This window comes from Rhodococcus sp. 14-2470-1a, from assembly GCF_002259425.1.
Lineage (GTDB): Bacteria > Actinomycetota > Actinomycetes > Mycobacteriales > Mycobacteriaceae > Rhodococcoides > Rhodococcoides fascians_E.
Window position 1 is genome coordinate 114622 of the sequence record NZ_NPFZ01000010.1, and the last position, 115343, is coordinate 229964.

Consider the following 115343-nt stretch of genomic DNA (forward strand, 5'->3'; position numbering starts at 1 on the left):
GACGGTTCCGGCGCCACCGCGTCGGAGATCTCGGACACGGTGACCGTGACGTTGCTCGGGAGCGCTGGGGTGGGCGCCGTGCTGCTGATCGTCGCGGCACTCGGTTTGAGCCTCGCGGCATCCGGAAGGTCGCGATCCCATGGGGCACTGAGCGGGCTCCGCTCCCTGTCAGGCGTCGTACTGCTCGTGGCAGGGTTGGCTGCGACGGGCGCGTTCGTGCTGTTCTGGTCCTTCATGTCCGACGCCGGGTCGGTGGCGGCGGGCGCGCTTCAGTCGGCCGCACTTCGGTGGGCTCCGCTCGTCGGGGCGGGGTGTGCGGGCATCGCCGCGGTGGCGGCGGGGAGTGGCCTCTCCGGGAAGTGATCTTCGCCGCCCGATTGTTGTATACATGTTTAGGCTTGCTTTACTTGCCAGGTGAAAACACCACTCCTCCGCGCTTCCGCCGCACTCGCGCTGATCGTGCTGGCCGCCTCGTGTAGTTCCACCGACGAGTCGGCGACATCCGCGTCCGACACCCACGACGTCGTCACCGAATTCGGCACCGTCGCCGTTCCGAACACGATCGAGTCCGTCGTCGTCATCGACGGCAGGCGTGACCTCGACATCGCGATCGCGTTCGATCTGCCGGTGATCGGCATGCCCGTCGAGACCGAGGCGCCGCCGGAAATCCCCGGCCCGCTCACCGAACCGATGAAGAGCCTGCGCGACGCCGGGGTGCCCGAACTGTTCCCGCGCAACATCATCGACGTGGAGGCCATCGCACGGGTCGACCCCGACCTCATCATCGGCCGCAACGAAGTGATCGAGGAGATCTACGACCAGCTCAGCGCCGTCGCGCCGGTGCTGCCCGTCGGCTCGAACGGCACCGGCATCACCTGGCAGCAGGACGTCGACGCCATCGGCGACGCCTTGAACATGCAGGACCGCGCGGCCGAGATCGTCGACGAGTACGAAGCCCGCGTCGAGCAGATCAAGACCGACCACGCCGACGCCATCGCCAACACCGAGGTTCTGCCGATCACCACATCCGACGGCAGCGGAATCTCGATCGGTCGTGAGCGCGTGTCGGCCGCCGCCCTGATCGACGTCGGCGCCAACTTCAGCAGCGCGTGGGACCGGGCGACGCCCGAGCTGGATCTCGGACCGGAGAACCTGTCGGAGATCTCCGACGCGCAGGCGCTCGTCGCTGCGATCACCTCGGAGGAGGAGTTGCGTGCACTGAACGCCAATCCGCTGTGGACCGGCCTGCCTGCGGTGCAGTCGAACCGAGTCGTGCGGACCGACAAGTTCACCAACGACGGCGGGCCGATCACCGCGCTGTGGAGCCTCGATCTGGCCGAACAGCTGTACACGCCTACGTCGTAGCCGCGATACCCTCCGCACTACGAGCGGCGACTCCGCACGCCCGCGCGGTGAACTGGTCGAGAAGCGGATGGTCGGCCAGTCTGCGCCACTTCTGGGCGGCGGCGCGCGCACGGTCGTAGCGTTCCGCCTGCCCGGAATCCGGATCGAGGCCGAGCCGCACCCAGGAGTCGATGCCGAATCCACCTATGAGCCTCTGCAATTCGGCGAGTTCGGCCTCCGGGAGCGTGGGCGTCGTTCCGCGCATCTTGCCCAGCAACCGCAGCTCCTGGAAACCGTGGACGTCGGCGAGCATTCGCCCGGCTTCGGCACGGAACTGTGCAGACTCGGCAATGGGCCGAGCCTCCAGCGTCCGCTGCAACGTCACCAACGCCGAATGCAGTTTCAGCTGATCCGCGCGCTGGCCGAACTGAACGTCGATGACGGATCTGAGCTCGTCGAGCCCACTGCGTTCGACGAGTTCCGCTGCCAGCGTGGGCGAATCCCGCACACCGAGCTTGACGAGCGTGACGGCCATGCGGATTCCGAAGAGGCCGAACCGGTCGACGATCGACGCACGCAGGTCCGCGTCGACCGGCAACAGCCCGGGCCGTGAGAACCTGTCGGCGGACAACATCGCCAACTGCAGGTCCTCGTCGGGCACCTGGGCGAGGACCTCGAAGGCGGCGAACTCCGCCTGCCGCAACGTTTCCGCGGCCAACGCGAGCAAGCCGGCGACGGGCACGACGGCCTGGCACAGTCCGGTCGCCTCCAGTTCCGAGGCGAACCTGGCCGCCACTTCCTTGGCCGACATCATCGCGTCCATCCGGCCCGCACCGACCTCGTCGGCACGCGACACGACACCGACGACACCGAGAGGCCCCGATTCGCCGCCGACGTGGGCGCCGATCTGACCGAGAAACGACACGTCCGTCGCGTTGAGCGTCCGCAGCAGATACACGACGGCGTCCGCCCCGGACGACGCGTTCTCCGGCGTCAGCATCGACAGCGTCCGCGCCGACACGTCCCGAGACAAGGACGAGGTACCGGGGGTATCGATGATGGTGGTGTGCGTCAACGCCCGCGCGGGCCATTCGACGTCGAGTCGGTCGACCTGAGTCGCCGTCAGGTCACCCAGATCGAACGTCAGACGCCCACTGCGACGCTGTACCGGAACGTGAGCGGATCGGTCGCCGTCGTACCAGGCCGTGACGCTCGGGGTCGCACCGCTGCGGTACCACGTCACGACCTTGGTGCACTCGGTCGCGTCGGTCGGCGCGATGTCCTGGCCGACAAGCGAATTGAGCAGAGTGGATTTACCCGCCTTCAGTGACCCCGCCAGCGCCACCCGCAGCGGCTGATCCAACCGCTCCAAGCATGCGGTCAACGTCGCCGCACCGTAGGTGTCGATGGAGTACGCGCTTCGAGCCGCGGTGATCAGAGCACGAGCATCGGCCAGCGTCGTCACAGCGACTTCTCGCTCGGAACCAACGCAGCCGCCCGCTCGCTCAACTCGGCGACCACTTTCATCTCGCGATCCAACTGTGCTGTGCGCGTGCCGCGTTCTGCCTGTTCGACGTTGGCGGCTTCCTGCGCTGCCCGCAACGAATCGTTCAGTGACCGCAGCGTCTGCTCCGCGATCGACGTGAAGTGATCGCGCAGAACCCGTTGGATCTGCCGAAGGCGATCCTTCGATTCCTTGCCCACCTGGAAGCTCACGTCGTCGGTGAATCGCCTGATCGCCATCTTGGCCTCGGAGCGCCTGGTCCGAACGCGGTTCTCCTTGTCCTCCTTGTACGCCTTGGTTCCGAGGAGGACACCCGCGCCGATCGAGATGGGGTTGAGCAGACTCAGGCCGACGAAGGTGGTGATCAGGCCGAACATCAGCACACCGCCGTAGGAACCGCGCATCCCGACGAGCACCTTCTGCGTGATGCCGATCTTGCCCGTCTCCAGATCTGCCAGCGACGCAACGGGATCGAGCACGTCGTCGAGATCACCGAGATCGAGATCGGGGAGCGCCACCGCCCCTGCGGCAGCGAAGTGCTCGGCAACGAGCTCGGCCAACCACAGCGCGCGCTCGTGCGCCCACACGAAATTGTCGCCGACCGACGCCGCGATCTGCTCCTCCAGCCAATCCCCCAGCTCGGCCCAGTCGGAGCCGGGATCGCCCTCGTCCACGGTCTCCTCCGCTTCGCGGGTCACCCTGCGCAGCCGATCCCGAAGATCATGATCGATGTCCGACGCCAGGTCGGCGATGCCGTCGGCGAGGGTCTGTTGCCATTGGGAGGTCTTCTTGTGCAGGTCCTCGGCGGCGGCTTTGGCTCGTTGCAGACCGGCCACCGCTGCAGCGGCTCGTTCCGGGTCACGAAGAGCGGCGAGTTCGCTTCCCATGGCGAGTGTCAGGTGTTCTGCGACGGAACGGATGTCGAGCGATACCGCCGTTCGGGTGGTGGCGTCGGCGCGCGCGACCACGTTGTCCCGCAGGAACGCGTAGAGGTCGGGGAACCCGGATTCGACGTTCAGTTCCTCGTCGCTGAGTCGCAGTGCGTGCGAGCGGAGCAGCGAGGACAGCGAGATCATCGGCACGTCCAGGCCTTCGCGCTGCAGGTGTGCACGGTTGGCGTCCACGATCGAACGCCAGTGGGGGTACAGGTCGGTCTTGGTGATCAGCACTGCGACCGACGGGCACAGGCCGAGAACCTGACGGAGGAAGGCAATTTCGGGTTCGGTGAACTCGCGGCTGGCATCGGACACGACGAGCACTGCGTCCGCGGACGGTACGAGGCCGAGAGTTCCTGCTGCATGCGGGTTTCCGTGACCGCCGACGCCGGGGGTGTCCACCAGCACCAATCCGTCGGCGAGCAGGGGACTCGGAACGTTCACTTCGAGCCTGAGCACTTCGCGTCCCTCGGCTCGCGGGCTGGCCGGGGTGATGTTCTGCAGCTCGTCCAGCGGAACCTCGACGCGCACGGCGTCGTTACCGGGATCGGCAAGCACCAGTTCGGCATAGGAACGCTCGGAGTTCTGCACGACGGTCGGAATGGCCGTCGTCTCGTCGTCGCCGACGGAACAGACGTTCAGGTTCAGCAGCGAGTTGACGAATTGGCTTTTTCCCTGTTTCAACGGGCCGACGACGACGATGCGTCTCCTGGGGTCGAGTACCCGTTCCTTCGCGAGTTCCATCCTCGACACCAGATCGGAGCGACCGACCGTCTGCGCCACTGCCGCAGTTCGATCGAGCAACTCGGCCAGCTGTTTCGCTTGCCCGTCCATGGCCTTCTTTCGGTGCTCGTGCATTCGTCCGACCTGACTCTAACGAGAGAAAAGGCCCCGGGCGGAAGAACCGCCCGGGGCCGTGCTTCTCCCTCGTGGAACGTTACGGGTTGATCAGGTCCGTGTGGTGATCGACCGACGCGATGTCGGCCACCGAGTCCGCGGTGCTGTCGGCGGCGCCGTGCAGGCTGCCCTCCGAGTGGAGCGAGGAGTCCAGCGAGGACTGCGCCGAACCGAACACGTTCGAGTCCACCGAAGACCAGCTGCTGGAGTCGAACTGCGAGTCGTACTGCGAGTCGAACGAGCCGGATGCGCTGCCCGCGGCGTCGGTGACGCTGTCGAAGCCGCCGGACAGTCCGCCTGCCGCGCCGCCGAGAACGTCTGCTCCCGTGGCCACTCCGCCCTGCAGTCCGCCGGCCACGTCACCTGCGACGTCGGCTCCTGCCGACGCACCGCCGGCGAGGCCGCCGGCAACGTCACCTGCGATGTCGGTTCCGGCTGCTGCGCCGCTCGCCAATCCGCCTGCAATCCCTGCACCTGCCGACGCACCCGCGTCGAGTCCGGCCCCGAGGCCTGCACCGAGACCCGCACCCAGTCCGGCGCCTGCCTGTGCAGCAGCGTCCACGCCCGCGCCGACGGTTCCGTCGACGCCGCCTGCGACCGAGCCGCCGAGTCCGGCTGCACCTTGGGCCGCGCCGTCGACCGTTCCTGCCAGTCCGCCACCGAGACCGGCACCTGCCTGAGCAGCACCGTCCACCGCGCCGCCGACTGCACCGGTCAGGCCGCCGCCCAATCCGCCTGCCAGGCCTCCGCCGAGGGAGCCGAGGCCGGACAGTCCGCCACCGAGTCCGCCGGCCAGGCCTGCACCTGCGTTTCCGACGGCGGCGAGTCCGCCGCCGAGTCCTGCGGTCACGCCGCCGACTGCGCCTGCGCCGAGGTCACCGGCTGCGCCGCCGGTCAGACCGCCCGTGGCACCGCCTGCAGCGCCGAGGGCTGCGTCGACTGCTCCGGTCAACGCTCCGCCCAGTTCTGCGCCGCCGCCGAGCGCTGCGCCGAGATCGAGTGCTCCGCTGGTGTCGAGGACCGTGTCCAGTGCGGCGCCGAGGTCGGCTCCTGCCTGTCCACCCACGCCGAAGGCTGCTCCGAGAACACCTTCGAGGTTCGTTGCTGCGTCGAGGTCGACCCCGGCGGACGCGTCGATCGCGGATCCGAGAGCCGCCGTCAGGCTGCCGATTGCGCTGGTGTCGAGATCGAGCGCGGTTCCGACGGCTCCGCCGACGAGTGCGCCCAGGTCGCCGGTTGCGACGCCCGCCAGGTCGAGGTCCGCGAGTGCACCGGCGTCGAGCACGGCGCCGAGAGAGGATCCGATGGTCGACGCCAGGCCGCCGTCGGCCTCGAAGAGTCCTTCCAGACCGGTAGCGAGGTCCAGGCCGCCTGCTGCGTCGGCGACTGCGTCCAACGCTCCGTCGAGGGCGCCGCTGAGAGCTCCGCCTGCACCGAGAGCCGCACCCAGATCCAGCCCGGCGCCGAGTCCTGCAATGCCGTCGAGTGCGGCGCCGAGGCCTGCGCCTGCTTCTCCGCCGATTCCGAATGCCGCGCCGAGGATGCCTTCGAGGTTGGCGGCACCGCCCAGGCCCGCTCCCAGCGCGCCGTCGATGGCGGTTCCGAGGGACGTGGTCAGATCTCCGACGACGCCTGCGTCGAGGTCCAGTGCGGTTCCGAGGGTACCTGCCACGATGCCGCCGAGGTCCAGTCCGGCGAGGCCACCGAGATCGAGGTCTGCCAGCGCGCCGGCGTCGAGCACGGCGCCGAGGGAGGATCCGAGAGCCGCGGCGAGACCACTCTGCAGGGCGAACACGCCTTCCAGCCCTGCGCCCAGTCCGCCGCCCAATCCGCCGCCGAGGCCCGCGCCTGCGCCGATCGCTGCGTCGAGTGCCGATCCGAGTCCGGCTGCGACACCTCCGCCGAGGCCGAGGCCTGCGGTCAGTGCGGTTCCGAGGCCACCTGCCAGGCCGCCAACGAGGTCGATCTGGCCCGCGTCGACGACGGCGCCGACGACGTTTCCAAGTGCTGCGCCGAGGTTGGCGCCGATCTCTCCGCCGATGCCGAATGCGGCACCGAGTGCTCCGCTGAGGGCCCCTTCGACGCCGGCGATGGCGCCCAGGTCGATTCCGCCGACGGCGCCGAGCGCTGCGTCGAGGGCCGTGTTCAGGCCTGCCGTGACGCCTGCACCGAGCTCCGCGCCGATCCCGGCGCCCAAGCCGAGGCCGCCGCCGATGAGACCGGTCAGAGCGCCGCCGAGGTCGAGGCCGCCACCGAGACCGAGGCCACCGTCCAGATCGAGGCCACCGCCGATCGCTGCGCCTGCGCCGAGGAAGGCTTCGAGTGCCGCGCCGAACGCTGCTCCCAGCTCGACACCGATCTGCCCGCCTGCCGCCAGTGCTGCGGTGAGGGCGGCGCCGATCTGGGCTGCGATGTCGCCGGCGAAGTCGATGTCGCCGCCGAGTCCACCGCCCAGTCCACCACCGATGACACCGCCGCCGGCGAGTCCGCCGCCCACGACGGCTCCGGCAGTGAGGCCGAGTCCGGTCGACAGCCCGCCTCCGATGGCAGCGCCACCGGCGAGGGAACCGTCGAGGCTGCCTGCCGCACCGGCGCCTGCGCCGAGGATCGCGGAGAGCTGCGAACCTGCTCCGGCGAACAAGCCGGACTCGGCGACGAGCGGGGCGACGGCGACGATGTCCGCGTGGCAGACGTCGCCGAGGCCGGCGGCCGCGAGGGCTGCTTCGGGGTTGGCGCAGTACGCGGCTGCGGCTTCGTCGTCTCGAAGCAGGCTGAGGATGAAGTCGAGTACTGCGTTGGTGGCCATCTGAGGCTCCTTGGATGTTCGGAAGCGGGGTTCCGGGGGGTCGTTCGTGGTTGATCACAAAGCTATGGCCCGGGGGCGGTTCGCCCAACGGGGACGAACCCCCTACTCCATCGGCGCCACCCAGGGTTCCGGCATTAGGGGATTCCGGGCCATTAGGGGATTTGCCCGCGATCGGCCCGTCACCAGCTGTGAGACGTAACGAAAGATGCGATGCTGTCGACATCACCAGCAGCGTCGACGGGTGTCGCTGCCCATTACGAAGTCGGAGATGATGATGAGCGCAGGGATCGGTATTCGGATCGGAACGGTCACCTCGGTGGCCACCCTCGACGCGTCTCACGACCCGTACGCACCGCGTGATTTCGCCACCGACGAGGCCATGCCGACCGTCGAGCGTCGGACCGCCCTCGATCTTCGTCCCGACTCCTCCCCCGATCTGGCGGCCCTCGCCGACCGGCAGCAGCGACACCTCGTCACCGGGTTCGCTGACCGGGTGGGAGACCCCGTCCCCCTGATCGACGAAGAGGGCAATTCCTACGCCGCCGAGGACCTGTTCGCGACGGCCACCCACGTACTCGTCTCCGAGCTTGCTCACGCGGGTGGTTCCGATGCGACGATCGTCGTCGCTCACCCGGACCGGTGGACCGGCTACACCTCGGATGTGCTGCGTGAAGCGCTCGATCGTGTCGGCCTCCCCGACACCACCCTTGTCCCCGAGTCCTTCGCCGCGATGCGCTGGCTCGAAGGCTCACGCGGGCAGCAGGGCGAGGGCCTGACCGTCATCTACGACCTCGGCGCCACCTCGCTCGGTATCACGCTCATGCGTACCGGGCTCGACGCAGGTGTCATCGGGACCGGCGTCCACTCGCAGGACTTCGGCGGCTCGCAGTTCGACCACATCGTCACCCAGTACGTCCTCGGCACCGTCTCCAGTAGTCGCGATTTCGAGTTCGACGCGTTCGATCCGGACACCGTCGGGGCTCTCGTCGAACTGCGCGCACGCTGCAGCGAAGCGAAGGAGCGACTGTCCTACGAGACCGCGACCACGCTGACCGTCGACCTCCCCGGCCTGCGCAGCGAAACACGGCTTGTCCGAGACGAACTCGAAGATCTGATCCGACGGCCCATCCTCGATTCCGTCGAGCTGATCCGCGAGACCCTGCACACCACCGGCCTCGACGTCGGCGACGTCACCCAGGTCCTCCTGACCGGCGGAAGCTCCAGCATTCCCCTTGTCGCCGAGCTGATCTCGTCGGAACTGCGCGTCCCGGTCGTCACCGGTCCGCACCCCGGCCGCATCCCCGCCATCGGCGGCGCGATCATCGCAGCCGAGATCTCCGCAGCCGTCGTCGCCGACGCACCGCCCGCGCCCCCTGCATCGATGCTCGCCGACGCCACCCGCCCCGCCCCACGCCCGGCCCCGACGTCGGCTCCGGCATCGGCCTCGGCGGAGCCCGCCGGGATGTCCGGCCGGAAGAAGGCAGGCATCGTCGTCGCCGCTGTCGCCGCTCTCGTCGTCATCGCCGGCGGCGGCCTGTCCGTCGGCACGGCATTGACGTCCGACGACAAGCCGGCCGAGACCGTCTCGGAGAACACCGCGGGAACGACGAGTACGACTGCCCCCGGCACGACGGCCGCCGTCGTCGCCGACACCGGCCAGGGCACCGACCCGGCCGCAACCACCCAGAACGGCCTTCCCGCACCGACCGTCGCAGCCGACGGAACCCTCGTTCCCGCACCGGGCACGATCATCGCACCCGACGGCACCGTCGTCGCCGACCCGAACGCCGCGCAGAACCCCGCCGCACCCGTCGCCGGGGGTACCGTCCCTCCGGCCGGCACAGCACCCACCGCACCGGTCGTGACGGTTCCCGACGTGACCGCGCCGAGCGTGAATGTCCCGAGCCCGCAACTCCCGTCGCGCCCCACCTACAACGGCCCCACTCTCGGTGACGTGGGCAACGGAGTCGGCGGGGCTGTCAGCGACCTCGGCAACGGTGTCGGCGGCGTAGTCGGTGGGACCGTCGACGGTCTCGGCGGCGTTCTCGGTGGCCTGACCGGACAAAACTGATTCCGTGCACACTGCGCTGACGAAGTCCGACGTCGCGGCGCTGGCCGCGTCGAGGGGCCGTCCGGTGTCCGCGGTGCTGGCCGCCGCGATCACGACGCTCACCGGCGGTTGCCCGAGGTCGGTCGACGTGGCACTCGACGCCGCCACCCGGGCCGAGGCCGATGTTGCGGTCACCCGGGCAGTGTCCGACGCCGTGTTCGAGGACCGGGTCGAGGCCCTGCGCTCCCTGTCGGAGTCCGCGCAGACGGTTGTTCTGTTGGCGCACTTAGGCGGTGGGTCGGATCCGGAGGTCGTGACCGAGCTGGTCGGCACCGGAGCCGATACCGGGTCAGCGACGGAGGACGCCGTCGCCGCTGGTTTGTTGTCGTCGACGCTGGAATCGCTGCCGGAGGTGGATCGCGCGCTGCAGACCGTCGTCGGGACGCGACGGATGCAGTCGACGGCGACCGAATTGCTCGAATACCGCTGCAAGACCGACACTCTCGATCTCGATACCGCAGTGACTCTGTCACACAGCGGGATCCGACACCCCGAGCTCGCAACATACCTGACAGCTGCTGCCTCGGCGGCCGCTCCGGAACACGCGGTGCGTCTGTACGAGCGTGCCGTGACCGCGGGAGCAGATCCTGTGAGCGTCGCACCGGCGCAGGCCGAGAACTGCTTCCTGCTCGGCGATCTGGACACGGCCGAGGAGCTGGCCGACGCGGCACTCGGGCAACACGATTCGATCGACGTCGCAGCCCTCCGTGTCGCCGTGCGGGTGTCGGCGGCCGTCGCGGCCGAGCGCGGAATGCTGACCCGCGCCGCCCAGCTCTACACCTGGCTCGGGCCGCAGAGGACGGGCGTCGACGCGGATCTGGCGATCGCAGCTGCCCTCGTCGCCGGTAATTCAGCGGCCGCCGAGTCGCTCGCAGCGTCCGACGCCGCCGGTCCGCCGACTGCGGCCGGGGCTCGGGCGACACTCCTCGCCGAAGGCATCCGGCAGTCCATCCGAGCGACGTCGACGCCCGAAGTATCGCTCGTGACAAGCACACTCCTGCAGGCGACCGCCATGTTTTCGGGCACGACTCGTCGCGCGAGTCCCGATTCCGCGGCTGCCGTCGCCGTACTCTTCGCGCTCCACACCGGTGATCTCGCGCGCGCCGACGCCACCGCCCGCCGGGCCGTCGACGCCTATCCTGCGGCGCATCCACACCGAGCGAGGCTCGTTCTGCTGCGCGCGTGGACGTCGATGCTCGCGGGCGACACCGCAGACGCGCAGGCGCACCTCGACTTGGTTCGAATCCCGCTGTCTCATAACCGAAACCGACTCTTCGAAGCAGGTCTTCGCGTCGGCCTGGCCAGGCGATCCGGTGACACCGGAGCACTGCTGACCGCATGGGACGAGGCCTTGGACGTCGTCGCGTCGTACTCGGTGGATCTTCTGTCGTTTCTCCCCGTCGGGGAGCTGCTTCTGGCGGCCGTCCGCGTGGGACAGCCGGAACGCGTCGCGCATCTGACCGCGCAGGCCGACGCGGTGATCGCCGACCTGCACGAGCCCCACGCGTGGTCGTCGTCGCTGCACTGGTACGGCGTCCAGGCCGCGATCCTGGCCGAGCATCCCGCCGATCTCGTCCCGCACGCCCGCGCACTCGCCCAGGCCGCCGAGTCCAACCGGTACGCCGCCGCGCTGGCCGGGGCCGGACGCGCGTGGCTCGGGGTACTACAGGGAAACCCGAACGTCGCCGACGTGGAAGCCTCCGCGCAGTCGCTGACCCGGTTCGGACTGTCGTGGGACGGTGCCCGACTCGCCAGCGAGGCAGCGTTGCGCGTGGCGGACACCCGCGTCGCGACGTCGCTGCTCCAGACCGCTCGCTCCCTCAGGTTGCCCACCGCAGCACCCACGACGGACGAGACCGCGGAGCCCAAAGGTTCGCTCAGCGCGCGGGAAGCCGAAGTGGCCGAACTCCTGGTCCTGGGCGTCACCTACCGCGAGGCGGGTGCGCGCCTCTACATATCGGCGAAAACCGTCGAGCATCACGTGGCACGTATCCGGCGTCGGCTGGGCGCCGGATCCCGGTCCGAGTTGTTGTCCATGCTGCGCGCGCTCGGGTACGGCGCCGGATCACCCGATCTGTAACTTCGGGACCCCCGAATGCGACATCCAGGTCAGTGAGCCGGTGCGTCGTGCGCCTGCTCGGAGCAGACCAGGAAAGCGCAGGCGATGGTGAACCGGCACGTGGCAGACGGTGACAAGCCGGCCGACGGTGGAATTCCGGACGTCGGGCTGTACGTCGACGATCAGCGGTCGATCGCTGCCGTCTCGCACCCCTACAGCGCAAGCCCGTCGCTGCACATCGCGTCCCTGCACAACACTGTCCTCTACATCCACGCCGACGGTTCCGCATCGCTAGGCGGCACCGACGATCCCAATGCTGCAGAATTCACCGCGTTCGTCGCAGACGAGGTCCCATCGGGTTTCGAGCCCGGCGACCTCGTGGCGATGACCTTTCGCTGCCTGCTCGCCGAGGTAGCGCAGTCCATCGGCACCGAGATGACGTCGATCGCCGCCGCGGCAACCTTCCCTGCGACCTGGACTGCCGAGCGCGTGTCATCGGTCCGGATGGCGATGAACCGTTTCGACCTGGGACACGTCGCGCTTGTCGCCGAGTCCGAAGCACAGACCGCCTGGGCGGAGTCGAGCCAGTCCACCTGGGGCGGGACGGACCCGGGCATCGCCGCGGCTCGCGGCGCTGCAGCACTGGCGTCGGAATATCCGGTCGATGCGGTGACGGAGCGGATCGTCGTCGCGCGGAGGACCCCACCGTTGTGGATGCGAACGCCGGTCCTCGCTGCTGCCACCTTCGCGGCTGTACTTGCCCTGGGCGGCGCAGTCACCGCCCTGGTGTTGCAGGATTCGTCGGCCCCGGCCCTGCCGGAGATCGAGAGCGCACCGGTAGCGGCCTCCCCGACGACCACATCGGCACCCGGCGCGACCCTGCCTTTCCCGACGGTCGTTCCCATCGTCGACGAGCTCCCTCCGGCACCGATGCCGGAACTGCCCGCGCCCGCGCCCTCGCCCTCGGCCGAGCCAACTCCGATCGAGCCACCCCGCACCGTTCCCGCCGCGCAGGAGCCCGTCCAGGAAACCACCACCGCCACGCCGACGCCAGATCCGACCGACGATTCCGCAAGCCCTGAACCATCCGACGACACCACTCCCTCCGACGAGGATGAGGACGAGAAAGTCTCCACGGGGGAAGAACCGGGGACCGACGAACCCTCGGATGGACCAGAGACCAGCCCACAGACCGGCATGCCGTAGTGGGATTCCTCGCCGTTGCCGTCGACGAGGCGACTGCCGTAGCCGTACATCGCCCTACCCTGTCCACTCCACCCGAGATCCTGGAAACTCCGGCACGGCTGTCCGTCGGACCCGACGGCACGGCTCGGATCGGGCAGCTCGACGGTGTGTCGGTCGCGCGGACCATCGCATCGCTGTCGGCTCACGTCACTTCCGTGCACGGAGGAGTTGTTCCCATCGTCGGATTCGCACTCCCTCCTGGCTGGGGTCCCGCCGAAATCGATGTCATGCGTGACGCTTTGGCCCGCACGGGTATGCCCGACGTCAGACTGATCTCCGCCAATCGCGCGCGCTTCGAGTTCGAATCCGTCGATTCGTCCGGACAGACACCGCTCTCCGACACCGCGTCCCGTGCCATCGGCGCACTGGCCGTTCTCGAATCGCCGCAAGACGAATCCGACCCGGACACCGATGCGATCCCGGTGATCGTCGCTCCGGCAGCACTCGCCTTCTCCGAATCACCTCTCGATCAGAACGCAGCACCGATCCCACCGTCGACGGAACCGAATCGACGACGTCCGCTCGTTGTCGTCACAGCCGCTGCAGTCGCCGTCATCGCGGGATCGGTCGGCATCGCCGCTGCGCTCGGAACCTTCGACGGCGGCGCGGAGGTCACCCCGCCCGCTATCACCGATGCGCAGACCCCGGAGACGTCCTCGCCCCTGGCGCCCGCCGCACCGACGTCGGCGATACCGTTCCCGACGACGGAGCCGCCGGCGCAGGAATCGCCGGCGCAGGAACCCATGCGAGGCTCCGTCGCCGTGCCGCCGCCGGTGGTGACGACGCCGGCTCGGCCGCAGCCGCCTGCTCTCGATGAACTGCCTCCGCCCGAGGAAGAACAGCCTTCGAGCCCGACTGGCCGGCCGAGGCTGACGTACCCGACAATTCCGGACTTCACGTATCCGACGATTCCGGACTTCGGCTCGCGCTAGACTGCGCCCGCCGTTCGATGGGCTAGCCCGCTGAACTGCGGCTTCACCAGATCTACGCGACCATGCCCTATGGTGGGTCGCTGATGCTCAGCACCCGATGAAGGGATTTCATGCGTAACACGGGGGCACTGCGCGCCGCAGTGCTTTGTTCGACGGCGTTTCTCTCCATCGGTCTTTTCTCGGTCCCTGCCTCGGCGGATCCTGTGGCCGATGTAGTCCAGAGCCCGGTGGATCAGCTTCCCCGCGAACTGGCCGACGCTGTGGTGCGTGATCTGAAGATCTCTCCGCAGGAGTACCTGGACCGCGCGGCGCGCGCGCAGGAGTTGTCGACATATGCGTCCGACTTCCGTGCATCTCGTCCGTCCGATTTCGCGGGTGCCTGGATCGGTCCCGACGGCAATGCCGTCGTCGCCGTGACATCCGACGCCGCCGCTCAGGCCGTGGCGAAGGACGGGTACGACACTGCGAAGGCTCCGGTGTCCGCGGACGGCCTCGAGAAGTCGTTGTCCGACTTGAATGCGTGGATCGGGTCGCTGCCTCGTGAGGTCGCCAGCCAGGTCAACGGAACGTCGATCGACATTCTCGACAACCAGATCGTCATCGACGTGGTCAACAGCCCGATCGGCAATGCGCTCAATCTGCCGACGCTGCTTGCCAATCTGAAGGTCATTCTGTCCCCCGGCGCTCCGAAGCCCGTCGACCCGTCGCCGATGGGCGGCGACACGTACGTCACCACCACGTCCGACATCAAGAGCACGTCGCCGACGGACATCAGCGTCTGCTCGTTCGGCTTCAACGCCACCGACGGCTCGGGCAATCCGGTCAATCTCAGTGCCGGACACTGCAATCCCAACGCTGACACCGGGGCCGGGGGTGCGCCGGTCTATCTGCCGAACCCGGCGAACGTCAACGACAGCACCCAAATCGGTAGCTTCGACCGTTCCAGCCTCGGATCGGCCAGCGGTCTCGACTGGTCCGTCATCGACCTGAACGACAAGGGCGTCGCCTCCGGGCTGGATCGCCCCACCGTCCGCGGCGCCAACGGCAGCACCGTCACCATCACCGGCACCGCATCTCCCGTGGTGGGCGCACCGGTGTGCAAGTCGGGGCAGTCGTCGTCGTTCACCTGCGGCATCGTGGCGGCGGATCGTGTCGAGACTCAGCTGTACATGGAAGACGGCAGCAGCCGAGCTGTCCGCGGATTCGCCAGCACGGCATGCACTCTCGCGGGCGACAGCGGCGGCGCCATCGTCACCGGCACCCTTGCACTCGGTATCACCAGCGGCTCCAACAGCGGTGGCGCACCGGACTGCACCGAAGCCAACCTGGCTCTCGCGCAGTACGGCGGCACAGCAAGCCTCGGCATCCCCATCGACCAGGTCGCCTCGGAAACCGGAACAACCGTGCGCACCTCGCCGGTCACGTAGTCTCTGCACACGTGTCGCCGCATCTCCTACGAGGTGCGGCGACATTTTTGTCCGCAGAACAAACTTAAGGTTCTATCGAGGGCTTTTCTTCGAACCGAAGGTATGCTTCCTCAGTCAACGTCTACGTAGCAGGGGGAGCGGAAAGTGTCTGCATTCAACGGAATTTGGCTGGATCTCGCGCAGTATCTCGTGACGCTGTGGCAAACCGCCATCGATTTCCTGCCGGCGCCGCCGCGCTGATCATCGATCTTGGGCCCGCTCGGCCGCTCTGTGCAGCGCCGAGCGGGTTCGGGCCAGAATCGAAGGAAGGTTGCGTAACGCCGACTTCATGCACCCAGAGAGCCACCAGGCCCTCGGAACCGCCGTCACCCGCAATACGTCGTACCCCCGCGTTGGCCCACACGCTCTTGATCTTGTTGACGCCGACGCCCTGATCCAGTTCCACGACTCCGAGCCTGTCGTGCGTGTCGGCAAACCATTCGATCAACTGATGTCCGGGTTGGAGTTTGCCGATCGACGGATCGTAGTGGGTGAGCCACCCCTCCATCCGACGATGCGTGCGAACGCCGATCTCGTGCGCTACCCATCGCCCGTCGACGACCAACCCGGCAATGCACAACCGGCCGGCCCGAGCTTCGCTCCGAAGAAAGTCACGCGCGAACTCCCCGTGCGGCGCCACGAGGTAGTTGACCTTGTCGGTCCCTTCGACGGAATCGGCGGCGAGCGAGACGATGTCGTTCCAGCGCGCGTCGAGATGGGCGACATCTCTGATCTGCTCGACCCGATACTCGGATTGCCGCTCGATCTTCGATCGATACTGACGGAGCCGCTTCAACGACTTGGCACTGCGGATACTCGACGCCGTGTCGCCGGGCCGCAGCACGACGACCGGGACCCTCTCGCGCACGAGTGCGTCCGCGTCCCATGCGCCGTGCCGCCCCAGTCGCACCACCGTCGGGTCGTTCGCGATCATCGAGTCACCCGTGAGCATCCACCCCTGGTCGGCGACGCCACCGAGGAGGACGTCCGAGGCTTCCTCGTCGTCACTCAGAAATTCGAGGGGAACCCCCAACGTGCTGCCGACGACCTTCGCCAGGACGAACGGTCCCCGCCTGACCGTATCGAGGGGAGCCAGAGCAACCACACGGCAACCGCGACGCACGACGACGAACCTGACGTTCAGCCGCAGCGCGCCGGCGACGTTGAGCACGAAACTCGGTCGGGACGAGAACACTGTGCCAGCCCGGGACGCCAGATCCTCCCAGTCGTCGAGAATCGACTCGGCACTCGACAAGACTTCTACCGTAACCGTCGCGATGCCCGTTTCCACCGCTCCAAAGTACCAAGAGTTCGTAAAGAGAGCTACAAACTACATCCGTTCGCATGACACGGATCGGCGCCTCCGACGCGGCCGTCGGCACCTCTCGCGGAGCGACTTCGCATCGTATGATCGACCCGGAAATTCGGTACACCAGTACCGATAGACGTTCACCCCTTCAACGAAAGGCCCAAAAGATGTCGCCACTTCTGCAGGTCGGATTCGACCTCCTGGGCTACGCCGCAACCATCGTTGTCGAAGGGATACGCCTGCTCAGCCCAGGTATCCGCTACGGCTAGAGCAAACAAAAGCGGGCCCACGTCCTCGAAGAGGTCGTGGGCCCGCTTTCGTGATTTAACTACTTCGTGCTGTCAGCAAACTTGCTCGTGCCCGGAGCTGCCAGGAGAGTGTTAGCCAGATCGATGCCCGCGATAATCAGAGTGGGCCCGCCGACGATGATCGTCCCGATTACGCCACCAATCGCTGCACCGGCGGGGACCGTCGCGAATACCAGCGGTCCGATGGTGACACCCAGCAAACCGAGACCCGCGCCGACCACGGTTCCCGTGAATCCGCCGATTGCAGTAGCAAGACCGAGCTGCGACGCGAATGTCTGCTGCGCCTTCAAGTTCTCATCCGTCGAAGCTACCTTCGTGGCGCCGACTGATGCTGAGTTGGCCGACGCCTTGGTCAGGTCCAACTGCGGGACGAGACGCAGGGTCTTGCCGTCGTTGTCGACGTTCTGCTCGTACGGGAAGTTCAGACCACCGAGATTGAACGACAGCGGCAGGGTGACGACGACCTTGTCGGTCGAGTCGAGAACGTCGACGGTCTTGCCGTCGTCGGCGACCTTGAAGACTCCGGCGTCGATCGTCGTGACGATCGTGCGGTCCTCGAGGTTGGATTCGAAGCCGATGTTCTCGCCTGCGGTGCCCTCTTCCGAGGGTGCGGGGGCATCGGTTGCCGGCTGTGCATAGGCAGTGCCGCTGGCAAGACCCATTGCGGAAGCGACGAACGCTGCCGTAACGACCAGTTTGCTGAGTTTCATGTGGAGATTGTTCCGTTTCTATGCAATCGAGCCTGGCAGTACCGAACAGAGGTAGCCCGTCAGACGCAGATACACCCCAGACTGAATCCGCGAGTAAGTCGGTGCGCGCTGCAGCATATCTCACAACTCCGACCGAACGTTATCCTCTTGGCGCCTATGCGAGTCCCATTGGTTATCACCCGTCACAAGATGTCGACCCGAAATCGGTGAGACCAGTGAAAACAGGGCAAATCAGCCAATTCGAATCTTCGTGCCCCCAATTTTCGGGGCACCTCGACAGGGCACTTAGGGCTGCCTTCTCTGCGGACCCTTGCTTCGCTAGGCATAACGTGACCTACAGAACACACCCTACTGACCGGTTCAGCCCGTCGGCCGGTAGGCGAAAACCCGCGGTCACCAGCAGCCGCATCTAAGCCGCCCCTAAGTTACCAGCCGGTAACAACAAACTTGTTACCGACGGGTAGCGCCGCTACTCTTAGGCTGATCGGGCTGACCCGAGGTAGCACAGCCCCGCTACCACCGAACGAAAGGCCGCTTCATGAACGCCCTGACGATCACGTTGGGCACGGTCGGTTTCCTCCTCAGCCTTGTCTGTTGGGCCTACTTCTTCCGAGGGATCTGGAAGATGGTTGCCGCCATCGCACAAGGCCAGCCGGACAAAACCCGCTTGCGCCCGTTCATCCCGCGCTTCAAGCAGATGATGATCGAGTTCATCGCGCACACGCGCATGACGAAGTTCAGAACGGTCGGATGGGCTCACTGGCTCGTCATGGTCGGCTTCCTCGGTGGCTTCCTGCTCTGGTTCGAGGCGTACGGCCAGACGTTCAACCCCGAGTTCCAGTGGCCCCTCTTCGGCAACACGTTCGCCTGGCATCTGTGGGACGAACTGCTCGGCATCGGAACCGTCGTCGGCATCGTCACCCTCATCGTGATCCGTCAGCTCAACCATCCGCGCAAGCCCGAGCGTCAGTCACGCTTCAGCGGCTCGCGCATGAAGGTCGCGTACGTCATCGAGGGCATCGTTCTGCTCGAGGGTCTCGGCATGATCCTCGTCAAGGCCGGCAAGATCGCCACCTACGGTCACGCCAACGCCTACTCGGACTTCTTCACGATGCAGGTCGCCAAGCTGCTGCCCGCAAGTCCCGAAATGGTCTCCGTGTTCGCCTTCGTCAAGTTGATGACCGGCATGATCTGGCTCCTGATCGTCGGCCGCAACATCAACTGGGGCGTCGCGTGGCACCGCTTCACCGCATTCCCCAACATCTACTTCAAGCGTGAGGCCGACGGCGGCGTTGCACTCGGTGCCGCCAAGCCCATGATGTCCGGCGGCAAGGTCCTCGTGATGGAGGACGCCGACCCCGACGTCGACGCATTCGGTGCGGGCAAGATCGAGGACTTCACGTGGAAGGGCTGGCTCGACTTCACCACGTGCACCGAGTGCGGCCGCTGCCAGTCGCAGTGCCCCGCCTGGAACACCGGCAAGCCGTTGTCGCCGAAACTGCTCATCATGTCGCTCCGCGATCACGGAAACGAGAAGGCTCCCTACCTCCTCGCCGGCGGCAAGAAGGACATGGCCGGTGACGAGGTCGGTCTCGTCGACGCCGACGGCAACCCCGATCAGGCGAAGTTGGACAAGATCCCCCAGTCTGCCCGCGACGAGGCGGATCGCAAGCTCGTCGCCGACGCCGTCGAGGGCGGCATCATCGATCCCGAGGTTCTGTGGAGCTGCACCACCTGTGGTGCCTGCGTCGAACAGTGCCCCGTGGACATCGAGCACGTCGACCACATCATCGACATGCGTCGCTACCAGGTGCTGATCGAGTCGGAGTTCCCGTCCGAGCTGGCAGGCCTGTTCAAGAACCTCGAGAACAAGGGCAACCCTTGGGGCCAGAACTCCAAGGACCGTCTCAACTGGATCAACGAGATGGACTTCGACATCCCGGTCTTCGGCCAGGATGCAGATTCCTTCCGTGACTACGAGTACCTCTTCTGGGTCGGCTGCGCAGGTGCCTACGAGGACCGCGCGAAGAAGACCACCAAGGCCGTAGCGGAACTGCTGGCGACGGCGGGCGTGAAGTTCATGGTGCTCGGAGCGGACGAGACCTGCACCGGCGACTCCGCTCGTCGCGCAGGCAACGAGTTCCTGTTCCAGCAGCTCGCGATGCAGAACATCGAGACGCTCAACAGTGTGTTCGAGGGCGTCGAGCAGAAGAAGCGCAAGATCGTCGTCACCTGTGCGCACTGCTTCAACGCGCTCGGCAACGAGTACCCGCAGGTCGGCGGTGACTACGAGGTGGTGCACCACACCCAGCTCCTCAACCGTCTCGTGCGGCAGAAGAAGCTCATCCCGGTGGCGTCCGTCAGCCAGGACATCACGTACCACGACCCGTGCTACCTGGGTCGCCACAACAAGGTCTACGACGCTCCCCGCGAGCTCATGGCCGCGTCGGGCTCCAACCTGAAGGAAATGCCGCGTCACGGTGAGCGGTCCATGTGCTGTGGTGCCGGTGGTGCTCGCATGTGGATGGAAGAGAACATCGGCAAGCGCATCAACATCGACCGGGTCGACGAAGCGCTGGAGACCTTGGGCGGGAGCGGGGCACCAGCACAGAAGATCGCCACCGGTTGCCCGTTCTGCCGCGTCATGCTCACCGACGGTGTCACCGCGCGTCAGGAGGGCGGCGCTCACGAGGGTGTCGAGGTCGTCGACGTCGCGCAGCTGATGCTCGAGTCGATCACTCGCGTCGAGTCGTCCGTTCTCAGCGAGAACATCAAGGTCATCCCGCGTGAGCTCACTCCAGAGGAGAAGCTGGAGTCCGAGGACGCCGCCGAGGTCGAGGAAGCCGAGCGGATCGAACCCGTCGAAGAGCCTGCAGAGGCCAAGTCCGCCCCTGCTGCTCCGGCTCCCAAGGCCGGCGGCTTGAAGATGAAGGGTCTCGCGAAGGCTCCGGGAGCGAAAGCACCAGGAAGCGCGAAGCCCGACGCCACCGAGGCAGCTCAGTCGAGCGCCGATGCTCCGGCCAAGCCCAAGGGGCTCGGTATTGCCGGAGGCGCAAAGCCGGGTGGCAAGGGCCTCGCGATCAAGGGCAAAGCACCGGGATCGAAGGCAGCAGCACCGGCACCGGCAGACACGGACGACAATGCAGCGGCACCTGCCGAAGCATCCGAGTCGACGCCGACGGTCAAGCCCAAGGGTCTCGCGGTCAAGTCCGGCTTCAAGAAGCCGGGCGCAAAGGCACCGGGCAAGCCCGCCGAGGCAGCAGAGCCCCAAAGCGCAGCGGAGCCCCAAAGCGCAGCGGAGCCTGAAGCTTCGGACACGACGGCCGAAGCCGCAACGGAAACAGCGGAGTCCAAGCCGACCGTCCAGCCCAAGGGTCTCGCCGTGAAGTCGGGGTTCAAGAAGCCCGGCGCCAAGGCACCCGGCAAGCCTGCTACACCGTCCGAGGCGACAGCACCGTCCGAGCAGGCAGCACCGTCCGAGCCGGCAGCGGAAGCTACCGAATCGGCTGCGTCCGAGTCGGCGGCACCTGTTGCGTCGTCGGAGTCGTTGCCGACGGTCAAGCCCAAGGGTCTGGCCGTGAAATCGGGCTTCAAGAAGCCAGGCGCGAAAACGCCGGGCAAGACTGCTGCAGCCCCGGACACCGCGACCGAAACGCCCGCGGAACCGCAAGCACCTGCGTCGGAGACGTCGGCACCGGAGCCTCAGGGCACGGATGTCGACAGTTCCGCACCGGTCGAGGAGTCCAAGCCGACGGTCGCACCCAAGGGTCTGGCCGTGAAGTCCGGCTTCAAGAAGCCAGGCGCACGGACACCGGGCAAGGCTGCGACTCCTGCACCAGCCGAATCGCCTGCAGAGGCCCCGGCAGAACCCGAGGACAGCGAACCTCAGGAACCTGCCGAGACGTCGACCAGCGACACGCAGTCCAACGGTGCAGCAGATTCCAACGGTGCAGCAGATTCCAACGGCGCAGCGGAATCCAACGGGGAGACCAGGACTCCGCCTCCGGCCAAGCCGGGTGGACTCGGGTTCCGTCCGGGCACCAAGGTTCCGGGACGCAAGAAGTAACCTGACACCCTTTTTACCGACTCCGCACGCCTGTTCACTTCAGAGCAGGCGTGCGGAGTCGTCAGTAGGGGTGCCAGGTCCCTATAGCACGCTCCGCCCTCGACACTCCGCGAATGTGCACGCGTAAGCCCGAGTTATCCACAGCCCCAGGCGTTGTCCACATTTCTGAAACCGCTCTTGTTCCGTGCCGGAGCGGTTGCCACGATTCGGTCATGACGAGAATCGTTTCCAGATCCGATGCCTTGACTCGCGGGGTGTCCGACGCTGAGTTGCAGCGTTTCTGCCGCACGAAGGCCTGGCGACGACTTCGGCCTGGAAGGTTCGTCAGCAGAAGCGACTTCGATGCGCTCACCCCCGCCGAGAAGCACCGCGTCGTCGCCGAGGCGGTGCTCGACGCCGCTACTGCCGACGACGCGATACTCAGCCACTCGACGGCTGCGGTCTTCCACGGTCTCGATGTGAACGCGTCGGATCTTCGGTACGTGCACATCACGCGGAACAGGAGCGGCGGTGGCCGGCGCAACGGTTATCGCATCGTGCACGGGGCGACGTACTCCACTTCGGACGTGGCCGTCGTCGACGGGGTTCGGGTGACCGCACTACCTCGGACCGTTGCCGATGTGGCGCGATCGCTGACGTTCGCGGACGCCGTCTGTATCGCCGATCTCGCTGCACGAACGAAGAATCTGACTCCCGAGCAGGTTGCTGCGGCGCTCGACGCGTGCGCCCACCATCCGAACAATCGACAGGCTCGTCGGGTGGCGGAGTTCATGAACGGGAAGTCCGAGAGCGTCGGCGAATCTCGTTGCCGGGTGGTGCTGCACCAGCTCGGCTACACCCCGAGGCTTCAGGTTCGAGTGTCCGACGGCAACGGTGTCTTCGCCCGCGTCGACTTCTACCTGGACGGCATTTTCACCGTGATCGAGTTCGACGGGTTCGTCAAGTACGGTCGGCTGGTCCCCACGGGAGAAACACCGGCTGATGTCGCGTGGAAGGAGAAGGTCCGCGAGGATCGGATCCGTTCAGGCGGAGCGCAGGTGGTCCGGCTGACCTGGGCCGATCTCGACCGGCCGGAGCACATCGACCGGTTGATCAATGCGGCTGCCGATCGTGCCGGGAATTCCCCGCGCCCCACTCTGCTGTTCGCCTGAGCTAGCACCTTTTTTGCCGACCTGACACGCCGAATCAGGTCCGAGCACGTGTGCGGACCCCACAAAAAGGGTGCTGGCTCCCGAACCGACCAGCACCGCTCACGGTCGCCACAGCTCCAGTTCAGGAATGCCGGGAGGCGTGAAGCCCAGCACCTGACCGTAGAAGGACAGTTCGGACTCTCGTGCGTTCACCTGTGTCTCGAGTTTGCGGAACCCGTGCGATTCGCCCTCGTACGCCAGGTAGGCGTGAGGAATTCCCTTCTTCACCAGAGCATCCCGGAATCGTTCGGCTTGCGACGGTGGAACGATCGGGTCCGCCAGGCCCTGCAACAACAGAACCGGGCACGACAAGCCGTCGACGTTGTTGACCGGTGCGCGCGTGCGGTACAGGTCCAGCGCCTCCGGGAGCGGTCCGATCAGCCCGTCGATGTAGCGGGACTCGAAATCGTGAGTCTCGGCGACGAACATCTCCAGCTCGGCGACGCCGTAATACGATGCACCACAGGCGAAGACATCCGACGACGTCAGCGCCGCCAAGACGGTCCAGCCGCCGGCCGAGCCACCCTCGATGGCCAGACGCGCCGGATCGGCCAGGCCCGCGTCGGCGAGGCCTCGGACAGCGGCGACGGTGTCCTCGACGTCGACGATTCCCCACTGGCCCCGCAGCCTGTTCCGGTATGCACGGCCGTATCCGCTCGAACCGCCGTAGTTGACGTCGACGACGCCGATGCCCCGGCTGGTGAAGTACGCGAACACCGGGTTCAGTGCAGGTGCCACGTGCGCTGTCGGGCCACCGTGAACGAATGCCACGTACGGCGGCAGTTCGCCGTCCAGCCCGGTGTACTCCGGATTGCGAGGTGCGTAGGCGATAGCGTGGACTTCGCGTTCGGGCCCCTGGAACGTGACGGGCTCACCGTGCGGGAGGTAGTCGGCGTCGGGCACGGTTTCGAGTCCGGAACGCACCAGCGTGGTGTCGCCGGATTCGAGGTCCAGCAGTCGCAATCCGCTCGGGCTTTGGGCACCACCGGCTTTGAGCAGGACCGATGTTCCGTTGCGCGCGCCGAGTGTCACCGATGTGAGTCCCGGCAGATCGATGTCCTGCAAGGTGCCCGTCTCCGGGTCCAGTACGGCGAGGGTGTCGGTCCCGAAGGTGCGGACGGTCAGCAGCTTTCCGTCGTCCAGCACCGAGTACCACCGCGCCCCGAGCTGCCACAGCGGCGCTCCGAAATCGGCTTCGGCCTCGTGCAGTGCGGTTGCGTTGCCGGACAGGTCGGTTCGGTAGATGTTCCACCACCCGGTCCGGTCGCTGATGACGTAGAGCGTGTCCTCGTCGATCCACTCGGGCTGCAGAACGGATTCCTCGTCGCCGCCGAGAACCACAGTGATCTCACCGGTGGACAGATCCGCGACTCGTAATTCCGTTCCGTCCCAGGGCATCCGAGGGTGATCCCACGCGATCCAGGCCAGCTTGCTGCGGTCGGGAGACAAGCGAGGGAACGCGAGGAAGTGAGATCCGGACACCAGCGATCGGACACCTGTCCCGTCGAGCCGAATCGCACAGATGTCGCGAGCGACCGCCGTACCGTCGTGCACCTCACGGACCGCGACGACCTCGTCGCCGACGACCGTCAATTCGCCGAAACGCACCGACGACGGAGTCTCCGGCTCCGGCGTCAGCGGAACCGGAGTATCGCCGGGCCTGGTGACGTAGACGCGCTGATCGGAGAACTCGGAGAACACGATTCGCCCGTCGGACACGGTGGTCCAGGCTCCGCCCCCGTATTCGTGAACACGGGTGCGGGCGTTGTACGGCTCCGGTATCACGGTCTCGACGTGCCCGTCTCGATGGCGGCACACCGTCGTCCTGCCGCCCTCTGTCGGCCGCATCTCGGCCCACCGGATCTCGTCGCCGACGAATCGCCCACCCTCCACCGGATGGCCGCTCGCGGACAGATCCGCAGCGGAAATCGGGGACGGCCAGGAACCGAAGGGCAACGAGGTCGCAGTCATGCCGACCAGCGTAGGCAACCGGACAAGCCAGGTACGAGCTGCGGTCGTTACGCGCCGTTCATCCCCCGGACAAATGTGCTGGACAGAATGGAGTCTCGACCCAAGGGGGAACCGTGCGCAACACGACATCGAACAGCGTCGACGACGCAATCCTGGCATTCGGCCGATCCTGGTACGGATACGGCGGAGGCAGCGACGAGGACATCTACGTCCACTTCGGCCTGCCCGCGCGGTCCTACTTCACCCGTCTCAGCGCCATGCTCGACGGACCGGCAGGCAAGACCCTCGACGACGAGACCCGCGAGAGCATGCGAGCCGTCTGCGTGCGGCGGCTTCGTTAAGCGACCGGATCCAGCAGTTCGGGGCTGTTGTTGCGCACACTGTTGACGGCGGTCCCCACCTCGTAGGGAAGCAGGCGAGGCTCGGGAACGGTGGCCAGCATCTCCTGCACCGATTCCAGTTTCGTGATGGACGGGCTGAGCCAGTCGTCGCGAAGGCCGTCCGGGATGACCACCGGCGAACGGTCGTGGATGTGCCCCAGCGCATCGGCTGCAGGCGCCGTCAGCACGGTGACGGACCAGACCCAGCGATCCTCGTCGTCGTCGGACTTCGTGGGATCACGCCACAGCTCGTACAGCCCCGCCATGGCCAGGACACCTTCTGCGTGCAGGAAGTACGGAACCTTCGCCCCGTCGCGCTTCTCCCACTCGTAGTAACCGTCGGCGGGGACGATGCACCGACGCTTCGATGCAGCCTTCTTGAACGACGGCTTCTCGGTGATGGTCTCCGATCGCGCGTTGATCATCCGGCTGCCGATCTTGGCGTCCTTGGACCACGACGGAATCAGGCCCCACCTCACCGACCGGAGCTGACGCACGGCGTCGGACTCCGGCTCGTCCTTGGGTGTGCGTTCCAGCACCGTACGTACGGTCTGCGTCGGCGCGATGTTGTAGGACGGGGGAAGCTCGTCCCCCACCGATTCTGCGATGTCGAACACCGCGCGGAGATCACTGTCGCTCTGGGTGCTGGCATAGCGTCCACACATGCCGTCGATTGTCGCACCGATTACCGACAAGTAATCCGCTCGCGGTGAGAGAACTTCACCTGGCACGATAAGGGCGTGAGCAATCCGCAGACGATCCACCAGACGCGCCATCGCACACTGCAACAGTCCACGAAGCTGCAGAACGTGCTGTACGAGATCCGTGGGCCGGTACACGCCCACGCGGCGCGGCTGGAAGCGGAGGGGCACCGCATCCTCAAGCTGAACATCGGCAACCCCGCGCCGTTCGGTTTCGAGGCGCCCGACGTGATCGTTCGCGACATGATCGCCGCTCTCCCCTACGCCCAGGGTTACTCGGAATCGAAGGGCATCCTGTCCGCTCGCCGTGCCATCGTCACCCGGTACGAGCTCGAGCCGGGCTTCCCCGAGGTCGACGTCGACGACATCTATCTGGGCAACGGTGTGTCCGAGCTCATCACCATGACGATGCAGGCTTTGCTCGACGACGGCGACGAGGTGCTGATCCCGGCGCCGGACTACCCACTGTGGACGGCGATGACCACGCTGTCGGGCGGCAAGGCCGTGCACTATCTGTGCGACGAGGAGAACGGATGGAACCCCGACCTCGCGGACATCGAATCGAAGATCACCCCGAAGACCGTCGCACTGCTGGTGATCAACCCCAACAATCCGACGGGTGCGGTCTACTCGCGAGAAGTTCTGCAGGGCATCGTCGACCTCGCCCGTAAGTACCAGCTGCTGCTGCTGGCCGACGAGATCTACGACCGGATCCTGTACGACGATGCCGAGCACATCTCGTTGGCGAGCCTCGCTCCCGACCTGCTCTGCCTGACCTACAACGGCTTGTCGAAGGCGTATCGCGTCGCGGGCTACCGCTCCGGTTGGCTCGCGATCACCGGGCCGAAGGAACACGCAGCCGGCTTCATCGAGGGCATCGACCTGCTGGCGTCGACTCGCCTCTGCCCGAATGTGCCTGCACAGCACGCGATTCAGGTGGCACTGGGTGGACACCAGAGCATCGAGGACCTGATCCTGCCCGGTGGCCGCCTCCTCGAGCAGCGCGATGTCGCGTGGGAGAAACTCAACGCCATCGACGGCGTCTCGTGTGTGAAGCCCCGCGGCGCACTGTATGCGTTCCCGCGTCTCGACCCCGAGGTGCACGAGATCCACGACGACGAGAAGCTCGTACAGGATCTGTTGCTGCAGGAGAAGATCCTCGTCGTCCAGGGCACCGGCTTCAACTGGCCGGGGCACGACCACCTCCGCATCGTGACGCTGCCGTGGGCTCGCGACTTGTCCGTTGCCATCGAGAGGTTCGGAAACTTCCTGGCGTCGTACAAGCAGTAGGTCGGTTGTTTCGCTTTTCCCTTCGACCCGCCGCGTCAACTGACGGGAAAGTAGGGAAAGTGATTGAAAAGTGACACAAAAAACATCCCCGCTGCCCTACACACGGACCCAAGTTTCTGTAGATTGGCGGTCGGCACCTTGTGTGCCCGAGCACTGGTCGTACCCCACCCCCCCGGGGCGATCAGGAAGGTGGCGGGGGACGCCCCCCCTGCTCCCCGCCACCGAGCTCCCAAACCTCCCGACCCCCGCGTCGCGCTGGGTCCGACGCGTCGTCACCCACTAGCCTTGCACCGTGGATTCACACGGGCATGGACACGGTCACGGTCACAGCAACGAGCCGGCTCCACTCGGACCCGTCGCCGCCCGGATCGTGATCGGCCTACTGCTGGCCATCGGTCTCGCTGTCGTTGCCGGAGCCGTGCTGCTCTGGCCGAGCAAACAGAGCGTCGAGATCCCGCTTCCATTCCAGACCTCGGGCGGCGGGGCCGTGAACACCGAAGCCGGGACGGTCGTGTCCCAGGACATCGGCGCCTGCGGCAGCGGTTCCGCCGGACGCGTCTTCACCGGTAATCCGACGCCACCGATCGGCGCCGGATACGAATGCCAGCGCAGCATCGTGACCATCGATTCCGGGCCGAACGCGGGGACACGAACTCTCATCGAGATCGTGCCCGGTCCAGGCCAACCCGACATCCGTACCGGTGAGAGCGTGCGACTGGTCCGGCAGACCGATCCGAACGGAACGACGCAGTATTCGTTCAACGATTTCGCTCGCGGATTGCCGCTGTCGATCATCGTCGCCGTCTTCGCGGTCGTCATCTGCGTCGTGGCCAGGTGGCGCGGCTTCCGTGCGTTGATCGGTTTGATCATCGCCTTCGCCGTTCTCGTCGGCTTCATGTTGCCTGCGTTGCTCGACGGCGCCCCGGCGATACCCGTTGCGTTGGTGGCGGGGTCGATCATCCTGTACGCGGTGCTGTATCTGGCGCACGGAGTGAACCTACGCACGAGCTCCGCCTTGCTCGGGACATTGACCTCGATGGCGCTCGCTGCGGTGTTGTCCTACGTCGCGATCCGAATGACTCATCTGACGGGTCTGTCGGAAGAACAGAACACCGACGTCCAGGCCTACATCCAGCAGGTGAGCATCACCGGGCTGCTGCTCGCCGGCTTCATCATCGGATCGCTCGGTGTGCTGAACGACGTCACCATCACGCAGGCCTCGGCTGCGTTCGAGATCGCGTCCGCCGACGCCACCGCCACCCGACGGCAGATCTTCTCGTCGGCGATGCGCGTCGGCCGCGACCACATCGCGAGCACGGTGTACACCCTCGTGCTCGCGTACGCGGGTGGAGCGCTGCCGTTGCTGTTGTTGTTCAGCGTGGCGGGCAGGTCCATCCAGGACGTGCTGACGGGTGACGCCGTGGCGATCGAGATCGTGCGATCGTCGGTCGGTGGCGTCGCCCTTGCTCTGTCCGTTCCGTTGACGACGGGCATCGCCGCACTGCTCGCTCGACCGGGCGGAGTTGCCGGGCCGAAGCGGGCGGCACCGAAGAAGTCCGGTCGCCATTCACGCTGAGTGTCAGGCGAACGCCGCGGCGACGGTCTCGGACAGCAGTTCGCCTGCGTGCGTGCTCAGCCCGGCCTTCAATCCGGAGTCCTGGGCGACTGCGGCTTCCCATCCCCTGTCCGCCAGTGAGATCACGTACGGCAGAGTCGCGTTCGTCAACGCGTAGGTGGAGGTGCGCGGCACGGCGCCCGGCATGTTCGCGACGCAGTAGAACACCGATTCGTGAACGCGGTACGTCGGATCGGCATGCGTCGTGGGACGCGAGTCCGCGAAGCAGCCGCCCTGATCGATTGCGATGTCGACGAGAACCGAGCCCGGCTTCATGCGCTGAACCAGACTGTTGGAGACGAGCTTCGGAGCCTTCGCGCCGGGAACCAGCACTGCGCCGATCACCATGTCCGCATCGAGAACTGCGTGTTCGAGCTCGAGCGCGTTGGACACCACCGTCTTGACGGCGCCCTTGTACTGGTCGTCGATTGCCCTGAGCGCCTTGACGTTCAGGTCCAGCACAGTGACGTCGGCGTGCATGCCGTGAGCGATGGCCACCGCGTTACGGCCGGACACACCGGCTCCGATCACGACAACGTTGGCGGGGCGCACTCCGGGGACTCCGCCCATCAGAACTCCGCGCCCACCTCCGCTGGCCATCATGTGGTAGGCCCCGGCCTGCGGCGCGAGTCGACCGGCGACCTCGCTCATCGGCGCAAGCAAGGGCAGCGTGCCGTCCGGAGCGGTGACGGTCTCGTAGGCGATCGACGTGGTTCCCGACGCCAGCAGTGCGTCCGTGCACTCTTTCGATGCCGCGAGGTGAAGGTACGTGAACAGCACCTGGCCCGAGCGCAGTCGGTGATACTCCTCGGCAATCGGCTCCTTGACCTTCAGGAGTAGATCCGCAGCTTCCCAGACCGCATCCGCGGAGGTGAAGATCTGAGCGCCCGCCGCTTTGAAGTCGGTGTCGCGCAGCGACGATCCGGTACCTGCTTCGGTTTCGATGATGACTTCGTGTCCGCGCGAGACCAATTCGTGAACACCGGCCGGGGTGATGGCAACCCGGTACTCGTGGTTCTTGATCTCGCGTGGAATTCCGATTTTCATGACGTGCTCCTAAGCCGAATCGATTGAGCTGGTACGCCAACTCTGAATTATCAGCGGTCAAGCCACAACTGATGTGAACATAATTCTGTACAGTCGCATCATGTCTCCGGAAAATTCATCGGGACGCCCCTCGAAGGGTCGCCCGTCGAACGATGTTCGGCACGTTCGGCTCGACGACATCGACCACATCCTGATCGACGAACTTCGCCGCGACGCGCGTATCCCCAACAACGCTCTGGCTGCGGCCGCAGGAATCGCCCCGTCGACAGCACTCAGCCGAGTCAGGTCACTCGTCGAACGCGGGGTCATCCGCGGGTTTCACGCCGAGATCGACCCCGAGGCACTGGGGCAGGGCATCCAGGCGATGATCTCGGTGCGCCTCCAGGCCGATGCGCGCAAGCGAATCAGCGAGTTCGGAAGCCAGATCGCGGCGTTGGAAGAGGTGCTCAACATCTACTTCATCGCAGGCGCCGACGACTTCCTCGTTCAGATCGCCACCGTGGACACCGCCGCGCTACGCGACTTCGTCGTCGACAATCTCAGCGCACACCCGGCCGTCGCCGCGACGGAGACGATTCTGATCTTCGAGCACGTCAGACCGCGAAACAGTCCGTCCCGTTGAGCTAGGGCGCAGGCGGGAACAGCGGCGGAATCGTCGGCAACGTGAAGTCCGGCAACCCTGGAATCAGCGGCGGCGGCGCGGGCGCAGGTTCGGGAACCTCCTGCGTCGGTGCAGGCGGTGGCGCTTGCTGAGTTTCCGTCACCTGAGTTTCCACGCTCTGCGGCTGCGGAGCGACGGTGGCCTCGGTCGGCGCGGGCGCTTCCGTGGTGGTCGTGACCGGCGCCGGTGGGGCGACCGGCGCGACGGGCGTGCTCGGAACCGTCGAGGGTGGTGTAGTCGCAGCAACACTGGGCGCAGGCGCCTGGGTCACTGCAGTGTCGACCACTGCCGGCTCGCTGCTCGGCCGGGTCAGCAGAAACCCGGATACCGCGATCACCGCGGCCGCGGCGACCCCGACGACGGACCAGGAGCGGACTCGACGACGAGTCCGCTCGGACTCGTCCTCACCGTCGTCGTCCTCGTAAGCGGCATCGAGCCAGTAGACGTTCTTCAACGCGAAATGGGACACCGGCATCTCGGACCCCGGCGACTCGGACCCCGGACGCGACGGCTCTTCCGGTGCCGGTCCCGTAGGCGGTGCAGGTTCGGTGGGAGGTACCGGCGGAGGAGTGAACGGCGGAAGCGCGGACAGCGGAGGCGTGGACAGCGGAGGCGTCGCACGACTGGGAGCCGCGGCAGCGGAGAGAGCCGATGCGCTCACCAGAGGCGGCAGGTCGGCGGGAAGGTCGTCACGTGAGATCGAGATCGTCGGTGTCGCATCGGTCGGGCGCGGCGCGACGGGTGCCGCGAACGCTGCAGGACGCGCGGGCACCGGGCGACCGTTCGGGGCGCTGGAGCGTGCCGGGGCCGTGCCCTGCGCCACTGCACCACCCTCCGCAGGCCTGGCCGAGAGCGCCGCGCCGCGGGCGGCGACCGATTCCGGCTCGTTGGGGGTCAACGCCGGAAGGTCGAGCGACGGCCCTACCCTCTTCCGGACGAGCGGGATGCGCGAGCCGCCGCCGACGAGAACCACGGCGTCGATGGGTACGTGCGCGGCGATGAGCACGTCGCGTGCGAACTCGATGGACCGGTCGACCTCGTCGGTGATCAAGGTCTCGTAACTGTCCCGGGAGAGCAGGATCATTCCGCTCTCGTCCGGAAGGCACACGGCGTCGTTGCCGGACAGTCGTTCCTTGGCGACGCGGCAGCGTCGGGTGAACAGATCGATGTCCGGTGCGTCGAGGGGCTTGTGGAGCCGCTGCAGTTGATTGTCGCGCAGGATCTCGTCGAAGCGGTCGCCGCTGAACTCGGTGGTGCGACGGGTCGTGATGACACGGCGAGCGTCGAGATCGACGACGCTGACGTTCAATCCCGAGCTTCCGAGGTCGTAGAGCGCGACGGTGGAGTACCCGGCCGCCTCACCGCTGGCGACCAGATACTCGACGACGGCTTCCACCTCGTGCACCAGGCGGTAGTTGTGCAGGTGCTGGTTGTCGAGAGCCCGCACCAGCGTGTCGGCCTGGTGCTCGTCGCGGTAGGCGACGCCGGTGGACATCGACGGCTCGGACTCGGCTGCGACAGCGCTGATGGACTCGGCGGCGAGGTACTCGACGTCGTCGTCGACGGTGTCGATCACCTGGTTACGGAAGAAGAGTTGCTGCGGAGCTTCGAGAACGCGGGGCGGCAGGAGAGCTGTGCCGTTCCGTGGCAGGGCCATACGGACGGCATGGGCGCCCATGGACACCCCCAACAACACGGTCATCGACTGCCTCGTTTCGAAATGCACGGTCGGACGAGAAGGGATCGTCCTCGAAGCGCCACGCTACCGGGTGCATGGAGCCGATGCGGCTCTGGCCCGAGGAGCCGAGCGGTCAGTTTCCGACGTCGAGTCCGGTACCGGAGCCGAAACCGACTTCGGCATACTGCTCCTGCCCCGACTCCGGGTCAGCGGTTTCGTTCTGGTCGACGATCCCCGTGTCGCCCGGGAGAGCGCCGGGCAGTTCGGGATCGGGCACCCCGGGTTCGGGCAACTCAGGATCGGGAGCAACCACGGTCGGAATTCCTTCGGCGACGGAGACCTGGCTCGTCGGGCTGTCGACGGGATCGATTCCGATTCCCGGCGGCGGGGGCGTGTCTCCACGAACGAAGACGACTGCCCACACCAGCACCACGACCGCCGCGACGGCCGCCATCCCGGCCGCGTCTCGAACGGACCACCGCAGACGCCGACGGGGTTTCGGGGCGGCGGCCTGCGTCGAGGATTCGTCGGTGTCGGCCGTCGTGCCGTGTCCAGGGCGAGAGGCGTCTTCTCGCTCGCGGACAGGCGCTGCCGGGCCGGGCGCGACGATACGAAGAGGCGTCGTGGCTGCTTCCGTGTCGTCGAGTGTCCGGACTTCCAGTACATCCGTGCCGTCGTCGTTCCGGTCGTCGTCGTTCCGGTCGTCGTCGTTCCGATCGTCGTCGTTCCGGTCGTCGTCGTTCCGGTCACTGTCGGATTCCTCGAACAGCCCGGGGTACTGCTCTTCGAGAACGTCGTCGAGACCCACTTCCGGCGCGATCGGGAGAGCTTCGAGCGCAGCTCCCTCGACGAACACCGATGCGGGCGACGCCGGGACGACGAGCGGGCAATCCCACTCCTGCTCGACGAGGGCTCCGACCAGAGGAATCTGTGCCTGGCCGCCGACGAGCAGGATCGCGTCGGGATCTTCGGGCGACGCCCACGCGAGAGTCTGGAGAAGCGAGGACGTGATTGCTTCCTCGAACTCCTCGCGGGTGAGGAGCATGGGGCCGTTCCCGGGCGCGCGCACACCGGCCGACGCGGTGATCAGTTCCTTGAGCTCACGGAAGAACGCGCGGTATTCCTGTTCGGCGTCCGCTCCGTGGGCAGGCGGCAGGATGCCCTTCGCCATGACGAGACGTTCGACGACGTCGTCGAGTCCCTCGCCGGAGAACGCGGCACGTCGCGAAGTCCGAGTGACTCGACCTGCGGCGACGTCGAGCGTGAACGCCGAGGTGCCGTAACGACCCAGATCGAGAACCAGGAGCGCACGCGCGTTCGCGAGCTGATCGACGGACCGTGCGTAGGCGAGCAGGGCTGCGGACTCGTCGACCATCCGGATCGTCGAGGTGTTCCCCGCGTCGATGGAGGCCAACAGCGTTTCGACTGCATCCGAGTCACGACCGGTGAGAACGACGTCGTCGAATGGTCCGCAGTCGGCCAGTTTGCCGTTCAGGAGCCACTTGGCTCCCTCGGCATCTATCGAGTCCTCGATGCGTTGTCCGTCTCGGAAATAAGAGATGCGGACGGCATCGGACTCCACGGCCACGCCGCAGACTCCACCCATCGGTACGTGTTTCCTTCGAATTTCTGTGGTCCCGACCCCATGACCACTGTACTTTGCGCACGCGGTCGCGGCCGTCGATCGAACTCCGGCAGATGCGACATACACCACAGCACGGGCGGGTTCCCGGCTGGTGGCACGGAGCCGACAAAAGGTTCTTGGAGCAAACTACCCCGACTCGGTAACGCTTCAAAACAATCTAAGATATTGTTTGGGTGGGTCTGGGGAGACTTCTGGGTTGGAACAGCAGTGCAACTTCCTACCCACGGTCGTGAGTCGAGGCCGTCCGGTCTCGGACATCAAACGAGATTCGGTGGAGGTACTCGGGTGGAAACGCTCAATTCTGGTGACGTTGCTCGTGTTCGGGACGTTCTGGACAAGTTCGGAAAGATGCCCGTGTCCGCGGCGGATATCGACACCGACGCAGATTTGTACGACAACGGCCTGACCTCCCATGCGAGCGTCAACGTGATGATCGCGCTCGAGGACGAGTTCGACGTGGAGTTCCCGGACACCATGCTGCAGAAGTCCACGTTCGGCAGCATCGATGCCATCGCTACCGCGCTCGCGCAGCTGACGGACTGATCGCCGATGTCCACCGTCTACCAAACCGACGCCCCGACGCTGTCCGACGTCCTTGCCGTGTTGCGTGAGCACGCGGACTCGGTCGACCGCGACGCACGCTTCCCGGCGGAATCCGTCGAGGCCATGCGCGGAGCTGGGCTGCTCGCTGCGGGCATTCCCACGGAGTTCGGCGGCGGTGGGAAGTCCCTGACCGACCTCGCGCACATCGCCCGTTCCCTGGGAGCGGAGTGCGCGTCCTCGGCGATGATCTTCGTGATGCACCAGTCGCAGGTGCTGTCCATCGTTCGCCACGGCAAGTCCGACGCCATGATCGCGCTGTTGCAGCGTCTCGCTGCCGAGCAACCCTTGGTCGCATCGGCCACCACCGAGATCAACATCGGTGGTGACGTCCGAACCAGTGGCTGCGCGGTGGAGTACAACGGGGAGCACATCACACTCTCCAAGACAGCCCCGGTCATCTCCTACGGCGAGTACGCCCAGTTCGTTCTCGCCACCGCACGCCGTTCGCTGGACAGCCCTCCGAGCGATCAGGTGCTGGTCGTCTGCGAGAAGCCGGACGTGGTCCTCACCAGGACGGGCGAGTGGAACACGTTGGGATTCCGTGGAACGTGCAGCCCAGGATTCCAGCTGGAGGCGTCGACGACGTCGTCGAACATTCTGGGTGACAACTACGGAGACATCTCGGCGCAGACGATGCTTCCCGCGGCCCACGTTCTGTGGGGTGCGGCATGGCTCGGCATTGCGGATGCGGCAGTTACCAAGGCACGCAAGTCGGTTCGCAAAGCGGCCAGTCGTACGCCCGGTGTGACACCGCCCGCGGCACTGCGCCTCGCCGAGCTCTACGTGGTGCACGAGCAGTTGGTGGACACGGTGTTCGGAGCCGCGGGGAAGTTCGAAGCGATCTCCGATTCACCCGCAGAACTGGGAGCGATCGGGTTCGCTGTCAGGATCAACAACGTCAAGGTCACTGCGTCGACGCTCGTCATCGACATCGTCGGGAAAGCGATGCAGATCTGCGGCATCTCCGGTTACCGGCAGGACGGCGAGCTCAGCATCGGTCGCCACCTTCGCGATGCGCACGGCTCGGCCATCATGGTCAGCAACGAGCGCATCCTCGGCCACAATTCGCAGCTCGCACTCGTGTACAAGGGGAAATAGATGACTGTCACCGCCGGCGCAGCCCATGATGCCGAAGCAACCGAACTGGACACCGCGCGCGCACAATTCCGCAACGAACTCGTCGAGGCAGGCCTGCTGGTCCCCAGCTCCGTCGAAGGCCTGTACGGCCGATCCGGCGAGTTCGAGGACATCATCGAGACCATCGACGAGCGAGTGAAGGCTGCGGGTGCATCCGAGCACGGTTACGCCGCACCGAGATTCCGTTTCCCTCCGGTCTTCCCACGGGAGGCCTTCGAGCGCACCGACTACATCGCATCGTTCCCCAATCTCACCGGCGCGATCAACACGTTCGACGGCGACAACAAGGCGCACGCCGCACTCCTCGCCGACCGTTCGGAAGGCAAGGACTGGGATCACCACCTGGAGTCCGCCGGCACCATGCTGGTGTCGGCCGCATGCCATCCCTCGTACTCGATGATGACCGGAACGTTGCCGGAGGACGGTCGTCTGCTCGACATCTACGGCTACTGCTTCCGCCACGAACCTGCTGTCGATCCCGCACGGATGCAGGCCTTCCGGATGCACGAATACGTTCGTGTCGGTACGCCCGACGACGCCATCGCGCACCGCGAGCGTTGGGTCGCCCGGGGACTGGAGGTCCTCGCGGATCTCGGGTTGGAGGCAGAAGCAGTCATCGCCAACGATCCGTTCTTCGGACGCGCCGGCCGAATGCTGGCCGCGAACCAGAGAAACGAGAACCTCAAGACCGAACTCGTCGTGAAGCTCTACGGAGACCTCGACGACGGCACCGCGGTCGTCTCGTGCAATTGCCACCGTGACCATTTCGGGCACACCTTCGGGATTCACACCGTCGACGGCGAGCCCGCGCACAGTGCGTGTGTCGGATTCGGCATGGAGCGTATCGCGTTGGCGATGTTGCGCACCCATGGTCTCGACCGCAGCAAGTGGCCCGCCGCCCTGTCCTGACCCTCACGGCAGGCATCTCTCAGCACGTCTCCCCCCCTCGACCCGTCTCTCGACCTGATTGGAAGGACGCCGAAGTGAACAGTCGAAGTACTGCACTGCACAATGCCGACGTGCCCAGCGCGGCCGATCCGACCGCCGAGGGGAAGTTTTCGACGTGGTTCGGGCCCGAGGACGCCGGACTTTTCGGAACGGTGCACGTTCCCGCCGGTGGTCTCGCGCGAGGCGCAGTCGTCCTCTGCCCGCCGCTCGGCAAGGAACAGGTCGATTCCTACCGCGGCCTGACGCTTCTCGCGCAGAAACTGTGCGCGCGAGGGCTTCTCGTTCTTCGATTCGACTACGCAGGTACCGGTGACTCGTACGGGGCGCAGGATGCGGCGGACAATGTCGCACTGTGGCAGAGCAGCATCGCGACGGCCGTCGACTACGTACGCGGATGTGGCGTCACCGACGTCGCCTTGGTGGGACTGCGGGCGGGTGCACTGCTCGCCGCGTCCGTCGCTTCGGAGGTCGGACCTCTCGCCGCGGTCACTCTGTGGGATCCGGTGGTGCGCGGCCGGTCCTATGTCCACGAGCAGAAGGCCCTGTACTCGGTCAGCGTGACCCAGGACTCGGACGTCGACCCCAGGGTCTCGATCATCGGTGCTGTACTGCACCCGGACGCCGCGAAAGCTCTCGGTCGACTGGACACCACCGCCGTGCCGTCGCTCATGGCTCCCGTGTTGGTCGCGACCCGTTCCGAGCGGGGCGATTCCAAGCCGATTCGCACCGTCGTCGCGAACCAGAACGCCGACGAGCACACCCTGTCCCGCCACGACGCGTTTCTCGAACCGAGCGATTTCGAGGTCGAGCTTCCGACGTCGGACATCGCGCACATCGCAGAGTGGGTGGCGGACAAGTTCGGCGACGTCACCTCCGAGGTGTCCGTGCCGCTGCGCACCGTCTCGAACCTCGGCGCGGTCCGCGAGGAGATCGAATCCGTCGGTCCCGATGCGCTGTTCGGTATTCGCACGTACTCGTCGGAGTGCATACCCGGAGGCCCGGCTGTCGTGTTCTATCCGACAGCGAACGAGCACCGCGTCGGTCCCGTCCGCAGCTGGGTCGAACTGTCGAGAGTGCTTGCTGCTCAGGGCGTATCGACATTGCGTTTCGATCGGCGGGGCACCGGCGAAAGCGGTGAGGTCCTCGACGACGAGATCACTCGCCTCTACAGCGACGCGGGGAACGAGGACGCGCTCGCTGCCGTCCGAGCAGCGGGAACTGCGCCGCGGAACGTCATGGTGGCGGGAATGTGCTCCGGCTCGTGGTACTCCAGCTACGCCGCCCGCGAGTTGGGCGTCGGGTCGGCGGTTCTGCTCAACACACTCGACTGGACGACGAAGCGCCTGGAATTCGTCAAACGATCCTCGATGCGCACCGAGGACACCGGCATCGTCGGCAAAGCTCTCGACGCACTCCACGACATCGGGGTCACGGTGAAGAACCGCGCCCAGTCGGCCATGCCGTACCCCCTGTGGTTCTGGCTCGGCAACCGCGGCCTGATTCAGGTGCCGGAGATCTCCCTGCGTCTGCTCGAGGCCGGAAACGTACGTACCACCGTGCTTCTCTCCCCCACCGACACCGAGTGGTTCGTCGACAACCGCGGTCCCGAAGGGATGGAGCGACTGCGCGGCAAGCGTGCGGCGAGGCGTCGACACGGCGGGTCGGTGCGCCCGGCCGTCGTGAAGTCCTTCGACAGTGGTGATCACTCGCTGTACGGTCGAGACCTGCGCGAGACCGTACGCGCCGAGTTGCTCCAGGCCGCGGCCGAGTCGTTCGACGTCGACATCGTCGCGCCGTCGCCGCCTGTACCGGTCGGGTGGAATCGACTGTGAAGCACCGCGCTCCGAAAATTGCTCCACCCCGGCACGACAATCTGCAACGGCTCGAGTGGTATCCGCTCGAACCGGTTCGCTGGGACATGGGCCTCATGGCTCACACCATGCCGATCCAGAAAGTGCAGGCACCCGAGCCTCACCTCCACGGCACCCCGCTGCTGCAATCCACGAACCTGGACACGTCCGAACAGAACGCGTCGGGCACCGACACCAAGAGCTCCGACCGCAATCTTGCGCTGAACTCGCTGGCCATGATGCTGTCCACCGTCGTGACCGGCGGTCTCGGTCTGCTGTTCTGGGCCGCGGCCGGACGCCTCTATCCGGTTGCGGAGGTCGGCAGCGCATCGGCCGTGATCACGTCCGCGGTGATGCTCTCGACGCTGTCCAATCTGAGCCTCGGGTCGATGTACGAACGCTTTCTACCTGTCTCCGGCAGGCTCGCCAAGTCGTTCGTCGTGCGGGGGTACATCACGGTCACCGCGTTCGCGTTCGTGTTGGGCTGCGGATTTCTCCTCGTCGCACCGGTGGACAAGATGTTCACCTCCACCGCCGAGATCGTCTCGTTCCCACCCTTCGTCGCTGTTCTCGCGGTGTTCGCTCTGCAGGACCAGACGTCCTCCGGGCTGGGAGTCGCGCGGTGGGCGGCCGGAAAGAACGTCTTTCACGCTGTCGTGAAATTCGTTCTCCTGCTTGCTCTGTTCTCGACCGCGCGCAGCACCTCGATCATCGCGGCGTGGGCAGTCCCCGCGATCATCGCGTCGGTCGTCGTCTTCCGAGCAATGTTGAAGAACCTCAGGAACGAGCCGCGCTACAAGTCGGAACCGGATCTTCCTCCGAGGCGCGAGCTGTGGTCCTACTTCGGATCCGCCTACGGCATCACGGCGCTGGGCTCGCTCGCTCCGTTGCTCGTTCCGATGATCGTGGTCGCCACCCTGGGCGCCGAGGACAACGCGTACTTCTCGTTGACCTGGTCGATCGTCAGCGCACTGTACATTCTCATCAGCGTGCTCGTCGGCCCGTTCGTCGCCGAAGTGGCGGCCAACCCCGAGCAGTTCAACCGCCTCACCAAACGCTTCATGACGATGGTGTGCATCGTGGCCGTCGGCGGTTCCTTCTTCCTCGCCGTCATCGCTCCGTTCGGTCTGGGGATCGTCGGCGAGCAGTACCGCGAGAACGGCACCATCATCGTGCAGTTGGCGGCAGTGACCATTCCGCTGTCGGTCATCGGCTCGCTGTACGACGGCTTGGCCCGTGTGCAGCGCCGGATGCGGCTCGCCGTCGTCGTTCAGGTCGTTGCCACCACGATCATCATCGTCGGTTCACTGACCCTGTCGTCCAGGCTCGGAATCGCCGCTGTCGGGTGGGCGTACCTCGCCGCGGAAGCGTTCGGCGCGCTCGTGTTGATAGTTCCGTTGATCAAGTGGATCCGTGAATTGTCCTCGCGCGGCGAAGAGCCGCCCGAGGACCCGTTCCCGCCCAGCGGCCCGTACCCACCACCACCTGCACGCGACGACTCGCCTCGTGATTTCGGTCCACCGACGCACCGCACCCAGGATCGTGAATTCAGTTCGGCCGGTGCTCATCACCTCCGAACCGCGCACCTCGAAACCACGGACCCGTTACGCGCCCCCTATCGAAAACCTGCACCTGGAAGAAGCGCACCGTGAGCCGAGCACACTACAAAGCCAGCGCGATGGACATGCTGCGCTCCGAGGGCCGCATCGTCTGCGCTCTCGGACCGGCGGACTTCGGCGGCATCGACAGGGTCAAGGAACGACTTCTCCGGCTCGCGTCGTCCGGCCGCGAGACGCGCCTCGGTTTGCGGGTGGATCCGAACTCGAGGAAGTGGTCCTACCGTCCGGAGTCGGTCTGTGACCACGTCACGACTTCTGCTCCGATCGGTCGCGCCGACGTGGTCGAGCAGTTGGAGCAGCTGTCCGATTCGGTGTCGATCGATGTTCCGATCCGGGTGGTACTCGCCGGTGAATACTTGCTGCTGGATCTGTCGCACGGGTTCAGCGATGCGGTTCTGCCGATCGAATTGTTTGCGTTTCTCGCGGATCCTGTTGCCGTTCCTGCTCTTCCGGGGTGGGCCGAGGCACGTACGCTTCGCAACCCGCTCCCCCGTGCACTGGCGGGCTGGATGGCGCGCAACCCCGGCAAAGTCGTCGACGTTCTCTACGGCAAGTTCGGACAGCCCCCGGCCGAACTCGTGACTCCCGCGCTCGCGCCGATGGAGCAGGCACGGGTGCCGTGGGGCCGCTCGCCTGCGGTGGCAGCAGCGACGTCGGTTGCCGGTGCACCCGCGGCGATCCGTGCGTGGCGACGGGACAATCTCCCCGAGGTGTCCGTCACGTCCATTCTGTGCGCGGCAATCGCGACTGCCCTGTCCGCACGCGGTATCTCGACGTCCTATTCGGCTGGGTTTCTGTTCGACTGCAGGCGTTATCTGCGGACCGACGGCATCGTGCTCGGCAACTTCGCAGTCGGGATCGACTTCGAGGGAATCGACCCGACGAATGCCACCGCACTGCACGAATCCGTTGCGCACGCCATCGACAAGGGCCGCCCGCTCGCTGCCGGTGCCCTCAGCACGATGACCTACCTGCGCACCCGCTCCGCTCTTCCGGCCATCGCGACCACCACGGCTCCCGCGACTGCCGATGCGCGGCTGACGTTCTCCGACGTCGGGCGCATTCCACAGCTCGACGGCATCGCGTGGACGGCAGATCCGGAAGCGAGCGTCTTCGCTCCGCTCAGCGAGCCGAGCCTTCCGGAGTCCATCGTCATCACCGCGATGCACATTCGCGACGTGTTTCACGTGACCGCGTCGTTCCACGACAATTTCTTCGACCGTGACGCAGTACAGTCCGCGTTGAACTTGGCGATGTCCGATCCCACTGCTCTACTCACTGCGCAGGAAGTGTCCCGATGAGCATTCACATGCAGCAGGCCCGTAGGGCTCTGCGCGGCAAACCGACCACCGGAACGGACGCGTCCTTGTGGGCACGCATCGGCTACTGGGCAGGTTTGTCGGTGGTTCAACTGCTCGTGTTCGAGTTCGTCGTCGCGGCCACGTGGCGAGGTCTCTACAGCTACCGGACCAACTTCATCAGTGAGCTCGGCGTTCCGTTCTGCGGCCCGACAGGCAACTGGCCGTGCAGCAAGCTGTACGTCCTGGCCGACGTGTCGATCGCGCTCGTCGGCGTTGCCCTCGTGGTCGCGGCTGTGGCGTGGATGGTCACGGGTGTACTCGACGTCCGCGGCGGTGTCCTCCTTGCTGTCGCCGGGCTGGGTGCCGTCGTCGCCGGGTCGATCAACCAGGGTCTGAACTACAGCGTGCACTCGTTCGGCGCGACGCTGATGTTCGTCGTCGGATCGCTCGGGCTCATCGTGGCGGGTGGGCATCGCTCGCTGCACGGCTCGGTCCGGATCACGGTCACGACGCTCGGGTGGATCGGACTGGCCGCGTCGCTGTGCTTCATCGGTGGACACAACTTCGGGTTGGGAATCGGCACCATCGAGCGCGTCGTCGTGTACGCGATTCTGGTCGCGACGGTGGTGCTCGCCGTCGCGCATCGCAGGACTGCGCGCCGGCTGAGAATTCTGGACACCGCAGCGGGCAGTGAGGCGGACGAGTCCGCCGATACGTACAGCCCCGACGAGCGTCCGGTCTACGGCAGCACGAACGCCGACCGGCACCGTGGACCGATCGGCACGAACGATCGATGACCCATCGCTATGATCCGCCGACGGTCGAGGTATCACGACTTCCGTCCTCCGGGACTCCGCCGCGTCTTCCGCCTCGGCGGACACGACGGTGGCCGTCGTTCGCAGTCCTTGCTGTGGTTCTGCTTCTGGCTGTCGGGGTGGGTGTCGTTGCGTACCGCGAGTTGTGGCCGCAGTCCGATGCGACGGGTTCACAGGCAGCGGACGCCGAAGCGGTGAACGGTTTCACGGTGTACGACCAGTTCGACGGACCGTCCGGATCCAGGATCGACTCCAGCAACTGGAGTTACGACACCGGCCAGACCGGGTGGGGTAACAACGAGAAACAGAACTACACCGATTCGGTCGACAATGCGTACCAGGACGGGTCCGGCAACATGTCCATCTCCGCGTTGCGCACGCCGGACGGCTACACCTCCGCGCGGGTGACGACGAAGGACAAGTTCGAGTTCACCTACGGCCGCGTGGAGGCGCGTATCAAGATGCCTGCCGGCGCTGGGTTGCATCCTGCTTTCTGGATGCTCGGGACCGACATCGACGACGTCGGCTGGCCGATTTCCGGTGAGATCGATGCGATCGAGACGTTGAACGAGGCGGACAACTTCCACATCGGTGTGCACGCTCCACAGGCGGACAGTCTGAACAGCCAGAAGGTTCAGCTCGCCGGGTACCCGGCCAACAACCTGGCCGACGAGTATCACGTCTACTGGGTCGAGAAAGCGCCCCGGAAGATCGTGATCGGCATGGACGATCAGGTGCTGCAGACGGTCACCCCGGCGCAACTCGACGGCGGCGACGAATACTGGGTGTTCGACAAGCCGTTCTACCTGCTGTTCAACGTCGCGGTCGCCGGCGATTGGCCAGGTCCTACCGACGCCGACACCGAATTCCCGGCGACGATGTCGGTCGACTGGGTCCGATACCGAACCGACTGACTCTGCCTGCTCCAGAACACGTATTTCCCCGTGCAGTATCGAAAGGATCCACCCCGTGTCGACATCATCCGTTCTCCAGCCTGCACTCGTCAGCGCGCAGCCGCCCGAGTGGTCCGGCGCGGTGTGGATCGGAGACGTCGACATCGAAACCGCGTTGCCCGATCGTCTCGCCCTCGACGGGGCTCAGGGATATTCGCGCGCGCGGCTCCTCGTCCGACGTTCCGCCGACCCGCTCGGATTCGTCGATCTCCCGATCGTCTCGGAGGGCATCGACACCCATGAGCTCGTCGAGGCCGTTCGCAAGCTCAACGTTCACGGCGCCGAATCACTTCCGGAGGGTGACGGCGCGGAGCCGGACATCACGGTCGTGATCTGCACCAGGGACCGGATCGATCACCTGCGCGGTGCGCTGGCCTCGGTGTTGGAGGTGGATTACCCGAGCTTCGAGGTCGTCGTCGTGGACAACGCTTCCGCGACGGACGCGACCACCCGCTATGTCACCGAACTCGGTGATCCTCGCGTGCGCGTCGTGTCGGAACCGGTTGCCGGACTGTCTCGCGCGCGCAACACGGGCCTGCGTGCTGCGCGGCATTCGATCGTCGCGTTCACCGACGACGACGTCGCGGTCGACGCGCGGTGGTTGTCCTCGATCGCTCGCGGCTTCGCCCGGGATGCCCGCGTCGCGTGTGTCTCGGGGATCGTCCCCAGCGGCGAGATCCGCACTCAGGCCCAGGCCTACTTCGACCGGCGTGTCGGGTGGGCGAGCTCGGTGACGCCTCGCATCTTCTCGCTCGCCGAGCCTCCCGCCGACGTTCCGCTGTTTCCGTTCCAGGTCGGCATCTACGGGACGGGCGCCAACTTCGCGGTGCGCCGCGACCGAATGTTCGACCTCGGTGGTTTCGACGAGGCTCTCGGTGTCGGTTCTCCCACGAACGGTGGTGAGGATCTGGACATGTTCTTCCGCGTCCTGATGGCCGGAGACAAGTTGGTGTACGAGCCTGCCGCGATCGTGTGGCACCGGCACCGTGCGGATTCCGACGCCTTGGCCGTGCAGGCCAGAGGCTACGGACTGGGCTTGGGTGCGTGGCTGACGACGGTGGCGACGAACAGGCGTTCGGCACTGCTCGCGGCGCGAGTTGCGTTCCGCCGGCTCGGCAGCACGGTCGTGTTGTCCGCACGGATGTCCAAGGTTGCCTCTCCTCCCGAGGATCTCGCGGACGATCTTCCCGAGGGCATCGGCAGAATGGAACTACTGTCCATCGCGAAGGGCCCGGGTGCGCTGCGTCGCAGTCGCAAGGAAGGCCGCAAGCGTCAGCCGTTGTTGGAGGTGAACCGTGCCCCGGTCCTCGGTTGATCGTCGGTTCTCGCTCGATCGGCAACCGTCGATCGCGGTGACGCCTCTGCCTGCACCTCGGCCCGAAATTCGATTCGCCGACGTAGCCGTCGTCGCGTCGGTGTGCGCCGCGGCGGCGATGCTCCCTCTTCCCGGTGTCGTGCGCGCGGTTTTCCTCGCGGTGCTGATCTTCGTCGGACCCGGCGCGACGATTCTGACGTGGGTCTACGTTCCTCCTCGTGCCCGTTTCGCAGCGGTTCCGGTGCTGAGCTTGGCACTGATGACTCTGGTGACGACCGGTGCCATGTGGGGTTATCAGTGGAACCCCCGGTGGATCACCGCGCTCGTGGCTCTCCTGCAGATCGGCTCGTCGCTGTTGTGGTATCGCAAGTACAGGGCGTGGCCCGATGCCTCGGGGTGGTCGACGTGGCTGCGACGGCTGGTCGATCGACGCCAACTCGGTGAACACGCGACGACGCTCGTCGGCAGGGTATGGGATCGAGAGTACTTGCGCCGCAACGTCGCCGGGCTGATGCTCGCGCTCGCCCTCGTACTGTGGCTCCCGTCGTTGCCCGGCCTGGAGAAGGCCGGTTACTCCCAGTTCGGGTTGCTGACTGCCGGTACCGGGCCGGTGCTGGTGGTGTGCATGGCGTTGGTCGTCGGGGCATTTCTGTTGGCGGTCAAGCGTCATCAGTTTCGTTCGGCGGTCGCCGCTGTAGCCGTGGCCATCATCGTGCAGCGTCTGACGGTCACACTCGTCACCGATGCTCCCGTCTACGAGTGGACGTACAAGCACGTCGCTGTCACCGAGTACATCCTGTCGTTCGGCTCGCTGCCGCCGAACGGCATAGACATCTACGCTCAGTGGCCCAGTTTCTTCGTGGTCACTGCATGGTTCAGCGACGTGACCGGGTACGGCATCATGTCGTTGGCGCATGTGTTCGCGCCGCTGGTGCACGTGTTGATCGCATTCTTCGTCTACGCCTTGGCGCGCGTGTTGAAGCTGAAGCCTCGAACAGCCGTGACCGCCGCGATGCTCGCGGAACTGGTCAACTGGGTGGGGCAGGACTATTACGCGCCGCAGTCGCTCGGCTTCGTTCTCGCCATCGGTTTCCTCGTTCTGCTGATGGCCTCGACGCAGCTTCGTGTCGCGGGATTTCTCGCGCTCGTTCCTTTCGCGGCGTTGGTACCGACCCACCAGTTGACGCCGTACTGGCTGTTCGCTGTGGCAGGGGTCCTGCTGGTCACTCGCCGCGCGAAGCCGTGGTGGCTGATGTTCCCGCTGGCCTTGATCCTGATCGGGTACCTGATTCCACGGCTGGACATCGTCGCCCCGTACGGCCTGTTGTCCGGGTTCGATCCGGTCGAGAACGCGGCGAGCAACGTGCAGACGCCTGGCATCCTGGGCAAACAGGTGACCTCGCTCATCTGCCGGGCTCTCTCCGCGGGTGTGTTCGGCTTGGCCATGATCTCGATCGTCTATGCCTGGCGGACGAAGAAGCCGTTCTGGGCTCCGATGGTGATGGCATTCGGTTCCATCGGGCTTCTCGCGGGCCAGAGCTACGGCGGCGAGGCCATCTTCCGTGTCTATCTGTACGCGATTCCCGGATGTGTCCTGCTCATCGCGCCGATGCTGATCGCTGCACTCGACGCGGATGTCGCGGGTGCACGCAGCACGGTACGGATGGTGTCGACGCGAGTGGCGGTCGCCTGCGCGTTCGCCGGAACCGTCGGCGCGGCGACGTTCGGACTTCAGGGGTACTTCGGCCTGTGGCCGTTGGTCGTGGAGAACAAGTCCCAGGTCGACAACACACAGGCGTTGGTGGCGAATTCGCCTGCGGGATCGAAGTTCACGATGCTGTATCCGGCCGGCTATCCGATTCGGTCCACGGCCAAGTACGTGGAGCAGGCGGAAGCCAACGAGATGTTCGACGCGCCGCTGAACTACTACGGTCCCGAGTACATGTTGGAGTTCCCGACTCCGGATCAGCTCGAGGCGTTCGAATGGGAAGCGTCACAGCAGGGGGCGCCGTCCTACGTCATTCTCACGCGGCAATCGCTCGAAGCCATGAACTACTACGGTTTCATGAAGAACGGTGCTCCGGAGGCCTTCGAGCGCTGGTTGCGGTCCAATCCTGCGTGGTCGTTGCACTACCAGGACGCCAACACGATCGTGTTCGAGAGACGGAACATCTAAACCACCCGCAGGTATGAGCAATGTCTCTCGAAACCGCCATACGGTTTGTTTATTCGTCGCTTGACAAACTCGTAGCTTCTTTTAAGGTTGTACACAGTCGATGAAAACGAGATCCTGACCCTTAGCGGGGCGCAGGTAACGTCTCTGTGGATCCGCCGGGGGTCGCGTCACAGATCTTCTGAGATCAGTCGGAAACACTGCACTCAACCCGTCTGGAAAAAGGATATGTCGAACTCCCAGAACCCTCGCATCAGCGTTGTCATCCCAACCCTCAACGAGGCCGCCAACCTGCGCCACGTACTGCCGTTGCTGTCCCACGACTACGAACTGGTCTTGGTCGACGGCGGCAGTGTCGACGGCACCATCGACGCTGCGCGTGAAATACGCGGAGACATCCGCATCATCGAGCAGACCCGCAAGGGCAAGGGCAACGCTCTCGCGTGCGGATTCGAAGCTGCTACCGGCGACATCATCGTGATGTTCGACGCGGACGGCTCGGCCGATGCGGACGAGATCCCGCGCTTCGTCGACGCCCTGCTCGCGGGCGCGGACTTCGCCAAGGGCAGCCGCTTCACCGCGGGCGGCGGCAGCCACGACATCACTCCGCTTCGCCGCGCAGGCAACGGCGGGCTCCACCTCGTCGCCAACACACTGTTTGGAACCAAGTTCTCGGACCTGTGCTACGGCTACAACGCTTTCTGGCGCGACCTGGTGCCGGTTCTGGACCTTCCCGTGGTCGATCAGGAGGACGTGGCGCCGGGCGAGATGCTCTGGGGCGACGGCTTCGAGATCGAGACCATCATCAATTGCCGGTTCGCCGAGGCGGACGTCCGGATCCAGGAAGTACCGAGCGTCGAGCTGGCTCGTATCTACGGGCAGAGCAACCTTCGCACGTTCTCCGACGGCTTCCGCGTCCTGCGCACTCTTTTCACCGAGCGTCTGCGCGCACGCAAACTGGCGAAGAACTCCATCCCGCGTCCCGACCGTCGTACCAACGTTGCACGGACGGACATGGACTTGGAGTTCGAGGCCTTCGAGGTGTTCGACGAGCTTCCGTACCAAGAAAAGTCGGCGTGATCGACAGGTCGTCGGGGACTGACACAGCAGGCGAATCCAGGGCATCTCAGCTGGCGAGGCCCACGTGCTCGGTAGTCATCTGCGCGTACACGCTCGATCGCTGGGACGATCTGAGCGCAGCGGTCGATGCTGTGCTCGGCCAGTCGAACCCCGCGTCCGAGCTTCTGGTCGTCATCGACCACAACGATCGTCTGTTGTCTCGCGCGCGTGAGCAGTTCCTTCCCCGCGGGGAAGCCGTCGTCGTCACCCCGAACACGCATCCCCGTGGATTGTCCGGAGCTCGAAACACGTCGTTGGACATCGCTACCGGTGATGTCGTCGTCTTCCTCGACGACGATGCGACGCCGCGGTCGACGGAGTGGTTGGCGTCGATTCTGGGCCACTACTCCGATCCGTCGGTGTACGCGGTCGGCGGATCTGCCTATCCCGTGTGGCCGACGTCGCGTCCCCCTTTTCTCCCCACCGCTGTAGCGGGTCAACCGGGCGAGCTGGATTGGATCGTGGGCTGTACGTACAGGGGGCAGCCCACGACCACTTCGGCAGTGCGCAATCTGATGGGCGCCAACATGTCCTTCCGACGTGAGCCCGTCGTGGCTCTCGGTGGGTTCGTGTCCGGAATCGGCCGTATCGGTCGAATTCCTCTCGGCTGCGAGGAAACCGAGCTGTGCATCCGGCTCCGACAGACACATCCGGACGCGGAGATCGTCTTCGACCCGTCCATCGTCGTGGATCACACGGTCAGCGCGGACAGGACCCGCCCGAGATACTTACTGTCCCGCAGCTACGCCGAGGGCGTGTCCAAGGCAGCGATCGCACGGCTGATCGGATCGGAGGACGCGTTGTCGTCCGAGCGCGCATATACCGCGAAGATCCTGCCACGTGCCGTCGGGCGTGAAGCCTCTGCCGCGGCCCGTGGAAACCCTGTTCGTGCCTGGGGAGCCATGGCTGTGGTTGCCAGTGTCGGCGCTGCCGGATTCGGTTACGTCCGAGGCCGACTCAGCCGTATCGCGGCTAGCTGATCTGCGCGCGCTTGATCGAATTGAGCGCGCGCACGTGGCCGGACACCTTCGCCTTCGATCCGGTCAGGGTCAGCACCCGCTCCGCCCCCGGTGCAAGGTGGAACCACGAGTCACTGACCTCCATGCCGTCGGTGTCGACGCAGACGTAGTGCGCCGCCCATCGACTCGACACGGTCAGTGACCACTCACCGGGGCCGACGTTGTCTGCCGAGGCGCTCAGACCGACGTCGTTCTGACGAGGGTGCCGCTCGCCGATCAGGTGAGTTGCCTGATCGAGAACCGCTCCGTCTGCGCCGACGAGTTCGACGACCACGGCGGAGTACGTCTGCGCCCCGAACCTGTAGGCATGGTTGGCGTCGGTGAACGATCCCAGAACGCGGTCCAGCGACACACTGTCGGTCGTGTGCGGTCCGAGGTCGATGTGCACCTCGGCGGGCTCCCCCACCGGGCCCGTCGTCCCGTGGAGCACAGCTCTGAGATCTCCCGACACCGATTCACCCGTGTCGTTGGCGACCTGGATCGTCAATCCGTCCAGGCCGTCGTCCACGACGAAGACGCAGATCGGGCTACTGAGTCGAGCCAGGCTGTACCACGGGGCTTTCGGTGTGCCCGTGGAGTCTCGCAGGCCCCAGCCCGCACCGGGCACGAGGTCGCGCAGCGTCAACACCAGTGCGCCTGCACACTCGGAATTCGCCCGACGCCAGTGCGAGTACGCGGACTGTACTGCCTCGCACACGGCCGCTCGCCCGTAGTCCAGATACAACTCGGAGTCGTCGCGACGTATCAGGTGTGGATCGACGCCGAAGATGTCTCGCACGTAGTGATCGCGGACATCCTCGAAGTCCCACGACGAACCCCGGTCCCTCGGTATCGCCGCCTTCCAATCGGGGTGGTGGCCTGCAACATTCGCGCTTCCGAACATCGCGTCGACGGCTCGGCGCTCCGGCGGGACGGCGAAGGCAAGGCACTCGGCAGCAAATCGAACGCGAGCAGTACGGACGTCGGACAACGGCCGCAGATAGCCGCCGACACCGAAGTAGTGAGCGATACCGTCGCCGACGTGAGTGTGGAGCTCACCGGAGGTGGACGACGGGCTGGATGTCACGTACGGCGTTCCAGGAAGTCGACGTTCGAGATGATCGGGAATGACGTTCTCCAACAGCTCCATCCGCTGGTTGTCCGATGGAACACCGAGCATGGTCGGCTGCTGCTGGGTTTCGCTACCGCCACTGACGACGGCCAAGGCGGGATTGCCGCCGACGATCGCGAAGAATGCGTCGAGCTCGCGGCGGACTGCATCGAGGAACTCCGGATCGGCGGGCGGGTCGGTGGTTGCGAACATCACGTCCTGCCACACCAGGATCCCGAGTTCTGCACACAGTGACCAGAATTCAGGTTGCTCGTACACCATGGTGCCGACTACTCGAACCATGTTGAATCCTGCATCGCGGACATCGGTCAATTCCGCTCGGAGAGTGTCGGAATCGACCCACATCCGCACCGGATCGAGCGGTACCCAACACCCACCACGGGCGAACACGCGAGTTCCGTTGACCGAGAATGTCACCGACGCACCGGACTGCTCCAGCTCCACCTGCCGAAATCCCAGACTACCCCGTCCCTCGACACGGCCGTCGACGTCGAGCTCCCATGGATACAGGGCCGGCCGGCCGTGCGTGTGGGGCCACCAGGGTGCCACGTCGGCGACGGTCACGGTGACGTCCAGGTCGCCCTCGCCGCCGGGAAGGTCGAAGTCGTGTTCACCGACGCGCAGGGACACCGAGTCCGCCGGCGACGTCAAACGTGCGCGGACCCGGACGGTACCGTCGTCGCCGGACAGCGTCGCGTGCACCCGAATGTCCTCGGCGACACCCCGTTCACGGAGACGGACGGATCGCCACAGACCGACCACAGGGGGCACCTGCCCGTACACCGGCGCCCGCCCGAGGAGACTCGTGCGTTCGTGTCGTAGACCTTGCCGATCGATCAGAGACGACCGCCAGCGTCCGCGCGGCGTGCGCTTCTTCAGGCGAGCGTCCATCGAGTCGACGCGGACAGTGACCTGCACGCGCCCGTGCCCGGTAGGGATGTCGACGGACACCGGGACGAACATCGACGTCGTCGTTGCCGATTCGATCCCGTCGACCCAGACGGTGGCGTGGGTCGCGATACCGTCGAACGTCAGGACGAACGCGCTGTCACCGGATGCGGGGACGGTCGTGGTGAACCACCAGTCGACGGAATCGGGTGGCGATGCCACCGTCGACGCCGCCACACCGCCGGGCACCAGAGCAGGGGTCCACACGACATCGCCGTCGAGCTCGTCGGGATGATCCACCGAGCCCGGCGATACCGACGTGACGCTCCACTGCAGTTGGGCGGCATGCGCGTCGGACACGCGATCGGTTCTCACAGGCGATGAATACTTCCTTGTCGGCTGGGTCAGAGTACAGCCGAGACGATGTCCATCGCCGCCGACCAGTTCGACGCCATCTCGGCGAGGGGCTCACCGAGTGTCACGGCACGACCGCGTGACGCCCGCGCCATCCGGAATTGCACCGCTTTTGCGCCCTGGGCGACCTGGAGGAAGTGCGGGACGGCGTCGGCGATTCCGGCGACGCCACGGCCGTCGAGGTAACCGACGAGGTCGGCTGCCAGTTCCGCGGTGGCTCCACATTGACGAAGCAGCCCGAAGGACCACAGATGGAACGCATCCGGGCCTGCCGTCTGCACGAGTGGGATGTCGGCGGTGATTCTTTCGGCGAGACGTTCGACCGGATTGCCGTCGGCGCGCCGAGCCAGGTGCGCGCGTGCCACAGCGAGGTCGCGGTCACCGACTCCGTCGGCGATCGTGTTCTTCCGCAGACGAACCTGCTCCACGTAGGGCAGAAGGACCTCGGGGTGCGGCGCGGGAGCCAGATTGAAGACGCCGTCGAAGTCCGCGCCGGACAGCTCGAAGTATCCGCGATTGTGGAAGTAACCGAGCACCTTCTCCGTCTCGTCCAGCATGTTCGGAACGATCGTGGTCTTGGTGTGCTGATTGCGGTAACTCGTTCCGGCAGTGTCCGGGAGGTAGAAGCCGTCGACCTCCACGGTGAGCAGAACGCCGTCCTCCAGTCCTTCGCGGACGTGCTCGACGACGGATCGCCACACGTTCATCTCGCCGACCTCGAGGCCGTAGAGGGTGCGCAGATCTTGCGACTGCATCTTGACGAAATCCCACTGGCGACCGTCGCAATCGGCACTCAGCACGAACGCCAACGCGGGAACTGGATCTGCACCGAGCGAGTGGAGAAGTTCGATCCACAAGTCCACGTAGCAGTTCGTTTCCGTCCAGACGCGGTCGTGTGCGTGGATCGAGTGAGTGAGATAGGACTGCGGCCGAAGGTGCAGCACTCGGTGCGCCGTCGTGGGGACCGCTTCGGCGGACAGAACATTGTCCGCGTCGATGGATACGCTGGTCGGAAGTGTGTAGTTCGACATGCCTGGTGCCTCCTGCCGGATCACAAGCTCACGGTCCCCACGCCGAAATGCCCGTATTGCCTGATTCAAACGCTCATTCTAACCAATCGGTTTGTTTGACGCTTCTTTTTGGTCCGTATGATCGGAAATACGGTGCCGAGCTAACGATTTACCGTTCCGGTGAGGAATGCGAGAATCGGCCGCCTGAAACGGTCGCATTCACAGAGGGAACAGTCGCTTCCGCGCCTGTAATGCTGATGCGCGGTACGCGCATGGCCACACTTACATACGGGGTCTGAGCTGGGCACATACGGAGTCTAGTCAACATAGGATCGACCGATTGCCGCTTGCGGCCTGGAAGAAATGGAGGCGTGCGGATGCGCCGCGTCCTACGCACATCAGCCGTCGTCGTCGCCAGCGGAATACTTGCCTTCTCCACGGGAATGCTGGTCGCCCGCGAAGTGGGTGTGACTCAAATCACACTTGTTGCGTTTCTGGTCGGTATGCCGTTCGCGGCCATTCCGGCAGCAGTCTCCGGCGGCCTGTTCGCACTGGCCAAGTCGAGGGTGGGCGTCGCAGTGTCGTTGACCGCGGCCGCTGTATTCGTAGCGATCCAGGTGCCGAGTTTCGTCACCGCCGACCACGTTGCCGACGGCACCGAATTGACCGTTCTCACGATCAACGTGGCCCACGGCGAAGCGGACGCAGCGGCCATCGTCGCCCAGGTCCGGTCGTCGGGCGCTGACGTCCTCGCCGTGCAGGAGCTGACCGACGAGGAAGTGAACGATCTCGTGGCGGCCGGTCTCGAAGAGGGCCTTCCCTACAGTGTCACCGCCCCCCGACCCGTGGCCGACGGAACCGGCCTGTGGAGCAGGACGCCGCTCACCGACGGGGAGGAATTGGCGGACTTCGGGTTCGTGCCCGTTCGCGCTCGCACCGTCGTCGACGGCGTCGGACTCACGCTCGTGTCGTTCCACGCGATGTCGCCCGCGACTCCCCGCCACACCGAACAGTGGGACCGAGATCTCGCTCGCATGCGCGACCTCATGAACAGCTACCCGGGTGTCGTCGTCGTGGCGGGCGACTTCAACGCCACCGGGGACCACCGCCAGTTCCGCACGCTGGCCTCGGACGGCTTCCAGGATGCGGCGGACGCGGCCGGGGCCGGCCTGTTCCGCACCTTCCCTGCGTCGCGGCCGCTCGCGCGGTTGGACCACGTCGTCACCAGCGACGGCGTCGACGCGCTCGAGGTGAACCCGGTGAACATCCCCGATTCGGACCATCTCGGTGTGGTGGCCCATCTACGACTGCCCGCAGCGGAGGATCTATCGCCGACGAGCGCGGATCAGAATCGAGGCAGTTCGATGACCGGCGGCGGCGGAAGCTGAATCTGCGGTAGCTGGAACTCCGGGAGTCCGGGGATCAGCGGCGGAGGCGGCGGGGGCGCTGGAGCCGGTGCGGGCGCCTGGTATTCGGGCTCCTGGTACGTCTCGACCGGCGCCGGTGCGGGCGGTGGCGCTTCGACGGTGGTCGTCGGTGGGATTGTCGTCGTCGTGGGCGCGGCGGTGGTGCTCGGAGCCGACGACGGAGCCGAGGTCAGCGGCTTCTCGTTGTCGGCAGGTGCGCTGGTGGAGTCCTCGGAGCCGCCGTAACCGAGTGTCAGGCCCAGGGCTGCGACGACGGCGAGGCCACCTGCCACGAGGGCTGCTCCGCGAATCTTGCGCTTGGAGGTCGCGGACCGATCCGCCGGATCGGGACTGAGCCAATCCGGCGCGCCGCTCAGCTCCGTGGCACCGTGCTGCGTTCCCGTGCCGTGCTGCGTTCCCGTGCCGTGCTGCGGTCCCGTGCCGTGCTGCGTTCCCGTGCCGTGCTGCGGTCCCGTGCCGTGCTGGTTGCCGGCATCGGTCTGGCCGCTGTACGCGGCGGGTGCCGAGTCGTGGGGAGGCATCGGGGACGCACCGCCGGCGGGGGCAGCTCCGACGGGAGTGGCGAGCAGTGCCGCACCTTTGGCGGCAACCGATTCCGGTTCGACAGGCGTGACGACGTGGAGTCCGGTCCAGGACCGGAGGATTGCCTCGACCAACGGGATCCGTGCACCGCCGCCGACGAGGAACAGTGCGTCGACGTGTTGGGGGGATCGCGAGATGACGTCACGCACCAGTCGCGCGGAGTATTCGATCGGGACGGTCACGAGCGCCTCGAACGATTCGCGGGAAATGAGGATCACGCCGCTCTCTCCCGGCAGGCACACGGCGCCGGAGGTGGAGAGTTGCTCTTTGGCGATGCGGCATCGCGTGATGAACTCGTCGAGACCGACCGAGTCGTTCAGGTCGACGCCTTGCTTGGCGAGCTGGTTGTCGCAGATGAGTCGGTCGAAGTCCGAACCGCTGATGTCGGTGGTGCGCTCGGCGAGAAGCACCTCGCCGGAGGCACGATCGACGACGCTGATGGTCAGGCCGGAACTGCCCAGGTCGTACAGCGCGATGGTGCCGAAGTCGCCGATCTCGCCGGAGGCTTCCAGGTAGGCCAGCGCGGCGCGGGCCTCGGGTACGAGCCGATAGTTGTAGAGCTGCTGGTCCGACATTGCCTGCTGGATGTCGCCGAACTGCTGCTGGTCGCGGTAGGCGACGCCCGTTGCTTCGACGTAGCGGTCACCGTGGTTCTGCGCGAGCATCACTCCGATGGTTTCGGCAGCGACTTCCTCGGCTCTGTCCCAGTGCGCGTCGACCGTGTCGTTCCGGAAGTCGAGTTCGCGGGCACCGGAGCCACGCAGGCGAAGGTCGGGCCGGGCCATGCGAACAGCACTAGCCCCCACCGACACACCGAGAACCTCAGTCATGACCTGCCTCACTTGGACTGCAGGGGACTCGCCGACAAGATTTGTAACGATCCAGTCTCGAACCCCCGCTCGGCCATCACTGTAGCGCGAGACCTTCAGGATTGCGATTACTGGGGAGCCTGCGGAACGGCCGGGGTCTAAGGTGACCGACGTGCATGTCCTTTTCGTTTGTACCGGCAATATCTGTCGATCTCCTACGGCGGAGAGGCTGGCTGCGGCGTATGCGCAGGAGAGTGGCCAGGAGTTGACGACGTCGAGTGCGGGGACGCACGGACTGTCGGGGCATGCGATGGACGAGACGGCGGCGACGGTGTTGCGTCAGCTGGGCGGTGAGTCGGAGGGCTTCGTGGCTCGTCGGATTTCACCACGGATCGCCGACGAGGCGGATGTGATCCTGACGATGACGACGCGGCATCGGGACGAGGTGTTGGCGATTGCTCCGCGGAAGCTTCGGAGGACGTTCACACTTCTCGAAGCGGCTGCGCTGGCGGAGGCGTCGGGGGCGCAGACGATCGACGGTATCGCCGAGGCACGGGCGCGGCACCGGGTGGACGCCGCGGACATCGACGATCCGTATCGCCGTGAACACGAGGTGTACGAGTCGGTCGGTCAGCAGATCGCCGATGTTCTGCCTGCGGTCCTGCGCCTGCTCTGACCGCGCGCGAATTCCTACGCCGAGCGCACCTGCGATGCCCTGCGGTAGCGTTCTCGCAGCACCGCCACAGGTCGATGTGGCGGTCCGAGCGGACAAGGCTTATCGAACATGCGCGACAAAGTCATCGCGATCTCGGCGGTGGCGATCGCCGGAGTTGCCGTCGTCGTCGGTCTGTCGATCGGTGCACTGGGTGGGGCGTTCGACGACACCAGCGACAGGGTCCAACCGCCTGCACTTCGTTCGGATCTGAGCACGGTGGTCAGCGCGACGACTTCGTCGGTGATCACGGTCCCGCCGTCGCCGACATGGCAGGTCGCTGTTCCCACGACACCGAAGCCGACAACGACCGCGCCGACGACGACCGCGCCGTCGCGAACTCCGGGGTCCGAGACTACGAGCAGGTCTCCGCGTAATCGTGGTACGACCACGACCGAGACCGAGTCGGATTCGGAAGACACCACGACGACGCGGTAGGTCGTACTTTCGGAGGACGTGAATCTCGCTCCGACAGCCGACGCGGCGACGTGCTGTTCTGCGCGACGCTGTCTTCATGACATTCATGGGCTTCGAACGATGATCGCCGCCGTCATCGTCGTCTGCGAGATCGGGTTCTGGGCGTTGATTCTGAGCGGCCTTCTGGTCCGTTACGTGCTGGGGAAGCGTCGAATCGCGACGTGGTTACTGGCGTCGGTTCCGGTGCTGGATGTCGTCTTGATCGTCGCGGTCGCGTTCGACCTCGGTCGCGGCACGCCGGTCGGTTCGGTGCACCACCTTGCTGCCTACTATCTGGGGTTCAGCGTCGGGTTCGGGCCTGCGATGATCGCGTGGCTGGATGTGCGCGTCGCTCATCGCTTTGCCGGTGGCCCGCCGCCGGTGAAGTTGGACAAGGATTCGGAGGCGTACCGCCGTTACCTGTGGGAGGACTGGTTCCGCGCGGTCAAGGCCTGTGCGATCGCGGCGGCAGTTCTGGTGGGCCTGGCGTACACGGTTGCATCGGACGAGCAGGCGGCGACGTTGTTGTCCAGCATTCGTCCGCTCGGATTGATCCTGGGCATCTGGTTTCTCGCCGGTCCGGCGTTCTCGCGGGTCAAGCAATCGGTCCAGTGATCCGCCGGCGTCGTCACCGTCCGGTGAACCCGATCTCGGCCAGATCGGCCACGAACTGCGTGCCCGACGGTGCCAGCTCGGCCACCCAGATCAGAACCGCACGTAACCCGGTGGGTGCGTCGACGGTGATGTCGGTGGCACCTGCGCCGAGGGTCCCGGCCCCGAGGAGTTGCGTCGACGCGAGGGTTCCGTCCGGTTCCGGTGGGGTTCGGATTTCCACGACGGCTCCGGGCTGCGGCGTCGCGACCCATACTGTCGTCAGGTCGACAGCGTCGGCAAACGCCACGACGACTCCTATCCCGTTGTCGGTGTCTCCGAAGGGTGCGCGATAGAGGTCGGTGGACCACGAGGTCGACGGGTCGGCGTCGACGGCACGGGTGGCGTCGGCTGCGTTGTCGGGCGCTCGGACGGCCGACCATATTTCGGCACCGGACGGCAGGATCGGAGTGTCGACGGGTGCTGCGGCCACTGGTTGGACCTGCGCGGTGGGCAGCGTGGGCACGGCTACGGCGCCGCGCACGTCGCCGTAGTCTCCGCCTGCGATGCTCGTCGACACCAGCCATCCTCCGCCGCCGAGGACGGCCAGGAACGCCGCAGCCACGGCTGTGAGACCCAATACCTTTGCTGCGCTTGGCTTTTCCCGGCCTGTTTCGTCGCGGTGCGTCGACGGGGCCGCGTAGTCACCGACCACGGCGACGTAGGGCGCCGTGGTCGATGGGTCGACCACGCGGACTCGTCCGACACTGCTCGTTCGTGCCGATTCACAGAACCTGCGGACCGCATCAGGTGAGGGATCCCTCGCGTGGATCGAGTCGACATGGACCAGCGTCAGGGTGGTGTGCCTGCCGGTCGACAGGTTGTCGGCCGTCCAGCGCGTGAGCCACGGTGCGGAATCCTGCCTGTTCAGCAGCCGATAGCGTCGCGCTATTACTTCCCCGGGAACGGGTGACGGAACCATGAGCGCCTCCGTGTGCGGCGCTCCTGCCCGGGTCGTCCCCCAGGCTCCACTCTCGGGCCGACGCCGGAATGGACGAGCCGCTCTCGACGGCTATTGTGCTCCGTCACAAACAGCGCTGTCCGCGCTTTGACAACGCGAAGTTATGTGGCGGGATCCCAGACCATGTGAACGGTTGTCCCGTCGTGATCGGAGGTGACGGCCGTCGAGTCGGCCAAGGCGTGCATCAACGGCACTCCACGTCCACGGGTGGCGTCGGGGGCGTGTACCGCCCAGGCACCGTGATCGCGCACCGTCACTTCGATACGCCCGGAGTCGGGCGTCCACAGAGCGTACAAATCGAGCGTGCCCGAACTGCCTGAATACGCGTGCTCCACCGAGTTGGCCAACGCCTCGTACGTCGCCAGAACCACGTCGTACACGCGTTCCGGCGCGATCTGCAAGCCCGTCAGCCACTCACCGAGCGCAATGCGCAGCGCGGACGCGCGCTCCGCGACCGCCGACTCTCCGTCGAATTCAAGGCGCATGACGTCCCCTGGAACTTGTGCGGAAGGCGGCTTGGTAGCAGCGGCCACGGCGTCTTCTCCACCGAATGCAATTGCCATCATGATCCCGTCATACCCAGAAGTTCAGGAATTACCCGTCTGTAGCGCAGCCAGCGCTTCGTCGACGGTCGCGTAGATACCGAACACCTCGTGCAGACCGACCAGGGTCAGTGGACGACCGGTGGAGGGACCGTCGGCGACGACGGCGAAGCCCGCCGCACCACCCAACTTCTGGTGGGTGGATGCCAGGAGGGACATGCCTGCCGACGCAAGGAACGACACGTCGGACAGATCGATCACCACCGACGAAGGGCCCTTCTCCAGGACCAACTCCACCGACTCGGACAATTGTGGGGAAGTCACCAGGTCGAGTTCCCCCGACACGGTCACGATCACGGCGCCGTCGCGCCACTCCACAGCCACATCGAAATGCTGGGGGCCTGGCCCTGTCTCGTCTAGCGTCACAGCCGCCAACATACCCGAGTCCGTCCTGTGATCTCCCTCCGCGGACAGTGCCGACCGACTCGGTGGCCGATAAGGTCTCGTTGTGTGATCCCCACCCGCCCCGCAGTGAGCGCGACGGTGGCATTCGGCGGAGCGGTCGGTGCGGTGGTTCGGTACGAGATCTGGCATTGGCGGGATTCGCCGAAGTGGCTGTTGATCAATACTTTCGGCATCAACGTGGTCGGGTGTCTGTTGCTCGGCGCGACGTTGGGCTACCTGTCGGGACGGAATGCGCCGCTGGCGCGTGCTGCGGCCACGGGCCTTGCCTGCGGATTCACGACGTTCAGTTTCTACGCGCTGCAGGGCATCACTCACGACGGGGCGTGGAAGTCGGTTCTGTACATAGTCGCGACCCCGGTCGCCGCGGTGCTCGCTCTTGCTGCTGGAGCTCTCGTGACGAGGCCTGCGCCGCGATGACTCTGTTGCTGCTCATCGCGGTGGGTGGGGCGTTGGGTGCCCTGGTGCACTATCACGTCACTGCTGCTGTGTCCGATCCGGAACGCGTCGTGATGCTCACGCTGATCACCTGCGGGGTTCTGGGGTTCTTCACGGCCGCTGCACCGCCCGATCGGCTGGTCGGCGTCGCGAGTTTCGGATTTCTTGCTGCACTCGCGCCGATGAGTTCCGTGGCGCTGGTCTTCGTCACGCAGGTCAGGGCGCGGCGGTACAGGCGCGCGGTCGTGGTGCTCGCCGCGACGGTGATCGGCGGTATCGCGTGCGCGATGTTGGGGTTCCTGCTGTACAGCTCGGGGCTGACGCTCTACCGCAAGTTCTGACAGTCGCCCTGCACGGCGGCCTTCGCGAAGCCTGCCAGCTGGTAGAGGTACGTGTACTCCCAGTAGACGAGGGAGAAGTTGTACGTCCGCGGGACGGCCTGCATGGTGACGTCGCCGTCGAAGCACTGTCCGAAGATGTGCTTGGCCCTGGGCAGGTGATAGCGCCAGCTGACCACGATGACGTGGTCCCACCCACGTTCCTCCGCCAGGCGCTGCGTGAAGATCGCCTCGCCCCGAGTCGTGCTGGGGATCGGCTCTTCGCACAGAACGGAGTACTTCTCGGTCGTCACGCCGCAGTACTTCTTCATGTAGGGGTCCGACGGCCCGTAGGGGTCGGAGAGTACGACGGTGTCCGCCACCCCTTGCTCCGCCAGCGACACTCCGTACGCCTCACGGCCGTCGTGCTCGCCACCGAGAACGACGATGGCGTCGGCTTTCGTGATCGGGTCTATTCGGGCTTTGGTGAACGTCAGATAGCCACCGACACCGACGACGGACACCACGAGTACCGGCAGCACCACGGCCAGCACCACGAAGAGATTCCGACGATTCACTCGTCAAGGGTATGCAGGGTGATCCCCAGCGCGCCCGGTCGGCGATGGACATCACGTTCTCGCCGGTGTGTGTGCGCGATCTGCACCAACCCGAACCAACGGCGCAGGCTGACCCGCGCCGTTGGTTCGGTGAGCCCGGTCTACTGACTCGGCTCGGGGAGGTTGCAGTCGGTGACCTTGGGGTTGACGCCTGCGTAGTTGAGTGGGCCTGCGACCACGGTCAGTGCGATGGTTCCGACGCCTGCGCAGTTCTCGGGTGCACTGTCGAAGTACCCACGTTGAAAAACGGCGAAGGCGCCGATGACGAGCCAGACTACGACGATCAGAGTGACGAAGCGCATGATTTTCCCCTACCCGTAGCCGTGTCTCGGCTACCGCGAATCGGGCGAGTACCCGAATTCCGGCATGCTAACCGTCGACTACACGGTCACGGGCCGGAACCTGCCACCCTTTGTGCAGAGTCGACACGCCTTGTCACGTCAACGCAGGCGTGCCAGGTCCGCACAAAGGGTGCCAGGTCCATCACCCGAGGTATCACCGTCAGGCCCGTACCGCCTGCGCTCTCGGAGCCGGGGTGAGTGAGGCGTCGGCCAGGCCGAGGTGATCGCGCAGTGTCGTGCCGGTGTAGTCGGTGCGGAACAGTCCGCGTCGCTGCAGCTCGGGCACCACGTATTCGACGAAGTCGACGAAGGTGCCCGGCGCCTGGGCTGCGGACAGGATGTAACCGTCGGCCTCCCCGCCGTGGAAGCCTTCTTCTATCTGGTCGGCGATCTGAGTGGCGGTGCCGACGAACTGTGGCAGCAGAACGCCCTGGGCGTAGAGCTTGCCGATGTCGCGCAGGGTCAGTGCGTCCTTGTCGCTGAGCCGTCGGGCCAGGTCGAACAGGCCTTGACTGCCAGGAACGGCGACTTCGGTGATGGGTGAGTCCAGGTCGTACTGCGAGAAGTCGTGGTCGGTGTGGACCGACAGTGTGATCAGCCCGGAGATCGGGTCGGCCAGTTCGTTGTGGAATGCCTGCTTCTCGCGTGCGATGGCTTCCGTCTCGCCGACGAACGGGACGAACGAGGGGAAGATCTTGATGTCGTCGGGGTTGCGGCCGAAGTTCGACGCCCTCGACTTCACGTCGTCGTAGCAGGCCTTGCGACCTTCTTTCGTCGGGTCGATCTCGAAGATCGCGTCGGCCCAGCGGGCGGCGAAATCGCGACCGGTCGGCGACGAGCCTGCTTGGAAGATGACGGGTCGGCTCTGCGGCGAGTGCGGTGCGGTCAGCGGTCCGCGGGATTTGAAGTAGGTCCCGTCGTGGTCGATGGTGCGTACCTTGTCCGGGTCGGCGAACACTCCGGAGACCTTGTCCTGCACCAGAGCGTCGCGATCCCAGCTGCCCCACAGGTCGTAGGCGACCTCGAGGAATTCGTGGGCGCGGTCGTATCGCTCGTCGTGCGGCAGGTGGTTGTCGATCCCGAAGTTCTGGGCCTCGGCTTGGTTGAGGGAGGTGACCACGTTCCAGCCCGCGCGGCCACGGCTGAGGTGATCGAGCGTGCTGAAGATGCGTGCGACCTCGTACGGGTGGAAGTACGTGGTGGACTTCGTGATTGCCAGACCGATCTTCTCGGTGACGCCGGCGAGTGTTGCGGCGACGAGGGAGGGATCGATCGTCGCCGACGCCTGGGTTCCGCTGCTGAGCGGCACTTTGATGTCGTTGCCGTAGCGCACGGGTGTCGCCAGGAGGTCGGCGAAGAACAGGAAGTCGAACTTGCCGCGTTCGAGGATCTTCGCGACTCGCTCGTAGTAGTCGGGGCCGAGGTAATCGGTTTCCGACGCCGGGTGCCGCCAGGCGGCGTGCGAGTGGGTGACGTGGGATGCGATGAGAAATCCAGCGAGGTGAAGTTCACGAGACATGTGAAAGCCCTTCTCAGAAGTAACCGTTGAACGGCAACGGTTCGCCGTTGAGTACGTAGTTCCCGATCGCCGACGCTTTGTAGGCGGCTGGGTTGTGCAGTGTGATGGTGCGAATGTTTCGCCAGTGTCGGTCGAGGTTCTTGGCGCGTGATGCGGCGGATGCGCCACCGACTTCGAAGAGCACTGTTGCTGCGCGGGTGGCGATCTCGTCGATGTGGACTTTGGCTTCGGAGGCGCGAAGGGAGGCGTTCGCCGCGAGGGCCGCGTCGGGCACCCCGTTGTTCAGTGAGGCGTGGGCGGTGTCGATGGCGTCGGCCGCGGCGAGGGTGGTGGCTTCGGCGGCGAATGCCGTGCTGGCGAGGGTTCCCAATGCGTTCAGCAGGAGTGGGTCTCGGTGGAGTTCTTCGGTGGGTCCGTGTGCGAATCCGCGGGTACGGCTCTGGATCAGGGTCTTGGCGTCGCTGACGACGTTACGGAGAATTCCGCTGACCAGGCCGTGCAGGTAGAGCTGCAGGAAGGCGAATTGATACGACGGGTCCGGTGCTGCGTCGAGTGGGATGCGCGAGACGATGTCGTCGTCGGTGACGTGCACCTTCTGGAATCGTGTCGTTCCGGTTCCGGTGCGGCGCTGGCCGATACCGTCCCAGTCGTCGACGATCGTGACGCCGTCGCGGTCGGTGGGGACGATTGAAGCCGCAGAACAGTGTGCCGGTGGAGTAGAGGCAGGAGCGGAGCCTGCGGAGTGACCGGACGTAGTTGCTCGCCGTCGAGGAGGTATCCGTCCGTGTGTGGGGTGAGGTGGGTTCCGTACTTGAAGTTTCCGACGGCCTGCGAGCCTCGTTCGCTGCTGGCGTTTCCGAAGATCTTGCCCTGCAGGATCAGTTGGATCCATCGGTCACTGTCGTACCCGGCGTAGTCGACGGCGGTTGCTTCACGCAGTCGCTCTTCGACGAACCAGTAGTGCGTGCGGAGGATGTGCGCGACGATGGGGTCCGCTTCGGCGAGATCGATGATGACGCCGAATGTTTCGCGGACGGTCAGTCCTGCTCCGCCGATCTCCTTGGGCAGCCGCAGGGCACCGAATCCGGCGCGTCGGAGGACGTCGATCTGCTGGTGTGGATTCTCGTCGGCGAGGTCGCGGGCGCTCGCGCCTTCGGCGATGGAGGCGAGCAGTTCTCGGTATCGGGGCGAGCCCGGCTCGACGACCCCGACGGACTCGACTGTGGATGTCATGCAAAAAGCCCTTTCGATCGTGTGCAGTCCGACCGAACAAACTTTCAATATCGAGGGCTCGGTGTCACCAGTTGCGATCACGGTGAGCCTGAGAGTTGACTGTGACCGGGCGTCACTGTCAACGTGTCGAGCTCCTTCCCCTTGGTTTCCGGCGCAGCGTAGGCCATCCACAGCACCGCGAACACGACGAACGCGGTGACGATGGCGAAGGTGAGCGGCAGTCCGAGGATCGGCCACATCACCGACCCGAACAGCAGGGGCGCGAAGCCGGTCGCGATACGGCTGACCGAGGAGGCGTACCCGAATCCCGACGCACGGAGCTCCGTCGGGTAGAGCTCGGAGACGTAGCAGTACAGGACCGGGATGGCGATCTGGATCACGAACCCGAACACTGCGAGCCATACCAACACGCCGGATCCGACGTCGAGCATCACCGCGAACAGCACCAGCGCGGCGCCTGCCAGCGGCCCGGAGATTCCGATGACCCATTTCCTGCCGACGACCTCGACGAGGTATGCGGACACGGCGACGCCGACGATGCCGACGGCGGTCATCAGCGTCGTTCCGGCGAAGGCCGCGAAATCGTCGTAGCCCTCTCGGCGCAGGATCGACGGCATCCAGCTGAGTGCGGCGTAGTAGAGCAGCATGATCGACACGAACAGCAGCCACGACGCCGAGGTGATCCGTGGGCTGTAGCGCCATACTGCGGCGAGGCCTCGTTTCGGCGAGGCCTGGGCGACGATCGAATAATCCTGCGACGCAGCGCCTGTGCGGGTGACCATGTCGTCGATGATCGCTCGCGCTTCTGCCTCACGGCCCACCTTGGCGAGGTAGATCGGAGATTCGGGGATCCCGCGCCTGACCCAGAACAGAAGCAGTGCAGGAAGAATCATGAACAGCAGCATGATTCGCCAGCGCACGTCTCCGTCGATCGGCACCAGCAGGGTGGCGACGACGCCGCAGATGGTGGCTCCGATGGGCCACCAACCGTCCATGGCGGACAGTACTTTTCCGCGAATCCGCCGCGGCGAGAATTCACTGACGAGTGCGTAGTCGACGGGGATGCAGCCGCCGAGGCCGAAGCCCGCGAGGAACCGCAGCAGTACGAAGGTCTCGAAGTTGGGCGACAGCGCCCCGAGCACCGAGAACAGCGCGAAGATCAGCAGGGTGAGCGCGAAGGCCTTCTTGCGTCCGAGACGGTCCGCAATGGTGCCCCACACGACGGCGCCGACGGCCATTCCGATGAGGTTGCCGGTGGCGACCAGGCCTCGCTCGGCCTGCGACAGGTCCCAGTAGGACCCGAGGAGTGGCGTCAGGAAGCCGTTGAGGGCCACGTCCCAAGCGTCGAACATGAAGCCGAGACCACCGATGACGAAGATGCGGCCTTGCACGCCCCACTTCCACGGAAGTTCCTGGACGATCTGTTCACCGGTTTTCACCGATGCATCCTCTCACTGCTCGGCCGTATAGTGTCATCTCCATGCGAGCTGGGGTGGCGCTGCTGGCGGCGGCGAGCCTGTTTCTTGCCTCGTGCAGCAGTAACGATGTGCAGTCCGAGACCGAGTCGACCACGGAAGCGACTGCCGTGGATCTGCGGTTGGTGTCGGGTTCCTTCACCGTCGGCAGCCCTGTTCTGGAAACTCCCCCGCCGTTCCACGGGGTGCCGTCGGACTCGACTCCCACCGCTCCCGGTGACGAGTACGGAGATTTCGGGATCGCGGACGTGCAGGTCGACGATGCCCGGGCGGTGTTCACGTTCACCGGCGAGGGCGTGATCAATTACGTGGGCCGGTACGTCGACTCTGCCACCACCTACGCGGGAGGCGACCTCGATGTGCCGGGGACGTCGATTCTGCAGGTCGAACTGATCTCGTCGCCGTCGGCGGATCCGCGGAACGACGTCGAGGTAGCGGCCGACGGCGGCATTCGGTCGCTGCTGACGTCGAGCGCGACGCCCGGGGTCACCCAGGCCTTCGTCGGGACGGGGTCCGAGCGTCCGGATTTCACCGTCACCACCGAATCCGATCCACCGGCACTGATCGTCACTCTCCTCGGTTAGTTCCCCTCGTCAACGGTTTGAGCACTCGGCTGGGCACCCAGTGCGTCACCGTCTCGCATCGATCCTTGGACATGAGTTGGTAGGTGACGCGGCCGATCCAGTCACCGTCGACGGTCATCGACCACTCGGTCAGGTCCCCCGGCACGACTCGTCGGACGTCGAAGCCGTCGGCGGTGAAGGTTCCACTGTGGTGCGGAGGTTGCGGGTACAGGACGGACAGGTCGATCAGGACCTTGACTGCAGGCGTCAGAACCTTGAACGGCCGACGATGCGGATCCACTCCGCCGCTGGAACCGTTCACTCGCATCGTTCGATCATATGTTCGAAGCAAGATCGACTCAATCCAGCGTTGACGTACACTGTACGGCGAGGAAAGGGCGCGCCATGATCTTTACCCTCCCGCCGCTGGAGCAGCAGGCAGCCACGCTGATCGAACTCGGTGTCCACACCTTCGCGGGTTTGACCGAGAACGATGTTGCCAACGCCGTCGCGGACAACACCGACGACGCCCTCCTGGTCCTGAGCCGTGCGCAGCCGTCGCAACTCGCTCCCCTGCTGCGGCGCAGCGGCCGGGCCGGGTTCGTGGTGACCGACATGGTCGACGTCGACCGTTTCGAACCGATCGAGTCGCTGTCCATGCCGCCGGGACCGGCCTATGTCGTCGACAGCCCCGAGCGTGGGGACGAGATGGAGAACTGGAGCCCGGACGAGGCGCTGCCGTCGATCACGGCGGCCGGCCGCAGCCCTCTTACCCTTCTCGAGGGTATTCACTGGCTACTGCAGGTACCCGAGGTACTGGAACGGGGGCACTGCTTCATGACGATCGGCTCGCGGCTGCGTAAGCCCGACGGCGCTCTGGACACCCGTACGCCCGCGGTGTGGATCAGCAACGGCACCGGCCGCGACGGGGTGGACAACCGCAACGCCCCCAAGGTCGGGTGGTGCTGGGCGGGCAACAGGCACACGTGGCTGGGTTTCGCCTCGACTGCAGGCAGGCGTCCGCTGTGACCGTACGTCGGGCGTTGCTCGCGGTAGCCGTACTGGTAATTCTGCCGGTCACTGCATGCGGTGAGGATTCGAATCTTCCTCCGACGGGCGGCTCGTTCGACTATCAACTCGGCGGTGCGTACGACGGTGATTTCGACATCGTGGCACGAGATTCCACCGCTGAGCCTGCCGAGGGCGCGTACTCGATCTGCTATGTCAACGGTTTCCAGACCCAACCCGGCGCCGAGTGGCCGGAGGGTCTATTACTGCACGACGGCGGCGAGCTCGTCGTGGACCCGGAATGGCCGGACGAGTACGTTCTGGACACGGGGACGAACGACGACAGGCGCGGCATCCTCGACGTCGTCGGTCGGTCCATCGATCGTTGCGCTGCTTCGGGTTTCGATGCTGTGGAGATCGACAACCTCGACGTGTGGACTCGGTTCCCCGGGTCGGTGAGCGAGGAGTCCACTCTCGACCTCGCCGCGATGTATGCCGAACGAGCGCACGGCGCAGGTATGGCCATTGCGCAGAAGAATGCTCCCGACGGTGCGGAGAACATCAGGAACACAGTCGGTTTCGACTTCGTGGTGGCGGAGCAGTGCATCGAGTTCGACGAATGCGCGTTTTACACCGATGTGTACGGCGATGCGGTGTTGGACATCGAGTACGCCGAGGAGTTCTGTTCGGCGTCGGATCGTCCGGCGATGACGATTCTGCGAGATCGAGGGCTGACGACGCCGCCCGATCCGTCCTACGTGTACCGGCGGTGCTGATTGTTACTCGTCACAGCGGCAGAGGAGTCCGAAATTCGACAACCCAGCCCGGAACTGTGACTGTGGAGGACGCAGAATCCGCCGAGAAGTTTGGAGAAGTACCCGCATGAAGGCCTCGTGTCGCTCGATCGCAGTCCTCGCAGCCGCCCTGAGCTTGGGCATCGCCGGTTGCAGCTCCGACGAGGGGACCGACAACGGCGCCGAGGCGTCGGGCGGCGACCTCTGCACGCACCTCGAGGACATCTCGACGTTCGAGATGAACTCACAGACTTCGGCGCAGATCGATCCGGCCGACTGGCCGGGTATGCAGGCGGTACTCCAGGAGTACGGCGACGGACTGTCGGAGCACTACGACCCGGCCATCACCGCTGCCGATCCGGACATCGCGGCCGATCTGACGACGGTCCGGGACGCGAGCGCCCAGGTGACGAATCTGGTCACCGAGGCATCGACGTTCGAGGAGTACCAGCAGAAGACCGAAGCGACCATCGACGTGGACAGCTTCACCGCAGCCCGCGATGCGAGCGCTCGTATCGATACCTACGCGCAGTCCAACTGCGAGTTCGCGAAGCAGATGCAAGAGCAGCAGCAACAACAACCGCAGCAGCCTCAGCTCGAGGAAGTCCCCGCTCAGCCCGGCGGCTGACCCCTACAGCGGAGTCATGCCGAGGACCGTGCCTGCGGAGACGTAGATCCAGTCCTCACCGCGCGGAATGGCTGTGCCCCACCACGAGGTATCGACGTCGGTGTCCACGATTGCGTCGAACGGCGCGCGCCACAGTGTTTCACCGGTGCGCATGTCGAGCGCGAGGAGCGCCTCGCCGTCCTCTCCGACGGCGATGCTGTCGGAGAAGCCTGATGGGTTGAGTGAGCTCGGCTCGTCGCGGCGCCAGAGTTCCTCTCCCGTGCGGAGGTCGATCGCAGACGTCGATGAAGTGGCCGGATCGCGCAGCAGTCCGATGTCACCGATCACGGCGACCAACGCGCTGACAGCTTGACCGCCGACATCCTGGATCAGCGGAGGGTATGTCCACAGCTTCTCGCCGGTTTCGCGGTCGAATCCCGAATCACCCAGTACGACAGGTACGGTCGCATCGGTCGGGCTGTCGACGTATGGATTGTGCGCCGCGCCGGAATCCACCCGCGCCAAGTCCTGGCCTTCGGGCGCGCGCAAGACTTCGGTGACACTGTCGTAGGTGGTGCACTCCACTTGGTTCTGTACCACCACACCGCCGGTGACCAACCTCGACGACGTGATACACAGATCGGGTTCGACACCGGTCAGTTCTTCGCCGGTGCGTGCGTCGAATGTCGCACTCTGCCAGGCTGTCCCGACCAGTCCGATGCCGTCGCGGACGGTCAGGGCTGCGCCGGAGAAGATCTCCTCCCAACCGCCGCCTGCCTCGAATTGTCGAACCCAGGTGGCCGACAGATCGTCGACCGTGCCTGCGTGCACGCGCACGTCGTAGTTTTCGGCGTCGCCCTCCACGACGTAGAGGGTGTCGTCGGCAACGGCAACGGCGAAAACGGATTCGTCGACCGGACGACGTTCGACATCACCGGATTCGGCGTCGAACGTGACGATTTCGTACTTCTCCGCAGCTGCGTAGCACACGATCTTTCCGTCGAGTGGAGTGTCGCTGCACTGCGATACGGCCGCGGCGGGGGTCTGCCAGCGGAGCTCACCGGTGTTCGCGTCGATCCCGATCATGACCGGGTCTTCCAATGAGTAACCGTCTCTGTTCACCCCGGCTGCGGATACAAGAGTGTCGCCTACTTCGATCGCCGATGGTGCGTTGTTCGGGAATACCACTCCGGCACGGGGATCCACCAACTCGGCCCACGGGCGATCGAGTGCGGTGGCGACGTCGAACGACCAGGCCAGCCCGGGCGTTCCGTCGTCGGTTCCGGTGATCTTCTTCGCCGTCGGTGGGGTGTGCTGAAACAGGACCACTCCGGCTGCCGTCACCGTGACAGCAGCGAAGACCGCAGCGGCCGCCAGCGTCCAGGCACTCCGGTCGGCCATCAGGAGACCTCCAGACCCGGCGTCAGGGCGATCGATTCCAGGAGTTCGATCGAAAGCGATTGAGAACCTGCAGAACTGGCCGAGATCTGCACACGGGTTCCGCCCGGCCGCGTCACGGTGACAGTGTTGGAGGAGCGCTGCTGGTAGTCACCGTCGCCTTCGCCCGTGACACCGTAGTAACCGGCCGACGTCTGCACGACGGTCCCGTCGGCGAGGGAACGGAACGTGTCCTGTGTGCCCGAGTACGGGTCCGGCCGGATCTCGTCCTCGACCGGTACGGCCTGGCCCCCGGCGATGCTCAGCTGCAGTGTCTCGTCGGCGCCGACGACGTTCGATGCCATGCACAGCGTGTCCAAACCCATGTCCGACGGTTGGAGCGTGTCGAGCTTGCGATCGAGGGCCACCGCTCCCAGGTCGACCGATGCGAGTGCGGAGTTCAGTCGTTGCTGGTCTTCACGTGTGAGATCGGGTCCCCCGTTCTCGGTGTAACCGCTGCATCCTTCGCTCGGCGGGGGTGTGCCGGGCGGAACCGGCGTGCTCACTCGTAGTGCGGGTTCTGTTGCGATCAGTTCCAATTCGGGGAGCGTCAACGGGATTTCTCCGCTGTTCGCCGGCTCCGGTGTATTGGTTCTGTCGTCGGCGCTCACGTGAATCCAGGTTCCGTCGGTTGTGTACGCCTGCACGCTGCGACTGATGGTGCGGACGCCGTTGATCTCGGCCCAGGTGTCGAGCAGATCGACGACCGTGCCGTCGGGCAAGGTCTTGCGTTCGTCGAGCGAACCTGCGACGCAGTCCGGCACCGTGTGTGGCCCTTGTTGCGCACTGACCTGGACCGAGCCCGACGCGTCGCCGCGGTTTACTGCGCCCCAGGCGTCGGTCGATCCGCTGTAGGGGGGTTCGTCGCCGTCGCCGAAGTCGAAGATCGGGCCGAACAGCAGCGATTGTTGCGGCGCGGCGAAGGCGAGTTCGACGTCGTCGGGAAGCGCCGAGGCGACGGCGTCGGACATGGCGGTTGCTTTGGGTCCGTTGAACCATGGGAACCTGGGGTTGTCGTAGGACCGCTCCCCGACGAAGCTCATGCTGAATCTCTCCTCGTCCGCTTCGACGACGGTGTCGCATCCGGGGATGGGCGCGGAGGTATCGACCGGCTCACTCACCCGCACGTATTCTTCGGGTGCGGTCGGCTCGGGTTCGACAGTGGGAGATGTTGCTGCCGTTGTCAGTTCGGGCTCGGCAGGAGCCTGCAGAGCTCCGGCCACGACAATTCCGACCGCGACGATACTGACGACGACGAGACCGTCGGTCCACCGCGCTTTGGCCGATCTTTCGCTCATGATGCTCGCCGCCTACTCGATGTCAGTACGACGGCATTGTCGTTCGTACCGACAGGTTCGTTACGAGAGGCGGGTGATCTGGACAATACCGACAGACCGCGACACCTACAACCGATGTGCTTGCCGAGGCGGTAGCGTCCGACCGATGCGAATTCTTGTTGCTGCCAGTGGCGGTGAAGGCCATCTCGGTCCGCTGCTCCCCTTCGTCGACGCTGCGGCCGAGGCCGGTGACGACGTCACCCTCGTCGTGCCACCGGGGCAGGTGGCCACTGCGCGGTCGACGGGTGCCGATGTACGCGCCGTCGATGCACCGCCTGCCGACGAGGTGGCCCGGGTGCGGCGGGCGTTGGCGTCGAGCGACCGGGAGGTGCGGGTACGTGCTGCCGAGGTCGAGTTGTTCGGCCGCATCAACACTGCGGCGGCACTGGAGAAGACCGTCGCTGCGGTGGCTGATGTCGAGCCTGAGTTGATTCTGCGGGAACCCTGCGATTACGCGAGTGCCATCGCCGCGGTGCGGAGCGCAGTACCTGTGGCCACGGTGGGCATTTCGCCTGGACTTGCCGATATTTCCGGCTTGCGCATGGCGAGCCGAGTCATCGAGGATTACGCACCGGGTGTCACGACGACACTGGAGGCCGCTCCGTATCTGACGCGTTTCCCGGGCGACGATCCGACGGGGTATCCGGATACGCGCCGTTACGGATTCACGATCGATCTCGATGCGCGTACCGAACAGAACCCGCCGTTGGTGTGGCTGACGATGGGCACGGTCAACACGCAGCTCGAGAACATTCGCGGCACGTGGGATGCTGCGGTGACCGCGTTGGCCGACCTCGATGTGCGCGTCCTGGCCAGTACCGGCCGCGGTGGGTCGACTGTGCGCGGCACCGATCGCATGGAGGTCGTCGACTGGATCGAGCTGCAGGACATTCTCTCTCGTGCAAGTGTCGTCGTATGTCACGGGGGTTCTGGCACGACGCTGGCAACGCTGGCCGCGGGTGTTCCGTTGGTGACCGTTCCGATGATCGCGGATCAGCCGACCAACGCAGCGATGGTCGAGAGCTTGGGCGCGGGAATCACCGTCGCGCCCAGCTCGCCCGCCGCCGGTCTGACCGTCGAGGATGCTCCGCGGTTGCGTCGCGCGATCCACGATGTCCTGACCGATCCCTCCTACCGTTCCTCGGCACGCCGAGCAGCGACCCGGTTTTCCGAAGTCCCGTCGGTGAGCGAACGCTTGGCCCAACTCCGGCTCACGTGACGAGGCCCTCGCTCCTCAGCCATTCGTAGGCGACGTCGGCGGGATCTTCGCCTTCGATGTCGACCTTGCCGTTGAGTTCCTGCATCAGGTCGTCGGTGAGGCGCTCGGAGATCACCCCGACGAGGTCGGCGATTTCCGGGTGCGCTTCGAGGACGGGTGCGCGGACGACGGCGGTGCCGCTGTAGGGCAGGAAGAACTTTCGGTCGTCCTCGAGCACGGTCAGGTCGAGGTTCTTGATGCGACCGTCGGTGGTGTAGACCATGCCGAAGTTGCAGGGCGAGCTCTGGGCGGTGGAGGTGTACACGACGCCCGCGTCCATACGGGTGACGTTCTTGCCCTCTACGCCGTTCGGTCCGTCGAGGGGAATGTCGTAGGTGTCGAGCATCGGACCGAATCCATCTGCGCGGGAGAAGAATTCGTCGTCGACGCAGAAGGTGCGGTCGTTCGGGGGCAGCGCGGCTACGTCGGACAGGGTTTTCACACCGAGCCGCTCCGCGGTGGCCGAGGAGGCCGCAAAGGCGTAGGTGTCGTTGAAGTTCGCCGGCGGCAACCATTCCAGGTTGTTGGAGCTGAGTTCGAGGTCGTGTACTCGCTGCCACAGCTCGTCGGGATCGGCGATCGTCTCGGTTTCACCGTGGTAGTTGACCCAGCCGGTGCCCGTGTACTCCCAGAGGATGTCCGCGTCTCCGTTCAGCTGGGCCTGGCGTGACGACGCCGATCCTGGTGCCCCGGTGAGGTCGCTGACGTTGGCGCCGGCTGCCGCGAGGTACGTCGCGGTGATCTTGCCGAGCAGTACGCCCTCGGTGAAGCTCTTCGAGGTGACGACGAGAGATGCGCCGTCCAAGGGTTTTTCGCCGTCGGTCAGGCTGGTGGACTGGAAGGTGCCGGACGAGCTGACGAGTCCGCAGCCGGCGGCGACGCTCGCGATGAGCGCGAGGGCTCCGACCCGTAGAGAATGCCGAATCATGCCACTCCTCGTGGGGTTGCGAACAGTTCGACGAGGCGTCCCAGCCAGTCGATCGTCAGCGCCAGCAGCGCGACGAGGATGGCGCCGGAGATGAGCAGCTTCGGGAGGAACAGCGTCACGCCGGTCGTGATGAGGGTGCCGAGGCTGGTGGCGCCGATGAACGTGCTCAGCGTCGCGGTGCCGACCAGGATGACCAGCGCGGTCCGCACTCCGTTGAGAATGACGGGAACGGCCAACGGCAGCTCCACCTGGACGAGTGTGCGGATACCGGAGTACCCGATGCCTCGGGCGGCTTCGATGGTTCGCTTGTCCACCTGGTCGATGCCGACGATGGTGTTCTGGAGGATCGGCAGGATGGCGTACACGACCAGGCCGACGACGGCCGTCCGGAAGCCGGTGCCGAGCCACATCGTCAGCAACACGATCAGTCCGACGGCGGGTGCGGCCTGGCCGATGTTGGCGAAGTTGATCGCGAACGGTTTGAACGGCTTGACCTTCTCGCGGGTCAGCAGGATGCCGAGCGGGATCGCGATGACGACGACGAACACGGTTGCCGTCAAGGTCAATTGGATGTGGTCGAGGATCGTGGTCTTCAGGGTCGACCAGCCGAGCGATGCTTCTTCGGTCGGAGTGAGCGTCGTCGATCGGTACCAGAGGAAGTAGCCGACGCCCAGAACGATGATGAGCAGCGGCTCGAACCACACGTCTATCGGTGTGCGGCGCAGTCGATTCATGTGGCCGACCCCTCCGCGTGCTGGGTGTAGGAGACGTGCCCGTCGCCCTCGCGGGCTTCGTCGAGTTGTCCACGGACGACCGACATGACGGTCTTGATGGTCAGCGACCCTGTGACGACGCCGCGGCCGTCGGTGACGACGACTCCGCCCTGGCTGGCGGCGAGCATGACGTCGAGTGCGTCGTTGAGCGTCGACGACGGTGCGACGACGGGTAGGCGCGGGTCGATGTAGTCGGAGACCGTGTCCTTGGTGGCGACTTCGTCGAGCGATGGCCAGGACCGTGGTTTGCCGTGCTCGTCGACGACGACGATCCAGGTCACGCCTGCGGCGCGTGCGCGGCCGATGACTTCCTGCGAGGAGTCGCCGACGCGTGCGGTGACGACGGGCTCGTGTTCGACGTCCTTGACCCTCGAGAGCGTCAGGTGGGCAAGCGTCGCGCCGGAGCCGATGAACTCTTCGACGAAGGCGTTGGCGGGCTTGGCGAGAATTTCCTCGGGGGTGGCGTACTGCTCGATCTTTCCGCCTTCGGAGAGGATGAGCACCTTGTCACCGAGTTTGGTGGCTTCCTCGAAGTCGTGGGTGACGATCACGATGGTCTTGGCGACTTCGTGCTGGATCGCGATGAGGCTGTCCTGCAGGCGGACTCGGGTGATGGGGTCGACGGCACTGAAGGGCTCGTCCATCAGCAGAACCGGTGGGTCCGCCGCGAGTGCACGTGCGACGCCGACGCGCTGTTGCTGTCCGCCGGACATGTCCTTGGGGAGTCGGTCTCGGAAGGTGTCCGCGTCGAGGCCGACGAGGTCGAGGAGGTATTCGGTGCGCTCGGCGATGCGCTTCTTGTCCCAGCCCAGCACTCGGGGGATGGCGCCGATGTTCTTCTGCACCGACCAGTGGGGGAAGAGTCCGCCTGCCTGGATGACGTATCCGATGGACTGACGCAGCTTGTCGGGATCCTCGCCGGTGACGTCGCGGTCGCCGATGAAGAGCCTGCCCTCGGTGGGCTCGATCAGCCGGTTGATCATCTTGAGGGTCGTCGTCTTGCCGCAGCCGGACGGACCGACGAAGGCGACGATGTGTCCGGCTTCGATCTCGAGGTCGATCTTCTGGACGGCGGGCTTGGTCTGGCCACGATACTGCTTGACGACGCCGTCGAGCCGAATCGAAGCACCCGAGACGGTGCGGTCGGTGTCGGTCATGACAATCCCTTCGAGATGGTGAGGCGCCCGAGAAGGACGAGCAGGGCGTCGAACACCAATGCGATGACGACGATGAGAACGGTTCCGGTGACTGCCATTTCGACGGAGTTGGTTCCGCCGAGCCTGGACAGTCCGTTGAAGATGAGCGATCCGAGGCCGGGTCCGAGGACGTAGGCGACGATCGCGGCGACGCCGACGACCATCTGGGTGGACACGCGGATGCCGGTGAGAATCACGGGCCACGCGATCGGTAGCGATACGGAGACGAGAATTCGCCAGCGGGACAGTCCGATTCCGCGGGCGGATTCGATGGTCGCGTCGGGTACCGATCGCAGTCCGACGATCGCGTTTCCGATCACGGGCATCGCGGCGAAGAACGCGAGCATGATGAACGACGGCACCACGCCGAGCCCGAACGGGACGATGAGCAGTGCCAGCAACGCGAGCGACGGGATGGTCAGTGCCACTCGACTGCTCGTCAATGTCAGAGCCGAGAACAACGGGAGTCGGTGTACCGCGACCGCGACGACTATCGCGACGAGACTGCCGACGAGAACAGTTTGAAATGCCAGTGACGCATGCTGATACGTCAGAAAGGAGAGGAACTGCCCCCGCCCCTGAAGATAGTTCCACAAATCCACGCGTATCTCCCTTTTGCAGCCGCGTATTTCACCGAACACAGTGCTGCCGGTTTCAGTTCGGGGACGTTACCGACATTTCCCCGCCTTCGCGGGGTTTTACCCCTCCGGCGGGTGTAGGGTCGGTGCGCGCGAAAACGGGATCGTGGCCCGTTCACCTGCAGGGATTCCGACCTCGGGGACGCTTCGCGGAACGCCGGTCGCACTTAAAATCAGCTCGAGCAGAATTGCCCGCTCCCGTGGTCGCCGGACCGTCGAGCGGTCGGGTTCATCGAAGAAAATGAGCGACTCGACGGGATCGAGCGCGGCTCGCGGGCGGGCCGACGGTTTGCGGACACGCGCGGTCGACAGGGGCCCCACGCTGGGGCGACGCCTCGGGTACCGTTATCGGACCGGGAAGTTCGGTAATGAATTGTCGCCTACTCCCGATGAACCAGACACATTCCGAGCCAGGAGGGACATGCCGAACCGCAGCCGAGCACCCAGGCACGCTGCTGCCCTGGTGAGCGCGGCTGTCTCGGTGGGGGCTGCGGCCCTGCTGCTCGCCGGATGTACCGCCGACGCCGAGGCTCCGACGCCGGTGAGTTCCGCGGCACCCACCACGACCGCGGCCGCGGACAGCACGTCCACCAGTTCGGTGCCGCCGCCTGCACCTGCCGCCGAGGCGACGACGCCCCTGTTGGTGCCACCGAGTGTCATTGCCTCGGCGTCCGAGCCGCCGCCGTACGAGCCACCGTCGTACGAGCCACCGTCGTACGACCCGGCGACGCAACCGCAGGACGTCACCTACGATCCGCCGCCGGTCGCCTCTTTCGATCCGCCCGAGCCCGTGACGCCGCCTCCGAACCCGATCGACTCGCGAGGATTCCCGCTGGGCACGACGTGTGGGCCGGTGTCCTGCACCTCTCCCGACGGTCTGATCTTCGTCAATCCCGAAGCGGTCCCCAATTTGAGCGACCGGGGCTTCGACCTGTGTGATCACACGTACTGTCCGCCTCCGGGACTGCAGATCGTTCCGGATCAGCTGCCGTCGACGGGCAGCTCGGGCGGGACTCCGACGTCACCTCGCTGAGTGCGTACGGCACAATTCGGGCGTGCTGAAGACGCGGCGGTATCGCATTCTCCTCGCCGGCGGAGTTCTGCTGGTGATCGTCGCGGGGTTGCTCCTCGGCCCACTCAGGAAGCCTGCGCTGTACGTATGGAATGCCGAGTGCTTCGGCTGGAGTACCTCCGACAGTGGAGTTCGTATCGCCGCTCTCGGCGATTCCATCGCGGAGGGAAACTCGGCCGTCGGGTGGGGAATCCACGGTGACACCTCGTGGTATTCCCATCTGGTGTGCGGGGCGGACGCACGCGGCGCCGATGCAATCAATGCAGGTCGACGAGGGCAGACGACGGCTCAGATCCGGGCCCGTATCGACGAAGTCCTGGACGCGGAACCCCAGGTACTGGTCGTGGGCGGTGGCACGAACGATCAGGCCCGCGGGGTGCCGCTCGAGCAGACCATGGACAATCTTCGTTTCATCCTGGACAAGGCGCGCGATATCGAGACGGTTGTACTGACGACGGTGCCGCGGTCGAGATCTGCGACGGACGATCGTCTCGACACTGCGATCAGAATCCTTGCGGCTGAGCGTGGGATCCCCCTCGTCGATTTCGCGTCGACGCTGACACGACCGGGCGCGACGTTCGACGGAATCCATCCGACGGCCGATTCGGCCAGGATCATGGCAGATCAGGTGGCCGATGCCGCCGGTCTGCGCGTAAGAATCGCGTCGAGCGAATAGCTCACCCGAATCGTCTCGATAGTCCACTATTGACGCCATGAACTCGGACCACGGCATGTCGACTCTCCCTGATGTGGAGAGCGCGCAGTCGATCACGGCCGTCCTGTTGTCCGCCGGCGGGGAGTCCGACGGGTGGTCCGGCGAGGTGCTCGAGGCACTGTGCCGCACCCATGCGCGTGCGCATCTGCATTTCATCCTTCCTCCACCGTCGAACATCTCCATTCAGTTGTGCAATTCGATGTCGGCGGCGTTCGGCGCGTTCACCGGTCCGTTGCCGGATTACTCGTCTGCGGAGACCGTGATCGAGAACCTTGCCGAGCAGTTGGCACCGACGGGGCGCGGATGGTCGTGGGCCCCGAGTCCGTCGGTGATCGGTAAGTCGGCGACTGCTCGCTCGAAGCCTCGTACGGTGCTCGGAGCTCGTCGTCGGCCGCTGTACGCACTGTGGTTCCGGGCGTTGAATTATCGGCCCATCTGACCGTTCACGGCTTTCGTTCACACCGATCCACCCACCTAGGTGAGCAGCGGCAGCAGCTGGTCGCCGATGCGCGCGACCTCTCGGGCGTAGGGGGTGTCGGACAGCACGAAGTGGCTGACGCCAAGGTCCGCGTAGCGCTCCAGGGCCGCCGCGACTTCTGCTGCCGTTCCGACGAGCCAGGTGGTTCCGGCTCCGCCTCCGCCGTGCCTCCCCGGCGCGGTGTAGAGGTTGGTGTCGAGAACATCGCCTCGTTCCGCGAGGTCCAGAAGCCGCTGCTGTCCGGTGGCGTCCCGAGGATTGGCCGGGCGCAGCGGATCTTTCCGGCCCGCCATCTGCGCCACCTTGGCTTCCGCGTCCCGCCACGCTTCCTCGGCGGTGTCACGGATCAGAGTGGTGACGCGAAGACCGAACTGCAGTGGTTCGTGTTCTCGTCCCACTTTGTCGCTCAACACCTTCAGGCGGTCGATGCGTTCGGCGACGCCGTCGAGCGGCTCACCCCAGAAGAGTTGAACGTCGGCCTCGGCGGCCGAGACTTCCTCCGCGGCAGCGGACGCGCCACCGAAGTACAGCCGGGGTCGGCCACCGTCGGGCAGCCGGGGAACGACGGTCGAGTTCTCCACCTGCCAGAACTCGCCGTCGATGCTGACGTTCTCCTCGGCCCACAACGTGCGCACGATCTTCAGGAATTCCCGCGTGCGGTCGTACCGTCGTGACTTGTCGAATTCACCGTCGCCGTAGGCTCCCAGATCGTCGGTGCCACTGACGATGTTGACGAACACCCGACCTCGGGTCAGCGAGTAGAGCGTCGCTGCTGCGCTCGCGAAGTGAGCGGGCTGCCAGTACCCGGGCCGGATCGCGATGAGCGGGGTGAAGTTCTCGGTCCGCGCCGCGAGAGCCGTGGCGACGGTGAAGGTGTCCGGCCTCCCCCATCCCGTTCCGATCAATGCTCCTCCCCAGCCGTGCTTTTCGGCGAGGAGAGCCTGCTCGACGGAGAATTCGAGCGTCCCCCAGCCGTCGACGGTGTCGTCGCCTCGGTGGCCTGGTGAGGTCGTGTTGGGGATGTACCAGAGGAATTCGCGGCTCACGTGAAGGTTCTCCGTTTCGTCGTGCGCGTGGGTGTCAGGAAGGAAGGGGCGCTTCGGTGCCCAGGTTCTCCGGCTGAATCGAGCGATGCCCCGCCACCTGATCGGCCAGCTTCGCGAGCCTGGCTTCCTGATCCGCCGTCAACGTGACCGCCAGCGCACCGGCGTTCTCGCGGACGTACTCGGCGTGCCGCGTTCCAGGAATGGGCACGACGTCGTCGCCGCGTCCGAGAATCCACGCCAACGCCACCTGCGACGGTTTCACACCGAGATCGGCTGCGACCGCGACCACCTCGTCGGCGAGGCCTTTGTTGGTCTGGAAGTTCTCGTCGGCGAAGCGGGGGTGGTCCACCAACCTGCCCTTGATGTCCTCTTTGGTGTGCACTGCGCCGGTCAACCACGCGCGTCCCAGCGGGGAGAAGGGCACCAGCGCGATGCCCAGTTCTCGCGCGACGGGCACGGTGGATGTCTCGATGTCCCGGCTGAACAGTGACCACTCGCTCTGAATCGCTGCGATCGGGTGTACGGCGTGAGCGCGGCGGATGGTGTTCGGTCCTGCCTCGGACAGTCCGATGTGGCGGATCTTGCCGGCGTCGACGAGTTCCTTCAGCGCGCCGACGGTGTCCTCGATGGGGACCGTCGGATCCACGCGGTGGAGGTAGTAGAGGTCCACGTGGTCGACGTCCAGCCGTCGCAGTGACGCGTCGATGGCGGTCCGGACGTACTCGGGGCTGCCGTCGATTTTCGCGTTCGGATTGGTCTCGCGGTCGAGCGGGTTGCCGAACTTGGTTGCGAGGACCACCTTGTCGCGTCGACCCTGCAGCGCTTTGCCGAGCAGGATCTCGCTGTGTTCGGGTCCGTACACGTCGGCGGTGTCGAAGAACGTGATGCCGGAGTCCAGTGCCGCATCCACGACGTCGGTGGCGGCACGTAGGTCCTCGGGGCCGGAGCCGGTGCGGAAGCTCATGAAGCCGACGCCTGTCCGCGAGACCACTGGTCCGTCGGTGCCGAGCTGTCGTGTCGATGTGTCCGTCATGTCTTCTCCTTGATTGTTGTCGATCGGTCGGTCGCGATGTCAGCCTGAGTGTTGTGCGAGGTTGTCTCGCAGCGTGGTTCCGGAGTATTCGCGGCGGTGTACTCCGCGTCCCCACAGCAACGGAACGATGTGGTCGGCGAACTGCGGCAACGACTCCACGAATACCGTGAACCCGTCGGCCGCGCCGCGCTCCGTCCACCCGATCAGGTCGTCGGTGATGGACTCGGGGGTGCCGAAGACCCGGCGATGACCGCCTCCGCCGAGGACGATGAATCGGCGGAGCGTGAGTTCGCGGTTGCTGCGGGCGAGATCGGCTCCGCCCTGGGCGAAGCCGATCGATCGTGTGGTGTCGGTGACCGCCACCTGGGGTGGTACCGGTCCGTCGAGGTCGATCTCGTCCGGGTCGAGGTCGAATCTGGATGCGAAGCGGTGCAGCGCATCCGTTCCGTCGAGTGCGTTCTCGGCGTCGTGCAGCAGGCGATCCACCTCGTTAGTGGTACTTCCGACGGAGAAGAAGATGCCGGGCAGAACGAGGACGCCCTCGGATCCACCGCGGGTGTTTCGCGTCTCCTTGTTCAGTCGCTCGCGGTAGTCCCGGGACGCGTCTTCCGTGAGGCCCACCGAGAACACCGCGTCGGCGAATCTGGCTGCGGTCTCGATTCCTCGATCGGACCCACCCGCCTGGAACAGCACCGGTCTGCCCTGCCGGGAACGCGGTAGTTGCAACGGGCCTGCGACGGAGAAGAATTCGCCGACGTGGTCGACGGGCTCTCGTCGGAGATTCTCCAGGTCCCAGTCCTCGGTGACCTCGTCGCGCCACGAATCCCAGAGCGCCAGAACCACCTCGGTGAATTCGTCGGCCCGACGGTACCGTTCCTCCCGCGGCGGTGGTTCGCCGCCGCCGAAGTTCCGCGCGACGGTCGGGTCCATCGTGGTGATGATGTTCCAGCCGGCTCGGCCGTGGGAGATGTGGTCGAGCGACAGAATCGACCGAGCCAGCGCGTACGGCGTCGAGTAGGTCGTCGACGCCGTCGCGACGAGACCGACGTGCTCGGTCTCCCGGGCGAGCGCCGGCAGCACTGTCAGCGGATCCAGGTACGCGAAGCCGCGCCCGCCGGGAGGAATGCCGTGCGAGTCGGCGAAGAACACCGCGTCGAGCCTCGCCTGCTCGGCGAGTCGAGCCGAGCGGACGAAGTCGTCGATGTCGACGAACGGATGCGTCGCGCCCGGCCCTTGCAGAGCGCCCGGGATGAGATTGGTGGTGAAGCGCAGGTACCGGCTCATGCGCCGTGGAACGGCTCTCCCGAGACTGCCTCGGACTGTCGTCCGTCGACACCCACCGGTACGTCCCCTTCGAGCGTGACGCGGTAGAGCACTCGGTCGTGGCCGAGGTGTCCGGCGTCGGCGATCGCGAGGTGAGCGGTTTCGCGGTTGTCCCAGAACGCGACACTGCCGGGCTTCCACTGGAATCGGACCGTGTACTCGGTCTTCGACGCCTCGGCCCACAGCAACTCGAGCAGCCGCTCGCTCTGGTCCGGGGTGAATCCGCGGATTTCGCGTGCGCCGCGAGTGAATCCGGGGCTGACGAACAGCGCACGCTCGCCGGTCAGTGGGTGGACTCGAACAGCCGGGTGGTACGCGACGAGGTTGGCTTCCTTGATCTTTCGGTCGCGCTGGCTGCCGGCGGCTGCTCGTGCCTGGAACTGGTGCTTGATGTCGAGTGTGTCGACGAAGTTCCGCAGTTCCTTCGGTAGGTTCTCGTACGCGGCGACGAGGTTGGCCCAGGCGGTGTCACCGCCGTAGGGCGGGAGGATGTCCGCCCGCAGGATCGACGCTGCCGGCGGGTTGATCAGGGCGGTGACGTCGGTGTGCCAGCTGTGGTCGTAGGACGTGCGTTTGCGGCCGAGGTTCTTGTCGTAGCGCCTGCTGTCGATCGGCAGGATCTCCGGGAATCCTTCCGGCGGGTTCTCCTCGTGCGGATGAGCCGGGGTGACCTTGCCGAACTTGCGGGCGAACGCGACCTGCTCGGCGTGCCCGATCTGCTGGTCGCGGAAGAACACGACCTTGTACTGGTTCAAGGCGCCCTGGATCTCGGTGACGGTGGCGTCGTCGAGGTCGTCACGGAGGTCGACGCCGGTGATCTGCGCGCCGATGTAACCGGCGACGGGAACTACGTCCAGGCCTACGGCTGTGTCCGGTGAAGCGGTCATGCTGTGTCTCCTTTTTCGTTGGGCTCCCAGGTGGGGATCGATCGGACGAGCTTTCGGGTGTACTCGCTGGTGGGCGCCGAGAACACGTCCTCGGTGCGGCCTGCTTCCTGGACGACTCCGCGGCGCAGGACGGTGACCGTGTCCGACAGCTGGCGTACGACGGACAGGTCGTGCGAGATGAACAGGTAGCTGACGCCGAGCCTGACCTGTAGCTCGATCAACACCTGCAGGATCTGTGCCTGCACGGTGACGTCGAGCGCGGACGTCGGTTCGTCGAGCACCAGTACTTTCGGGCTCAGGCTCAGTGCCCGGGCGATGGCGACTCGTTGTCGTTGGCCTCCGGACAGCGCGCGTATTCTTCGGCGCAGGAACGTCTGGTCCAGTCCGACGAGATCGAGTACTTCGACCGCGCGTTCCCTCCGCCCGGTTCGTGAACCGATCTTGTACCGCACGAGCGGTTCCGCCACGAGTTGCTCCACGGAATACGTCGGGTCGAGCGAGTGGAAAGGGTTCTGGTACACCAGCTGTAGGTGCCTGCGGGCATCACGCAGTCCACGTGTACCGAGGTGGGAGATGTCCTGTCCGGCCACGACTATCTGTCCAGCGTCCGGTTCCTCCAGTCGCAGGACGAGCCTGGCCAGGGTCGACTTGCCGGAACCCGATTCGCCGACGAGTGCGTGCGTCCGGCCTGCCGGGATCTCGAAGGACACACCGTCGAGAGCTTGAATGCGGTGCCGACCGACGTCGAAGGCCTTGTGGATGTCGACGACCGACAGGGCGGGTTCGGTATCAGGCAGGGCGCGTTCGGCCTTCGCCGCTGCGAATCGATCGGGGTCGATGCTGGGAATGTCGCCGATCAGGTTCCGTGCGTACGTGGACTTCGGATCGGCCAGGACCTCCGCCGACGTTCCGGACTCTTCGACTCTGCCTCGGTTCAGCACCACGACGGTGTCCGCGCGCTCGGCGGCGAGTGACAGATCGTGGGTGATGAGCAGAACCGACAGGTCCCGCTCGGTTTTCAACCGATCGATCAGGTCCAGGATCGTCTTCTGGATGGTGACGTCGAGCGCCGACGTCGGTTCGTCCGCGACGATCAACGCAGGTCGCTGCGAGATCGCGATACCGATGAGCACGCGCTGCAGTTGACCGCCGGACAGTTGGTGCGGGTACGAGTGCAGCGCCCGCTCCGGCGTCGGGATCCCCACCGAATCCAGCAGTGCGACAGCCTGATCGTGGAAGTTCCTCGGCTGTGCGTATTCCGGGAGGCCGGAGGATCGGAACGCCTCGAATATCTGGCGATCGATCCGCCGGACCGGATTGAGCGACGCCGTGGGATCCTGCGGCACGAACCCGATGCGCCGTCCGCGGATTCGTCGAAAGTCGCGCTCCCGCAGCCGCAGGATGTCCCTCTCTCCGAACTCGACCGTCCCACCGACGGCAACGCGGTCGCCGAGAAGTTTCAGAACGGCGCCGACGACCGTCGACTTGCCGGATCCCGATTCGCCGACGATCGCCACCGTGCTTCCGGCTCGAACGTCGAACGAGACACCCGAGACCGTCGGGTGATTCAGGTTGCCGTCGTACGCTACCGCGAGATCACGGACGGCCAGCAGTGGTGCCGGGTCCGAGATCGAGTGGGCGTTCTCGCGCAGTTCCGCCGTTGCCGTCATGTCACCTGTCCTTGTTTCCGATGGACTTGCTGAGTTGCTGGAGAGCGAGCACCGACGCCACCATCACGACGCCCGGGGCGTAGACGAACCAGGGGTACCGGTAGAAGAAGTCCTTCCCCTCGGCCACCAACAGTCCCCAGTCCGGGCTGGGTGGCGGGTTGCCGTAGCCGAGAAACGCGAGGGCGGACACGTTGATGATGGCGAGCCCGAACTGCAGGACTGCCAGCGCCAGCACCGATCGATACACGTTCGGGAGTACGTGTTGGAACAGGACCGTCAGCGTGCCTCCGCCGATCAGCTTCGAGGATTCGACGAAGGCCGAGTTCTTCACTCGGAGCGTTTCGGAACGGATGAGCCGGGCGAACACGGCGATCGACGAGATACCCACGGCGATGGCGGCATTGACGCTCGCGAACCCGAGTGAGACGACGACGATGACGGCCAGCAGGAAGCCGGGGATCGCGAGCAAGGTGTCGATCACGCGGCCGAGGACGGCGTCGACGCCGCGCCCGAAGAATCCGGCGACGAGCCCGACGATGCTGCCCGCGACCGATCCGATGGCCACCGCGAGCAATGCGGTGAGTACGGCCGACCGAGTGCCGTGGATGACGCGGGTGAGAATGTCGCGGCCCAGTTGGTCGGTGCCGAACAGGTGGCTCCAGGACGGCGGCAGGAACTTGTCCGCGGTGGTCCCGAGGTATGGGTCCTGGCTGGTGAACAGGCCGGGTGCGATCGCCCATGCCGCGATCAGCAGGACGAACAGCAGCGCGGCGACGGTGTAGCCGTTGCGTGCCTTGGTGGCGGATCCGAGCACGGCAACCGCTCCCGTGACGGTGGCGGTGCGTGGGCGGTCGAGGATGCTCATGCCGTCACCGTCCGACGCAGGCGCGGGTCCAGGACGGGATACACGAGGTCGACGACGAGGTTGATCGCGAGGAACAGCACCGCCGCGAGTACCACGGCCGCCTGCAACACCGGAACGTCCTGCTCGCCGACGGCTTTCTCGACGACGCTGCCGACGCCGTTTCGGCCGAAGATCGCTTCGGTGATGATCGACCCGCCCAACAGATCGCCGACGATGATCGCGGTGATCGTCAAGGTCGGCAGCGCCGCGTTGGGCAGCAGGTGCCTGGTCAGCAATTCGAATTTGCCGATTCCCTTGGAGACGGCGACGGTGGCGTACTGCTCGGACCGCGCGGTGTCCAGCGCGCTGATGAACACCTGTGCGATCGGCGCCGACGCCGGGATGGCGAGGGTGACGGCCGGGTAGATCAGCGAGTCCACGCTGCGGAAGTCGCTGAGTACGAACAGTCCGAGCTGGAAGGAGAACACGTTGATGACGACGAGCCCGATCAGGAAGTTGGGCAGCGACAGGAACAGCGACGGGAATGCTCGAAGTACCCCGCCGCCGAATCTCGTCGGCAGGAAGAACGCGCCGACGGCGACGGCGGCTGCGAACACGATCGCGATGACGAATGCAGTGCCCGCGAGCTGCAGGGTGGACGGAACTCCCGACCACAACAGCGTCGACACCGGAAGGTTGGACGCATACGACAGGCCGAGATCACCGTGCAGCAGTCGTTCCAGCGCCACCCACAGCTGCTCCCAGGCCGGGCGGTCCAGGTTGAAGTAGACGAGCATCTCGGAGATTTCGTCGGCGGTGTATCCGTATTCGGGGTTGCTCAGCCTGCCGGACACGGGATCGCCCGGCAGCAACGTGACGATGACGAACACCACGATGTAGACGAGAAACACCGTCAGCAGAGCCTGCCCGATTCTCGAGAGCGCGTACCGCGTCGTGTGAGACAAGAGAATGAAGTCCTTACGTCGTTCGCCGGTTCGACTCGTCGATCCAGGCGTCGTAGAAGTTGATCAGCCCGAGACCGTCGACACTCAGGTCCTTCAGGTGGTTCGCGGCGCCCCAGGTCTGACGGAACTCGTGGATCGGTATGTACAGGGCGTTGTCGATCACGTACTCCTGCACCGCCTTGGACGCGTCGATGCGCGCGGGCTCCGATGTCGCCTGCACCAGCGTGGTGAGCAGGCCGTCGAGTTCCTCGCCCGGGGTCTTGAACTGATTGGCTTGCGAGCTGTGCCACCACCGCCACATCTCGCTCTGACTGCCTGCAAGCCAGTGGTTCTCGTACAGCGGCACGTCCGGCTGGGCCGTCACGGTGTTGTAGTTGGAGAAGTCGGTGCCCTTGATCTCGAGCCGAACCCCGATCCGACGCCAGTGCTGGGCGACCAACTGCAGGTCGGCCTCGGAGGTGGTGATGAACACCGAGGGGTAGATCAGCAGGCTCAGCTGCTCGCCGTCCTTGACGCGGTATCCGTCGCTGTCGCGGTCCGTCCACCCCGCCTCGTCGAGCAGACGGTTCGACAGGTCGGGGTCGTACGCGAATCTGTCGCGCAGATCCAATGTCCCTGGCACGATCTCGTTGAACGTCGACTTCGCTTCGGTCCATGCCCCGCTCGGGTAGTTGGTGGCGATGATGTCGGCGCGGTCGACGCCGTGGGTGAGCGCTCTACGCACTCGGATGTCGTCGAGATGTGCTGCGGTCAGGCGGAGTTGAAGACCCCAGACGCTGCCGAAGAACGTCGGCGCGATGAGGGTGAATCCGTCGGCGACGAACGGCTCCTCGGTCGGTTGGACGTAGTGGATGATGTCCACCTGGCCTGCCTGGAGGGATCCTCCGCGCAGCGAGGGTTCGATCACCTGCTGCACGGTGATCTTCTCGAGGTAGGCCGGGCCGTCGTGCGCGGTATCACTGCGCGGCCAGGAGTAGTCCTCTCGGCGGCGTAGCACCACCTCCTTGCTCGGGAGCCATGATTCGACGACGAACGGCCCGGTCCCGAAGATCTTGCTCAGATCGGACTGATCGGCGAGGCCGGCGTCGATCGTCGCGGGGGCAAGAATTCCGACGGTCGTCCACGCCCCGAGTTTCTGGATGAAGTCACCGAACGGTTCGGTCAGGCGAATCGTCACGTCGTACTCACCCGTCGCCTCCGCTACGTCGTAACTGGGCGGGAAGTACGCGGCTCTCGGGACTCCTCGCCCCTTGTCTCCCGTGCCCAACAGGTTCAGGTTCGACGCCACCGCGGCGGCGTCGAGCTTCTCGCCGTTGGAGAAGGTGACGCCCTGCCTGATGGTCAGGCCGAACTCGGTGCGGTCGTCGTTCTCGGTGAATCCTGTTGCCAGGTGCGGACGGAACGCGCCGTCGGCGTCGTAGTAGAACAGCCTCTCCACCACTTGGTTCCACACCTGCGCCACATGCCAGGATCCGGTGCTCTGCTGCTGGTATCCGTCGATCAACTTCTCGTTGAGGTACGTGACGGTACCGCCGGGTGTCGGGGAACCCGATGCCGCAGCACTCCCGGTCGGAGTGGTGGCGCCGCCGCATGCAGCCAGAAACCCGGTACCGACCAGCGCAGCCCCGAAACCGAGGAAGCGGCGTCGATCGAATTCGTGAGTCATGTGAGGAATTTCTGGCCCTTTCAGGATGATTCGTGGCATCGCCGGGGGAACGCACTCAGTGTGGGGTCCGTCGCCGCGAATACCAACGAAGTTCATCTACCGAAATGGTCAATTACAACTTAACGATGCGAATTCGGGCCTCCTACCTGCACGTTCGCCGCGACCGTCCGAAGGCAAGGGATGAAATCATGGTGAGCGTTACACGCTCTGGAATCATGCTGAGTGGAACTCGTGAATTCCGTGATCGAAGGGGTTACGTTGTGCGATGGCCGTTGTCGCAGCGTCGACCAGCTCGGCCTCGAACGTCATGGAGGTGGACGACATCACGGATCTCGTAGCGGACCAGGTGATCACGACAGCACCGTCGGAATCCGTCCTGGGCCTCATCGGAAACACACCTCTGGTGGACCTGGGAAGACTGGGATCCAGCACCGAGGCAACACTTCTGGGCAAGGTCGAGTTCGTCAATCCCGGAGGATCGGCCAAGGACAGAATCGCGGCGTCGATGATCGAACACGCCGAGCGCGAGGGTGCGTTGACCCCCGATTCTGTGATCATCGACGCGACGTCGGGCAACACCGGCGCCGGTCTTGCGATGATCGCGGCCGCCAAGGGGTACCGAACCATCCTGGTGGTGGCGGACAAGGTGTCGCCGGAGAAGATTTCGGTTCTTCGTGCGTTCGGGGCGGAGATCGTCCTGACCAGCGCCCAGTATCCGCTCGGCCATCCTCGAAACGCCCGTACCATCGTGACGCGTCTGGTGGAGCAGGTGCCGAATGCATGGACCTCGGCGCAGTACGACAACCCTGCCAATCCCGCCGCGCACTTCCGCGGGACGGGGCCGGAACTGTGGGAGCAGACAGAAGGCCGGATCACCCACTTCGTGGCCAACATCGGAACCGGTGGAACCATCAGTGGCACAGGGCGTTATCTGAAGGAAGTATCCGACGGCCGGGTCCAGATCATCGGCGCCGATCCCGTCGGATCGGCCTATTCGGGCGAGGTCACTCCGTACTACGTGGAGGGTGCGGGCCGCGCGATGCCCGACGGCGACTGGCCGACCACGTACGACACCGACATCGTCGACCGCATCATCCGGATCGACGACGCCTCCAGCTTCCGCAGCGCTCGGGCGCTGGCCCGCAACCATGGGCTGCTCGTCGGGATATCCTCGGGAACGGTGGCGGCTGCGACGGTCGAGTTGGCGCGCGATCTGCGGGCGACGGACACGGTCGTCTCGTTGCTCATCGACTCGGGTCGGGGATACCTGGGCAAGCTGTTCGACGACGCGTGGCTGACCGAGCGGGGGCTGCCGACTCCCGCCGACGAGGGATACTCCGACGTCGTCGACGTGCGAGACGAGGGTCGGGAACTGGCCGCCGACCTGGCCCATTTGGCGCCCACCTACTGACGTTATCTTTTCGTTATCACTCGGTGATGGCACCGTGATGGAACGATTTACGGCTACGAGACCTTCTGCTGCGAGAGTTGACCTCGACGAACTCACGACGCGAAGGCAGAGAACATGATCACTGCAGCACATCCACTGTCCGTCGACCTTGCTTCCGACCCACAGGAGCACGCTCCTCGGTTCACGATCGACACCGAGTCCTACTCCTCCGACTTCGCGGTGCTCCGGGCCACCGGCGAGCTGGACATGACCGCACGCTTGCCCTTGATGGACAGCATCGAGGAGCTCACCTCCGAGCACTCGGACGTCCGCGTCGACCTGTCGGCTGTCACGTTCATCTACTCCGGAGCCGCCAGCGTCATCGTCGACGCGGTCACGGCATCCACCGCCGAGGTTCGAATCTTCGCGCCGACCAGGCCCGTGCGCATGATCCTCGATGTCCTCGGTGCCGGCCACCTCATCGTCGACAGCCTCGACCCGCAGGAGTCGCAGCGATGACAGGCAACGACGACACCGGACCCGAGGAACGCGACGAGCAGCCGAGTACAACGCCGGGTACATCGTTTCTGCAGATGTTCCTGGAAGCGAAGAACTCTCCGGGGCAGAACTGACCGCATCTAGCGAGCAGTGACTGCGCGCGTGAGAAATTCGTGGTTCGACCGAGTTTTCGCGAGTTGCGTGACCAGTAGTTCGATTGCCTGCTGCGAATCGAGGCCGCTGAGCAGGTGTCGGACTTTCTGCACGGCCGAGTATTCCTCGGCCGACATCAGTAGTTCGTCTTTCCTGGTTCCCGACGGGTTGACGTCGATGGCTGGGAAGATTCTTCGTTCGGCGATCTTGCGATCGAGTTTGAGGTCGGCGTTACCGGTGCCCTTGAATTCCTCGAAAATGACTGTGTCACCTTGGGAGCCGGTTTCGACGAGGGCTGTTGCGATGATGGTGAGCGATCCACCGTTCTCGATGTTGCGGGCGGCACCGAGGAAACGTTTCGGCGGATAGAGCGCTGTGGAGTCGATTCCTCCGGAGAGAATCCGGCCCGACGCGGGCGAGGAGTTGTTGTAGGCGCGCCCGAGTCGGGTGATGGAATCCAGGAGCACCACAACGTCTTCACCGCTTTCGACGAGACGCTTGGCTCGCTCGATTGCCAGTTCGGCGACGGCCGTGTGGTCCGTCGGCGGCCTGTCGAACGTCGACGCGATCACTTCGCCCTTCACCGACCGCATCATGTCGGTCACTTCTTCCGGGCGTTCGTCGACGAGGACCACCATGAGATGGCACTCGGGATGGTTGAGCGCGATGGCGGCGGCGATGTCCTTGACCATTGTGGTCTTACCCGCTTTCGGCGGTGACTGGACAAGCGCGCGTTGACCTTTGCCGATGGGCATCACGAGGTCGACGATGCGGGTGGACAGGCGGTCGGGAGTGGTTTCGAGCCGCAGCGCTGGTTGGGGTACAGCGGGGTCAATGCGTCGAACTTCGGGCGCTTCTCCCCGGCGTCTCGGCCGTTGATGTCGTCGACGCGAACGAGTGCGTCGAACTTTTGACGTGTTTTCTCCGGTGCACGTGCGGCGCCGGTGACGAGATCGCCTGTACGTAACCCTTTCTGGCGCAGGATGTTCGACGGTATCTGAACGTCGATGGGTCCTGGCAGGTAGCCGGTGGTCCGTAGAATGGCTGTGTTGCCGTGGATGTCGACGATGCCGGAGACCGGGCGTAATTCCGATTCCGACACCGCATTCGATACAGGTGTGGCGTGTGCTGTGGTCATGAGTCTCTACTTCCGAGATTCGCGCGAAACGCGATGTGAGCGGGAAACGAGAATTTCCCCCGATAGGTCCTCGACGCGGACCGTATCGGTCGGCGGAGAACTACCGCCAAGCTACATCAGCACTCCGGGTTCCACAACCCCCTCAGAAACCTGCCCGGTCACGCAGGGTGCGAATCGCCTGGTCGGACTCGGACAGAAGCGCCTCGGTGTCGACCCTGACCAATTCGTGGTCACGCTTGTGGACGACCCCGTCGATCATGACGAACGACACGTTCGACGGCCGGGCTGCTCGCACTGCGAGGCTGGTCGCGTCGTATATCGGGGCTGTGTTGAGTGCGTCGGCGTCCACCAGGATGATGTCCGCCGGTCGACCCACGGCCAGTACACCGGCTGAGTCGCCGAATCCGATGGACCGTGCGCCTGTGGCCGTGGCCCAGTCGAGGACGCTCGCGTCGGTGACGGTGCCCTGTTTCGTCTGCATTCCGCCGGGGAGGTCGGCCGTCAGTTTCATCACCTCGAACATGTCGGCGGTGCCGGACAGTACCGTGTTGTCCACCGACAGCCCCAGCGTCACTCCCGAATCTCGAAGGGCCGCAATGGGAGGGAGCCCGTAGCCCACCTGCAGCTCCGTCCACGGGCTGATCGACACCGCCGTTCGTGTCCGTGCGATGGTCTCGAGGTCGGCCGGTGTCGCGGCGGTCAGGTGAACCAGCTGCACGTCGGGTCCCAGCCCTCCCCTGGCGTCCAGCTTGGCGATCCCGCCGAGCGCCGCGGCGGCAGCGTCGGACGCCATGTGCGTCGTGATGGGAAGTCCGAGGGAACGTGCGACGTCCGATTCCTGCTGCCACACAGCATCTCCACCAGAAAGTAGCCGTAAACACGTCTCACCGCTCGGCCCGACGCCTCCCCCGCACCATCGCGTCGACTCCGCCGACGGCGAGCAGTATTCCGAGCAGCGTCAATCCTGTGTACGCACGGGGCGCCCAGATGTCGAGAACGAGGTACTGCCAGAGCGTCCACCCGACGGCGACGATGCCGACGACGCCGGCGAAGACGCGTGCACCGGGGATGTCGACGATCACGGCCGCCGCACACACCAGGGGTGCGATTCCGAGGGCTACGAGCACGAAGGCGCCTGCGTAGCGGTAGTCCCAGGTGTGCCATTCGGGGAGCATGTCGACGCTCAGGCCCAGGGTGCCGCCGTCGGGATCGGAGACCAGGGCGATGCCGTTGAACAGCCCTGCTGCGCCGAGCATCAGCAGCACCGCTGCGGTGACGAACTTCTTCACACCTTCACCTTGCCGCATTCGGGCACAAAATTGCCCCCGACCCATGACGGGTCGGGGGCAATCCCGAGTCGGAGGGAAATCAGATTCCCATGCCCTTGGCGAGCACCGGCCACGAGTCCTTCAGGGCCTGCTCCCAGTACGGCCAGTAGTGCGTGCCGACCGGCGGGAACTGGTACGTCGCCGGGATTCCGATGGAGTCCAGCTTGTTCTTCAGGTTGTGCGAGCAGAAGTTGGTGGCGCCTTCGATGACGATGCCGAGACCGAGGTTGATGACACCCTGAGGTCCGTTGCCCTCGGTGTAGTAGCGGATGTCCTCGGGCTGGGGGTTGCCGTTACCGCTGGAGATGTACAGCTCGGTTCCGCGGAGCTTCTCGGCGTTGACGACCGGGTCGTTCTCGACCCACGCCGGGTCGTTGTCCGGGCCGTACATGTTGATGGTGTTACCACCCTTCCATGTCTCGACGGAGAACTTCACGAACTGGCGGCCGATGGGATCGGCGATCTGTGCGCATCCGCTGTACGCGGCGACGGCGCCGTACAGGCCGGGCTTGGCTTCGGCGAGCTGCAGAACCGAGGTACCGGAGGTGGAGACACCGGCGATCGAGTTCTTGCCGGTGGAGCCCAGGGTCTCGTCGAGCAGGGGAGGCAGTTCCTCGGTGAGGAAGGTCTGCCACTTGTTGACGCCGAGGACCGGGTCTTCCTGCTTCCAGTCGGCGTAGTAGCTGCCCTTGCCGCCGATGGGGAGCACGAGGTTGACGTGCTTGTCGGAGAAGAACTCGAGCGCGTCGGTCTGCTGCTGCCAGCTCGCCGATCCTTCGCCTGCGTCGAGGCCGCTGAGCAGGTAGGCGTTGGGGGCGGGCTTGGACTCGTCCAGAGGGCGCTGAACCTCGACGGTGATGTCTTTGTTCATCGCGGCGGAGTAGACCTGAAGGTTCCAGTTCCGCCCGTCCTTGTCGATCGACGAGACTGCAGGCGCCTTCGCGGGCTCGGCCGTCGCGACGCCGCCGAGAGCGGTCATTGCCAGAGTGCCTGCCGCGATGAGTGCAGCGGCGCGTAGTGAAGAAAGCTTCATCTCGAAGTCGATTCCAGTTCCCGGCCGGTCCTGAGCCGTGTTAGTTCGTCCCCCGCACGCATGCGGCCTTCGTGTCCCTCGACACTTTATGTCTTCCGGAGCCCGCTGTTCGTTACTGGGTCGAATCAGACGAAATTCTTGACCTGATCGTGTCTGAAGCTTTCAGCGGATCAAATTCAACCTCGACTCGTTGACGACCAGCACCCCGGCGCCGGTTTCCTGGAGTGCGACTTGTTCGGATCGCCCTCCGGTGTTACCGAGCAGGCCGTCGAGCGACACCGATGCCCGACGGTGTCCTGTGGCGGGATCGATGACGAGAATGTCCTGCCATCCGACGGTGTAGGCGGATCCGTCGTACGCGGCGGTCGGCAGTACGGACTGTTGTTCGACGTCCGGTTCCCACAAGATCGCGCCGGTGCGCAGGTCACGGGCCGGGCCGTACATCCACATGACGACGCCGTCGATGATCGCGAGGTCGGAGACAGGGCTCTCCTCGTCGAATTCCCACAGCTGAGCACCGGTACGGGGATCGTAGGCTTTGCCGTCGAACAGGACGGGGTCTCCCGCACGGGAGTTGTCGACGGACAGGCGCTGCCACACCTCCTCGTTCGCAGTGGCGATCACGTTCGATGCCGAGTCGACCAGATCGGTACGGAATTCGAACAGGTCCGAACAGCGTCTGCCGATCACGAAGAACGCGTCGCCGTCGCGCAGCTCACGGCTCCGCGCGCAGTCGGGAGAGTCGAAGGTGTCCACGGCTGCGCCGGTGCCGGCGTCGAACACCGCGGTTCCCGAGGTGAACCTGGCGACACCGACACCGCCACCGACACCGACACCGACACCGCCAGCGAACTGCACGATGTCGCCGAACGTCGTGGAGTCGACCCAGGTGTTGTCGTAGGTGGTCGTCCAGTTCTCGTCGAGATCCGACAACGATCCACTGTGGACGCGGACGGTGTAGCCGTCCGGGTCCCCTTCGACGACGTAGACGTCGGTGCCGTCGGTCCCGACGCCGTGTATGTTCCATCGGGTCCCGTAACGCGTGAGCTCACCGTCGCCCGGGTCGATGGTGACGACGTCCGAGTCGCTGCGGCACAGTATCTTTCCGTCGAGCAGTGCCGTCGAGCATCGTCCGGTCCCGTCGGCAGGCGTCGTCCACCGAACAGCGCCGGACGCCGCGTCGATTCCGACGAACTCTGCCCGCTCGAATTTCTTCGAGTCCTGATTGGTGAGGCCGGCTTCGGCAACGAGCACGTCCCCGGCGTCGACGACACCGCCGAACACTTCACCGTACCTACCGCCTACGGGGTCCTCGAACGTCGCGAACTCGTTTTCGAGTACATCGGAGGCGTCGACGGTCCAGACAGCGCCAGGGGCGGTTGCCGTGGCCACCGAGGGCACATCGGACTCGTTCGTGGACGTCGAGACCAGGTACACGGCCGCACCGACCGCCACCACCGCGACCACAGCTGTTGCGGCCAACCTTCGGTGCGCGTTCACAGGACATCCAACCCGTCGGCAGTCGCGATGGCGATGAGTGCGTCTGCGGTGAGCGGCTCGTCGGGTTTCTCGGCGTGCGACCGGACGTCCACGTGCGTACCCGACGGGTAGGTGACGGTCACGACGCGCGTCGACCCCCCAGCCGGGCCCGATTCCGGCGCAGGCGAATAGGAGTAGCCGTTCTCGTCGACCTCGAGTACCGCTCCGCTGTCCAGAGTTTCGGTTCTCATCGGCCGGTCGGCGTAGGACGGGTCGTAGACGTCGGGGACCACGGGGAGTTCGGCCCCGCCGGTGATCGTGACGGTCAGGTCCGCACCCGTGTTCTGTACATCGACGTGCGTGCACACTGCCGACGTACTGAAATCGACGAGCATCAGGCTGTCCAGTGCGGGGCTGAAGGACTCACCGATGTCGAGGTCTCCCAGCGCGTCGTTCAGCTCACCGGCTGTATCGCCGTCGATGGTCGGTCCGTCGTATTCGAAACCGAAGGAATCAGAGCACCCACGGGTCGGCTCGGGCGTGTCCGCGGGGACCGGTGCACTCACACGCAGTTCCGGTTGCTCCGCGATCTTTTCGAGCTCGGCGACGGTCAGCACGATGTCGCGATCACCGGCCCTGGTCGACGGAAAATTGGGCGCGTCCGACGCTGTCGCGGTCACCTGCGTTCCGTCCGGATAGTAGGCCTCGACGGTGCGAAAGTTCGTTCTGTCCGGCCCGTACTGGTACCAGGATTCGTTCACGTCCACCACCGATCCGTCCGCGGAAACACTTCTCTCATCGACCTGACCTGCCACACACGACGGCACCGAACCGTCGCCTTTCCGGACCGAGACCGCGAGCAGTCCCGACGTGTCGCCTCGTGCCATGTCGGCTGTCGCCGAGGCGAATCCTGGAGGCCGCGGTCCACCCGGATCAGCGGGAGACTGGGGAATCGGTTGGAAGATCAGAGAAGTGCGGCGGCTGCCGAACTGGACCTCGACCCTGTCCGGCAAGGCGGCAGCAACGGCGTCGGTCATCATCACCGCTCGCCGGCCGTCGTACCAGGGGTACTGCGGGTTGTCGTAGGTGTCGACGCTGGTCGAGATCTGGCCCCGGATCGCGGACTCGGCAGGAGGTTCCACGGTGTCGCAACCGGGTATGGGCGCGTCCGCGTCGACCTCGGGTTCGAGGTAGGTCGTGTCCGTTGGTTCGGGCACGGGGGTGGGCTCTCGGGTGGGCTCTCGGGTAAACGACGACGGGGCGGCCTCGGACTGCACCGTGTTCGGCGGAGACACCCGGTCGACGACGGCCGCAACGCATACCCCGAGTGCCACGAGGGACACGATCGTCAATGCGTCGGCCCAGATGCCTGCGCGGCGCGAGTCCAGTCTTCTCACCGGTCGAAAGTACCGGGTGCACGGCTGTCGGTTCCCAGGCAGGATCACGGGTATGAACACATTTCAGCGCGTCGCTGCTCGGTTCAATGCGCTTGTACGTCCGCTGTTGAACGCGCCGGTCGTCGGCAGATTCGTCTCGGGCACGATCACCGAGGTCACCTACACGGGCCGCAGATCCGGCAAGCAGTTCAGCGTCCTGGTGGGCTACCGTCGCCGCGGCGACGAGGTGATCATCGGCGTCGCAATGCCGGACAAGAAGAACTGGTGGCGGAACTTCTACCCCGACGGCGGCCCCATCTCCATCGACCTCGACGGCGCCACCCGGACCGGCCACGCCGTCACCCGCAAGGACGGATCCTCCGTCTCGGTGAAGGTGACACTCGATCCGCTCCACTAGTCTCTCAGTCGAAAAACTGTTGGACGCCGCCGCTACCATTCTTCACATGTACTTGTTCTTCGTGTGAGGGCACACCGCTGACTCGGTGCCCCCTGCCTTCCTCCTGGAGAACTCATGCCTCGATCTTCGTTCACCCCTGCCCAATTGACGGCTTCGTCCGTGTCCGTCCGTTCCGTGTTCGAGCGCGTGGACATCACAGTGACCTCCACTTCACGCTGGGGGATCGTCGGAGAGAACGGGCGGGGCAAGTCCAACCTGCTCGATGTCCTCGCCGGCACACGACTTCCCGACACCGGGAGCGTGACTCGCGTCGGGTCGATCGGTTTCGCCCGGCAAGAGATGTCGGCGGACGACGATCGTACCGTCGGCGATGTGGTCGCCGACGCCATCGCCGAGCCCCTCGCTGCTCTCGCGGAACTGGACGCTGCTCTCGCGGAACTGGACGCTGCCTGCGTCACCGCAGTGGAACCGCGCTACTCCGCGGCCCTCGATCGCGTGGAGGCGCTCGATGCCTGGAATGCCGAGCGGCGGGTGCACATTGCGTTGCAAGCCTTGGGCGTCGGCGGATCGATGGGTGGTGGGTGGGCGAGCTGTCGGTTGAGCGAGTTGTCCGTCGGGCAGCGGTATCGCGTGCGGCTTGCGTGCTTGCTCGGCGCGTCGGATGACTTCCTTCTTCTCGACGAGCCCACGAACCATCTCGACGGTGGAGGTCTCGATTTTCTGACCGAGCAGATCCGCGTCCGCAACGGCGGTGTGGTGGTGGTCAGTCATGATCGTGCGCTGCTCGCCGACGTTGCGCAGTCCATTCTCGACCTGGATCCGACATCCGATGGGGCGCCGCGTGTTCACGGCGGTGGGTACGACGGATATCGCGTCGGCCGGATTGCCGAGCGTGCACGCTGGGAGCAGGAGTACGAGCGGCAACAGCTCGACGTCGCCAGACTGCAGGATGCCCTGAGGACTGCGCAGAACCGCCTCGTCGACGGGTGGCGACCGGGGAAGGGTGCAGGAAAACATCAGCGTGCCACGCGGGCATCCGGCGTCGTACATAACGTGCACCGGCGGCGCGAGGCCCTGGAGAATGCAGTGCTCCCCGTCCCGGAACCGCCGCACCGACTGCAGTTCCCACCCCTCGAATCGGCTGGATCCCTTGTGGTGGAGAGCGTCTGCGTGGCAGGCCGATTGGACTCACCGGTCGACGTGCACGTCGAAGCAGGTTCCAAACTGATCGTCACCGGGCCGAACGGTTCCGGAAAATCCACTTTGCTGGCCACGATGGTGGGCGAGATCGCACCGACGTCGGGATCCGTTCGCACATACGGGGGCAGAGTCGTTCTACTGGAACAGGAATCGCGTCTGGACTCTTCGTGTCGCGTGACGGACTTTCCGGATGTCTCCTCGCTGGGACTTCTCCGATCCAGCGAGATGGGCAAGCGCGTCGGGGAGTTGTCGGCCGGTCAACGTCGGAGGCTCGATCTCGCGATAGCACTGTCACACAGGCCGACGATTCTGTTGCTGGACGAGCCCACCAATCACCTGTCCACCGCGTTGGTCGACGAACTGACGGAGGCTTTGTGCGCCACGCCGGCAGCGGTGGTGGTGTCGACGCACGATCGCCAGCTGCTCCGCGATCTGCGCAGCTGGCCGCGTCTCGAACTGAGTGGCAGATGATTGTGTGGAATCCAGACCGGATGCGTGGGATTCGAGTTGCGTGGTCCGTGTTGGCCGTGGCGGCAATCGGACTCGGGGTGTGGACGTCGAACTGGCAGATGTTCCAGATCACGGACTGCGAACTGGGCCTCCCCACGCCCGGCGTCGACTATCCGGGTGGGTGCGTCGAACCGTTGTGGAGCTATTTCGGTGCGTCGATGATTCCGGTACTCGCGATCCCGTTCCTGCTGTTCGTGGTGGCGGCCGCGGCATGCAGGGTCTGGGTGTCGTGGTCGGTCACGATCGTCCTGATGGTCCTGACGGGTGTGGGCTTCATGTCGGCATTTGCAGCCTCCGCGCCGACGCTGGTGTCCGTCCTCGGCAGTCTGCCGGGTGTGGTGTTCGCGTTCCTGTTGACAGTCGTCCATCAAGCGAAGGCATCGAGGATCTAGGCTTTTTCCATGCGTGATCTACGGAGGTTGCTCGCCCTTTTCGGTTTCGTCGTCGGACTGATCGCGGTGGTGGCGATGTCCGCGTTGCCCAACGGTCCGTACCGGTCCGACTACGCGTTCGTCGAATCGGGCAGTCGTACATCCTTCGTCGAGAGTACGACCGAAACGCCGATGCTGTTCGTGATCGGCGTTTCGGTCGTGTGCGCGCTCGTCGGCTGGTTCGTGGGCAGCCTCTTGATCAGGCGCGGCTGGACTCTCCGCTGACCTACTTCTCGAACAGTGCATCCGGCAGTGCGGTGTCGACGCTCAGAATGTCGAGATCCCGCGCAGATCCCTCGGTTTCGAGGTAAACGCAGATCCCGGTCTGGACGTCCAGTCGCACGGTCGACGGTGGTCCGGGTATCCATTCGTCTTCGACGAACTCTCCCGAGAGCATCGGGCAACAGTCGCATCGTGGGTCGTACGCGGCGGTCGGGGTGGCGATCGCTTCCCACGCGGTGCGGCCGTGATGGGTCACCACCCTCAACTGCGACAGATCGACCGTCGGGCCGGAGGTCGTGTCGTGGGCGGATCTGGCCAGTTCGACGGGGTTGAGCATCGCGACCCAGAGGTAGTCGTCGAACATCGGGTCGTCCCACTCCACCGACGGGCCGTGCGTCTCGGGCGGCACGCTCTCGACGAGACCGTCGGCGTCGTACACCGGAACCACTGTGGACGGCCAACGTCCCTGCACCGGCAGCAATGGACCGTTGTTGCTCCGCGTCATGGCACCGTCGAACGGCCTACTCGCCTTGTGCACGACGACGCGACCGCCGTTCACTTCCACCCGCATCGCCCCTGGCCGACGGATCCACGCGTGGATACCGGTGTCGAATCGGTCAGGCGAACGGGTGAATTCGACGCTCGTCCACCGCCACGGCGACGACTGCGCGAGGCGGCGGAACTGCAGAATGGACGGGTTCTCGATCACCAGTTCATCCTCGCAGGCCCCGCCACTGATTTTTCCTCCTCGCAGTTCGGTCCGCCTTCGGGCAGGATCAGGCAAGTGATCACTGCGGAAGTGCTCCTCACTACGATGAGAACGGCGTCGAGTCGGACCTCACCTGCTCGTTCCTCGGCCGGCCGTGTCAGGCCGAGCACCGAGAGTCTTTCGGTTGCATTGTGACTGTTCCTGGCGGTGAACTCCGTCGTCGACTCGGGCTTGTCGATGCAGTGACCGTCGGATTGGGCGCCATGATCGGCGCTGGAATCTTCGCGGCGCTGGCCCCCGCAGCTCGGGCTGCGGGATCAGGTTTGCTCGTTGCATTGGCCGTCGCCGCCGTGGTCGCCTATTGCAACGCCACGTCGTCGGCACGGCTTGCCGCGTTGTATCCCTCGTCGGGAGGAACGTACGTATACGGGCGTGAGCGTCTCGGCGAGTTCTGGGGTTACATCGCCGGGTGGGGATTCGTCGTGGGCAAGAGTGCGTCCTGTGCCGCAATGGCATTGACAGTCGGTATGTACGCATGGCCCGAACACGCGCACGCAGTGGCTGCGGGGGCGGTGCTCGGGCTGACCTCCGTCAACTACGTCGGAGTGCAGAAGTCCGCGTGGTTGGCGCGGGTCATCGTCGCCGTGGTCGTCACGGTACTCGTAGTGGTCGTGGTGGCATCGCTGGTCCACTCGCCCGGGCATCCGGTGGAAGTCTCGTCGACCGATGTCACCACCACAGGTGTACTGCAGGGTGCGGGCCTGTTGTTCTTCGCCTTCGCCGGTTACGCGCGCATCGCAACGTTGGGTGAGGAGGTCCGCGATCCGGCTCGTACCATTCCCCGAGCGATTTCGATCGCGCTCGCCGTGACCTTGGTGCTGTACGCGTCGGTCGCCACAGCGCTGCTGTGGGCGCTGGGCCCGTCGGGGCTCGCGCAAGCAAGCGCACCGATCGCCGACGCGGCCCGCGCCACCGGGCGATCCTGGTTGGTTCCGGTCGCGAGTACGACCGCTGCGGTGGCAGCGCTGGGATCGTTGCTCGCCCTCGTACTCGGCGTCTCACGAACTATTTTCGCAATGGCCCGTGACCGGCACCTTCCGCACGTTCTGGCGGCCGTGCACCCACGGTTCGGCGTACCTCACAAAGCAGAGCTGTTGGTCGGGGTGGTCGTCGCCGTCACCGCAGCCACCGTCGACATCCGCACCGCGATCGGCTTCTCGTCGTTCGCAGTGCTCTGCTACTACGCCGTGACCAATGCGTCGGCGGCGACCTTGTCTCGCGCCGAGGGCCGCCCAGCGCGCCTCGTTCCTGTGATCGGCCTCGTGGGTTGTCTCGTGCTGGCGTTTTCGCTACCTGTGTTATCGGTGGCAGTGGGTGCAGGCGTACTCGCAGCGGGTGCCGCCGTATACCTGCTCAGGAAGCGCCGATCACACGACGACTAGTCGGAAGCTGTACCGGCAGAACGCATCGCGCCGACAAGAATAACGGGCGAACTCGCACTGATGTTCGAAACCTTGTCGGTGGCTCCGGATAGTCTTCTCACATGCTTTCAGGGGGAGATTCAGAAGCAATGGCTCAGTCCACGATTGTCACTGACACACAGCCACATTGGCGAGCATCCGGTGACGGTGTTCCTGTCATCGCTCCCTCGTCTCTGCGCGAGGTCGTCGAGATGATCGAGAGGGGCGCGGAGGAGATCGGTCGCATGCAGACAGCCGGGCTTCACAATGCGGATCGACGCGCTCTACTGGTGCGCATGGAAGTGGTTCGTCAAAAGTTGTTCGCGTACAGCCACACCTGGATCGCAGATCTCGTCGACCAGCGAGGCTTGGACGACATCTACGGGTCGGTCCCTGAAGCACTGTCCGTCTTGTTGCGATCCTCCGGAACGCGAGCGGGTCAACGTATCCGCTTGGCCATGGAGTTCGGCGAGCGCACATCCGTCACGGGTGAGCGTTTGGAACCGTTGTCACCGAACACTCTTCGCGGCGCGGAGGACGGGCTGATCAACGAGGAGCATCAACAGATCATCAGAAAGTTCTTCTGGCGTCTGGGATCGAAGGTCGACATCGAGACGCGAGAGAAAGCGGAGGCGCAACTGGCGGAACTGGCACGCCAGCTCAGCCCCGACCACCTGAAGGCAGCTGCCTCGCGCTTGTACGACCTGATCGACCCCGACGGTGACGACGAAGACCCCGCGCGGGTCGCGGATCGATGCTACGTCCAGTTCGACGAACAAGGAGCTGACGGCTTGTCCCGCGGGAAGATGGTCGTCGACTCCGAACTGCGTGCGTACATCGAGGCCGTATTCGACAAATGGGCGAAACCCGGACAGGCCAATCCAGCAGATCCCCCACCGGTCGTCGACTCACCTGATGACGCGGACGGTTGTGACGATCGACCTGATCAGTCGAGCGTTCCGAAAGACGCCACGGGCGATGGCCAGCCCGCTGAGGGCGAACCGGTCGATGAAGAGGCGGCAGCTCGGGCGCGTCGAGATCATCGAGGCAAGGGACGACGGCAGCACGACGCGATGAAGATGGTGTTCCGGCAGATGCTCGCGTCCGGAAAGTTGGGGATGCACAGGGGACTTCCCGTGACAGCCGTGTTGACGATGAGTGTGAAGGATCTCGAAGCCGCTTCGGGCCATGCGGTGACCGCAACCGGGTCCCTGGTGGGAATGCGGGATGCCATTCGGATGGCGTCACACGCCTATCAGTGCTTGGTCATCTTCGACAACGACGAACGTCCGCTTCAACTTCGGCGCGCCAAGCGATTGGCGTCACCGGACCAACGAATCGTGTTGATAGCAGCCGATCGTGGATGCAGCTTCCCCGGCTGCACCCGCCCTGCAACGTGGAGCCAGGTCCACCACATCGAAGAGTGGGCGGCCGGTGGAAACACCGACATCGAGGACCTTACTTTCGGATGCGATCGGCATCATCCCTTGGTCGGCCCGAAGGACACCGACTGGGCCACGACCAAGGCCGGCCCCGACCACCCCTATCCAGGCCGCACGCTATGGCATTCCCCGACAACGCTCGACCCACTTCGACGTGGGCTACTCAATCACTATCACCACCCCGACGAGTACATCCGACCCATCCCGGAACTCCCCCTGTTCGGTCCCGTCGACTCCATCGATACTGAAACGAGCGACCCCGAAACCAACGACCCAGAACCAGGCAACCCAGGGGCCGCCCGAGAATAGGTCGACGCCCGAACCCACGGTGGCGGGTGACACCACCCCACCGTGGGCAGGTAGCAGACCCACAGCGGCACAGAACTTGACATGTGCCGCCTACAGTCATGCCCTGAGCCCGCTGCCTGTGCCGTACACCGCTGAACGATGCGTCATGATTCGATTCCGAGTTGCGACGACCACTTCGGCCGAGCTCTCAATCGGCGAAATTAACTCGGTCCGACACAGAAGCAACTGGTCTACGGAAATGTGGCTGTAGTGCGGCAACGATGGCGGCGAAGACTGCGGCAGGTAACGCTCCCATCAACATCAGCACCCAGAACCCGGTCCAATTGAGCAAGCCGAAGATGGCCATGAATCCCAATGCAACTGCTGCACAGAGTGATACGTTCCGGTTCAGGGCGACACCCGCAATTACAGGTGGAGCCGCCAGCAAGATGCCGAGGAGCGCAACGGGCACCAACCCCACTGCGTCGAGAATGGAATCCGTACAAGTAAATCCGGATCTCCCGTAGAACGGGCTCAGTTCGCCAATTTTCCCGCACGACATCGAGATTGTCGCAACCGGAGACAGTCCGGAGACGATGGCGTACGCCATCGTCAGCGCGGCGAGCGCGAACCACGTCCCGCGGAACAGTACTCGACTCCTCATAGTGCGAGACTAATCGAGACCGACGATGACACCCAGCTCTTCTCAGCTCGGTGCGCTCACTTCGACGTGCGCTGGCCAGATGTGCATCTCGACATGCACTCGGGCGTCCTCGTCCGGGGCTGTGTAGGTATCGAAGTACTTCGCGCGACCACGAACGAACACTCGGATGCGGTAATCGCCTTCAGGCAGTGTGAACGGTGCGACGACTTCTCCGGTGGATCCGTCGAGGAAGACCTCCGGGTCCTCGCAGGCGTACGCGACTTCTTGGGTTTCCTCCCATAGCGCACGCTCGGCGTCGGTCAGTGCGGGTGCTGCTGGTCCAATTCTCACCGTTACGTGGACTTTGCCGCGCCCACCTGCGTGGATAACCACCAGACCTCGGCCTCCCTTCACCAGATCAGGCGGTGTCGGAAAGCGTTCGGTAGGGACTCCATCCCTGTTTCCGATCGAGTCCAGGATGAGAGCCCCGGCCATCAGGTCGATGTCCACATCGATTGCTTCGTGCACCTCCCCGACGTTACCGACGAGCATCAGAGCAGTACCTCGAGGATGCCGTCATAGGGGCAGCCCTGAGATATCGACTAGCCCTCGGCCCCGCCACGAGAAGGCATTGCCCGTATGTACTGCCCCGGTGTGGTGCCTGCGACGCCTTTGAAGTCGCGGATGAGATGTGCCTGGTCGGTGTAGTCGAGTGCTGCGGCGATGGCGCTGACGTCGGCGTCGGGGAGTGAGAGTCTGCGAACGACTTCTTGGAGGCGGATGCGTCGGGCTATTGCTTTGGGCCCCATGCCCAGTGTCTCCTTCAGCGCACGTTGTATTGCGCGTTCGCTGACGCCGAGTCGGTGTGCGAGGGCGGGTCCGGTTCTCGATCGAACGCTCTCTGCCAGGTCGTCTACCACCGCGTTCGCGAGTAGCCGGGACTCGGTGATCGGGTGCTTCTGCAGCAGATCCTCGATCAATCGGTCTCCTCGTTCGGCGCGGTCCGACGGCGATGTTTCGGCCGCGATGGTCGTCAGATGTCGGGTGAGGGCGGCGTCCAGCTCAGCGGTGACGGGGTGCTCCTGCTCCACATTCGACGGGTCGAGGTCGGACAGCACGGCCAGTCCTGCCGGGCGCAAACGGATCCCGAAGACCCTGCCTGTGCCGCGGATCGTCCTCGACCATGCCCGGCGTTGGACGTTGGTCAGCATGAAAGGTGCGGGGACCGAGCCGGATTCGATGCTCAGCGTCACGGCGGGGAATTCGAGCACCTGCTGATCGATGTCCGTTCCGTCCGGCAGGTTCCACTCGACGCTCCAGTACGTGTCGACGACGTCGCGCACGGACTGCGCGGGCGTGAACCACTGCGCGTCGAACAAGGGCAGGTTGGCCGGACCGAGCACGCCGGACCGTTCGGTCACGTCGATCGGTCGATCCACCGGGTGTCGAACCATGTCGCAATTGTGCAATACGCTGTCGCTGCCGGTGGGTGACGATGTCGCCATGAGCACCGATTACCGCAATGTCTTCATCGAGGCAGCCCCGGACTGCCCTGCCACCGAAGGCGAGGAGCCGCCCGCCGGGCGCGGGAATCCCACGGTCGCGAGGCTGCAGTACGAACTGCTCTCGCAGGCGCCGTACGAGATGAGCTCGGACGACGTGCTGTTCGCCGTTCACGCCGCGAGAACCGGCGTTCCGCCGAGCGAGATGGACGAAGCGCGGGCAGCGTTCTTCGCCAAGGATCAGGCGTGCCTGCGTGCTTCCCCGCTCGGCAAGCGCTACGGGTGGGGCACGCACCACGACGGTGAGGGTCGCGTCGCACTCTATGGAGTGGGCACAGTCGAGTACGAACGCCTGGCCCGCGACCCGAACCTGGCGCACAAGGCCGCCATGAAATCACGACGGTAAACAACGCCTGGGGCTGTGGAGAAGCACATTCGCGGAGCGTCGAGGGTGGAGCCGTGCTGTCGGGACTTAGCACCCCTACTGACGACTCCGCACGCCTGCTCTGACGCGAACAGGCGTGCGGGGTCGGTAAATGGGGTGTCAGGTTCCTGCCTGCGCCAGTCCTTCGTACGGGAAGGGTGGCGAGGACACTGCGAGGCTGAGTCGCTCGTCGTCGGTGAGCCTGCCGATCAGTCGGTAGCCGTCGGGTGAGGTTGCACGGACGGATCCGAGGTCGTCGGCAGATCGGTCGTCGACGCTCCATCCCCAGTCCGCCCAGGCGTGCGCGAGGACGGACAGCGCGTCCCGCCCGGTGCATCCGAGTACCCAGTACGCGGCCGAGAAGCGATGTGGCCCATCGATCGTGGTGTTGTCGTCGTAGGCGGGCTCGAACTTGCCGAGGGCGAGCTGTGATTCCGGGAAACTGGGGTGCCTGCGGTTCAACTGCACGTCCGACGGTAGTGCGCGTCGAGATTTCTCGAGTGCGTCCAGTGCGCTGTCTCGTGCGTCGGCGCCGAATAGCGCTGTCATGCAGCACCCTTGCCTGCGATGATTCGGCCGATGGTGTCGAGGGCGGGGTTTCCGCGGTCGAAGTAGTTGCTTCCGTCGAAACGTGCGGTGCCCTCGACCGGGCTGGTGGCGTCGAGCGATCCAGGAAGCGACGTGTCGGCTGCGGCCACGACGACGTCTCCGTCACCCAACGAAGCCCGTTCGACGACGACGCTGCCGTACCCGTGACCGAGGACGGTGTGGTGCGCGGCGTCGCCTTCGTGGGCCGCACGCAGACCTTCCTGAAACCGTTCCAGCCGCGGCGCACCGGCGTCGGCGAAGCTGTCCGTGGTGGCGTCGAGCAGAGTGGGAGGTGCGTTGTATCCCAGCCATGCGATGACCGAGTTGCGTGCGCCGCTGACCATGTTGGCGGAGTCGAGCAGGTTCTCCGCGCGTGAGAGGTCTCGTCCGATGGAGGCGAGCACCGTGGATGCTCCCGGCACGTAGGTGGCGACGTTCTGGGCGGTGTCGGGGTTGTTCAATGCCAGTGCGCCTCGGCCGTGTTCGTCGATGTTCAACAGGTAGGTGGGCGCTCCGGCTCGGCTGAGTTCGGCTTGGACGGTGTCGTATCCTGCGAGGGCTGTCTCGGCGGCGTCGCGGTCGTCGAGCCATCGGGCGTAGTCGCGCAGGGCTGCTGCGTCGTCGTGGTTCTCACTGGGCAGGTTGCGATCCTGCAGCCAATCGGCATGGCGCGCTTCCACTTCGGCGACACGGTCTCGCGCGTCGGACACGAGGGTGTGCAGGAGGACGGTGTTGTATCGGGATTTGTCGTCGGCGGGCAGTCCGTCGCGGTTGCCGATGGTCGGGTCCCACACCGCCAGGCCGTCTCGCTCGTAGGGGGTGAGCCTGCTCCACAGTTCGGCCAGGTCGTGGGGTTCGTCGGGCAGGATCGACCGGATCTCCGGGATGTAGGGCTGCGGCTCGGCGACGGGCTGGAGGCCGAGGATCACGTCGACTGCGCGCTGCAGTTTGGTGGCGTAGGTGTAATCGGTGTCCACTGCGCTGCTGAGCATGGATTGCAGTTGGGTTTCGATGCCCTGCGCACGCTGCTGCAGATCGGGGTCGGCGACGCGCACGCTGCCGTCGTCGAGGACGTCGAATCCACCGGCGAGCGCGGTGTCGACGACCGCGAGAACGGACTGGCGGACGGCGGCGATCTCCCGAGCGGCGGCGTCGAACACTGCGGTGTAGGCGTCGATGGCGTCGACGATGCGGGTGTCGGCGACCTGGTCGACGAGGACTCGGGCGATGTCGGCGGCGTCGCCTTCCCACCGTTCGAGGGTGTCGCGTGCAGCGCGGGTGACGCTGCGGAGGGACTCGTCGAACACGAGGTTGATCTGTGCCAGATCGTCCCCGACACAGGTCAGGGTGGCCGGATTCCAGGCTCGCAGTTGCGAGACGGAGACGGTCATGCCTGCTCGCCGAGGAACTTGTGCAGTTGCTCGCGGAACGCAGCTTCGGTGCGGTCGTAGCTGGTGGCAGTCGATCCGGCGGCCTCGGCGATCTGACGGATGCGTTCGGCGGCCGTGCGGTAGGCGGCGAGAACTGTCTCGGCGGAGTTGCCCGCTACAGCCCCGAACGCCGAGTGAGGCATGGCCTCGACCCCCACCCGGAGCGGCGGCGACGGGTCGAGTGATGCCACAGCGTCGGCTGTCCTCGTCAGTGACGACGACAGCGCACGCAACGAGTCGGGATCGACCTGAAGCATCCGTACCCCCTCGGTTCGGCGGCCGTGCCTCAGGCCGCCATCCGCATCAAACGCCTTCTATTCCTGTTCGACGCAGCGGGGAGTGAAACGGTTCCCTCGATTTCCGAGATGAAGCTACAACTTGCCTGTCATGGCTGCGGCAGCGAGAGCTATCAGCACTGCAGTCCACAGGCCGACGACCGCGGCAACATGGAGGGGACGATTCTTACCGGGTGGGCGAGGGGGCGCCGTACGTGATGGCATGAGGACGATTGTGCAGGAACATGCTCTTGGATTGGTTTCGAGAACAAAAAAATACTTCGGTTGAATGCATGAGCTTGGTCATACCGCGCGTCTTGTTCCACGCAGCGTCACAGGCAGCCTGTCTAGCTTCCGATCGGCCGAAATCCTGCTCCTGTGCCGCCGCGTGTGTTCAACCGGGCCAGAGATTCGGCTGCGGATGCGTAGACCGTCGGGCTCAGGACGGGGGCGGTGTCGGCATGGCTGGCGATGCCGACGAGTGTGGTTCCGCTGACCAGAGCTCCGCCCGAGTCGGCCCAGAACGTGGGCGTTCCCGTGACGATGTCGGTGTCCGGTCGGACGTCCAGGACGGTACCGCATGTGGTTGCGGTGGCCGCGCCGATCTTGCAGACAGGCCGGCCGGGCAATGTGGGTCCGATGTCGGTGACGGTGATCCCGCCGCGCGAGGACACGGGTATCACCTTGGTCGGGTCGAGTTCGACGACACCGTAATCCGGACCCCAGTGGCCCGAGACGGTCACGCCGACCGGTCCGGCGCCGAGGTTGTCGACGAGCGTGACCGGCAGGCCGGGCGACAGCACGCAGTGTCCGGCGGTCAGTCCGACGAGTCGTCCGGCCGCGTCGTATCCGACGGCCGCGAACGAGCACGCCGTGAGGTCTTCGATGCCTCCGGTCGTGATGTATCCCGTGCCCGGCCCGACGAGAGCAGCGGGAGCAGGAAGAGCAGCGGGGGCAGCGACGACCGGCGATGCCACTGCGATACTCGCGGCGAACGAGAGCACGGCGGCTGCGCCGAGCTGCGTCGCTTTCATTCCTTGTATCGCCTCGACGGTGCAACGCCGTTGTCGAGTGCTCCCGGCTTGCGCACGGAGGTCGCCGGTGGCCGTGGGGTCCCCGGTGGCGTTCCGGGAGGCGTTGCCGTCGGCGGACGCGGTGTCGACGTGCGAGACGGCCCGGCCTCGTAGGACGTCGGTGCGGCCGGCGGCTGTCCCGTTCCGTACGGGGATGCGGGTGGTGTGGCCGGAGGCGGGGTCACCGGAGGCTGTGCTGCGGGAGGCGCAACCGGTGGTGAAGCCTGAGGCGGCGCGGCCTGCGGTGAGGAGGCGTGCGGTGAGGAAGCCTGCGGTGAGCCAGCCTGGCTGCCGTCCCATGCTGTGGCGCTCGATCCCGGTGTCACTGGATTGGGGGTCTGACGAGGAATCGACGAGTCCGTCTCGTAGTAGTACGAGTAGTTGTCGCCGCCCTTGCGTCCGGCGGGCATCATCGTGAACACGGCGCCGAGGATGTGCGCGCCGATGGTTTCGAGGTTGCCGACGGCTCGGGCGACCTCGTTCTCGGTGGTGTGGCCGTAGCGTGCGACGACCAGGGCGCCGTCGCTGTGGGTGGTCAGCAGTGCGGAGTCGGTGACCGGGAGCAGCGGGGCACCGTCGACGATGATGTAGTCGAATCGGCCGCGGAGTTCGTCGATGACGCGCCTGGATGCTTCGGAGCCGAGGAGCTCCGAGGGGTTCGGCGGCAGCGGTCCGGAGGCGAGTACTTCGAGGCCTTCGTATTTGGTGGGCTGCATGACGTCGGACAGGTCGGCCTGGTTGGCCAGGACGGTGGACAGACCGACGGATCCGATCAGTCCGAGGTACTTGGAGACGCGCGGACGCCGCAGGTCACCTTCGACGAGTGCGACGTGGTGGCCGGCCTCGGCGAGAGCGAGGGCGAGGTTGACGGCGACGGTCGTCTTTCCTTCGGCCGGAACGGCACTCGTGACGACGATGACGCGCGGCGGGTGGTCGACTTCGAGGAACTGGAGGTTGGTGCGCAGCTCGCGGTAGGACTCGGCGCTCGGCGAGTGTGCCGCACCGAATTCGACGACGGCGTTCTCCTTGAGGTTCTTGTCGAACGGCAGGCTTCCGACGAGAGGGGTCTTGGACGCTGCTTCGAGCTTGGTGCGGGTCTTGATGGTGTTGTCGAGTCGGTCGCGCAGTACTGCGAGTGCGATGCCGAGCAGCAGGCCGACGGCGGCACCGAGGGCGAGGTTGCGGGTGGTCTTGGGGCTGACGGGCGCCGACGATTCCTGTGCTTGCTCCACCAGTCGCACTCCGGCGGCGGGTGTTCCGCCGTCTTCCGGCGTCTCGAGTTCACGGACCAAGGTGGTGAGCTGCGTTGCGAGGGAGTTGGCGATGTCGCGTGCCAGGCCCGGTGAGGTGTCGACGACGACGATGTCGAGCAGAACGGTGTCCGGGGTGGACGTGGCCGTGACCTTCGAGGCGAGCTGGGCCGGCGTCATGTTCAGGCTCAGTTCGTCGATCGTCCGTGCGGCGAGTGTCTCACCGGTGACGAGCTCGGAGTACGACGCGACGCGCTGCTGCGAGAACAGGTTGCCCTGGTAGGTCTCGCTGACGGTCGATCCTCCCGATGTCGAGACGAACACTCGGCTCGACGACTGGTAGGTCGGTGTGGTCAGCAGTGACACCGCAAGTGCACCCAGCACTGCGACTGCCACCGTGACCACGATGACCATCCATCTAGTTCGCAGTATCTGTAGGTAGTCCTGGATTTCCACTTGGGGCTCCCTCATCTTTTCCAGCAACGCTCGTGTTCATGTTTTCATGCTTGTCGGTCTTCTCGCGCACTAGTTCATCAGCACTCGCCCGGCGTCAGGGTGAACTGCACGACATCTATGCGTCCGTCCTTGAATCTGGACGAACATCCGGTCAGGTAATGGATGTATCGCTCGTAAACTTCGCTCGAAGACAACGCAATTGCGGCTTCTCGCTGGTCGACCAAGCGATCGGTCCATTCGTCGAGCGTTCTCGCGTAGTGCGGCCCGAGTGTGTGCTCACGTTCGAGCCGTAAGCCCGCTTCGGACGCTGTGGCGACCACCATGTCGGATTGTGCGAGCTGTCCGCCGGGGAAGATCTCCCGCATGATGAAGCGTACGAAGTGTGCGTCCTCGCGGGTGAACACGACGCCGCTCGCCAGCACTTCGGCGATCGGCCGCATGACGATGGTGTGCAACAACATTCGGCCGTCGGGCGGCAGCACGGCCCGGCATTTGTCGAAGAACGCGGAGTAGCGCTGGCGCCGGAAGTGCTCGAACGCTCCGACGCTGACGATGCGGTCGACGGTTCGACCGGCGGGTGGACTGAACTCCTCCCACCCTTGCAGACGGATCTCGACGCCGTCGAGGTGCGCGACGACGGCACTGGCACGGTCGAATTGGTTGCGGCTGAGTGTCAGTCCGATGACGTCGACGCCGTACTTCTCGGCGGCACGCTTGGCGAGTGCACCCCATCCGCACCCGATGTCCAGCAACGTCATTCCAGGCTGCAGATCCAACTTGCCGAGCGCCAGGTCGATCTTGGCGGTCTGGGCCTCTTCGAGCGTCATGTCCTCGCGTTCGAAGTACGCGCAGCTGTAGGTCATGCTCGTATCGAGGAACAGGGCGAAGAATTCGTCCGACAGATCGTAGTGCGCTTGGACGTTGTCCACATAGGGCTGCAGATTGGTGGTCATCACGCCACACCTTCCTTCGGCAGAAGCAGGCCGAGTTCTCGGCCGAGTGCGTGGGCGCCTGCTTCACCCAGCATGTTCTCGTGTTCGGCGTCGACCCGCACTACCGAGACCGGGCCGTCGACGAACTCGTCCCACTGCTCCGCGCCGCGCGATCCGCGTGCTGCGAAGTAGAGAACGTCCCCCTTGAACACCTGCGGCCGGTACGCGGCGACCCACTGCGGCGCGTCGGCGACGGGTGCGTACATGCGACGCAGGTTCTCGACGGTCAGGAAGGCGAGTTCGCCGCGGCCGTGGACCAATCCGTCTCGGATCTCGTCGAACGATTCGCCGTCCACGCCGAGCTGATCGGCGAGGTCGGCGATGCTGAACGGTGCGCTGTCGGTGGGTGCGGTCAGGGTCGCGTCGACCAGCGTCAGCTGCGCCACTTCCTCGCCCATGGACTGCAGCTGAACGGCGACAGCGTGGGCGATCACGCCGCCGAGCGACCATCCGAGCAGGTGGTACGGGCCGTCCGGTTGCACGGCGCGGATCTCCGCGACGTAGCGCGCCGCGAAATCCTCGATGGTCGACGGCGCATCCTCCCCGCCTGCGATGCCGGGAACCTGCAGTCCGAAGAGCGGCCTGTCGGTCTCGCTCAGCAACGAGAGGTAACTCCACGCGATCCCGATGGCGGGGTGGATGCAGAACAGCGGCTCACCGGGGCCGTCGGTGCGGATCGGGAGCAGCACGTCGAACGCGCCGCCGTGGTCACGGGCCCCGGTCCGGAGCTGCGCGGCCACACCGGCGACGGTGGGGTGAGTCAGCATGGCCGTCACCGGGACGGTCAGCCCCAGGCGATCTTCGAGAGCGTCGACCACTTGCACCACCGACAGCGAATGCCCACCGAGATCGAAGAAGTTGTCGCCGACGCCGAATCGGTCCGCCGGTAGATCCAGCACGTCGGAAAACACTTGATGGACTGCGTGTTCGAGCGGTGTCGTCGGCGCGAGCTTCGGATCCGACGCCGGTGCCGGCTCCGGCAGGCGTGCCGTGTCGACTTTGCCGGACAGCGTGGTCGGGAGGGTGTCGACGCGGGTGACCGTGCTGGGAACCATGTAGGCGGGCAGGGTGCGGGCCAGGAACTCGCGCACCGAGCGCGGCCGCGCCGGTCCGACGATGTAGGCGGCAAGCGATCCGCTGCCGTTCAATTCACTGCCGTTCGCTCCACTGCCGTCCGATCCCCTGCCGTCCGATCCACTGCGCCCGATTGCCGACGCCTGTTCCACTCCCGGGTGTTGCAGGAGCGCGGACTCGATTTCGCTGAGTTCCACTCGGTGGCCACGGATCTTGATCTGCGAATCGGCGCGGCCCAGGTATTCGAGTGAGCCTCCGACCCATCGGACCAGGTCGCCTGTGCGATAGAGACGTCCGGTTCCGAACGGGTTGGCCACGAAGCTGCTCGACGTCCACCCCGGCTTACGTAGGTATCCCTCGGCGAGGCCGTCGCCTGCAAGGTAGAGCTCGCCGACGATGCCCTCCCCCACCGGTCGCAGCCGGGAGTCGAGGACGGCGGTGGTGAATCCGCGGGTAGGTCGGCCGATGGTGACCGGGCGGGCCGGGGGCGCAGCGTCCGTGCACGTGCTCATGACGGTACCTTCGGTGGGTCCGTAGGCGTTGTACACGCGGCGACCTGTCGACCACCGTTGCAGCAGAGCGGCATTGGTGGCTTCACCGGCCATGATGACGACCTCGACCGACGGAGTGGCGTGCGGGTCGGTGATCTGCAGGACCGTCGGGGTCAGGCACACGTGGGTCACCTGGTGCTGCGCGATCAGGGTTTCCAGTGCGCGTCCGGCGTACACGTCGGGCGCGCCCACCACGACGGTTCCGCCGGAGCCGAACGCGAGCAGCAGTTCGAAGACGGATGCGTCGAAGGCGAGCGATGCGAACTGCAGTACGCGTGAGCCGGGCGTCACGTCGAACAGTTCACGCTGGCTTTCGACGAGGTCCGCGATGCCTCGGTGCGTGACGCGCACACCCTTGGGCGTTCCGGTGGAACCGGAGGTGTAGATGACGTACGCGGTGCTGTCCACGGGAACGGCCCGAGCAGTGAAGCTCTCGTCCGACTCGGTGCCCACCGTCAGCCATGTCGGCTGTGCGAGGCCGGAATCGATCGCTGCGATGCCGGTGATCGGCGCGGCGTCGGACAGGATTTCGCGGATCCGGTGGGTCGGCAGCGTCGTGTCGATCGGGAGGTATCCGGCACCGGACTTCGCAACGGCCCAGAGAGCGATCACGGATTCGGCCGACCGCGGCAGGGCCACGGCAACGAGCGATCCTGGCTCCACGCTGCGGCGAACCAGGTTCTGGGCCAGGGCGTTCGAACGCTCGTCGAGCTCGCGGTAGGTCAGCTCCTCGTCACCGTCGAGGATGGCCGTGTTGTCCGGCCATCGACGCGCCGCCTCGGTGAACACTGTGGCCAGCGTGTACTGCTCGGCAGAGCCGTCGGTGCTGACGATCGCGGACGAGTGGGCTGCGGCGAATTCGGCGCTTCCCAACCGGACGCTCGGATCGTGCGCGACGAGGGTGAGCACGGCCGCAAGCCTGTCCGCCAACGCAGCGGGCACCGACGGTCCGAAGCGAGTGGGCGAGTACGCCAGCCGCCCGGTCAGCCCGTCGACCGTTTCCTCGACGACCACTTCCAGGTCGAATTGCGTGCTCTCGATGTCGATGCGCCGGGGAGTCACGGAGGTGGAACCGAATTCCAATGTCGGCGCGCCGAGTTCACCCATCGCGAGCAACACCTGGAACAGCGGGTGCGTGTCGAGTGTGCGGGTGGGCGCCACGGCGTCGACCACCCACTCGAACGGAACGTCGGAGTTGGCGAAGGCGTCGAGGTCGCGATTGCGCACGTCGATCACGAATTCTTCGAAGGTCGTCGACGGCTGCACGTCCGTTCGCAGTACGACGGTGCCGACGAACATGCCCACCAACTCGTCCAGTGCAGGGTGCGACCTGCCGGAGACCGGTGTACCGATGGCGATGTCCGATGAGCCGCTGGCCTCGGCCAGCACCGCTGCGAGGGATGCGTGAACGACGACGAACACCGTCGCCCCCAGGCGATGCGCCAGGCCACGTAGGTCACCGAGAGTGTCTGCGTCGATACGGAATTCACCGGGAGTGTACGCAGCGTCGGCGTCCAAGACCCCGGTCGGCAGATCGAGGTAGCCCGGCAACCCCGCCAGTGCAGTGCGCCAGTAGTCGAGCTGTGGTGCAGCGACACTGGCGAGGACGTCCTGCTGCCACAGCCGGTAGTCGGCGTAATCGACTGCAAGCGGTTCGAACTCGGGTGCCGAACCTGCACCGCGCGCCGTCAGTGCAGTGTCGACATCCCGCGCCAACGGACCGAGAGACAGCCCGTCCACAGCAACATGATGCGCAACCACCGTCAGAACGTTGACCGTGCTGTCGGGTCGCTCCTGCAGGCTCCGCTCCTGCCGGGGTCGCTCCTGCAGGCTCCGCTCCTGCCGGGGTCGCTCCTGCAGGCTCCGCTCCTGCAGCGAGAGCCGTACCGGTGGTTCCATCGTCAGATCGAAGCCCTCGACGGGTGCGGCCGATGCGTCGGCGTGCCGTTCGTCGAGTGAGGAGACGACGGTGACCGCGTCCAACAGCGTGGTCGTCGGGCCGTCCGGCGTCGACGGGTACACCGTGCGCAGCGGCAGGTGGCGCTCGACGACGTCGGTGATGGCAGCTCGTAGTACCTCGACGTCGAGGTCGTCGGGTAACGCGAGCTCGAACGCGATGTTGTAGGCCGCGGAGTCGGGTGCGTACCGGTTCTGCAGCCAGATCCGGCGCTCGGCGGGGGCCGGCTGCGTGAACGATCGCGCGTCCGAACGGTGGGTCAGCGCAGGCCGGGGAGCGTATTCGGTGGACAGCTTCTGCACCGATGCGCCGAGGAGCTTCGCCGTCGGCGATTCGAAGATCGTGCGCACGGGCACGTGGGTCCCCAGGGCTGCGCCGATCCGGGTGGCGGCTCGGGCCGCGCGGAGCGAGTCGCCGCCCATGACGAAGAAGTTGGCGTCGACGCTCACGTTCTCGGCAGCACCGCCGAGGGTGTCGGCGAAGATACCGAGGATCACGTCCACGGCGAGGGTGCGAGCTACCGCGTCACCCGCGAGGGTGCGAGCTACCGCGTCACCCGCGAGTGCGTCGGGCGACACCAGGGCACGAGTGTCGACTTTTCCGTTGGCGGTCAGCGGTAGTCGATCGATCGGCACGATCGCCGTGGGCATCAGCGCCAGCGGCAGCCTGTCCAGCAGCCACAGCTTGGCGTCCTGCTCGCCCACTCCCACGACCCAGGCCACGATTCGGCCGTCCCGTGCGTCGGCGACGGCCGCGGTGACGTCGGGATGCGTGCGCAGTGCTGCCTCGATATCGCCCAGTTCCACTCGCACTCCGCGAATCTGGACCTGGGTGTCGATGCGTCCGCGGAAATCGAGCTCGCCGCCCTCCCCGATGCGCACCCGGTCGCCGGTGCGATAGAGACGGGTACCGCCCGGACCTGCGACGAAGCGCTCGGCGGTCAACGCTGCCCACGAGCCGTAACCCCGGGCCAGTCCGCCCGCCAGATACAGCTCGCCGACGCCGCCGCGCGGCACCGGCCGCAGCCGTGTGTCCAGCACGTGCGCCGAGATGTGCGCGAGGGGGCGCCCGATGGTGACGGGATTGTCGGTCGTCAGGCCGTCGGTCAGCGTCGCCACCACGGTGGCTT

The 115343-nt window shown here is 65.5% G+C and carries 100 protein-coding genes and 2 pseudogenes (2 of these 102 only partly in view); 48 read left to right on the forward strand and 54 right to left on the reverse strand.

Features of this window, described 5'->3' with window-relative positions; translation table 11 throughout:
* Both CH292_RS05270 and CH292_RS05275 read left to right on the forward strand, forming a co-directional pair.
* Positions 1-363, forward strand: the 3' portion of a protein-coding gene (locus CH292_RS05270) for a hypothetical protein (protein WP_094654150.1). Its footprint begins 228 nt before the window's first position; the window shows 363 of its 591 coding nt (coding positions 229-591); its start codon lies off the left edge, out of view; its stop codon occupies positions 361-363.
* Positions 364-414: 51 nt separating this feature from the next.
* Entirely contained in the window at positions 415-1365 is a 951-nt protein-coding gene (locus tag CH292_RS05275) for an ABC transporter substrate-binding protein (protein WP_094654151.1), read from the forward strand.
* Here the strand turns inward: CH292_RS05275 and CH292_RS05280 are convergent.
* The 3 genes from CH292_RS05280 to CH292_RS05290 all read right to left on the reverse strand — a co-directional run bounded on the left by CH292_RS05280 (position 1355) and on the right by CH292_RS05290 (position 7486).
* Positions 1355-2809: a dynamin family protein gene (locus tag CH292_RS05280; protein WP_019663826.1), complete on the reverse strand. Its 1455-nt coding sequence runs from the start codon at positions 2807-2809 to the stop codon at positions 1355-1357. The genes CH292_RS05275 and CH292_RS05280 overlap by 11 nt on opposite strands.
* On the reverse strand, positions 2806-4617 hold the full coding sequence (locus CH292_RS05285) for a dynamin family protein (protein ID WP_373454670.1): 1812 nt from the start codon (positions 4615-4617) through the stop codon (positions 2806-2808). Before CH292_RS05285 ends, CH292_RS05280 begins: the two co-directional genes overlap by 4 nt.
* Before the next feature lie 103 nt (positions 4618-4720).
* Positions 4721-7486 (reverse strand): IniB N-terminal domain-containing protein, encoded by a 2766-nt coding sequence (locus CH292_RS05290; RefSeq protein ID WP_094654153.1) that lies wholly within the window; start codon positions 7484-7486, stop codon positions 4721-4723.
* 241 nt (positions 7487-7727) lie between these two features.
* Between CH292_RS05290 and CH292_RS05295 the strand changes: the two genes are divergently transcribed.
* The 5 genes from CH292_RS05295 to CH292_RS05315 all read left to right on the forward strand — a co-directional run bounded on the left by CH292_RS05295 (position 7728) and on the right by CH292_RS05315 (position 15259).
* On the forward strand, positions 7728-9557 hold the full coding sequence (locus tag CH292_RS05295; RefSeq protein ID WP_256977930.1) for an Hsp70 family protein: 1830 nt from the start codon (positions 7728-7730) through the stop codon (positions 9555-9557).
* Between the two features lie 4 nt (positions 9558-9561).
* On the forward strand, positions 9562-11676 hold the full coding sequence (locus tag CH292_RS05300; protein WP_094654155.1) for a LuxR C-terminal-related transcriptional regulator: 2115 nt from the start codon (positions 9562-9564) through the stop codon (positions 11674-11676).
* 99 nt (positions 11677-11775) lie between these two features.
* The gene (locus tag CH292_RS05305) at positions 11776-12861 is read left to right on the forward strand and encodes a hypothetical protein (protein WP_256977931.1); all 1086 of its coding nucleotides are present in this window, start codon (positions 11776-11778) and stop codon (positions 12859-12861) included.
* The gene (locus CH292_RS05310) at positions 12861-13832 is read left to right on the forward strand and encodes a hypothetical protein (RefSeq protein WP_094654156.1); all 972 of its coding nucleotides are present in this window, start codon (positions 12861-12863) and stop codon (positions 13830-13832) included. The genes CH292_RS05305 and CH292_RS05310 overlap by 1 nt, the downstream gene beginning before the upstream one ends.
* Before the next feature lie 110 nt (positions 13833-13942).
* Positions 13943-15259 (forward strand): S1 family peptidase, encoded by a 1317-nt coding sequence (locus CH292_RS05315; RefSeq protein WP_179277911.1) that lies wholly within the window; start codon positions 13943-13945, stop codon positions 15257-15259.
* A gap of 154 nt (positions 15260-15413) precedes the next feature.
* Here CH292_RS05315 and CH292_RS05320 read toward each other — a convergent pair whose 3' ends face one another.
* Both CH292_RS05320 and CH292_RS05330 read right to left on the reverse strand, forming a co-directional pair.
* Positions 15414-16553: a GNAT family N-acetyltransferase gene (locus CH292_RS05320; protein WP_143545724.1), complete on the reverse strand. Its 1140-nt coding sequence runs from the start codon at positions 16551-16553 to the stop codon at positions 15414-15416.
* A 382-nt stretch (positions 16554-16935) separates the two neighbouring features.
* Positions 16936-17625: a hypothetical protein gene (locus tag CH292_RS05330; protein WP_094654160.1), complete on the reverse strand. Its 690-nt coding sequence runs from the start codon at positions 17623-17625 to the stop codon at positions 16936-16938.
* A gap of 538 nt (positions 17626-18163) precedes the next feature.
* Here CH292_RS05330 and CH292_RS05335 point away from each other — a divergent pair.
* Positions 18164-21691 carry a (Fe-S)-binding protein gene (locus tag CH292_RS05335; RefSeq protein ID WP_094654161.1) on the forward strand — a complete coding sequence of 1176 codons (3528 nt, stop codon included), beginning with the start codon at positions 18164-18166 and terminating at the stop codon, positions 21689-21691.
* Positions 21692-21903: 212 nt separating this feature from the next.
* A complete protein-coding gene (locus tag CH292_RS05340; RefSeq protein ID WP_094654162.1) occupies positions 21904-22842 on the forward strand; it encodes a hypothetical protein in 939 nt (312 codons plus the stop codon).
* A gap of 99 nt (positions 22843-22941) precedes the next feature.
* Here CH292_RS05340 and CH292_RS05345 read toward each other — a convergent pair whose 3' ends face one another.
* Positions 22942-24852, reverse strand: coding sequence for a prolyl oligopeptidase family serine peptidase (locus tag CH292_RS05345; RefSeq protein WP_094654163.1), 1911 nt, complete (start codon positions 24850-24852; stop codon positions 22942-22944).
* A gap of 113 nt (positions 24853-24965) precedes the next feature.
* Here CH292_RS05345 and CH292_RS05350 point away from each other — a divergent pair, with 113 nt between their 5' ends.
* Positions 24966-25193, forward strand: coding sequence for a DUF3263 domain-containing protein (locus tag CH292_RS05350; RefSeq protein ID WP_019663839.1), 228 nt, complete (start codon positions 24966-24968; stop codon positions 25191-25193).
* Here CH292_RS05350 and CH292_RS05355 read toward each other — a convergent pair.
* Complete coding sequence (locus CH292_RS05355; protein ID WP_019663840.1) at positions 25190-25897, reverse strand: SOS response-associated peptidase; 708 nt, start codon at positions 25895-25897, stop codon at positions 25190-25192. The genes CH292_RS05350 and CH292_RS05355 overlap by 4 nt on opposite strands.
* A 75-nt stretch (positions 25898-25972) precedes the next feature.
* Here CH292_RS05355 and CH292_RS05360 point away from each other — a divergent pair, with 75 nt between their 5' ends.
* Entirely contained in the window at positions 25973-27223 is a 1251-nt protein-coding gene (locus CH292_RS05360) for a pyridoxal phosphate-dependent aminotransferase (protein ID WP_019663841.1), read from the forward strand.
* 292 nt (positions 27224-27515) lie between these two features.
* Entirely contained in the window at positions 27516-28799 is a 1284-nt protein-coding gene (locus tag CH292_RS05365) for a YibE/F family protein (RefSeq protein ID WP_033189133.1), read from the forward strand.
* A gap of 3 nt (positions 28800-28802) precedes the next feature.
* Here the strand turns inward: CH292_RS05365 and ald are convergent, their stop codons facing one another.
* Positions 28803-29885 carry an alanine dehydrogenase gene (ald, locus tag CH292_RS05370; protein WP_094628461.1) on the reverse strand — a complete coding sequence of 361 codons (1083 nt, stop codon included), beginning with the start codon at positions 29883-29885 and terminating at the stop codon, positions 28803-28805.
* 100 nt (positions 29886-29985) lie between these two features.
* Here ald and CH292_RS05375 point away from each other — a divergent pair, with 100 nt between their 5' ends.
* On the forward strand, positions 29986-30507 hold the full coding sequence (locus tag CH292_RS05375; protein WP_179277912.1) for an Lrp/AsnC family transcriptional regulator: 522 nt from the start codon (positions 29986-29988) through the stop codon (positions 30505-30507).
* 1 nt (position 30508) lies between these two features.
* Here CH292_RS05375 and CH292_RS05380 read toward each other — a convergent pair whose 3' ends face one another.
* Positions 30509-32248 (reverse strand): Hsp70 family protein, encoded by a 1740-nt coding sequence (locus CH292_RS05380; protein WP_094654165.1) that lies wholly within the window; start codon positions 32246-32248, stop codon positions 30509-30511.
* Positions 32249-32357: 109 nt separating this feature from the next.
* Positions 32358-33830 (reverse strand): hypothetical protein, encoded by a 1473-nt coding sequence (locus CH292_RS28815; protein ID WP_094654166.1) that lies wholly within the window; start codon positions 33828-33830, stop codon positions 32358-32360.
* Positions 33831-34154: 324 nt separating this feature from the next.
* On the opposite strand from CH292_RS28815, the gene CH292_RS29250 reads away from it, so the two are divergent.
* From CH292_RS29250 to CH292_RS05445, 12 genes are all read left to right on the forward strand, one after another.
* Positions 34155-34412: an acyl carrier protein gene (locus tag CH292_RS29250; protein WP_020110747.1), complete on the forward strand. Its 258-nt coding sequence runs from the start codon at positions 34155-34157 to the stop codon at positions 34410-34412.
* A 6-nt stretch (positions 34413-34418) separates the two neighbouring features.
* Entirely contained in the window at positions 34419-35570 is a 1152-nt protein-coding gene (locus CH292_RS05395; protein WP_020110746.1) for an acyl-CoA dehydrogenase family protein, read from the forward strand.
* Complete coding sequence (locus CH292_RS05400) at positions 35571-36518, forward strand: amino acid--[acyl-carrier-protein] ligase (protein WP_094628469.1); 948 nt, start codon at positions 35571-35573, stop codon at positions 36516-36518. It abuts the gene before it with no gap.
* A 74-nt stretch (positions 36519-36592) separates the two neighbouring features.
* Complete coding sequence (locus CH292_RS05405) at positions 36593-38389, forward strand: hypothetical protein (RefSeq protein ID WP_094654168.1); 1797 nt, start codon at positions 36593-36595, stop codon at positions 38387-38389.
* 95 nt (positions 38390-38484) lie between these two features.
* Positions 38485-40059, forward strand: a complete 1575-nt coding sequence (locus CH292_RS05410) for a lipopolysaccharide biosynthesis protein (protein WP_256977932.1) — start codon at positions 38485-38487, stop codon at positions 40057-40059.
* A complete protein-coding gene (locus tag CH292_RS05415; RefSeq protein WP_094654170.1) occupies positions 40056-41327 on the forward strand; it encodes a hypothetical protein in 1272 nt (423 codons plus the stop codon). Before CH292_RS05410 ends, CH292_RS05415 begins: the two co-directional genes overlap by 4 nt.
* Entirely contained in the window at positions 41324-42124 is an 801-nt protein-coding gene (locus CH292_RS05420; RefSeq protein WP_094654171.1) for a DUF998 domain-containing protein, read from the forward strand. The genes CH292_RS05415 and CH292_RS05420 overlap by 4 nt, the downstream gene beginning before the upstream one ends.
* The gene (locus tag CH292_RS05425) at positions 42121-43056 is read left to right on the forward strand and encodes a glycoside hydrolase family 16 protein (RefSeq protein ID WP_256977933.1); all 936 of its coding nucleotides are present in this window, start codon (positions 42121-42123) and stop codon (positions 43054-43056) included. Before CH292_RS05420 ends, CH292_RS05425 begins: the two co-directional genes overlap by 4 nt.
* A 55-nt stretch (positions 43057-43111) precedes the next feature.
* A complete protein-coding gene (locus CH292_RS05430) occupies positions 43112-44410 on the forward strand; it encodes a glycosyltransferase family 2 protein (protein WP_094654173.1) in 1299 nt (432 codons plus the stop codon).
* Positions 44391-46586: a hypothetical protein gene (locus tag CH292_RS05435; RefSeq protein ID WP_094654174.1), complete on the forward strand. Its 2196-nt coding sequence runs from the start codon at positions 44391-44393 to the stop codon at positions 46584-46586. The genes CH292_RS05430 and CH292_RS05435 overlap by 20 nt, the downstream gene beginning before the upstream one ends.
* Positions 46587-46811: 225 nt before the next feature.
* Entirely contained in the window at positions 46812-47663 is an 852-nt protein-coding gene (locus CH292_RS05440; protein ID WP_094654175.1) for a glycosyltransferase family 2 protein, read from the forward strand.
* Positions 47660-48682, forward strand: coding sequence for a glycosyltransferase family 2 protein (locus CH292_RS05445; protein WP_094654176.1), 1023 nt, complete (start codon positions 47660-47662; stop codon positions 48680-48682). Before CH292_RS05440 ends, CH292_RS05445 begins: the two co-directional genes overlap by 4 nt.
* Here CH292_RS05445 and CH292_RS05450 read toward each other — a convergent pair.
* On the reverse strand, positions 48675-51095 hold the full coding sequence (locus CH292_RS05450) for a beta-mannosidase (RefSeq protein WP_256977935.1): 2421 nt from the start codon (positions 51093-51095) through the stop codon (positions 48675-48677). The two genes, CH292_RS05445 and CH292_RS05450, sit on opposite strands and share 8 nt — an antisense overlap.
* 29 nt (positions 51096-51124) lie before the next feature.
* Positions 51125-52165 (reverse strand): DUF1839 family protein, encoded by a 1041-nt coding sequence (locus CH292_RS05455; protein ID WP_249277047.1) that lies wholly within the window; start codon positions 52163-52165, stop codon positions 51125-51127.
* Between the two features lie 356 nt (positions 52166-52521).
* Between CH292_RS05455 and CH292_RS05460 the strand changes: the two genes are divergently transcribed.
* Positions 52522-53532 (forward strand): endonuclease/exonuclease/phosphatase family protein, encoded by a 1011-nt coding sequence (locus CH292_RS05460; RefSeq protein ID WP_256977936.1) that lies wholly within the window; start codon positions 52522-52524, stop codon positions 53530-53532.
* Here CH292_RS05460 and CH292_RS05465 read toward each other — a convergent pair.
* Complete coding sequence (locus tag CH292_RS05465) at positions 53490-54983, reverse strand: Hsp70 family protein (RefSeq protein WP_256977938.1); 1494 nt, start codon at positions 54981-54983, stop codon at positions 53490-53492. The genes CH292_RS05460 and CH292_RS05465 overlap by 43 nt on opposite strands.
* Positions 54984-55134: 151 nt before the next feature.
* On the opposite strand from CH292_RS05465, the gene CH292_RS05470 reads away from it, so the two are divergent.
* From CH292_RS05470 to CH292_RS05480, 3 genes are all read left to right on the forward strand, one after another.
* Entirely contained in the window at positions 55135-55638 is a 504-nt protein-coding gene (locus tag CH292_RS05470; RefSeq protein ID WP_027498622.1) for a hypothetical protein, read from the forward strand.
* A gap of 108 nt (positions 55639-55746) precedes the next feature.
* Positions 55747-56112, forward strand: coding sequence for a hypothetical protein (locus CH292_RS05475; protein ID WP_020110730.1), 366 nt, complete (start codon positions 55747-55749; stop codon positions 56110-56112).
* Positions 56113-56211: 99 nt separating this feature from the next.
* On the forward strand, positions 56212-56745 hold the full coding sequence (locus tag CH292_RS05480; protein ID WP_019663871.1) for a hypothetical protein: 534 nt from the start codon (positions 56212-56214) through the stop codon (positions 56743-56745).
* Positions 56746-56758: 13 nt separating this feature from the next.
* Here the strand turns inward: CH292_RS05480 and CH292_RS05485 are convergent, their stop codons facing one another.
* The 3 genes from CH292_RS05485 to CH292_RS05500 form a co-directional block, all read right to left on the reverse strand.
* Positions 56759-57703, reverse strand: coding sequence for a hypothetical protein (locus CH292_RS05485; protein ID WP_143545725.1), 945 nt, complete (start codon positions 57701-57703; stop codon positions 56759-56761).
* A 140-nt stretch (positions 57704-57843) separates the two neighbouring features.
* The gene (locus CH292_RS05495; protein WP_020110728.1) at positions 57844-58227 is read right to left on the reverse strand and encodes an ATP-binding protein; all 384 of its coding nucleotides are present in this window, start codon (positions 58225-58227) and stop codon (positions 57844-57846) included.
* Positions 58228-58329: 102 nt separating this feature from the next.
* Positions 58330-58668, reverse strand: a complete 339-nt coding sequence (locus CH292_RS05500; protein ID WP_256977940.1) for an STAS domain-containing protein — start codon at positions 58666-58668, stop codon at positions 58330-58332.
* Positions 58669-58794: 126 nt separating this feature from the next.
* Here CH292_RS05500 and CH292_RS05505 point away from each other — a divergent pair, with 126 nt between their 5' ends.
* Positions 58795-59166: a CrcB family protein gene (locus tag CH292_RS05505; RefSeq protein WP_244165114.1), complete on the forward strand. Its 372-nt coding sequence runs from the start codon at positions 58795-58797 to the stop codon at positions 59164-59166.
* Complete coding sequence (locus CH292_RS05510; RefSeq protein WP_033189119.1) at positions 59163-59525, forward strand: CrcB family protein; 363 nt, start codon at positions 59163-59165, stop codon at positions 59523-59525. The genes CH292_RS05505 and CH292_RS05510 overlap by 4 nt, the downstream gene beginning before the upstream one ends.
* Here the strand turns inward: CH292_RS05510 and CH292_RS05515 are convergent.
* The 5 genes and pseudogenes from CH292_RS05515 to CH292_RS05535 all read right to left on the reverse strand — a co-directional run bounded on the left by CH292_RS05515 (position 59510) and on the right by CH292_RS05535 (position 64650).
* Positions 59510-60079, reverse strand: coding sequence for a YdcF family protein (locus CH292_RS05515; RefSeq protein WP_094654181.1), 570 nt, complete (start codon positions 60077-60079; stop codon positions 59510-59512). The two genes, CH292_RS05510 and CH292_RS05515, sit on opposite strands and share 16 nt — an antisense overlap.
* Before the next feature lie 140 nt (positions 60080-60219).
* A complete protein-coding gene (locus tag CH292_RS05520) occupies positions 60220-60420 on the reverse strand; it encodes a hypothetical protein (protein WP_019663878.1) in 201 nt (66 codons plus the stop codon).
* A gap of 199 nt (positions 60421-60619) precedes the next feature.
* Positions 60620-61978 (reverse strand): LLM class flavin-dependent oxidoreductase, encoded by a 1359-nt coding sequence (locus CH292_RS05525; RefSeq protein ID WP_094654182.1) that lies wholly within the window; start codon positions 61976-61978, stop codon positions 60620-60622.
* Positions 61979-61991: 13 nt separating this feature from the next.
* Positions 61992-63211: pseudogene (locus tag CH292_RS05530) on the reverse strand (acyl-CoA dehydrogenase).
* A gap of 77 nt (positions 63212-63288) precedes the next feature.
* Positions 63289-64650: an MFS transporter gene (locus tag CH292_RS05535; protein WP_019663882.1), complete on the reverse strand. Its 1362-nt coding sequence runs from the start codon at positions 64648-64650 to the stop codon at positions 63289-63291.
* Positions 64651-64691: 41 nt separating this feature from the next.
* On the opposite strand from CH292_RS05535, the gene CH292_RS05540 reads away from it, so the two are divergent.
* Positions 64692-65270 (forward strand): hypothetical protein, encoded by a 579-nt coding sequence (locus tag CH292_RS05540; protein WP_256977941.1) that lies wholly within the window; start codon positions 64692-64694, stop codon positions 65268-65270.
* On the opposite strand, the gene CH292_RS05545 is transcribed toward CH292_RS05540, so the two are convergent.
* On the reverse strand, positions 65254-65577 hold the full coding sequence (locus CH292_RS05545) for a hypothetical protein (RefSeq protein ID WP_019663884.1): 324 nt from the start codon (positions 65575-65577) through the stop codon (positions 65254-65256). The genes CH292_RS05540 and CH292_RS05545 overlap by 17 nt on opposite strands.
* 77 nt (positions 65578-65654) lie before the next feature.
* On the opposite strand from CH292_RS05545, the gene CH292_RS05550 reads away from it, so the two are divergent.
* The 3 genes from CH292_RS05550 to CH292_RS05560 all read left to right on the forward strand — a co-directional run bounded on the left by CH292_RS05550 (position 65655) and on the right by CH292_RS05560 (position 67679).
* The gene (locus tag CH292_RS05550) at positions 65655-66278 is read left to right on the forward strand and encodes a DUF5701 family protein (protein ID WP_094628497.1); all 624 of its coding nucleotides are present in this window, start codon (positions 65655-65657) and stop codon (positions 66276-66278) included.
* On the forward strand, positions 66275-67033 hold the full coding sequence (locus CH292_RS05555) for an endo alpha-1,4 polygalactosaminidase (protein WP_094654184.1): 759 nt from the start codon (positions 66275-66277) through the stop codon (positions 67031-67033). The genes CH292_RS05550 and CH292_RS05555 overlap by 4 nt, the downstream gene beginning before the upstream one ends.
* 106 nt (positions 67034-67139) lie before the next feature.
* The gene (locus CH292_RS05560; protein ID WP_094654185.1) at positions 67140-67679 is read left to right on the forward strand and encodes a hypothetical protein; all 540 of its coding nucleotides are present in this window, start codon (positions 67140-67142) and stop codon (positions 67677-67679) included.
* A gap of 3 nt (positions 67680-67682) precedes the next feature.
* On the opposite strand, the gene CH292_RS05565 is transcribed toward CH292_RS05560, so the two are convergent.
* Together CH292_RS05565 and CH292_RS05570 are read right to left on the reverse strand one after the other, a co-directional pair.
* Entirely contained in the window at positions 67683-69059 is a 1377-nt protein-coding gene (locus CH292_RS05565) for a PQQ-binding-like beta-propeller repeat protein (RefSeq protein WP_094654186.1), read from the reverse strand.
* On the reverse strand, positions 69059-70393 hold the full coding sequence (locus CH292_RS05570; protein ID WP_094654187.1) for a hypothetical protein: 1335 nt from the start codon (positions 70391-70393) through the stop codon (positions 69059-69061). The genes CH292_RS05565 and CH292_RS05570 overlap by 1 nt, the downstream gene beginning before the upstream one ends.
* Before the next feature lie 145 nt (positions 70394-70538).
* Between CH292_RS05570 and CH292_RS05575 the strand changes: the two genes are divergently transcribed.
* A complete protein-coding gene (locus tag CH292_RS05575; protein ID WP_094654188.1) occupies positions 70539-71651 on the forward strand; it encodes a glycosyltransferase in 1113 nt (370 codons plus the stop codon).
* Here CH292_RS05575 and CH292_RS05580 read toward each other — a convergent pair.
* Genes CH292_RS05580 through CH292_RS05595 form a run of 4 tightly spaced genes read right to left on the reverse strand, consistent with a single transcriptional unit; the run spans position 71644 to position 75189 of the window.
* Positions 71644-72618 carry a glycine betaine ABC transporter substrate-binding protein gene (locus tag CH292_RS05580; protein WP_037139450.1) on the reverse strand — a complete coding sequence of 325 codons (975 nt, stop codon included), beginning with the start codon at positions 72616-72618 and terminating at the stop codon, positions 71644-71646. The two genes, CH292_RS05575 and CH292_RS05580, sit on opposite strands and share 8 nt — an antisense overlap.
* Positions 72615-73352: an ABC transporter permease gene (locus CH292_RS05585; protein WP_026347574.1), complete on the reverse strand. Its 738-nt coding sequence runs from the start codon at positions 73350-73352 to the stop codon at positions 72615-72617. The genes CH292_RS05580 and CH292_RS05585 overlap by 4 nt, the downstream gene beginning before the upstream one ends.
* On the reverse strand, positions 73349-74548 hold the full coding sequence (locus CH292_RS05590; protein WP_019663895.1) for an ATP-binding cassette domain-containing protein: 1200 nt from the start codon (positions 74546-74548) through the stop codon (positions 73349-73351). Before CH292_RS05590 ends, CH292_RS05585 begins: the two co-directional genes overlap by 4 nt.
* Entirely contained in the window at positions 74545-75189 is a 645-nt protein-coding gene (locus CH292_RS05595) for an ABC transporter permease (protein ID WP_019663896.1), read from the reverse strand. The genes CH292_RS05590 and CH292_RS05595 overlap by 4 nt, the downstream gene beginning before the upstream one ends.
* A gap of 457 nt (positions 75190-75646) precedes the next feature.
* On the opposite strand from CH292_RS05595, the gene CH292_RS28820 reads away from it, so the two are divergent.
* The 3 genes from CH292_RS28820 to CH292_RS05615 are packed head-to-tail and all read left to right on the forward strand — an operon-like array spanning position 75647 to position 77451.
* On the forward strand, positions 75647-76258 hold the full coding sequence (locus tag CH292_RS28820; RefSeq protein ID WP_155949762.1) for a hypothetical protein: 612 nt from the start codon (positions 75647-75649) through the stop codon (positions 76256-76258).
* A 22-nt stretch (positions 76259-76280) separates the two neighbouring features.
* On the forward strand, positions 76281-76973 hold the full coding sequence (locus CH292_RS05610; protein ID WP_020110711.1) for a GDSL-type esterase/lipase family protein: 693 nt from the start codon (positions 76281-76283) through the stop codon (positions 76971-76973).
* Between the two features lie 37 nt (positions 76974-77010).
* A complete protein-coding gene (locus CH292_RS05615) occupies positions 77011-77451 on the forward strand; it encodes a hypothetical protein (protein ID WP_020110710.1) in 441 nt (146 codons plus the stop codon).
* 35 nt (positions 77452-77486) lie between these two features.
* Here CH292_RS05615 and CH292_RS05620 read toward each other — a convergent pair whose 3' ends face one another.
* From CH292_RS05620 to CH292_RS05655, 8 genes are read right to left on the reverse strand one after another with little or no spacing between them, the layout of a single operon-like run.
* Positions 77487-78536 carry an LLM class flavin-dependent oxidoreductase gene (locus tag CH292_RS05620; protein ID WP_037139461.1) on the reverse strand — a complete coding sequence of 350 codons (1050 nt, stop codon included), beginning with the start codon at positions 78534-78536 and terminating at the stop codon, positions 77487-77489.
* 34 nt (positions 78537-78570) lie between these two features.
* Positions 78571-79569 (reverse strand): aldo/keto reductase, encoded by a 999-nt coding sequence (locus CH292_RS05625; RefSeq protein ID WP_094654189.1) that lies wholly within the window; start codon positions 79567-79569, stop codon positions 78571-78573.
* Positions 79570-79608: 39 nt separating this feature from the next.
* On the reverse strand, positions 79609-80853 hold the full coding sequence (locus CH292_RS05630) for an NtaA/DmoA family FMN-dependent monooxygenase (protein ID WP_094654190.1): 1245 nt from the start codon (positions 80851-80853) through the stop codon (positions 79609-79611).
* Positions 80850-81779, reverse strand: a complete 930-nt coding sequence (locus CH292_RS05635) for a TauD/TfdA family dioxygenase (protein WP_094654191.1) — start codon at positions 81777-81779, stop codon at positions 80850-80852. The genes CH292_RS05630 and CH292_RS05635 overlap by 4 nt, the downstream gene beginning before the upstream one ends.
* Positions 81776-83449 carry an ABC transporter ATP-binding protein gene (locus tag CH292_RS05640; RefSeq protein ID WP_094654192.1) on the reverse strand — a complete coding sequence of 558 codons (1674 nt, stop codon included), beginning with the start codon at positions 83447-83449 and terminating at the stop codon, positions 81776-81778. The genes CH292_RS05635 and CH292_RS05640 overlap by 4 nt, the downstream gene beginning before the upstream one ends.
* Before the next feature lies 1 nt (position 83450).
* Entirely contained in the window at positions 83451-84314 is an 864-nt protein-coding gene (locus CH292_RS05645) for an ABC transporter permease (RefSeq protein WP_020110689.1), read from the reverse strand.
* Entirely contained in the window at positions 84311-85258 is a 948-nt protein-coding gene (locus tag CH292_RS05650) for an ABC transporter permease (protein WP_094654193.1), read from the reverse strand. The genes CH292_RS05645 and CH292_RS05650 overlap by 4 nt, the downstream gene beginning before the upstream one ends.
* Before the next feature lie 13 nt (positions 85259-85271).
* Positions 85272-86924: an ABC transporter substrate-binding protein gene (locus CH292_RS05655; RefSeq protein WP_094654194.1), complete on the reverse strand. Its 1653-nt coding sequence runs from the start codon at positions 86922-86924 to the stop codon at positions 85272-85274.
* A 265-nt stretch (positions 86925-87189) separates the two neighbouring features.
* Here CH292_RS05655 and CH292_RS05660 point away from each other — a divergent pair, with 265 nt between their 5' ends.
* Together CH292_RS05660 and CH292_RS05665 are read left to right on the forward strand one after the other, a co-directional pair.
* A complete protein-coding gene (locus tag CH292_RS05660; protein WP_094628521.1) occupies positions 87190-88335 on the forward strand; it encodes a PLP-dependent cysteine synthase family protein in 1146 nt (381 codons plus the stop codon).
* 114 nt (positions 88336-88449) lie between these two features.
* A complete protein-coding gene (locus tag CH292_RS05665) occupies positions 88450-88833 on the forward strand; it encodes an STAS domain-containing protein (protein ID WP_019663918.1) in 384 nt (127 codons plus the stop codon).
* Positions 88834-88952: 119 nt separating this feature from the next.
* Here CH292_RS05665 and rho read toward each other — a convergent pair.
* The 6 genes and pseudogenes from rho to CH292_RS05695 form a co-directional block, all read right to left on the reverse strand.
* Positions 88953-90052: pseudogene (gene rho, locus CH292_RS05670) on the reverse strand (transcription termination factor Rho); the annotation flags it as partial.
* A gap of 193 nt (positions 90053-90245) precedes the next feature.
* Positions 90246-90953, reverse strand: coding sequence for an amidohydrolase family protein (locus CH292_RS05675; protein ID WP_256977942.1), 708 nt, complete (start codon positions 90951-90953; stop codon positions 90246-90248).
* 34 nt (positions 90954-90987) lie between these two features.
* A complete protein-coding gene (locus CH292_RS05680; protein ID WP_230593838.1) occupies positions 90988-91392 on the reverse strand; it encodes a hypothetical protein in 405 nt (134 codons plus the stop codon).
* A 79-nt stretch (positions 91393-91471) separates the two neighbouring features.
* Entirely contained in the window at positions 91472-92464 is a 993-nt protein-coding gene (locus tag CH292_RS05685; RefSeq protein WP_019663923.1) for an alpha/beta hydrolase family protein, read from the reverse strand.
* Positions 92465-92626: 162 nt separating this feature from the next.
* On the reverse strand, positions 92627-93964 hold the full coding sequence (locus CH292_RS05690) for a PQQ-binding-like beta-propeller repeat protein (RefSeq protein WP_256977943.1): 1338 nt from the start codon (positions 93962-93964) through the stop codon (positions 92627-92629).
* Positions 93961-95340 (reverse strand): hypothetical protein, encoded by a 1380-nt coding sequence (locus CH292_RS05695; RefSeq protein WP_094654196.1) that lies wholly within the window; start codon positions 95338-95340, stop codon positions 93961-93963. Before CH292_RS05695 ends, CH292_RS05690 begins: the two co-directional genes overlap by 4 nt.
* Before the next feature lie 52 nt (positions 95341-95392).
* Between CH292_RS05695 and CH292_RS05700 the strand changes: the two genes are divergently transcribed.
* The 4 genes from CH292_RS05700 to CH292_RS05715 all read left to right on the forward strand — a co-directional run bounded on the left by CH292_RS05700 (position 95393) and on the right by CH292_RS05715 (position 98103).
* Positions 95393-95737, forward strand: coding sequence for a hypothetical protein (locus CH292_RS05700; protein ID WP_094654197.1), 345 nt, complete (start codon positions 95393-95395; stop codon positions 95735-95737).
* A gap of 114 nt (positions 95738-95851) precedes the next feature.
* Entirely contained in the window at positions 95852-97408 is a 1557-nt protein-coding gene (locus CH292_RS05705; RefSeq protein ID WP_094654198.1) for an ATP-binding cassette domain-containing protein, read from the forward strand.
* A 20-nt stretch (positions 97409-97428) separates the two neighbouring features.
* The gene (locus CH292_RS05710) at positions 97429-97839 is read left to right on the forward strand and encodes a hypothetical protein (RefSeq protein ID WP_143545726.1); all 411 of its coding nucleotides are present in this window, start codon (positions 97429-97431) and stop codon (positions 97837-97839) included.
* A 9-nt stretch (positions 97840-97848) separates the two neighbouring features.
* A complete protein-coding gene (locus CH292_RS05715) occupies positions 97849-98103 on the forward strand; it encodes a hypothetical protein (protein WP_094654200.1) in 255 nt (84 codons plus the stop codon).
* A 1-nt stretch (position 98104) separates the two neighbouring features.
* On the opposite strand, the gene CH292_RS05720 is transcribed toward CH292_RS05715, so the two are convergent.
* Entirely contained in the window at positions 98105-98809 is a 705-nt protein-coding gene (locus tag CH292_RS05720) for a hypothetical protein (protein ID WP_094654201.1), read from the reverse strand.
* Positions 98810-98997: 188 nt separating this feature from the next.
* On the opposite strand from CH292_RS05720, the gene CH292_RS05725 reads away from it, so the two are divergent.
* Together CH292_RS05725 and CH292_RS05730 are read left to right on the forward strand one after the other, a co-directional pair.
* Positions 98998-100251 (forward strand): APC family permease, encoded by a 1254-nt coding sequence (locus tag CH292_RS05725; RefSeq protein WP_094654202.1) that lies wholly within the window; start codon positions 98998-99000, stop codon positions 100249-100251.
* Positions 100252-100481: 230 nt separating this feature from the next.
* Entirely contained in the window at positions 100482-102020 is a 1539-nt protein-coding gene (locus CH292_RS05730) for an HNH endonuclease signature motif containing protein (protein WP_094654258.1), read from the forward strand.
* Between the two features lie 187 nt (positions 102021-102207).
* On the opposite strand, the gene CH292_RS05735 is transcribed toward CH292_RS05730, so the two are convergent.
* Genes CH292_RS05735 through CH292_RS05745 form a run of 3 tightly spaced genes read right to left on the reverse strand, consistent with a single transcriptional unit; the run spans position 102208 to position 104096 of the window.
* Complete coding sequence (locus tag CH292_RS05735) at positions 102208-102663, reverse strand: hypothetical protein (RefSeq protein WP_094654203.1); 456 nt, start codon at positions 102661-102663, stop codon at positions 102208-102210.
* A 42-nt stretch (positions 102664-102705) separates the two neighbouring features.
* Positions 102706-103194, reverse strand: a complete 489-nt coding sequence (locus CH292_RS05740) for a hypothetical protein (protein WP_094654204.1) — start codon at positions 103192-103194, stop codon at positions 102706-102708.
* 50 nt (positions 103195-103244) lie between these two features.
* On the reverse strand, positions 103245-104096 hold the full coding sequence (locus CH292_RS05745) for a helix-turn-helix domain-containing protein (protein ID WP_094654205.1): 852 nt from the start codon (positions 104094-104096) through the stop codon (positions 103245-103247).
* A gap of 49 nt (positions 104097-104145) precedes the next feature.
* Here CH292_RS05745 and CH292_RS05750 point away from each other — a divergent pair, with 49 nt between their 5' ends.
* Entirely contained in the window at positions 104146-104550 is a 405-nt protein-coding gene (locus CH292_RS05750; protein WP_256977944.1) for a DUF6157 family protein, read from the forward strand.
* A gap of 138 nt (positions 104551-104688) precedes the next feature.
* Here the strand turns inward: CH292_RS05750 and CH292_RS05755 are convergent, their stop codons facing one another.
* The 8 genes from CH292_RS05755 to CH292_RS05790 all read right to left on the reverse strand — a co-directional run.
* Positions 104689-105117, reverse strand: a complete 429-nt coding sequence (locus CH292_RS05755; RefSeq protein WP_094654207.1) for a hypothetical protein — start codon at positions 105115-105117, stop codon at positions 104689-104691.
* Positions 105114-106547 (reverse strand): alpha/beta hydrolase, encoded by a 1434-nt coding sequence (locus CH292_RS05760; protein ID WP_094654208.1) that lies wholly within the window; start codon positions 106545-106547, stop codon positions 105114-105116. Before CH292_RS05760 ends, CH292_RS05755 begins: the two co-directional genes overlap by 4 nt.
* A complete protein-coding gene (locus tag CH292_RS05765) occupies positions 106544-106843 on the reverse strand; it encodes a type VII secretion target (RefSeq protein ID WP_094654209.1) in 300 nt (99 codons plus the stop codon). The genes CH292_RS05760 and CH292_RS05765 overlap by 4 nt, the downstream gene beginning before the upstream one ends.
* Positions 106844-106957: 114 nt before the next feature.
* Positions 106958-107086 (reverse strand): hypothetical protein, encoded by a 129-nt coding sequence (locus CH292_RS29255; protein WP_254924982.1) that lies wholly within the window; start codon positions 107084-107086, stop codon positions 106958-106960.
* A 122-nt stretch (positions 107087-107208) separates the two neighbouring features.
* Positions 107209-107895, reverse strand: a complete 687-nt coding sequence (locus CH292_RS05775; RefSeq protein ID WP_094654210.1) for a hypothetical protein — start codon at positions 107893-107895, stop codon at positions 107209-107211.
* The gene (locus tag CH292_RS05780; protein ID WP_373454671.1) at positions 107892-109598 is read right to left on the reverse strand and encodes a polysaccharide biosynthesis tyrosine autokinase; all 1707 of its coding nucleotides are present in this window, start codon (positions 109596-109598) and stop codon (positions 107892-107894) included. The genes CH292_RS05775 and CH292_RS05780 overlap by 4 nt, the downstream gene beginning before the upstream one ends.
* 119 nt (positions 109599-109717) lie before the next feature.
* Complete coding sequence (locus CH292_RS05785; RefSeq protein WP_094654211.1) at positions 109718-110593, reverse strand: cyclopropane mycolic acid synthase family methyltransferase; 876 nt, start codon at positions 110591-110593, stop codon at positions 109718-109720.
* A protein-coding gene (locus CH292_RS05790; protein WP_256977946.1) for a non-ribosomal peptide synthetase crosses the window boundary here: on the reverse strand, positions 110593-115343 show its final stretch. The gene runs 5248 nt beyond the window's last position; 4751 of the gene's 9999 nt are visible here — the last part of the coding sequence; its start codon lies beyond the right edge, outside the window; it ends in the stop codon at positions 110593-110595. The genes CH292_RS05785 and CH292_RS05790 overlap by 1 nt, the downstream gene beginning before the upstream one ends.

Bases quoted from the DNA above. Each gene is read 5' to 3' on its own strand.
- CH292_RS05285 (WP_373454670.1), bottom strand. From the start codon at position 4,617: ATGGACGGGCAAGCGAAACAGCTGGCCGAGTTGCTCGATCGAACTGCG.
- CH292_RS05290 (WP_094654153.1), bottom strand. From the start codon at position 7,486: ATGGCCACCAACGCAGTACTCGACTTCATCCTCAGCCTGCTTCGAGAC.
- CH292_RS05315 (WP_179277911.1), top strand. From the start codon at position 13,943: ATGCGTAACACGGGGGCACTGCGCGCCGCAGTGCTTTGTTCGACGGCG.
- CH292_RS05330 (WP_094654160.1), bottom strand. From the start codon at position 17,625: ATGAAACTCAGCAAACTGGTCGTTACGGCAGCGTTCGTCGCTTCCGCA.
- CH292_RS05335 (WP_094654161.1), top strand. From the start codon at position 18,164: ATGAACGCCCTGACGATCACGTTGGGCACGGTCGGTTTCCTCCTCAGC.
- CH292_RS05340 (WP_094654162.1), top strand. From the start codon at position 21,904: ATGACGAGAATCGTTTCCAGATCCGATGCCTTGACTCGCGGGGTGTCC.
- CH292_RS05345 (WP_094654163.1), bottom strand. From the start codon at position 24,852: ATGACTGCGACCTCGTTGCCCTTCGGTTCCTGGCCGTCCCCGATTTCC.
- CH292_RS05355 (WP_019663840.1), bottom strand. From the start codon at position 25,897: ATGTGTGGACGCTATGCCAGCACCCAGAGCGACAGTGATCTCCGCGCG.
- ald (WP_094628461.1), bottom strand. From the start codon at position 29,885: ATGAAAATCGGAATTCCACGCGAGATCAAGAACCACGAGTACCGGGTT.
- CH292_RS05375 (WP_179277912.1), top strand. From the start codon at position 29,986: ATGTCTCCGGAAAATTCATCGGGACGCCCCTCGAAGGGTCGCCCGTCG.
- CH292_RS05380 (WP_094654165.1), bottom strand. From the start codon at position 32,248: ATGACCGTGTTGTTGGGGGTGTCCATGGGCGCCCATGCCGTCCGTATG.
- CH292_RS28815 (WP_094654166.1), bottom strand. From the start codon at position 33,830: ATGGGTGGAGTCTGCGGCGTGGCCGTGGAGTCCGATGCCGTCCGCATC.
- CH292_RS05395 (WP_020110746.1), top strand. From the start codon at position 34,419: ATGTCCACCGTCTACCAAACCGACGCCCCGACGCTGTCCGACGTCCTT.
- CH292_RS05400 (WP_094628469.1), top strand. From the start codon at position 35,571: ATGACTGTCACCGCCGGCGCAGCCCATGATGCCGAAGCAACCGAACTG.
- CH292_RS05410 (WP_256977932.1), top strand. From the start codon at position 38,485: ATGGCTCACACCATGCCGATCCAGAAAGTGCAGGCACCCGAGCCTCAC.
- CH292_RS05420 (WP_094654171.1), top strand. From the start codon at position 41,324: ATGAGCATTCACATGCAGCAGGCCCGTAGGGCTCTGCGCGGCAAACCG.
- CH292_RS05425 (WP_256977933.1), top strand. From the start codon at position 42,121: ATGACCCATCGCTATGATCCGCCGACGGTCGAGGTATCACGACTTCCG.
- CH292_RS05440 (WP_094654175.1), top strand. From the start codon at position 46,812: ATGTCGAACTCCCAGAACCCTCGCATCAGCGTTGTCATCCCAACCCTC.
- CH292_RS05455 (WP_249277047.1), bottom strand. From the start codon at position 52,165: ATGTCGAACTACACACTTCCGACCAGCGTATCCATCGACGCGGACAAT.
- CH292_RS05460 (WP_256977936.1), top strand. From the start codon at position 52,522: ATGCGCCGCGTCCTACGCACATCAGCCGTCGTCGTCGCCAGCGGAATA.
- CH292_RS05465 (WP_256977938.1), bottom strand. From the start codon at position 54,983: ATGACTGAGGTTCTCGGTGTGTCGGTGGGGGCTAGTGCTGTTCGCATG.
- CH292_RS05475 (WP_020110730.1), top strand. From the start codon at position 55,747: ATGCGCGACAAAGTCATCGCGATCTCGGCGGTGGCGATCGCCGGAGTT.
- CH292_RS05480 (WP_019663871.1), top strand. From the start codon at position 56,212: ATGATCGCCGCCGTCATCGTCGTCTGCGAGATCGGGTTCTGGGCGTTG.
- CH292_RS05485 (WP_143545725.1), bottom strand. From the start codon at position 57,703: ATGGTTCCGTCACCCGTTCCCGGGGAAGTAATAGCGCGACGCTATCGG.
- CH292_RS05495 (WP_020110728.1), bottom strand. From the start codon at position 58,227: ATGCGCCTTGAATTCGACGGAGAGTCGGCGGTCGCGGAGCGCGCGTCC.
- CH292_RS05510 (WP_033189119.1), top strand. From the start codon at position 59,163: ATGACTCTGTTGCTGCTCATCGCGGTGGGTGGGGCGTTGGGTGCCCTG.
- CH292_RS05520 (WP_019663878.1), bottom strand. From the start codon at position 60,420: ATGCGCTTCGTCACTCTGATCGTCGTAGTCTGGCTCGTCATCGGCGCC.
- CH292_RS05525 (WP_094654182.1), bottom strand. From the start codon at position 61,978: ATGTCTCGTGAACTTCACCTCGCTGGATTTCTCATCGCATCCCACGTC.
- CH292_RS05540 (WP_256977941.1), top strand. From the start codon at position 64,692: ATGCGAGCTGGGGTGGCGCTGCTGGCGGCGGCGAGCCTGTTTCTTGCC.
- CH292_RS05545 (WP_019663884.1), bottom strand. From the start codon at position 65,577: ATGCGAGTGAACGGTTCCAGCGGCGGAGTGGATCCGCATCGTCGGCCG.
- CH292_RS05550 (WP_094628497.1), top strand. From the start codon at position 65,655: ATGATCTTTACCCTCCCGCCGCTGGAGCAGCAGGCAGCCACGCTGATC.
- CH292_RS05560 (WP_094654185.1), top strand. From the start codon at position 67,140: ATGAAGGCCTCGTGTCGCTCGATCGCAGTCCTCGCAGCCGCCCTGAGC.
- CH292_RS05565 (WP_094654186.1), bottom strand. From the start codon at position 69,059: ATGGCCGACCGGAGTGCCTGGACGCTGGCGGCCGCTGCGGTCTTCGCT.
- CH292_RS05570 (WP_094654187.1), bottom strand. From the start codon at position 70,393: ATGAGCGAAAGATCGGCCAAAGCGCGGTGGACCGACGGTCTCGTCGTC.
- CH292_RS05575 (WP_094654188.1), top strand. From the start codon at position 70,539: ATGCGAATTCTTGTTGCTGCCAGTGGCGGTGAAGGCCATCTCGGTCCG.
- CH292_RS05580 (WP_037139450.1), bottom strand. From the start codon at position 72,618: ATGATTCGGCATTCTCTACGGGTCGGAGCCCTCGCGCTCATCGCGAGC.
- CH292_RS05585 (WP_026347574.1), bottom strand. From the start codon at position 73,352: ATGAATCGACTGCGCCGCACACCGATAGACGTGTGGTTCGAGCCGCTG.
- CH292_RS05590 (WP_019663895.1), bottom strand. From the start codon at position 74,548: ATGACCGACACCGACCGCACCGTCTCGGGTGCTTCGATTCGGCTCGAC.
- CH292_RS28820 (WP_155949762.1), top strand. From the start codon at position 75,647: ATGCCGAACCGCAGCCGAGCACCCAGGCACGCTGCTGCCCTGGTGAGC.
- CH292_RS05615 (WP_020110710.1), top strand. From the start codon at position 77,011: ATGAACTCGGACCACGGCATGTCGACTCTCCCTGATGTGGAGAGCGCG.
- CH292_RS05625 (WP_094654189.1), bottom strand. From the start codon at position 79,569: ATGACGGACACATCGACACGACAGCTCGGCACCGACGGACCAGTGGTC.
- CH292_RS05630 (WP_094654190.1), bottom strand. From the start codon at position 80,853: ATGAGCCGGTACCTGCGCTTCACCACCAATCTCATCCCGGGCGCTCTG.
- CH292_RS05635 (WP_094654191.1), bottom strand. From the start codon at position 81,779: ATGACCGCTTCACCGGACACAGCCGTAGGCCTGGACGTAGTTCCCGTC.
- CH292_RS05640 (WP_094654192.1), bottom strand. From the start codon at position 83,449: ATGACGGCAACGGCGGAACTGCGCGAGAACGCCCACTCGATCTCGGAC.
- CH292_RS05645 (WP_020110689.1), bottom strand. From the start codon at position 84,314: ATGAGCATCCTCGACCGCCCACGCACCGCCACCGTCACGGGAGCGGTT.
- CH292_RS05655 (WP_094654194.1), bottom strand. From the start codon at position 86,924: ATGACTCACGAATTCGATCGACGCCGCTTCCTCGGTTTCGGGGCTGCG.
- CH292_RS05660 (WP_094628521.1), top strand. From the start codon at position 87,190: ATGGCCGTTGTCGCAGCGTCGACCAGCTCGGCCTCGAACGTCATGGAG.
- CH292_RS05665 (WP_019663918.1), top strand. From the start codon at position 88,450: ATGATCACTGCAGCACATCCACTGTCCGTCGACCTTGCTTCCGACCCA.
- CH292_RS05685 (WP_019663923.1), bottom strand. From the start codon at position 92,464: ATGAAGCTTTCTTCACTACGCGCCGCTGCACTCATCGCGGCAGGCACT.
- CH292_RS05700 (WP_094654197.1), top strand. From the start codon at position 95,393: ATGAACACATTTCAGCGCGTCGCTGCTCGGTTCAATGCGCTTGTACGT.
- CH292_RS05705 (WP_094654198.1), top strand. From the start codon at position 95,852: ATGCCTCGATCTTCGTTCACCCCTGCCCAATTGACGGCTTCGTCCGTG.
- CH292_RS05710 (WP_143545726.1), top strand. From the start codon at position 97,429: ATGCGTGGGATTCGAGTTGCGTGGTCCGTGTTGGCCGTGGCGGCAATC.
- CH292_RS05715 (WP_094654200.1), top strand. From the start codon at position 97,849: ATGCGTGATCTACGGAGGTTGCTCGCCCTTTTCGGTTTCGTCGTCGGA.
- CH292_RS05730 (WP_094654258.1), top strand. From the start codon at position 100,482: ATGATCGAGAGGGGCGCGGAGGAGATCGGTCGCATGCAGACAGCCGGG.
- CH292_RS05735 (WP_094654203.1), bottom strand. From the start codon at position 102,663: ATGAGGAGTCGAGTACTGTTCCGCGGGACGTGGTTCGCGCTCGCCGCG.
- CH292_RS05740 (WP_094654204.1), bottom strand. From the start codon at position 103,194: ATGCTCGTCGGTAACGTCGGGGAGGTGCACGAAGCAATCGATGTGGAC.
- CH292_RS05745 (WP_094654205.1), bottom strand. From the start codon at position 104,096: ATGGTTCGACACCCGGTGGATCGACCGATCGACGTGACCGAACGGTCC.
- CH292_RS05750 (WP_256977944.1), top strand. From the start codon at position 104,146: ATGAGCACCGATTACCGCAATGTCTTCATCGAGGCAGCCCCGGACTGC.
- CH292_RS05755 (WP_094654207.1), bottom strand. From the start codon at position 105,117: ATGACAGCGCTATTCGGCGCCGACGCACGAGACAGCGCACTGGACGCA.
- CH292_RS05760 (WP_094654208.1), bottom strand. From the start codon at position 106,547: ATGACCGTCTCCGTCTCGCAACTGCGAGCCTGGAATCCGGCCACCCTG.
- CH292_RS05765 (WP_094654209.1), bottom strand. From the start codon at position 106,843: ATGCTTCAGGTCGATCCCGACTCGTTGCGTGCGCTGTCGTCGTCACTG.
- CH292_RS29255 (WP_254924982.1), bottom strand. From the start codon at position 107,086: ATGCCATCACGTACGGCGCCCCCTCGCCCACCCGGTAAGAATCGTCCC.
- CH292_RS05775 (WP_094654210.1), bottom strand. From the start codon at position 107,895: ATGAAAGCGACGCAGCTCGGCGCAGCCGCCGTGCTCTCGTTCGCCGCG.
- CH292_RS05780 (WP_373454671.1), bottom strand. From the start codon at position 109,598: ATGGTCATCGTGGTCACGGTGGCAGTCGCAGTGCTGGGTGCACTTGCG.
- CH292_RS05785 (WP_094654211.1), bottom strand. From the start codon at position 110,593: ATGACCACCAATCTGCAGCCCTATGTGGACAACGTCCAAGCGCACTAC.